Annotated in this window: 102 protein-coding genes, 7 tRNA genes, 1 other RNA gene and 1 pseudogene (1 of these 111 running past the window's edge); 71 read left to right on the plus strand and 40 right to left on the minus strand. The window is 70.5% G+C overall.

The features are described 5' to 3' along the window. From AB0G79_RS00005 to AB0G79_RS00035, 7 genes are all read left to right on the plus strand, one after another. On the plus strand, window positions 1-794 hold a 794-nt coding region (locus tag AB0G79_RS00005), incomplete at its 5' end, for a beta-ketoacyl reductase (RefSeq protein ID WP_360797827.1). Continuing rightward, a complete protein-coding gene (locus AB0G79_RS00010) occupies window positions 791-6868 on the plus strand; it encodes an aminotransferase class III-fold pyridoxal phosphate-dependent enzyme (RefSeq protein WP_360797829.1) in 6078 nt (2025 codons plus the stop codon). The genes AB0G79_RS00005 and AB0G79_RS00010, both read left to right, overlap by 4 nt. 145 nt (window positions 6869-7013) lie before the next feature. Then, on the plus strand, window positions 7014-8036 hold the full coding sequence (locus tag AB0G79_RS00015; protein ID WP_360797831.1) for a 2-oxoglutarate and iron-dependent oxygenase domain-containing protein: 1023 nt from the start codon (window positions 7014-7016) through the stop codon (window positions 8034-8036). Continuing rightward, on the plus strand, window positions 8033-9058 hold the full coding sequence (locus AB0G79_RS00020; protein WP_360797833.1) for a 2-oxoglutarate and iron-dependent oxygenase domain-containing protein: 1026 nt from the start codon (window positions 8033-8035) through the stop codon (window positions 9056-9058). The genes AB0G79_RS00015 and AB0G79_RS00020 overlap by 4 nt, the downstream gene beginning before the upstream one ends. 67 nt (window positions 9059-9125) lie before the next feature. Next, window positions 9126-10262 carry a glycine amidinotransferase gene (locus AB0G79_RS00025; RefSeq protein ID WP_360797835.1) on the plus strand — a complete coding sequence of 379 codons (1137 nt, stop codon included), beginning with the start codon at window positions 9126-9128 and terminating at the stop codon, window positions 10260-10262. Between the two features lie 21 nt (window positions 10263-10283). Then, window positions 10284-12011, plus strand: a complete 1728-nt coding sequence (locus tag AB0G79_RS00030) for a carbamoyltransferase C-terminal domain-containing protein (RefSeq protein ID WP_360797837.1) — start codon at window positions 10284-10286, stop codon at window positions 12009-12011. Between the two features lie 35 nt (window positions 12012-12046). Next, window positions 12047-13237, plus strand: coding sequence for a hypothetical protein (locus AB0G79_RS00035; protein WP_360797839.1), 1191 nt, complete (start codon window positions 12047-12049; stop codon window positions 13235-13237). 82 nt (window positions 13238-13319) lie between these two features. Here the strand turns inward: AB0G79_RS00035 and AB0G79_RS00040 are convergent, their stop codons facing one another. The 3 genes from AB0G79_RS00040 to AB0G79_RS00050 are packed head-to-tail and all read right to left on the minus strand — an operon-like array spanning window position 13320 to window position 15980. After that, window positions 13320-14204 carry an ABC transporter permease gene (locus tag AB0G79_RS00040; protein WP_360797841.1) on the minus strand — a complete coding sequence of 295 codons (885 nt, stop codon included), beginning with the start codon at window positions 14202-14204 and terminating at the stop codon, window positions 13320-13322. A gap of 1 nt (window position 14205) precedes the next feature. Then, window positions 14206-15030: an ABC transporter permease gene (locus AB0G79_RS00045; protein WP_360797843.1), complete on the minus strand. Its 825-nt coding sequence runs from the start codon at window positions 15028-15030 to the stop codon at window positions 14206-14208. After that, entirely contained in the window at window positions 15030-15980 is a 951-nt protein-coding gene (locus tag AB0G79_RS00050) for an ABC transporter ATP-binding protein (RefSeq protein WP_360797845.1), read from the minus strand. Before AB0G79_RS00050 ends, AB0G79_RS00045 begins: the two co-directional genes overlap by 1 nt. Before the next feature lie 271 nt (window positions 15981-16251). On the opposite strand from AB0G79_RS00050, the gene AB0G79_RS00055 reads away from it, so the two are divergent. After that, window positions 16252-17520, plus strand: coding sequence for an ATP-grasp domain-containing protein (locus AB0G79_RS00055; protein WP_360797847.1), 1269 nt, complete (start codon window positions 16252-16254; stop codon window positions 17518-17520). A gap of 265 nt (window positions 17521-17785) precedes the next feature. After that, on the plus strand, window positions 17786-18745 hold the full coding sequence (locus AB0G79_RS00060) for an RsmB/NOP family class I SAM-dependent RNA methyltransferase (protein ID WP_360797849.1): 960 nt from the start codon (window positions 17786-17788) through the stop codon (window positions 18743-18745). A 63-nt stretch (window positions 18746-18808) separates the two neighbouring features. Here AB0G79_RS00060 and AB0G79_RS00065 read toward each other — a convergent pair whose 3' ends face one another. From AB0G79_RS00065 to AB0G79_RS00075, 3 genes are read right to left on the minus strand one after another with little or no spacing between them, the layout of a single operon-like run. Next, a complete protein-coding gene (locus tag AB0G79_RS00065; protein ID WP_360797851.1) occupies window positions 18809-20053 on the minus strand; it encodes an ATP-grasp domain-containing protein in 1245 nt (414 codons plus the stop codon). A 48-nt stretch (window positions 20054-20101) separates the two neighbouring features. Then, a complete protein-coding gene (locus AB0G79_RS00070; RefSeq protein WP_360797853.1) occupies window positions 20102-20887 on the minus strand; it encodes a 4'-phosphopantetheinyl transferase superfamily protein in 786 nt (261 codons plus the stop codon). Next, window positions 20884-21639, minus strand: a complete 756-nt coding sequence (locus AB0G79_RS00075) for an alpha/beta fold hydrolase (protein WP_360797855.1) — start codon at window positions 21637-21639, stop codon at window positions 20884-20886. Before AB0G79_RS00075 ends, AB0G79_RS00070 begins: the two co-directional genes overlap by 4 nt. A gap of 181 nt (window positions 21640-21820) precedes the next feature. On the opposite strand from AB0G79_RS00075, the gene AB0G79_RS00080 reads away from it, so the two are divergent. Beyond that, entirely contained in the window at window positions 21821-23071 is a 1251-nt protein-coding gene (locus tag AB0G79_RS00080) for a biotin carboxylase (protein ID WP_360797857.1), read from the plus strand. A gap of 135 nt (window positions 23072-23206) precedes the next feature. After that, window positions 23207-23280: transfer RNA gene (locus tag AB0G79_RS00085), tRNA-Phe, on the plus strand. 153 nt (window positions 23281-23433) lie between these two features. Here AB0G79_RS00085 and AB0G79_RS00090 read toward each other — a convergent pair. Genes AB0G79_RS00090 through AB0G79_RS00100 form a run of 3 tightly spaced genes read right to left on the minus strand, consistent with a single transcriptional unit; the run spans window position 23434 to window position 25451 of the window. Then, window positions 23434-24252: a cytochrome c biogenesis CcdA family protein gene (locus tag AB0G79_RS00090; RefSeq protein WP_360797859.1), complete on the minus strand. Its 819-nt coding sequence runs from the start codon at window positions 24250-24252 to the stop codon at window positions 23434-23436. After that, window positions 24249-25019 (minus strand): thioredoxin domain-containing protein, encoded by a 771-nt coding sequence (locus AB0G79_RS00095; protein WP_360797861.1) that lies wholly within the window; start codon window positions 25017-25019, stop codon window positions 24249-24251. Before AB0G79_RS00095 ends, AB0G79_RS00090 begins: the two co-directional genes overlap by 4 nt. A gap of 57 nt (window positions 25020-25076) precedes the next feature. Continuing rightward, the gene (locus AB0G79_RS00100; RefSeq protein WP_360797863.1) at window positions 25077-25451 is read right to left on the minus strand and encodes a hypothetical protein; all 375 of its coding nucleotides are present in this window, start codon (window positions 25449-25451) and stop codon (window positions 25077-25079) included. A 103-nt stretch (window positions 25452-25554) separates the two neighbouring features. Here AB0G79_RS00100 and hrpA point away from each other — a divergent pair, with 103 nt between their 5' ends. Both hrpA and AB0G79_RS00110 read left to right on the plus strand, forming a co-directional pair. Continuing rightward, complete coding sequence (hrpA, locus tag AB0G79_RS00105) at window positions 25555-29541, plus strand: ATP-dependent RNA helicase HrpA (protein WP_360797865.1); 3987 nt, start codon at window positions 25555-25557, stop codon at window positions 29539-29541. 74 nt (window positions 29542-29615) lie between these two features. Then, window positions 29616-29689 (plus strand) — tRNA-Asp (locus AB0G79_RS00110). Between the two features lie 440 nt (window positions 29690-30129). Here AB0G79_RS00110 and bldC read toward each other — a convergent pair. Both bldC and AB0G79_RS00120 read right to left on the minus strand, forming a co-directional pair. After that, window positions 30130-30336 (minus strand): developmental transcriptional regulator BldC, encoded by a 207-nt coding sequence (bldC, locus tag AB0G79_RS00115; protein WP_003949541.1) that lies wholly within the window; start codon window positions 30334-30336, stop codon window positions 30130-30132. A gap of 548 nt (window positions 30337-30884) precedes the next feature. Further along, on the minus strand, window positions 30885-31757 hold the full coding sequence (locus tag AB0G79_RS00120) for a hypothetical protein (RefSeq protein WP_360797867.1): 873 nt from the start codon (window positions 31755-31757) through the stop codon (window positions 30885-30887). A gap of 176 nt (window positions 31758-31933) precedes the next feature. On the opposite strand from AB0G79_RS00120, the gene AB0G79_RS00125 reads away from it, so the two are divergent. Together AB0G79_RS00125 and AB0G79_RS00130 are read left to right on the plus strand one after the other, a co-directional pair. Next, window positions 31934-33028, plus strand: coding sequence for a Glu/Leu/Phe/Val dehydrogenase dimerization domain-containing protein (locus tag AB0G79_RS00125; protein WP_360797869.1), 1095 nt, complete (start codon window positions 31934-31936; stop codon window positions 33026-33028). Window positions 33029-33327: 299 nt separating this feature from the next. After that, a complete protein-coding gene (locus AB0G79_RS00130) occupies window positions 33328-33579 on the plus strand; it encodes a DUF3073 domain-containing protein (RefSeq protein ID WP_360797871.1) in 252 nt (83 codons plus the stop codon). 145 nt (window positions 33580-33724) lie between these two features. Here AB0G79_RS00130 and purM read toward each other — a convergent pair whose 3' ends face one another. From purM to AB0G79_RS00150, 4 genes are all read right to left on the minus strand, one after another. Further along, window positions 33725-34792: a phosphoribosylformylglycinamidine cyclo-ligase gene (gene purM, locus AB0G79_RS00135; protein WP_360797873.1), complete on the minus strand. Its 1068-nt coding sequence runs from the start codon at window positions 34790-34792 to the stop codon at window positions 33725-33727. 22 nt (window positions 34793-34814) lie between these two features. Next, on the minus strand, window positions 34815-36341 hold the full coding sequence (purF, locus tag AB0G79_RS00140; protein WP_360797875.1) for an amidophosphoribosyltransferase: 1527 nt from the start codon (window positions 36339-36341) through the stop codon (window positions 34815-34817). 219 nt (window positions 36342-36560) lie between these two features. Further along, window positions 36561-37376 carry an META domain-containing protein gene (locus AB0G79_RS00145; protein ID WP_360797877.1) on the minus strand — a complete coding sequence of 272 codons (816 nt, stop codon included), beginning with the start codon at window positions 37374-37376 and terminating at the stop codon, window positions 36561-36563. Window positions 37377-37415: 39 nt separating this feature from the next. Further along, window positions 37416-38204, minus strand: a complete 789-nt coding sequence (locus tag AB0G79_RS00150; RefSeq protein ID WP_360797879.1) for a sterol carrier family protein — start codon at window positions 38202-38204, stop codon at window positions 37416-37418. Between the two features lie 67 nt (window positions 38205-38271). Here AB0G79_RS00150 and AB0G79_RS00155 point away from each other — a divergent pair, with 67 nt between their 5' ends. Further along, complete coding sequence (locus AB0G79_RS00155; protein ID WP_360797881.1) at window positions 38272-38682, plus strand: nuclear transport factor 2 family protein; 411 nt, start codon at window positions 38272-38274, stop codon at window positions 38680-38682. Between the two features lie 54 nt (window positions 38683-38736). Here AB0G79_RS00155 and purL read toward each other — a convergent pair whose 3' ends face one another. Genes purL through purS form a run of 3 tightly spaced genes read right to left on the minus strand, consistent with a single transcriptional unit; the run spans window position 38737 to window position 41908 of the window. Then, the gene (gene purL / locus AB0G79_RS00160; protein WP_360797883.1) at window positions 38737-40986 is read right to left on the minus strand and encodes a phosphoribosylformylglycinamidine synthase subunit PurL; all 2250 of its coding nucleotides are present in this window, start codon (window positions 40984-40986) and stop codon (window positions 38737-38739) included. Then, the gene (purQ, locus tag AB0G79_RS00165) at window positions 40986-41666 is read right to left on the minus strand and encodes a phosphoribosylformylglycinamidine synthase subunit PurQ (RefSeq protein ID WP_360797885.1); all 681 of its coding nucleotides are present in this window, start codon (window positions 41664-41666) and stop codon (window positions 40986-40988) included. The genes purL and purQ overlap by 1 nt, the downstream gene beginning before the upstream one ends. Further along, window positions 41663-41908: a phosphoribosylformylglycinamidine synthase subunit PurS gene (gene purS, locus AB0G79_RS00170; RefSeq protein WP_015035032.1), complete on the minus strand. Its 246-nt coding sequence runs from the start codon at window positions 41906-41908 to the stop codon at window positions 41663-41665. The genes purQ and purS overlap by 4 nt, the downstream gene beginning before the upstream one ends. Window positions 41909-42285: 377 nt before the next feature. Between purS and AB0G79_RS00175 the strand changes: the two genes are divergently transcribed. From AB0G79_RS00175 to AB0G79_RS00210, 8 genes are all read left to right on the plus strand, one after another. After that, the gene (locus tag AB0G79_RS00175; RefSeq protein WP_360797887.1) at window positions 42286-42639 is read left to right on the plus strand and encodes an Lsr2 family protein; all 354 of its coding nucleotides are present in this window, start codon (window positions 42286-42288) and stop codon (window positions 42637-42639) included. 159 nt (window positions 42640-42798) lie between these two features. Next, a tRNA-Gly gene (locus AB0G79_RS00180) sits at window positions 42799-42870 on the plus strand. Between the two features lie 79 nt (window positions 42871-42949). Continuing rightward, window positions 42950-43022, plus strand: a tRNA-Gly gene (locus tag AB0G79_RS00185). A 152-nt stretch (window positions 43023-43174) separates the two neighbouring features. Continuing rightward, the gene (locus AB0G79_RS00190) at window positions 43175-44128 is read left to right on the plus strand and encodes an ABC transporter ATP-binding protein (RefSeq protein WP_360797889.1); all 954 of its coding nucleotides are present in this window, start codon (window positions 43175-43177) and stop codon (window positions 44126-44128) included. Further along, complete coding sequence (locus AB0G79_RS00195; protein WP_360797891.1) at window positions 44125-44898, plus strand: ABC transporter permease; 774 nt, start codon at window positions 44125-44127, stop codon at window positions 44896-44898. The genes AB0G79_RS00190 and AB0G79_RS00195 overlap by 4 nt, the downstream gene beginning before the upstream one ends. Before the next feature lie 20 nt (window positions 44899-44918). After that, window positions 44919-46217 carry a histidine kinase gene (locus AB0G79_RS00200; protein ID WP_360797893.1) on the plus strand — a complete coding sequence of 433 codons (1299 nt, stop codon included), beginning with the start codon at window positions 44919-44921 and terminating at the stop codon, window positions 46215-46217. Continuing rightward, a complete protein-coding gene (locus AB0G79_RS00205) occupies window positions 46214-46846 on the plus strand; it encodes a response regulator transcription factor (RefSeq protein ID WP_360797895.1) in 633 nt (210 codons plus the stop codon). The genes AB0G79_RS00200 and AB0G79_RS00205 overlap by 4 nt, the downstream gene beginning before the upstream one ends. A 22-nt stretch (window positions 46847-46868) precedes the next feature. Further along, window positions 46869-46941: transfer RNA gene (locus AB0G79_RS00210), tRNA-Gly, on the plus strand. Between the two features lie 82 nt (window positions 46942-47023). Here the strand turns inward: AB0G79_RS00210 and AB0G79_RS00215 are convergent. The 6 genes from AB0G79_RS00215 to ffs all read right to left on the minus strand — a co-directional run bounded on the left by AB0G79_RS00215 (window position 47024) and on the right by ffs (window position 55702). Next, a complete protein-coding gene (locus tag AB0G79_RS00215; RefSeq protein WP_360797897.1) occupies window positions 47024-47932 on the minus strand; it encodes a phosphoribosylaminoimidazolesuccinocarboxamide synthase in 909 nt (302 codons plus the stop codon). Between the two features lie 88 nt (window positions 47933-48020). Further along, a complete protein-coding gene (locus AB0G79_RS00220; RefSeq protein ID WP_360797899.1) occupies window positions 48021-49481 on the minus strand; it encodes a N,N-dimethylformamidase beta subunit family domain-containing protein in 1461 nt (486 codons plus the stop codon). 181 nt (window positions 49482-49662) lie between these two features. Further along, on the minus strand, window positions 49663-51609 hold the full coding sequence (locus AB0G79_RS00225; protein ID WP_360797901.1) for a hypothetical protein: 1947 nt from the start codon (window positions 51607-51609) through the stop codon (window positions 49663-49665). A gap of 279 nt (window positions 51610-51888) precedes the next feature. Continuing rightward, window positions 51889-53142, minus strand: a complete 1254-nt coding sequence (purD, locus tag AB0G79_RS00230) for a phosphoribosylamine--glycine ligase (RefSeq protein ID WP_360797903.1) — start codon at window positions 53140-53142, stop codon at window positions 51889-51891. A 61-nt stretch (window positions 53143-53203) separates the two neighbouring features. Further along, window positions 53204-55405: a DNA polymerase III subunit gamma and tau gene (locus AB0G79_RS00235; RefSeq protein ID WP_360797905.1), complete on the minus strand. Its 2202-nt coding sequence runs from the start codon at window positions 55403-55405 to the stop codon at window positions 53204-53206. A 198-nt stretch (window positions 55406-55603) separates the two neighbouring features. Next, an RNA gene (gene ffs / locus AB0G79_RS00240) (signal recognition particle sRNA small type) lies at window positions 55604-55702 on the minus strand. Window positions 55703-55924: 222 nt separating this feature from the next. Here ffs and AB0G79_RS00245 point away from each other — a divergent pair. Together AB0G79_RS00245 and AB0G79_RS00250 are read left to right on the plus strand one after the other, a co-directional pair. Beyond that, window positions 55925-56012, plus strand: a tRNA-Ser gene (locus AB0G79_RS00245). A gap of 257 nt (window positions 56013-56269) precedes the next feature. Further along, window positions 56270-57286, plus strand: a complete 1017-nt coding sequence (locus AB0G79_RS00250; RefSeq protein ID WP_360797907.1) for a hypothetical protein — start codon at window positions 56270-56272, stop codon at window positions 57284-57286. Between the two features lie 1359 nt (window positions 57287-58645). On the opposite strand, the gene AB0G79_RS00255 is transcribed toward AB0G79_RS00250, so the two are convergent. The 3 genes from AB0G79_RS00255 to AB0G79_RS00265 all read right to left on the minus strand — a co-directional run bounded on the left by AB0G79_RS00255 (window position 58646) and on the right by AB0G79_RS00265 (window position 61389). Beyond that, the gene (locus tag AB0G79_RS00255; protein ID WP_360797909.1) at window positions 58646-60412 is read right to left on the minus strand and encodes a tyrosine-type recombinase/integrase; all 1767 of its coding nucleotides are present in this window, start codon (window positions 60410-60412) and stop codon (window positions 58646-58648) included. Next, complete coding sequence (locus AB0G79_RS00260; protein ID WP_360797911.1) at window positions 60409-60705, minus strand: helix-turn-helix domain-containing protein; 297 nt, start codon at window positions 60703-60705, stop codon at window positions 60409-60411. Before AB0G79_RS00260 ends, AB0G79_RS00255 begins: the two co-directional genes overlap by 4 nt. Before the next feature lie 141 nt (window positions 60706-60846). Beyond that, window positions 60847-61389, minus strand: a complete 543-nt coding sequence (locus AB0G79_RS00265; protein WP_360797913.1) for a helix-turn-helix transcriptional regulator — start codon at window positions 61387-61389, stop codon at window positions 60847-60849. A gap of 273 nt (window positions 61390-61662) precedes the next feature. On the opposite strand from AB0G79_RS00265, the gene AB0G79_RS00270 reads away from it, so the two are divergent. The 5 genes from AB0G79_RS00270 (at window position 61663) to AB0G79_RS00290 (ending at window position 67553) form a co-directional block, all read left to right on the plus strand. Beyond that, window positions 61663-63192 (plus strand): DnaB-like helicase N-terminal domain-containing protein, encoded by a 1530-nt coding sequence (locus AB0G79_RS00270; RefSeq protein WP_360797915.1) that lies wholly within the window; start codon window positions 61663-61665, stop codon window positions 63190-63192. A gap of 316 nt (window positions 63193-63508) precedes the next feature. After that, window positions 63509-64699, plus strand: a complete 1191-nt coding sequence (locus AB0G79_RS00275) for a hypothetical protein (protein ID WP_360797917.1) — start codon at window positions 63509-63511, stop codon at window positions 64697-64699. Window positions 64700-65016: 317 nt separating this feature from the next. After that, on the plus strand, window positions 65017-65358 hold the full coding sequence (locus tag AB0G79_RS00280; RefSeq protein ID WP_360799107.1) for a plasmid mobilization relaxosome protein MobC: 342 nt from the start codon (window positions 65017-65019) through the stop codon (window positions 65356-65358). Beyond that, window positions 65355-67073: a relaxase/mobilization nuclease domain-containing protein gene (locus AB0G79_RS00285; RefSeq protein ID WP_360797919.1), complete on the plus strand. Its 1719-nt coding sequence runs from the start codon at window positions 65355-65357 to the stop codon at window positions 67071-67073. The genes AB0G79_RS00280 and AB0G79_RS00285 overlap by 4 nt, the downstream gene beginning before the upstream one ends. Before the next feature lie 126 nt (window positions 67074-67199). Further along, window positions 67200-67553 carry a hypothetical protein gene (locus tag AB0G79_RS00290; protein ID WP_360797921.1) on the plus strand — a complete coding sequence of 118 codons (354 nt, stop codon included), beginning with the start codon at window positions 67200-67202 and terminating at the stop codon, window positions 67551-67553. A gap of 103 nt (window positions 67554-67656) precedes the next feature. On the opposite strand, the gene AB0G79_RS00295 is transcribed toward AB0G79_RS00290, so the two are convergent. Then, window positions 67657-68082: an NUDIX hydrolase gene (locus tag AB0G79_RS00295; RefSeq protein ID WP_360797923.1), complete on the minus strand. Its 426-nt coding sequence runs from the start codon at window positions 68080-68082 to the stop codon at window positions 67657-67659. Next, window positions 68079-68738, minus strand: coding sequence for an NUDIX hydrolase (locus tag AB0G79_RS00300; protein WP_360797925.1), 660 nt, complete (start codon window positions 68736-68738; stop codon window positions 68079-68081). Before AB0G79_RS00300 ends, AB0G79_RS00295 begins: the two co-directional genes overlap by 4 nt. A gap of 404 nt (window positions 68739-69142) precedes the next feature. Here AB0G79_RS00300 and AB0G79_RS00305 point away from each other — a divergent pair, with 404 nt between their 5' ends. From AB0G79_RS00305 to AB0G79_RS00345, 9 genes and pseudogenes are all read left to right on the plus strand, one after another. Continuing rightward, a complete protein-coding gene (locus AB0G79_RS00305; protein WP_360797927.1) occupies window positions 69143-69652 on the plus strand; it encodes a nucleoside-diphosphate kinase in 510 nt (169 codons plus the stop codon). 80 nt (window positions 69653-69732) lie between these two features. Continuing rightward, entirely contained in the window at window positions 69733-70032 is a 300-nt protein-coding gene (locus AB0G79_RS00310; RefSeq protein ID WP_360680017.1) for a hypothetical protein, read from the plus strand. Between the two features lie 179 nt (window positions 70033-70211). Beyond that, window positions 70212-70796, plus strand: a complete 585-nt coding sequence (locus AB0G79_RS00315) for a CYTH domain-containing protein (protein WP_360797929.1) — start codon at window positions 70212-70214, stop codon at window positions 70794-70796. 39 nt (window positions 70797-70835) lie between these two features. Beyond that, window positions 70836-71600 carry a hypothetical protein gene (locus tag AB0G79_RS00320; RefSeq protein WP_360797931.1) on the plus strand — a complete coding sequence of 255 codons (765 nt, stop codon included), beginning with the start codon at window positions 70836-70838 and terminating at the stop codon, window positions 71598-71600. A 2-nt stretch (window positions 71601-71602) separates the two neighbouring features. Continuing rightward, on the plus strand, window positions 71603-72997 hold the full coding sequence (locus tag AB0G79_RS00325; RefSeq protein ID WP_360797933.1) for a hypothetical protein: 1395 nt from the start codon (window positions 71603-71605) through the stop codon (window positions 72995-72997). A 73-nt stretch (window positions 72998-73070) separates the two neighbouring features. After that, window positions 73071-73808, plus strand: a complete 738-nt coding sequence (locus tag AB0G79_RS00330; RefSeq protein ID WP_360797935.1) for a methyltransferase domain-containing protein — start codon at window positions 73071-73073, stop codon at window positions 73806-73808. 118 nt (window positions 73809-73926) lie between these two features. Further along, the gene (locus AB0G79_RS00335; protein WP_360797937.1) at window positions 73927-74454 is read left to right on the plus strand and encodes an ATP-binding protein; all 528 of its coding nucleotides are present in this window, start codon (window positions 73927-73929) and stop codon (window positions 74452-74454) included. A 270-nt stretch (window positions 74455-74724) separates the two neighbouring features. Next, a pseudogene (locus AB0G79_RS00340) lies at window positions 74725-74850 on the plus strand (creatininase family protein); the annotation flags it as partial. A gap of 80 nt (window positions 74851-74930) precedes the next feature. After that, complete coding sequence (locus tag AB0G79_RS00345) at window positions 74931-75200, plus strand: creatininase family protein (protein ID WP_360797939.1); 270 nt, start codon at window positions 74931-74933, stop codon at window positions 75198-75200. A 13-nt stretch (window positions 75201-75213) separates the two neighbouring features. Here AB0G79_RS00345 and AB0G79_RS00350 read toward each other — a convergent pair whose 3' ends face one another. After that, complete coding sequence (locus AB0G79_RS00350; protein WP_360797941.1) at window positions 75214-75387, minus strand: hypothetical protein; 174 nt, start codon at window positions 75385-75387, stop codon at window positions 75214-75216. A 125-nt stretch (window positions 75388-75512) separates the two neighbouring features. Between AB0G79_RS00350 and AB0G79_RS00355 the strand changes: the two genes are divergently transcribed. The 8 genes from AB0G79_RS00355 (at window position 75513) to AB0G79_RS00390 (ending at window position 85057) form a co-directional block, all read left to right on the plus strand. Further along, complete coding sequence (locus tag AB0G79_RS00355) at window positions 75513-77057, plus strand: helix-turn-helix domain-containing protein (RefSeq protein ID WP_360797943.1); 1545 nt, start codon at window positions 75513-75515, stop codon at window positions 77055-77057. A 464-nt stretch (window positions 77058-77521) separates the two neighbouring features. Beyond that, complete coding sequence (locus AB0G79_RS00360; RefSeq protein ID WP_360797945.1) at window positions 77522-79957, plus strand: helicase-associated domain-containing protein; 2436 nt, start codon at window positions 77522-77524, stop codon at window positions 79955-79957. A gap of 106 nt (window positions 79958-80063) precedes the next feature. Next, entirely contained in the window at window positions 80064-80279 is a 216-nt protein-coding gene (locus AB0G79_RS00365) for a type II toxin-antitoxin system VapB family antitoxin (protein ID WP_046777527.1), read from the plus strand. After that, window positions 80276-80698 (plus strand): PIN domain nuclease, encoded by a 423-nt coding sequence (locus AB0G79_RS00370; RefSeq protein ID WP_360797947.1) that lies wholly within the window; start codon window positions 80276-80278, stop codon window positions 80696-80698. The genes AB0G79_RS00365 and AB0G79_RS00370 overlap by 4 nt, the downstream gene beginning before the upstream one ends. A gap of 270 nt (window positions 80699-80968) precedes the next feature. Beyond that, complete coding sequence (locus tag AB0G79_RS00375; RefSeq protein ID WP_360797949.1) at window positions 80969-81454, plus strand: DUF1269 domain-containing protein; 486 nt, start codon at window positions 80969-80971, stop codon at window positions 81452-81454. A gap of 200 nt (window positions 81455-81654) precedes the next feature. Then, entirely contained in the window at window positions 81655-82059 is a 405-nt protein-coding gene (locus tag AB0G79_RS00380) for a hypothetical protein (RefSeq protein WP_360797951.1), read from the plus strand. A gap of 59 nt (window positions 82060-82118) precedes the next feature. Beyond that, a complete protein-coding gene (locus AB0G79_RS00385) occupies window positions 82119-82793 on the plus strand; it encodes an ABC transporter ATP-binding protein (protein ID WP_360797953.1) in 675 nt (224 codons plus the stop codon). Window positions 82794-82810: 17 nt separating this feature from the next. Continuing rightward, window positions 82811-85057, plus strand: a complete 2247-nt coding sequence (locus AB0G79_RS00390; RefSeq protein ID WP_360797955.1) for an ABC transporter permease — start codon at window positions 82811-82813, stop codon at window positions 85055-85057. Between the two features lie 14 nt (window positions 85058-85071). Here the strand turns inward: AB0G79_RS00390 and AB0G79_RS00395 are convergent, their stop codons facing one another. After that, window positions 85072-86211 (minus strand): MFS transporter, encoded by a 1140-nt coding sequence (locus AB0G79_RS00395; RefSeq protein ID WP_360799110.1) that lies wholly within the window; start codon window positions 86209-86211, stop codon window positions 85072-85074. Here AB0G79_RS00395 and AB0G79_RS00400 point away from each other — a divergent pair. Then, the gene (locus AB0G79_RS00400; protein ID WP_360799185.1) at window positions 86204-86455 is read left to right on the plus strand and encodes a hypothetical protein; all 252 of its coding nucleotides are present in this window, start codon (window positions 86204-86206) and stop codon (window positions 86453-86455) included. The two genes, AB0G79_RS00395 and AB0G79_RS00400, sit on opposite strands and share 8 nt — an antisense overlap. Window positions 86456-86495: 40 nt before the next feature. Then, on the plus strand, window positions 86496-87473 hold the full coding sequence (locus tag AB0G79_RS00405) for a DUF5937 family protein (RefSeq protein ID WP_360797957.1): 978 nt from the start codon (window positions 86496-86498) through the stop codon (window positions 87471-87473). A 44-nt stretch (window positions 87474-87517) separates the two neighbouring features. On the opposite strand, the gene AB0G79_RS00410 is transcribed toward AB0G79_RS00405, so the two are convergent. Beyond that, a complete protein-coding gene (locus AB0G79_RS00410) occupies window positions 87518-88372 on the minus strand; it encodes a helix-turn-helix transcriptional regulator (RefSeq protein ID WP_360797959.1) in 855 nt (284 codons plus the stop codon). 160 nt (window positions 88373-88532) lie between these two features. Between AB0G79_RS00410 and AB0G79_RS00415 the strand changes: the two genes are divergently transcribed. Then, entirely contained in the window at window positions 88533-89342 is an 810-nt protein-coding gene (locus AB0G79_RS00415; RefSeq protein WP_360797961.1) for an alpha/beta hydrolase, read from the plus strand. Window positions 89343-89393: 51 nt separating this feature from the next. Here the strand turns inward: AB0G79_RS00415 and AB0G79_RS00420 are convergent, their stop codons facing one another. Further along, window positions 89394-90023 (minus strand): MarC family protein, encoded by a 630-nt coding sequence (locus AB0G79_RS00420; RefSeq protein ID WP_360797963.1) that lies wholly within the window; start codon window positions 90021-90023, stop codon window positions 89394-89396. Between the two features lie 129 nt (window positions 90024-90152). Between AB0G79_RS00420 and AB0G79_RS00425 the strand changes: the two genes are divergently transcribed. The 6 genes from AB0G79_RS00425 (at window position 90153) to AB0G79_RS00450 (ending at window position 95095) form a co-directional block, all read left to right on the plus strand. Further along, window positions 90153-90572, plus strand: a complete 420-nt coding sequence (locus AB0G79_RS00425) for a YciI family protein (protein WP_360797965.1) — start codon at window positions 90153-90155, stop codon at window positions 90570-90572. A 94-nt stretch (window positions 90573-90666) separates the two neighbouring features. Then, on the plus strand, window positions 90667-90954 hold the full coding sequence (locus AB0G79_RS00430; RefSeq protein ID WP_360797967.1) for a metal-sensitive transcriptional regulator: 288 nt from the start codon (window positions 90667-90669) through the stop codon (window positions 90952-90954). 149 nt (window positions 90955-91103) lie between these two features. Next, on the plus strand, window positions 91104-91709 hold the full coding sequence (locus AB0G79_RS00435) for a TetR/AcrR family transcriptional regulator (protein ID WP_360797969.1): 606 nt from the start codon (window positions 91104-91106) through the stop codon (window positions 91707-91709). 17 nt (window positions 91710-91726) lie between these two features. Next, window positions 91727-92716, plus strand: coding sequence for a prolyl aminopeptidase (gene pip, locus AB0G79_RS00440; protein WP_360797971.1), 990 nt, complete (start codon window positions 91727-91729; stop codon window positions 92714-92716). Window positions 92717-92796: 80 nt separating this feature from the next. Beyond that, window positions 92797-93426 carry an HhH-GPD-type base excision DNA repair protein gene (locus AB0G79_RS00445; RefSeq protein ID WP_360797973.1) on the plus strand — a complete coding sequence of 210 codons (630 nt, stop codon included), beginning with the start codon at window positions 92797-92799 and terminating at the stop codon, window positions 93424-93426. A 115-nt stretch (window positions 93427-93541) separates the two neighbouring features. Continuing rightward, window positions 93542-95095, plus strand: coding sequence for a M28 family metallopeptidase (locus AB0G79_RS00450; protein ID WP_360797975.1), 1554 nt, complete (start codon window positions 93542-93544; stop codon window positions 95093-95095). Between the two features lie 3 nt (window positions 95096-95098). Here AB0G79_RS00450 and AB0G79_RS00455 read toward each other — a convergent pair whose 3' ends face one another. Further along, complete coding sequence (locus tag AB0G79_RS00455; protein ID WP_360797977.1) at window positions 95099-96682, minus strand: helicase HerA-like domain-containing protein; 1584 nt, start codon at window positions 96680-96682, stop codon at window positions 95099-95101. Between the two features lie 97 nt (window positions 96683-96779). Between AB0G79_RS00455 and AB0G79_RS00460 the strand changes: the two genes are divergently transcribed. Then, window positions 96780-97076: a type II toxin-antitoxin system VapB family antitoxin gene (locus tag AB0G79_RS00460; protein ID WP_360797979.1), complete on the plus strand. Its 297-nt coding sequence runs from the start codon at window positions 96780-96782 to the stop codon at window positions 97074-97076. A gap of 86 nt (window positions 97077-97162) precedes the next feature. Then, window positions 97163-97792 carry a LytR C-terminal domain-containing protein gene (locus tag AB0G79_RS00465; protein WP_360797981.1) on the plus strand — a complete coding sequence of 210 codons (630 nt, stop codon included), beginning with the start codon at window positions 97163-97165 and terminating at the stop codon, window positions 97790-97792. A gap of 12 nt (window positions 97793-97804) precedes the next feature. Here the strand turns inward: AB0G79_RS00465 and upp are convergent, their stop codons facing one another. Beyond that, complete coding sequence (upp, locus tag AB0G79_RS00470) at window positions 97805-98440, minus strand: uracil phosphoribosyltransferase (RefSeq protein ID WP_360797983.1); 636 nt, start codon at window positions 98438-98440, stop codon at window positions 97805-97807. 92 nt (window positions 98441-98532) lie between these two features. Between upp and AB0G79_RS00475 the strand changes: the two genes are divergently transcribed. From AB0G79_RS00475 to serS, 5 genes are all read left to right on the plus strand, one after another. Further along, complete coding sequence (locus AB0G79_RS00475) at window positions 98533-98742, plus strand: hypothetical protein (RefSeq protein ID WP_360797985.1); 210 nt, start codon at window positions 98533-98535, stop codon at window positions 98740-98742. Window positions 98743-98946: 204 nt separating this feature from the next. Continuing rightward, on the plus strand, window positions 98947-99486 hold the full coding sequence (locus AB0G79_RS00480) for a hypothetical protein (RefSeq protein ID WP_360797987.1): 540 nt from the start codon (window positions 98947-98949) through the stop codon (window positions 99484-99486). Then, window positions 99486-100100, plus strand: a complete 615-nt coding sequence (tadA, locus tag AB0G79_RS00485; protein ID WP_360797989.1) for a tRNA adenosine(34) deaminase TadA — start codon at window positions 99486-99488, stop codon at window positions 100098-100100. The genes AB0G79_RS00480 and tadA overlap by 1 nt, the downstream gene beginning before the upstream one ends. 79 nt (window positions 100101-100179) lie before the next feature. Then, a tRNA-Ser gene (locus tag AB0G79_RS00490) sits at window positions 100180-100267 on the plus strand. Window positions 100268-100352: 85 nt separating this feature from the next. Beyond that, window positions 100353-101645, plus strand: coding sequence for a serine--tRNA ligase (serS, locus tag AB0G79_RS00495; RefSeq protein ID WP_360797991.1), 1293 nt, complete (start codon window positions 100353-100355; stop codon window positions 101643-101645). 55 nt (window positions 101646-101700) lie between these two features. Here serS and AB0G79_RS00500 read toward each other — a convergent pair whose 3' ends face one another. After that, window positions 101701-104112: a proprotein convertase P-domain-containing protein gene (locus AB0G79_RS00500; RefSeq protein ID WP_360797993.1), complete on the minus strand. Its 2412-nt coding sequence runs from the start codon at window positions 104110-104112 to the stop codon at window positions 101701-101703. A 596-nt stretch (window positions 104113-104708) separates the two neighbouring features. Between AB0G79_RS00500 and AB0G79_RS00505 the strand changes: the two genes are divergently transcribed. From AB0G79_RS00505 to AB0G79_RS00525, 5 genes are all read left to right on the plus strand, one after another. After that, window positions 104709-104873: a hypothetical protein gene (locus AB0G79_RS00505; protein ID WP_360797995.1), complete on the plus strand. Its 165-nt coding sequence runs from the start codon at window positions 104709-104711 to the stop codon at window positions 104871-104873. 9 nt (window positions 104874-104882) lie between these two features. Continuing rightward, window positions 104883-105176, plus strand: a complete 294-nt coding sequence (locus tag AB0G79_RS00510) for a Dabb family protein (RefSeq protein WP_360797997.1) — start codon at window positions 104883-104885, stop codon at window positions 105174-105176. Window positions 105177-105406: 230 nt separating this feature from the next. Continuing rightward, complete coding sequence (locus tag AB0G79_RS00515; protein ID WP_360797999.1) at window positions 105407-106252, plus strand: RNA polymerase sigma factor SigF; 846 nt, start codon at window positions 105407-105409, stop codon at window positions 106250-106252. Between the two features lie 235 nt (window positions 106253-106487). Then, window positions 106488-107399: an RNA polymerase sigma factor SigF gene (locus tag AB0G79_RS00520; RefSeq protein WP_360798001.1), complete on the plus strand. Its 912-nt coding sequence runs from the start codon at window positions 106488-106490 to the stop codon at window positions 107397-107399. Between the two features lie 61 nt (window positions 107400-107460). Continuing rightward, window positions 107461-108384 carry a hypothetical protein gene (locus AB0G79_RS00525; protein ID WP_360798003.1) on the plus strand — a complete coding sequence of 308 codons (924 nt, stop codon included), beginning with the start codon at window positions 107461-107463 and terminating at the stop codon, window positions 108382-108384. 123 nt (window positions 108385-108507) lie between these two features. On the opposite strand, the gene AB0G79_RS00530 is transcribed toward AB0G79_RS00525, so the two are convergent. After that, the gene (locus AB0G79_RS00530; protein ID WP_360799113.1) at window positions 108508-108693 is read right to left on the minus strand and encodes a hypothetical protein; all 186 of its coding nucleotides are present in this window, start codon (window positions 108691-108693) and stop codon (window positions 108508-108510) included. A 382-nt stretch (window positions 108694-109075) separates the two neighbouring features. On the opposite strand from AB0G79_RS00530, the gene AB0G79_RS00535 reads away from it, so the two are divergent. Both AB0G79_RS00535 and AB0G79_RS00540 read left to right on the plus strand, forming a co-directional pair. After that, entirely contained in the window at window positions 109076-109519 is a 444-nt protein-coding gene (locus AB0G79_RS00535) for a MarR family transcriptional regulator (RefSeq protein ID WP_360798005.1), read from the plus strand. Between the two features lie 15 nt (window positions 109520-109534). Then, window positions 109535-111169, plus strand: a complete 1635-nt coding sequence (locus AB0G79_RS00540; RefSeq protein WP_360798007.1) for an MDR family MFS transporter — start codon at window positions 109535-109537, stop codon at window positions 111167-111169. A 79-nt stretch (window positions 111170-111248) separates the two neighbouring features. Here AB0G79_RS00540 and AB0G79_RS00545 read toward each other — a convergent pair whose 3' ends face one another. The 3 genes from AB0G79_RS00545 to AB0G79_RS00555 all read right to left on the minus strand — a co-directional run. Continuing rightward, entirely contained in the window at window positions 111249-112013 is a 765-nt protein-coding gene (locus AB0G79_RS00545) for a TetR/AcrR family transcriptional regulator C-terminal domain-containing protein (RefSeq protein WP_360798009.1), read from the minus strand. A gap of 35 nt (window positions 112014-112048) precedes the next feature. Then, window positions 112049-113539 (minus strand): MFS transporter, encoded by a 1491-nt coding sequence (locus AB0G79_RS00550; protein WP_360798011.1) that lies wholly within the window; start codon window positions 113537-113539, stop codon window positions 112049-112051. A 78-nt stretch (window positions 113540-113617) separates the two neighbouring features. Next, window positions 113618-115343 carry the 3' portion of a glycosyltransferase family 39 protein gene (locus AB0G79_RS00555; RefSeq protein WP_360798013.1) on the minus strand. It continues 443 nt past the right edge of the window, so only the last 1726 of its 2169 coding nucleotides appear in the window; its start codon lies beyond the right edge, outside the window; the stop codon is at window positions 113618-113620.

A 115343-nucleotide genomic window follows, 5' to 3' on the forward strand; every position in this document is an offset into this window, starting at 1 on the left:
CGAAGGTACGCGGCGCCGTCGAACTGGACCGCGTCGTCCGCGAACGCGGCACCGCACTCGACTTCTTCGTCGCCTTCTCCTCCGTCGCCGCCCTCCTGGAGGACGGCGGACAGGGCAACTACGCCGCCGCCAACGCCTTCCTGGACGGCCTCATGGCCTCCCGGCGGGCGGCCGGCCTGCCCGGCCTCTCGATCAACTGGGGCCCGTGGGCCGAGGTCGGCATGGCGGCGGGCATGGCGGAGCGGCTCGCCAAGGGCGGCTCGGGAATGATCCCGCCGGACCAGGGCCTGGACGCGCTGCGCGCCCTGCTCGGCGCGCCGGTCGCGCAGATCGGCGTCATGCCGACCGTCCGCGCTCCCCGCCGGGAACAGCCGAGGACGGCACCTCCCGTCGCGGCCGTCTCCTGGCCCGACCGCCTGGCCGAGGCGCCGGCGGCGGAGCGGAAGGACCTGCTCCGCGGGTACCTGGAGCAGCAGCTCATCGGGCTGCTGGAGCTGCCGGCCGGCTACCGCGTCGACGGGCACGCCGCCTTCTCCGAACTGGGCATGGACTCGCTGATGGTCGTCGGCCTCCGCAACCGTCTGCAGAAGGACCTGGACGTGTCCCTCGGTTCGACCGTCGCCTTCAACTACCCCACGGTCGAACAGCTCCTCGGCCACCTCCTGCAGGAACTCGCCCTGGACACGGCCGCCGAGGCCGGCCTGCCCTCCGACCTCGCCCTGGACGACCTCCGGGCGGATGTCGACCGTGAACTCGATCTACTGATCAACGACGACGAGGACCTCACGCCGTGACCGACCGACACGACAGCGCCGATGCCATCAGGCTCCAGAAGGCCCTGACCGCCATCCGCGGTCTGCGTGCCCGGGTCAAGGAACTGGAACGCGACCAGTCACAGCCGATCGCCGTCATCGGCATGGGCTGCCGACTGCCGTCGGCGCCCGATCCGGACGCCTACTGGAACCTCCTGCGCGCGGGCGGCGAGGCGATCGGGGACATCCCGGCCGACCGCTGGGACGTGGAGTCGTACTACGACGCCGACCCGTCCGCCGAGGGCCGCATGTACTGCCGCAGGGGCGGCTTCCTCGACGACGTCGCCGGGTTCGACGCGCCCTTCTTCGGCATCTCCCCGCGCGAGGCCAAGCGCCTCGACCCGCAGCAGCGACTGCTCCTCGAAGTGACCTGGGAGGCCCTGGAGGACTCCGGGCACGACCCCCGGTCCCTCGCCGGCACGAACACCGGCGTGTTCGTCGGCATCTCGGAGGCCGAGTACCTCCAGCAGATGCAGAGCAAGGGCGCGCACTCCACCGAGATGCACGACGTGACCGGCACCGCCCTGAGCGTGGCCGGCGGACGCCTCTCGTACCACCTCGGGCTGCGCGGGCCCAACCTCGCGCTGGACACCGCCTGCTCGTCGGCGCTGGTGGCCACGCACCTGGCGGTGGCCAGCCTGCGCAGCGGCGAGTCCGACATGGCGCTGGCGGGCGGGGTGAGCCTGATGCTGGCGCCGGACGCCTTCGTCGCGTTCTGCAAGGGCTCGGCGCTCGCGGCCGACGGACGGTGCAAGACCTTCGACGCCCGCGCCGACGGCTACGCGCGGGGCGAGGGCGCGGGCATGGTCGTACTGAAGCGGCTCGACGACGCCCTCGCGGCGGGAGACCCCGTCCACGCGGTGATCCGGGGCACGGCGGTCAACCAGGACGGCCGTACGAACGGGCTGACCGCCCCCAACGGGCTCGCGCAGCAGGAGGTCATCCGCAAGGCGCTCGCCGACGCCGGGATCGCCCCGCACGAGGTCGGCTACGTGGAGGCCCACGGCACCGGCACCCAACTGGGCGACCCCATCGAGGTGGACGCCCTGGGCACCGTCTTCCGTGACCGCCGCTCGTCCGGGTCGCTCCTGATCGGCGCCGCGAAGACCAACATCGGGCACCTGGAGGCGGCGGCCGGTGTCGCCGGTCTCATCAAGGCCGTCCAGGTGCTGAAGCACGGGGAGGTCCCGCCCAACCTCAACTTCCACGAGCCGAGCCCGCACATCCCGTGGGCCGAGCTGCCGGTCGAGGTTCCGGTCGAGGTGCGGGACTGGCCCGCCGGCACCCGGGCCGCGGGCGTCAGCTCGTTCGGGTTCAGCGGCACCAACGCGCACATCGTGCTGGAGGCGGCACCGGCGACGCCCCCCTCGGAGCAGCAGAAGCCCGACCGCCCGCAGCACGTCCTGTCGCTCTCCGCGCGTAGCCCCGAGGCCCTGCGCGAACTCGCCGGGCGGTACGCCGAGTTCCTGCGCAGGGAGCCCTCGCCGTCCTTCCCGGACGTGGCGTTCACCGCCGCGTCGGGACGCACCGGCTTCGCGCACCGGCTGGTGGCACCGGCCGCCGACGGGGCCGCCGCGGCCGACCTGCTGTCCGCGTTCGCCGAGGGACGCCGTGCCCGGGTCTCGACCGGGCACGCCACCGAGAAGCCGCCGGTCGCCTTCCTCTTCACCGGCCAGGGCTCGCAGTACGCGGGCATGGGAAGGCTGCTGTTCGACACGCACCCGGGGTTCCGCCGGACGCTGGAACGCTGTGGGGAGATCCTCGACCAGCTGGGCATCCTCGACGCCCCGCTGATCGACGTGCTGTACCCGGAGCCCGGCAGCGCCGCGGAGGGCCTGATCGAGCGGACCTCGCACGCCCAGCCCGCCATCTTCGCGCTGGAGTACGCGCTGGCGACGCTCTGGCAGTCGTGGGGCGTCGAGCCGCGGGCGGTCATCGGGCACAGCACCGGTGAGTACGCGGCCGCCTGCGTCGCGGGCTTCTTCTCCCTGGAGGACGGGCTCAAGCTCGTCGCGCGCCGGGCCAGGCTCATCGAGGACGCGACCTCGGGAGGCGCCACCGCCGCCGTCTTCGCCGCCCCCGACGAGATCGCGCCCGTCCTCGAAGGTCTCGCCGGCCGGGTCGGCGTCGCGGGGATGAACGGACCGCGCGAAACCCTCGTCGCCGGCTTCGCCGACGCGGTCGAGGACGCTCTGGCCCAGCTCAAGGAGCACGGCCACGACGGTCGCCTGCTCAAGATCCCGCACGCTCCGCACTCGCCCATGATCGAGCCCGCGCTGGCCGAGTTCGGACAGGTCGCCGCCGGAATCACGTTCACCGCTCCGCGCATCACGATGATCTCCAATGTGACGGGGGCCCCCGTCACCTCGGTCGACGCCGACTACTGGCGTCGCCACATGCGGGAGCCGGTGCGCTTCTCGGACGGTATGGCCGCACTGGCCGAGCAGGGTCCCGGAGTGCTCCTGGAGATCGGCCCGCAGCCGGTGCTCCAGCTCCTGGGACGGCAGAGCTGGACCGGCCCGTCGGTCCGCTGGCTGTCCTCGCTGTGGGAGGGCCGCGACGACTGGAAGCAGCTGCTGCACAGCGTCGCCGAACTGCACACGGCCGGAGTCGACATCGACTGGGCCGCCTTCGACTCCCCGTACCACCGGCAGCGGGTACCGGTGCCGACCTATCCCTTCCAGCGCTCGCCCCACTGGTTCACACAGACAGAAGGAACGACGGTGTCTCAGCAACCCCTCAACACGGTGCACGGTTCCGACCCGGCCGCGGGAGCCGGACGGCGGGCCCGCATCCTGGCCGATCTGCGGGAGCGGGTCAGCGCTGGGCTGGAGATGACACCGCAGGAGGTCGAGCCGGGGTCCAGCCTCGTCGACCTCGGCGCCGACTCGCTCCTGATGGTGCGCCTCATCCAGGACATCACCGACCTGTACGGGGTGGAGCTCACCGTCGGCCGGCTCTTCGACGACCTGGACACCCTGGAGGCCATAGCCGGACACCTGGACGCCGAGGTCCCCGCCGGGCACCCGCTGCCCGACGACCCGCAGCAGCCGGCGGCGGCCCCCGCGGCGGCCCCGGCCCCGGCGGCTGCCCCGGCGGCGACCGCGGCCGTGGAACTCGTACGGGACACCGTGCGGAACCCGCCCCTCGCCCTTCCCGGCGACCCGGCGGACCAGGACGCGATCAGCCGGCTGATGGCCGCCCAGCTGCAGGTGATGTCCCAGCAGCTCGACGTGCTCACCCGGCACGGGATCACCGCGGGCCAGGCGGCACCGGCCGCGCCCCGGACGGAGTCCGCGGCCGCGCTCGCGCCCGTGCCCGCGCCGAGGCCCGCGCGGAAGAAGGCCGACGCCCCCGCCACGCCGCCGCGCGTCCTCACCGCACGGCAGCAGCGGCACCTGGACGACCTCCTGGAGACGTACAAGAAGCGCACCGCCGGTTCGCTGGCCCGCGCGGTCGACTACCGCGCGCTGCGCGCCGACACCCGGATGCGCTCGGTGCGGCCCGAGACCCGCTCGGTCTCGTACCCGGTCATCGGAGAGCGGGCCCGCGGCTCCCACTTCTGGGACATCGACGGCAACGAGTACATCGACATCGCCATGGGCGTCGGCGTGCTGCTCTGCGGCCACGACCCCGAGTTCGTCACCGAGGCGGTCTCCGACCAGCTGGGCCTGGCGCTCCAGACGGGACCGATCTCCGCGCTCTCCGACGAGGTCGCCGAGCTCATCTGCGAGATGACCGGCATGGAGCGGCTGTTCTTCGCCGTGACCGGCACCGACGCCGTGCGCGGCGCGCTGCGCATGGCCCAGGCGGCCACCGGCCGCAACCGCTTCGTGATGTTCTCCGGCTCGTACCACGGCCAGGACGACCGGGTGCTCGCCCTGCCCGACGTCCTGGGCGACCCCACGCACTCCGTGCCCATGGCGCCGGGCATCTCCCCCAGCGCCGCCCAGGACCCGCTGATCCTCACCTACGGCTCCGCGTCGGCCCTGAAGGCCATCGAGGAGCACGCGCACGAACTGGCCGGCGTCCTGGTCGAACCCGTGCAGAGCCGCAACCCCACCCTCCAGCCCGCGGAGTTCCTCAAGGAGCTGCGCGAACTGACCACCCGTCTCGGCGTTCCGCTGATCTTCGACGAGGTGATCACCGGCTTCCGCGTGCACCCGGGCGGCGCCCAGGCCCACTTCGGCGTGCGGGCCGACCTCGCCGCGTACGGCAAGGTCGTCGGCGGCGGGCTGCCCGTCAGCGTCGTGGCCGGCAAGGCCGAGTTCCTCGACCGGGTCGACGGCGGCGTCTGGGCCGACGGACCGGGCCCCGACCCGGACAGCGAGAAGACCTACATCGGCTCCACCTTCGAGATGCACCCCCTGGCCATGGCCAGCACCCGGGCGATCCTGCGCCACCTGCGGGAACAGGGACCGGAGCTCCAGCGGACGCTGAGTGCCCGCACGACCGCGCTCGCGGACACGCTCAACGCGTTCTTCGAGGCCCAGGGCGTGCCGATCCGGGTGCTCCACTTCGCCTCGGTGTTCCGGTTCGCCTGGAAGGGCAACGCCAGTTACGCGTACCAGCCGCTCGACATCGAGGTGTTCCACTTCCACCTCCTGACCCGCGGCATCTACATCTGGGAGGGCAGGACCTGCTTCCTGTCCACCGCCCACACCGACGAGGACATCGACGGCATCGTCACCGCCGTCAAGGAGTCCATCGCGGCCATGCGTGCGGGCGACTTCCTGCCGCCCGCCCCCGAGAGCGTCCCGCACACCACGGTGCTCGGCGAGGAGCAGCGGGAACTGCTCGCGCTGGAGCGCGGCACGCCGGGCGAGGGCCCCTCCTGGACGGTCCCCGAGGACATCCGGCTGAGCGGACCGCTCGACCTGGCCGCGCTCCGCCGCGCGGCGAACACGCTCGTCGCCCGGCACGAGTCCCTGCGCACGGTCTTCCCCTCCGGGGAGCTGGCCGAGATCAGGCCCGTGACCGCGGTCCCGGTCGAGGTCGTCGACCTCACGGCCGTCCCCGCCGACGAGCAGGACTCCGCGGTCGCGGAATGGTGGCGGGGCGCCATGGACGCCCCCCTCGACACGGCCGAGGGCCCGCTGCTCCGGATCACCGTCCTGAAGCTCGCCGACGAGCTTCACCACCTGACGCTCCTGACCCACCACATCGTCTCCGACGGCTGGTCGGTGACGGTGATGGTCGAGGAGCTGGCGGCGCTGTACACCGCGGAGCGCAAGGGCACGGACGCCGGCCTGGACCAGCCGCTGCAGCACCGTGACTTCGTGGCCTGGCAGCAGCAGCCGCGCCCGGAGCTGGACGCCAAGCTGAAGTACTGGCTGGAGCGGTTCGACGGAGGCTTCCCCGACACCCTGCTTCCGGCCGACCGAGAGCGTGCCGGCGCGCTCACGCACCGTGGCGGACGGATCACCACCACCCTTGGTCCCGAGCTGAGCGCAGCGGTCAAAAGGGCAGGTCGGAGCCACAAAGCGACCCTGTTCATGACCCTGCTCGCCATGTATGGTGTGTTGACCCACAAGCTGACCGGCCAGGACGACGTCGTCATCGGGACGCCTCAGGCCAACCGGCCGTTCAAGGGCAGCGAGACAGTGGTCGGCTACTGCGCCCACTTCCTTCCGGTACGCAGCGAACTCGCCCCGCACGCCACCCTGGCGGACCACCTGCGCCGGACGCGGGACGTGGTCCTGGCGGCCTTCGAGCACCAGGAAGTGCCGTTCAGCCGGCTGCGTGAGGCCACCGGATCGTCGGCGGAGGCGTTCCCGCTCCCGCTGCGCACGGTCTTCAACCTGGACCGGGCCGTACCGTGCCCGGAGTTCGACGGGCTGACGGCCGAGTTCCGCGCGGTTCCCAACCGGTTCGCCCTGGTCGACTTCCGGCTCGACGGTCTCGAATCCGACGGCGGTGTCCGCCTGGACTTCGACTACCGCACGGACCTGTTCGACGAGAAGACCGCCCGCGCCTGGAGCACGTACTTCCAGACGCTGCTCGAAGCCCTGGTCAGCGATCCCGACCAGCGCGTCGACGAGCTGCCGGCCCCCTGACACCGCCCCGCGGTCCCCGCGGTCCCCACACCGACGACGTCGTCCCGGGGGCTCCTGACAGCCGGAGTCAGGAAGCCCCCCGGGCTTCCCCGTCACCCGCAGACCCGCAGACCCGCACCGAAACACAGACGTAGGTAGGGAACGAATGATCCCGGTCATCACGCTCGCCGATCTGGAGGCGCAGCGACCCGAAGCTTTGGAACTCCTCCACACCTCCCTCCGGGAAAACACCCTGGTCCACGTGGACGCCCGCCGTGAGCTCGGCGACTCGTTCTTCCCGGACCTGTACGGACAGACCCGGGCCTTCTTCGCCCTGCCGGAGGCGGACAAGCAGGCCCTGGACATCAACGCGTCGCCGAACTACCGCGGCTACGTCAGCCAGGGCACCGAGTACACCAACGGCGTTCCGGACCTCAAGGAGTCCTTCGAGTTCGGCAAGGAGACTCCGGCGCCCGAGGGCGAACAGCTGCACTGGTACGGCCTGTACGGGGAGAACCAGTGGCCGGCCGAGGAGTCGCTGCCCGGCTTCCGCGCCGTCGTCGACGCCTACTCGGCGGCCATGGACCGGATCGCCCTGGCCACGCTCAGCTGCCTCCAGCTGACGCTCGACCAGCCGATCGATCCGGAGAAGGGCGTCACCGGCGGTGAGCTCTGCTCCTTCTCCCGGCTGATCCGCTACCGCGACCCCAAGGGATTCGGCGCCGAGGAAACCCGGCTGGAGCGGCACACCGACAGCGGCCTGCTCACCATCGGGCTGCAGAACGCGGCCGGCCTGGAGGCCGAGTCCACGAGCGGTGAGTGGCTGAGCGTCGAGCCGCCGGCCGACGTCTTCACCGTCTTTCCCGGTGAGCTCATGGAGATCTGGACGCACGGCTACTACCGGGCGTGCGCCCACCGGGTCCGCAACGCGGCCCTGACCACCGAGCGCCTCTCGTACGCGTCCTTCTTCCTGCCCGACCTCCAGCGCGAGCTGGTCCCGATGGACCGCGCGCTGAGCCCGCGGCTGAGCGGCCCGCTGTCGGTGCCCAGCGCCAACTCCTGGCTGACGGGCACCAGCGAACTGCCCGAGTCCGCGCCCATAGGCCAGCTGGAGTGGGACCGGATGAACGTGATCTTTCCCGGGCGGGAGACCGCTAACACGGGAGCCGAGAAGGGAGAGGTCCTTTGAGCGAGGGCACCGCGGCACAGGCTTTCCAGGAGGTTCCGGTCATCAGCATCGCGGCGCTGGTGACTCCCGACCCCGAGCCCGAAGAGCTCCGGAAGACCGTGGAGCAGATCGGTCAGGCCTGCCGGGACGTCGGCTTCTTCTACATCAAGGACCACGGCGTCACGGCGGAGGACAGCGCCGCGATGTTCCGTGCCTCCCGGGAGTTCTTCGCCCTCCCGCTGGAGGAGAAGATGAAGATCCGGCTCGGCATCACCGAGCAGTTCCGGGGCTTCGTCCCCCTCGGCGGCGAGGTCACCGGCGGCAAGACCGACTGGCACGAGTGCCTCGATCTGCAGCCGCGCTCCGGCCGGAACGCGGACACCATCGCGGCGGCCGCCGCGGCGCGCAGCCGCGACGACCACCCGCTCGACGACCCGGGCCAGTGGCCCCCGGCCCTGCCGTCGTTCCGGGAGACCGTGATGCGGGCCTGGGACCAGCTGTACGGGCTCAGCGCGCGGATCTCCGCCGGCATGGCCCTCAGCCTCGGCCTGGACGAGCACTTCTTCGCTCCGTACCACGGCGACGAGCTGAGCGACCTCCGGATGGTCCACTACCCGCCGTACAACGAGGCCATCGGCAGCACGGCCCCCGAGGCCCTCTCCATGGACGAGGTGGACCACGGCTTCGGTGCCCACGTCGACTACGGGTTCCTCGCGGTGCTCCAGCAGGACGAGGTCGGCGGCCTGGAGGTGCGCAACGCGGAGGGCGACTGGATCCCCGCGCCGCACATCCCGGGCACCTTCCTGGTGAACATCGGCCAGATGATGCAGCGGTGGACCAACGACCGCTACCGGGCCACCTGGCACCGGGTGCAGCTGCCGGGCGCCGTCGACCGCTACTCGATCCCCTTCTTCTTCGAACCCCGCTACGGCGCCGTGATCGAACCGCTCGACGTGTGCTGCGACGCCGACAACCCTCCCCGGTACGAGCCCGTCCAGTTCGGTCCGTACGTGGTGGACCTGTTCTCGAAGGCGTACGACTGAGTCGTCGGCCGACACCGCCAGATCAGTCGAACGCCACTGACACACTCACAGATTGGTACCCGGACAGATGCAGATTTCGTCAGTCGTGAACTCCTGGAACGAATGGGATCCGCTGCAGGAGATGGTGGTCGGCTCCGCCGACAACGCCAACTTCGAGCCGACCGAGCCGGGCAGCCGCCCCTCGATCCGCAACCACCCCGACACCCCGTTCCCGACCGGTCCGAAGTCCAAGCTGGCCATCGACCTGGCCAACGAGGAGCTGCAGGGTCTCGCCGACCTCCTGGAGTCCCAGGGCGTCACCGTCCGCCGCCCCGAGACGCACGACTTCTCGGCGCCCGTGCGCACCCCCGACTTCGAGGTCGAGAACCAGTACTGCGCGGTCTGCCCCCGTGACGTCATGATCACCATGGGCAACGAGATCATCGAGGCCACCATGTCGCGCCGGGCCCGGTACTTCGAGTACCAGCCCTACCGCAAGCTGGTGTACGAGTACTGGAACGCCGACCCGCGCGTCCAGTGGACCACCGCGCCCAAGCCGTCGATGGCCGACGGCATGTACCGCGAGGAGTTCTGGGACTGGCCGCTGGAGAAGCGCCACGCGGAGATGCACTCCTTCGAGTTCTGCATCAACCAGGACGAGGTCGTCTTCGACGCCGCGGACATGAGCCGCTTCGGCCGTGACATCCTCGTCCAGGAATCGATGACCACCAACCGGGCCGGCATCCACTGGCTCAAGCGCCACCTGGAGCCGCGCGGATTCCGCGTCCACCCGGTGCACTTCCCGCTCGACTTCTTCCCCTCGCACATCGACTGCACCTTCGTGCCGGTGCGCCCGGGTCTGATCCTCACCAACCCGGACCGCCCCCTGCGCGAGGGCGAGGAGAAGATGTTCCTCGACAACGACTGGGAGCTGGTGGACGTACCGCAGCCCGTTCTCAGCAACGAGGACATGCCGCAGTACTGCCAGTCCTCCAAGTGGCTGTCGATGAACGTCCTCAGCATCTCGCCGACGAAGGTCATCGTCGAGGCCGAGGAGAAGCCCCTCCAGGACATGCTCTCCGACCGCGGGTTCGAGGTCTTCCCGATCCCGTTCCGCAACGTCTTCGAGTACGGCGGGTCGCTGCACTGCGCCACATGGGACGTCCGACGCGAGGGAACTCGCGAGGACTACTTCCCGAACCTCAACTACACGCCGCTGGTCTGACACTCCACCAAGGGAGCCCCCATGTTCATTCTCGGGATCAACTCGGTCTACCACGAGTCGTCGGCCTGTCTGCTCAAGGACGGAGTCGTGATCGCCGCAGCGGAGGAAGAGCGGTTCAACCGCGTCAAGCACGGCAAGGAAGCCCGTGCGGACAACCCCCACGAGCTGCCGATGAACGCGATCAACTTCTGCCTCGACAAGGCGGGCATCCGCCCCGCGGACGTCGACCACATCACGTGCGCGGCCGACCCGGACGAGATCCAGGCCGTCCTGGACTCCGGCCTGCCCTCGCCCTGGGACAGCGCGGAGAAGCAGGCCGAGTTCCTCGGAAACCTGCCCAACATCCCGAAGAAGCTGACCGAGCTGGGCTTCACCGGCGACTTCCACTGGGTCGCCCACCACACCGCCCACGGCGCGTCCACGTACTTCGCCTCGTCCTTCGAGGACGCGGCGGTGCTGGTCGTCGACGCCCTCGGCGACGACGCCTACTCGACGCGCTTCTACCACGGCAAGGACAACAAGCTGGACTGCGTCCAGAGCGTCCGCTACCCGGCCTCCATCGGGTACCTGTGGGAGCTGGTCTCGGTCTTCGTCGGCTTCGGCGTGTACGACGCCGCCAAGGTGATGGGCCTGGCCGCGTACGGCAACCCCGAGCGGTTCGCCGAGGCGTTCGACAAGCTCGCCTGGACCACCGAAGACGGTGGCTTCGACATGCGGCACGAGCTGCTCAAGTTCAGCGACATCCTGTACTACCCGCCGTCGGCCGACACGTCCGGCCTGGAGTCCGTCCTCGGTGTGCCCCCGCGCCCCGCCGACGCGCCGCTGGAAGACGTCCACCACGACATCGCGGCAGCGCTCCAGGAGAAGACCAACGAGCTCGTCCTGCACATGGCGCGCCACCTGCACGAGCTGACCGGCTCCCGCAGGCTCTGCCTGGCCGGCGGTGTCGCCCTCAACTGCGTCACCAACCAGGTCGCCTTCGAGCAGGGCCCCTTCGACGAGCTGTACGTCCAGCCCGCCGCGCACGACGGCGGTCTGTCGCTCGGTGCGGCCCTGCACGTGTGGAACGACGTCCTGGGCAAGGAGCGCGCTCCCGAGATGCGCCACGCCTACTGGGGCCCGTCCTTCACGGACGAGCAGATCGAGGCCGAGCTCAACAGCCGCGAGGGCCTGGTGTTCGAGCGTGCCGCCGACTTCGAGAAGGACGTCGCCAAGCTGCTCAGCGAGGGCCACGTCATCGGCCTCTTCCAGGGCGGGATGGAGCTCGGCCCGCGCGCCCTGGGCAACCGCAGCATCATCGGCGACCCCCGCCGGCGCGAGATGCGCGACGTGCTCAACCACAAGGTCAAGCACCGCGAGTACTTCCGCCCGCTGGCGCCGAGCGTGCTCAGCGAAGCCGTGCCCGAGTGGTTCGAGGTCGCCAAGGCGACCACGGCGGCCGACTACATGCTGATGGCGTACCCGGCGAAGGCCGACAAGCGCGACCGCATGGGCGCCGTGCTGCACGTCGACAACACGTGCCGCATCCAGGCGGTGCGGGCCGACGTGAACCCCCGGTTCCACGGCATCATCAGCGAGTTCAAGGCTCTCACTGGTGTCCCGATGGTGCTCAACACCTCGTTCAACGACCAGGAGCCGATCATCTGCTCCCCGGCCGACGCGGTGAACACCTTCATGAAGACCGAGATCGACTACCTCGTGATCGGCCCGTTCCTGGTGCGCAAGGCGTCCCCCGGCGCGGCGGCCTGACGCGCCGGTCCATCTGAAAGGCAGGGAGAAGAGCAGTGAAGCTGCACGTCACACGTCTCCAGGATGCGGTCCGCCGCATGGTCGAGGACATCGGTCCCTACTGGGCACCGGGGTCGGCGGACACGCACGCGGCCACCCAGGCGGCTGCCCTTGAGCAGCTCGTGGGCGGCGGCGGCGCCGAACCGGACGAAGTGAAGAAGCACCTGGTGGAGATCACGGTGGCGATCGTCGCCCTCGCCAACACCTACGGCGTCTCCCTGCAGCAGGCCTTCAACGACGCCTCCCTTCCCGTCGACCTGACGGAGGCGTCGTTGTGGGCCGGGAAGCCCGTGGCGCCGGAGGAGACCGCGGTCCGCGTCGCCGAAGCCTTCGCCCCGGTACGCGACACCATGGCCTTCTACCGCTCCGACGCCCGCAAGGGCAGCGACCCGGGCGTCGTGGCCCTGCGCCACTCGGTTCCCGGACTGCTCACCGCCGCCTTCGCCGGCTTCGACTCGGCCGACGACCTCGCCGAGCACCTGTTCCGGCACTTCGACTCGCGGCGCAGGCCGGACGTCCCGGTCGCCTCCGACGAGTTCGACCCGTCGCGGGCGGAGTCGACCGGCATCATGCGTCCCATCCAGATGGAGACCTTCTGTCCGTTCGCGCAGAAGTCGACGCTGTGGGGACCGCCCTCCTACGACGAGAGCCTCTCCTTCGAGGAGAACATGCGGAACTCGCTGCCGAGCGTGCGGCAGTACATCCGGGTGCTGGGCACGGACGTGGTCGACGGCTACGTGTACGCGTTTCCGACACACATATTCGGCGACTCCTTCGACGACCTGCAGCAGCTCTTCCGGAACTTCGTGGAGTTCCTGCACCGCACCATGACGGCGAACGCGCCGGCCGGAATGGACCCGGCCGTCGTGACCGACCCGAAGTGGTTCCTCATCCTGGAGGGAGAGGAATGCTTCATCAGTGTCTTCGCGCCGTGCTACCCGCATGACCATTCGCGGTACATGAATGGCGTCGAGGGCTATTTCCTCTTCATGCTCCAGCCTGAGGCGGCCGTTCTCCGCCAGCTGACGAAGAGCGACTACCACCCGCGTTCGGAGGCCATCCGGTTCCGCTTCAGGGACGGATTCCAGGAGTACACGCTGGCCGATATCGAGATCGACCGGTTCCTGCTTCCGATGCGGCCCGACGAGCCGCCCGTCAAGTGGTACGAGCTGAACCCGACGATCTGAACCGGCTGAATTCGGCACGGGGGAACGGAAAGGGCGGCCAGGACATCGTGTCCCGGCCGCCCTTTCCGTCACCGCCGCACACTCAGCTCAGCAGCAGCTTCTCGATCCGTCGCGAGGACGCGTACAGCCCCAGGGCCGCGAGGACCACGAGATAGGCCACGTGCCCGATCATCGACGGGTCGAGCACGCCCACCGAGAGCCCGCGGGCCAGCTCGATGCCGTGGTAGAGAGGCGAGATCTCGACCAGGACCTGCATCGCCGGCGGGTACACCGACATCGGGTAGAACGTGGTGGAGAACAGGAACATCGGCATCACGGCGACGTGGATGTAGTCGAACTGCGAGGACGACTTCAGGAGCGTCGCGCACACCATGCCGAGCGCCGCGAAGACCGTCGCGACCAGCAGCGCGACCGGGATCAGCAGCAGTGACCACGGCGACGTGGCCAGGCCCAGGGCCGCCATGACACCGAGGAACGCCATGGCGTACATGCCACTGCGCAGCACCGCCCAGGAGATCTCGCCGAGCGCCACGTCCAGCGTGCCCATGGGCGTCGCCAGCATCGCGTCGTACAGCCGGTCGAAGCGCAGCTTGTAGAAGATGCTCAGCGTCTCGTAGACGGCGCCGTTCATGGCGGAGGCCACGAGGAGGGCCGGTGCGACGAAGGCCACGTAGGTGATCGGCCGGCCGCCGGGTCCGGTCACGTCGTCGACCAGCGAGCCGAAGCCCACCTGGAAGGCCAGGAGGTAGAAGAGCGGCTCGAAGACCCCGGACAGCAGGACCAGCCACGCACGGGAGTAGACCAGCGCGCTGCGCATGACCAGGCGGCGGGCGAGTCCGGAGTAGCGGCTGGCCGGCACGATCCGGAGCAGCAGGCCGCCGCTCTCCCGTCGCTTCGCCAGCGCCTCACGGACGGCGGCGATCTCCGGCGAGGTCTCCGGCACCGGGAGCGTTGAGGTATTGCCCATGTCAGAACACCAGCCTGCGATGGAACTGCCGCCTGCCCACGAGGACGCCGGCGACCAGCAAGACGAACAGGAAGAGCGCGTGCCCGAGGGCGGGCAGCAGGGACATCCCCCCGAGGGCGGCGTCGCGAGCCAGCTCGTTGCCGTGCCAGATCGGCGAGATCCAGGCCAGGGGCTGGATGAACCCGGGCAGCCGGTCGACCGGGAAGAACGTCCCGGCGAACAGGGTCATCGGGAGCACCACGAAGCGGTTGAGCGCGACGAAGGCGTGCCCCTCACCTCGTGTCGTGGCCGCGAAGGCCATGACCGGTGCGGCACAGGCGGCCCCGACGAACACCGCGATCGGAAGGGCGAGCAGGACTCCGGGTCCCGTCCAGGCCCCGAGGAACGCCGCGGCGATCCCGTAGATCACGGCGGAGATCGCCAGCCGGATGCAGATCCACAGCAGCTGCGCGTCGAAGAGCTGGTGCGGGGTGATCGGACTCGCGGTGACGGCCTGGTAGTCCTGCTTCCACTTGAAGCCGGAGAGGATCGGGTGGCCGGATTCGTTCACCGCCGTCGCGATGATTCCGCTGATCAGCAGAGCGGGGGCGATGTACTGGAGGTAGGAGACCCCCTCGGTGACCGTCCCGGGCTTGACCTGCGACCCGAACCCGAGGCCCATGGCTCCCAGGAACAGGACGGGCTGCAGCCCCGACGAGTACAGGTTCGCGCGCCAGTAGCGCCGGTACCAGGCCCACTGGCCCTCGATGCGGAGCCCCATGGCGCGCCAGGAGCCGACGACGGTCCCCGTCGCCTCGGAGCGTGGCGGTCGGACGTCGGTAGCCATCAGTCGACCAGCGTCCTGCCGGTCAGGCGCAGGAAGACGTCCTCGAGGGTGGACCTCCGCACCAGCGTGGACAGCGGCTCCACGCCCCGCTCGGCGACCCGGACGGCGGCCGCTTCACCATGGGCCGTGTACAACAGGAGTCTGTCGGGCAGGACTTCGACGCGATCGGCCAGGTCCTCGACCTTCGCCAGGTACTCGCCCTGGGTCCCGGGACGGAAGCGCAGTTCCAGCACCTCACGCGTGGAGTACCGCTCGATGAGTCCGGCCGGAGACCCCTCGGCGACGATCTTCCCGGCGTCCATCACCACGAGCCGGTCGCACAGCTGCTCGGCCTCGTCCATGTAGTGCGTGGTGAGAATGAGCGTGACGCCGCTCTGCTTGAGCCGGAAGAGCCGGTCCCAGAGCAGGTGCCTGGCCTGCGGGTCGAGTCCGGTCGTCGGCTCGTCGAGCAGGACCACCTCGGGGTCGTTGACCAGACCGCGGGCGATGGTGAGGCGGCGCTTCATTCCTCCGGAGAGGGGCTGCACCTCGTCGTCGGCGCGGTCGGAGAGCTGGGCGAACTCCATCAGCTCGACGGCCTTCTCGCGCGCGTGCGCCCGCGAGAGCCCGAAGTACCGCGCATAGACCTGAAGGTTCTGACGTACCGTCAATTCCGTGTCCAGGTTGTCGACCTGGGGCACGATGCCGATCCTGGCGCGAATCTCCGGACCCTGCAGATCCGGATCCATGCCGAGCACCCGGAGATCTCCGCCCGTGCGCGGCGAGGTGGTCGAGATCATCTTCATGGTCGAGGATTTACCCGCACCGTTGGGGCCGAGGAAGCCGAATGCCTCGCCGCGAGGTACGGACAGATCGATACCGCGGACCGCTTCGAATGAGCCAAACTGCTTCTTCAGTCCGCTGGCTCGAATTGCGGTTCCGTCATCGATGTCCCCGTTACTCCTGGCCACAAATCACCACTTTCTCCTCGCGCGAAACGGAACGACCATCCTACAAGCGGCAGTTGAGCACTCGCAAGCAGTGCCGATGTGAGCAATGCGGCAACAACGCGTGCACACCAACGCCTGGATACGGCGCCTTGCCCGGAAGACCTCGGAACGTTCACCAGGACCGCCCTTGTCGGGCCTGCTCACCAGTGTTAACGTGACGGCTGTGAATGTAACGGATGACATCAACTCCCCCTCCCGGACCGGTTATTTCGTCGAAGTCTCCATTCCCGGGATGGAACTCTGGCCGGAACTGCGCAATCGCGCGAGGAGCCTGCGGGAGCATGGCGTCCCTGTTCTCTTCCTCTGCGCACCCGAGTTCGCGTCGGTCTACGAGGAGTGCGCGGACGAGGTCGTCGTCTGCTCCGACGTCTTCTCGGAGGACGCGGTGGTGGAGGCGCTGAGCCCCTACCGCGGAACCATCGACCGCTTCTCGATCATCAACGACAAGATCTGGCCTGTGCAGTTGGGCGCCTCGCGGCGCCTCGGCATCGACTTCCCCGGCTTCGAGGGTCAGCTGAACTGCCGCATCAAGCCCCGCCTTCGGGAGGTGCTGGCCGAGACGCTGCCGCTGCACACCGAGGTCTTCTCGTCCTCGGACCTCACGCGCGAGAACGTGGCCGCGGCGGTGGAGCGACTGGGCGTCCCCTTCGTGATCAAGCCGATCTGGGGCACGGCCAGCGCCTTCGTGGAGATCGTGGACGATCCGGAGCGCGCCTACGACGAGCTGGCCGAGACCTTCGAGAGCCTGCGCGCCGGCCACCCGCACGGTCCGTTCGACGACGGCACCAGGAGGTGGGACCCGCGCAACGAGGTCCTGCTCGAGTCGTTCATCGGCAGCGGTCGCGAGCTGTCCTTCGAGGCCTTCATGCAGGGCGGCGACCTCGTGCCCCTGCTCATCCAGGAGAAGCTGCTCTGGGCGCAGGAGGAGGGCTTCCGACTGGAGACGGCGAACGTCTGCCCGACCCCCTTCGTCTCGGCGGAGGAGGAGGAGCGCATCTGCGACATCCTCCAGGACGCGCTGCGCAAGCTCGGCGTGGACGACACGTTCGTGCACATCGAGTTCAAGTGGGACGGCGAGAAGGCCTCGATCATCGAGGTCAACCCCCGGATCGGCGGTGGCAGCGTCGCCAAGACCCTGATCGCCTGGCTCGACATCGACGTGCGTGACATGGGCCGCAAGCTCCAGCTCGGAGAGGCCCTTCCGCGAAAGTACGAGCGCACCAAGGAGGGGTTCCTCCTCGGGGTATTCGTGAACGCGGTGGAATCGGGAATCTTCAAGGAATACGAAGGCCTGGACTGGGTTCACGCACAGCCCGAGTTCGATTTCGAGCAGAACTACCTGGAGGCCGGCCAGCGCGTGCCGCGCCGCGGGGAGTCGAAGGCCACCCGCGAGGGGTGGATGTACACCTACGACGCGTTCTACCACTGCACGGACGTCGAGCGGATCGACTACCTGCACGAGGAGACGCGAAAGCGCGTCCTGCTGAAGTTCGAGGAGTAGCGGACTTCCCGCACGCGGCATGCACAGAGGGCGGTACCTCCCGGTCCGGGAGGTACCGCCCTCTTGCGTCGCACCGGTCCCTTGTGTGCCACGGAGCACCCGAGATATCCTGAAAGAGAATGTCCACGACCCGCCCGCACCGGCCTCCTCCGTGCCGGCCGCTCGTTGGACGGCCCCCGGGGCGTGGTGCCAAAATGAGAGGCTCATCCCGCGCGGCCAGCCCAAGGTCCCCATCCGCGGGCCGATACCGACAGGAGCCCCAGCCGTGTCCAACGCGCGGACAGTCCAGCAGTTCGAGAAGCGCATGGCCGAGGTCTTCCGGATTCGTCCAGCCCAGGTGAAGGACCTCTTCAGGGGGGCACGGCCCACGTCCATCAGGGTCAACCGCCTCCTCGACGAGGACACGTACCAGGAAACCGTGCGCATCGTACGCGAAAAGGCTCCGAACGCCTTTCCCGTCGATTGGTGCGAGCACACGTTCCTGTGGCCCGAGAACGACGGCTTCGACGACATCCTCCCGATGGCCCACGAAGGCCGCGTCTATTTGCAGAACGCGTCCAGCCTCATTCCGCCCGTCGCTCTCGGCGCGCGCCCGGGAGACAGAATTCTCGATGTCGCCTCGGCCCCCGGTGGAAAGGCATTCCACGTGGCCGCCCGGGTCGGAAACGACTGCAGCCTGTGGCTGAACGACGCGGCGGCTCCCCGGGCCCGCAAGCTGGGCGAGCTCGCGGAGGTGTACGGCGTGAAGTACACCGACCTGACCACGCACCCGGCGCAGTACCTGGACAAGTCGATTCCCGACGAGTCGTTCGACCGCATTCTTCTGGACGTCCAGTGCTCGGGCGAGGGCCGGGTCGACCTGCGCCGTCCGGTGACGCTGCGCTACTGGTCCGAGGAGCGCATCGAGAAGTACAAGTTCCTCCAGACGAAGATGCTCAGCGCGGCCTACCGTCTGCTGCGGCCCGGCGGCGTGATGGTCTACTCGACCTGCACGCTCAGCCCCGAGGAGAACGAGTTCCCGGTCAGCAAGATCCTCCAGCGTCACTCGGACCTCACCGTGGAGCCGCTCGACTTCTCCGAGCCCTCGTTCCTGCCCGGAGTCACGTCGTGGCGGGGCACCAAGTTCGACGAGCGGCTCACGGGCGCGGTCCGGGTGGCTCCGACCGAGACCTTCGAGGGCTTCTTCGTGGCCAAGATCGTCAAGGCCGGGGCCGAGGACGCGTAGTCCCGCCCGGGTCCCGGACACCCGAGCCCCGGTCGGCCCCGGCCGACCGGGGCTCGGTGCGGTTCAGCGCTCCAGCGGATCGATGTCCGCGACGACCTTCTCCTCCGCGAGATCGAGAACGCGCGTGGTCGCGTCCTCGTCCGCGGCGACGGCGACCAGTGCGGCGAGCCGGGGAATCGGGTTCTTCGGCGGCAGGAGCAGCTCCGTCCCCGGCGGGGCCAGCACGGTGGTGTACGCGACGCCGTCCAGGCCGTCGACGTTGCCGAGGTCCACGTTCCGTACCGTGCAGTCGTACGGCGGGTAGACGAAGCGGACCTCCGCAGCGCGGCCCGGCTCCCGGCCTTCCGCCGCCAGCTCCGGCGAGCGCCCGAGGGCTATCTCGGCGGCGGCGCTCACCAGGTCGATGCCCGTGGCCATGCGGCTGATCAGCGGGATCAGGTCCCCGCCGAGCCGGGCGTTCAGCTCGATCAGCCGGGGGCCGTCGGCCGTGAGCCGCACCTCGGCGTGCGTGACGCCGAAGTCCACCTCAAGGGTGCGGTGCGCGCTCTCGACGAGCGCGACGACCTCCGGGGGCAGGGAATCCGCGCCACCGGACGTGACCAGGTGCCCCACCTCCTCGAAGTACGGGGGGAAGCCCACGCGCTTCTGTGCCACGTGGACGCATCGCACCTCCCCGTCGAAGACCACGCTGTCCACGCTGATCTCGGGTCCGTCGAGGAACTCCTCCACCAGAATGCCCTCACCGGCGGGCAGGGTCGCGTACGCGGCCCCGGCGGCCAGGTCGAACGCGGCGCGCACGGCGCTCTCGTCCTCGACCTTCATCACGCCGATGCTGCCGGCCAGGGAACGCGGCTTCATGACCACGGGGTAGCCGAACTCCGCAGCGGCCGAGGCCGCTTCGTCGGCCGAGAACGTCAGCCGGAACCTCGGCGACGGCAGTCCGGCCTCCCGCATCAGCGACCTGGTCGCGTACTTGTCGCGGCAGCGCGTCACCGCGGCGACCGAGGTGTGGGGCAGACCCAGCTCCTCGGCCGCCCGGGCAGTGGCCTCCAGGACCAGTTCGTCCCAGGTGAAGACGGCCGCTCGGCCGCCGGCCGGCGTCATGTCCGTCACCGCGGCGGCGATCGCCCGGGGGTCCGTGCAGTCGACGACCCTGTAGTCGGCCAGGTACGGCCTCTGCCAGGTGGGCTCCGCGGAGAGAACGGCGTTCACTTCGTAGTCGGCGCTGAGGGATTGGAAGGAGTACTCCCGATATGCCTGTCCCCCACTGCCGACCACCGTCAGGCTCGGCTTCTCTCGCTGGGCCATTGCACGTGCTCCTCTGTCTCGCTGTCTTGCTGTTCCCGAGCGCGGCGTTCAGGCCGTGTGCCGTTCGGAGGGGAAGAGCTCCCGGCCGTCCCGAACTCGCACTCGTACTCGATGAAGGCTCATGCCACCATCCACCAAGAATGCGGCGGACGCCATACTTTCCGGTGCCGCATATCCCGCAGGAACTTTCAGCGGCGTCAATTCCACGCGGCTGTCCGGGAGTTCGGGGCGTCCCGGATAGCTGATCAGCCGCGCCATTCCGGACGCCTCGCTCACCTGAACTCCCGGAAGCGGCGTACGCAGCCCGTCGGCCGTCGCTTTGACCACTGCTTCCTTGTATGTCCACCGGCGCAGCAGCCAGTTCTCCCGCGCGCTCCCGGAAACTCCGTCGAATTCCCTCAACTCGTCGTTGCCCAGGGCGCGTCGGAGGACAGCGGCACGCTGTGGCGACAAGGGCGAGGCGGCCTCCACGTCGACGCCGACCGCCGTGCCCTCGCTCACCGCGACGACGACGACGTCCGCCGCGTACGAGACCGAGACGTCCCGGACTCCCTCGACCCGGGGCCGCCCATGCGGAAGGGGACAGTCCGGACAGTTCCGCGTCACCTCGACGTCCCTTGCCTCCGTATCCAGTTGGTGAGCGACGGCGAGACGCAGCAGGGCCGCGGAGACCGTGAAGCGGAGCCGGTCCTCCTCCCTGGAGTACAGATCCCGCCGTACGAGCTCACTCGCTCCCAACAGGGAGCCGAGTCCGGGCATGTAGGACGAGGTACGGGCCCACCAGACCAGGCAGCTGGCCTGACCGCCGTTCCCGCCGGCCACGGCGTGGGTCATTGCGAAAGGTTCGGGACCGCACCGAGCGCCGAGCGGACGTCCCGGACGATGTGCTCCAGCAGGGGTCCGGGGTCTTCACTGAAGTAGAAGTGATCTCCGTCGAGCATGCGTGGACCGATGAAGTTCTCGGACTGGCCCGCCCACTGAGCGAGTTGGCTCTGCGGCGCGTGGGTGTCGCCATGGCCGCCGAACACCGTCAGCGGCAGGTCCAGCGCCGCCCTGCTCAGGTCGGGCTGCCAGGTCTCCACCAGCCGCAGATCCGCCCGGATGAGCGGCCCGAAGATCCCCCACAGGCCGGGGTCGTCCAGCAGCAGGGCCGGCGTTCCGCGCAGTCCGCGCACGTGCTCGCGGAACTGGTCGTCGTCCAGGAGGTGCTTCTGTATCTCGAGAGGCGCGGCACTGGGCGCCCGGCAGGCGGACAGCCCCAGCCACACGGGCGGCGTGCGGCCTTCGCCGATCAGCCGATGAGCCAGCTCGAAGGCGACGATCCCGCCCATGCTGTGCCCGAAGAAGGCGTACGGCACGTCCAGTTCGGGTTCGATCTGCTCCTGGAAGTACCGCGTCAGCGCGTCGAGCTCCGTGATGAGCTGCCGCCCCATCAACTTGCCGTGGCCCGGTGCGTCCATCCAGCGCACGTCCCAGCTCTCGGGAAGCCGGTCCGCCCACCCGTGGTACAGCGCGCTCGACCCCCCGGCGTGATGAAAGCCGAACAGGCGTATCTCGGGTTCGCCGCCCGCCCTGGTCCCGCTCAACGAAGTCCCCTCCCCGCCTGCCGCACCTGCCCTTTGACCCCCCACTTTGCCAGATCACCCCTACGTACGGAGCGCCGCGGGAAGCCGAATCCGTCACGTCAGTGGATCATTGCCACCGCCTGGCGCGGCGGCTAGCTTGAAGCCTGTCGGCGTCACAGGCACCCCAGGAGGTACACCGACCATGTCCGATGCGTGGAACACGGATGCGGGAGCACGCCCCCATGTCGTCGTGATCCATCGCTGGCGTGATCGGTATGCCCGTTACGGCACGTACATCGACCACGAGGAACATGCCGTCACCTATGTGACGACCGAGGTGGGAAGGGGCGGGATACCCGATTCCGCCGCCGAAGTCGCCCTGGTGGAAGCCACCGACGACCTCTCGGCGGTCCGCGAGGCCGTCCGCGGACTGGCCCGGAACCACGGGATGCCGAAGGCTGTCATCGCCCTCAAAGAGGACGACCTGCTCATAGCTGCCCAACTCCGTTCAGAACTCGGACTTCCGGGGCAGACCCCGGATGAAGTGGCTCTCTTTCGCGACAAATTGCTCATGTGTGGCCGGGTCGAGGCGGCCGGGCTTCCGGTTCCCGCGTTCGCCGCGGTGTCCGGCCCCGAGGACGTGGAGGCGTTCGCCGCACGCCACGGTTGGCACCTCGTCCTGAAGCCCACGCAGGGAAGCTCGAGCGCGGGCGTCCGCGTGCTGGACCACGCCGATCAGCTCTCCGGGATACGTTGGGCCGAAGAGGCCCCTCTGATGGTCCAGGCGCGGGAGACCGACCCCATCTACCACGTGGACGGGCTGCTCAGGGAGGGCCGCCTCGAGATCTGGCGCGCCTCTCGCTACGTGAACACGTGCCTGGGCTTCCGGGACGGTGACTACCTCGGTTCGGTCGAGGAGGACGACCCCGCGATCCTCTCCGCCATAGGAACGGCGTCCGAGGGTTTCCTCTCCGCGCTGACCGGCGGCTCGACCGTGTTCCACCTGGAGGTGTTCGTCGGAGTCGGCGCCGACGGCGGGGTCCGCTGCACCTTCCTCGAAGTCGGCGCCCGGGTGGGCGGGGCGGAGATCCCCTTCATCTGGCGCGACGTGCACGGCTACGACCTGATGGAGGCGGCCTTCGCCCTCCAGTTGGGCGAGCAGCCCGCCAAGGGACCGTCGCGCAGCGAGGGAGTCGGCGGATGGCTCCTCGTCCCGGCACCCGCGGAGCGCCCCTGCCGCATCGTGGAAGCCACGTCGATGACGGGACGCGCATCGGGTCCGTACGCCGAATCCCTCCTCGCACCCGGCGAGATCCTGCCCGCCGCGGATGCCTATTACGAGCATGTCGGCGGCCGCTTCAGGTTCACCGGCGCGACGAGCGCGGCCGTGGAACAGTCCGTCCACGACACGGCGCGGGACTTCCGTGTCGCCGCGGAGCCTTGCGAGGCGTAGGGCCCGTGCGTCGCCTGCGCTGCCTAACGCGGAATGCGCGCCGTGCCGGACGAGCCCGTCGATGACGTGTGCGAGAATGCTGCTCGCATTGCGAGGTTCTGCGGAGCAGTTGGCGGAGAGTTGAGGAATTGCCTTGGCTGGGTAGCTCAGTTGGTACGAGCGATCGCCTGAAAAGCGATAGGTCGCCGGTTCGACCCCGGCCCCAGCCACAGAGTGAAGGCCCCGTTCGAAAGAACGGGGCCTTCTTCGTGGGCGCCGGCGGATTCGCCCACGGGGCCCTGTTTCACGTGAAACTGCGGGTTTCACCTGAAGCAGCGAGTTTCACGTGAAACAGCGGGTTTCACGTGAAACAGGGCCAGACCTCACCGCGTCTTACGGCTCCGCAGCGCGAAGGCTCCCGCCACCACGGCCACGATCGCGGCGAGCAACGCCCAGTCCGGCACCGCGCGGCCCAGCTCGGCCACGCGCTCCTCGACGGCGAAGGACGTGTCCACGGAGAGCAGACCGGGCAGGGCGGTCGTCCCGTCGAAGACGAGGAAGAGCGTGCCGAGGCCGATGAAGAACAGGCCCGAGACCAGCGAGGTCGAGTGGACCTCGAAGCGCCCGACCAGGATCGGGCGGCCCCGCAGCCAGCGCCTGCCGCCCAGGTCGTACCGCTCCCAGAGCAGCGCGAGGAGGAAGAGCGGGACCGCCATGCCGAGGGCGTACACCGCGAGGAGCAGTCCGCCGTAGGCCGGGCTGCCGCTCAGCGCCGCCACGGTGAGGACGCTGCCGAGGATCGGGCCGGCGCAGAAGCCGGCGAGTCCGTAGACGAGCCCCAGGGCGTAGACGGAGAACGCCGAGGTGGGCCGGATGCGGCCGCTCGCCTCGGCCAGCCTGCGGGAGGCGAAGCCGAGGCCGAGGATCTGGAGGACACCGAGCCCGACGATCAGCCAGCCGCCGACGGTGACCAGGAGGTCCCGGTGGCCGTAGAAGAACCGGCCGGCGAAGGAGCCGGCCGCGCCGAGCGGGACGAGGGTGGTCGCCAGGCCCGCGTAGAGGATCCCCGTCCTGGCCACGAGCTTCGCGCGGGTGTCGATCGAGTACGCGAAGAAGGCCGGGAGGAGCAGGGCGCTGCACGGGCTGAGGAGGGCGAGCAGGCCGCCGAGGAAGGCGGCGAAGTAGCCGATCCCGGAGGTCACCGCTTCGCCTCGGTCGTGTCCTTCGCGGCCGCCGTCTTCGCCGCCGCCTCGATGGCCTCGGTGAAGGTCTCCAGGGGCTGCGCACCGGCGATCGGCCGGCCGTTGACCAGGAAGGACGGCGTGGAGGTGGCGCCGAGGGAGTACCCCTGCTCCTGGTCCTTCTTCACGGCCTCGCGGGCCGCCGTGCCCTCGCTGTCCTTGGCGAACCGGGCGAGGTCGGCGACCCCGGCCTCCCGGGCGAGGGCGGTCAGGCGCTCCGTGCCGAAGCCCTTCTCCTTGGCCCCCTCGGCGTACGCGGCCTTGTGGAACTGCCAGAACCGGCCCTGCTGCCCGGCCGCCCAGGAGGCGCGGGCGACGGCCTCGGACTCCGCGCCGAAGATCGGGAAGTTCCGCCACTCGATGCGCAGGGTGCCCTCGTCCACGTACTTCTTCACGAGGACGGGTTCGGTGTCCCGGGCGAACTTCCCGCAGTAGCCGCACTTGAAGTCGGCGTACTCGATCAGGACGACGGGGGCGTCGGCGCGGCCCAGGGCGAGCTTGTCGGAGGCGTCGCGGCGGGCGTACGCCTCCAGCTCGGGGTAGACGCCGGCGGACGGGTCTGCGGAGACCTCGGCGGCGGACGAGGCGCCGGAGGAGCCGGAGGGGTCGGGCTTGGTCGCGGTGTACGAGACGAGGCCGAGCAGCACGGCGGCGGCCACGACACCCGAGACGATCGCGACGGGCTTGGACTTGCTCTTGGTCTTGCTCGTGCCGTTGGTGCTGGACATGCGGAAACGCTCCTGAGGGAGGGGAAGAAGGACGGACGACCGGGGAGGCTCGTCCGTCTAGACCCTCAGGACCGACAGCTCCATGGGAGTGGGCGCGGCGAGAGCGGGCGGCTCGCGGCCCGGCGCGGACTCACGGCCCGGCTCCCGCGCGGGTCCGGTCGCGCAGGTCGCCCGGTCGGCGGCGAGGGCCGGGAGCACCTCGGCGAAGCCGGGCGCGCGCGGCGGTACGGCGGGGGCGGAGGCGCCCGCGCCGACGGCGTGCCCGGGGTCGCAGGCCGGAAGGGCCGCGCGCGCGACGCCGTGCGCGGCGGTGGAGGCGGCCGTGACCGGGGCGGCCGTACGGGCGGGGGTCGCCGTCCCGGCGGCGAGCAGCCCCAGCACCAGGCCCACGAGCGCGGCGAACGACGCCAGGGCGCGGGTGGTACGGAACATGCGAAACCCCTCGGATCCGGTCGGTGCGGGGTCCACAGTACGCACCCGGCGCCCGTAAATCGGTTCGCCGCTTCTCGGCCGCAGGTGCGATCCTGGGATCCGTATGTCTACTTCCTTCGCCGCCCTCCAGTCGGTCCTGGCCGAGGTCTCGCTGCGGGACTCCCACCGGCTCGGCCGCCGTCTCGAAGGCGCCCGCCGCATCCGTAAGCCCGAGGCCCGTGAGGCCGTCCTGGACGAGATCGCCGCCGAGGCGGCCAAGGCCAAGGAGCGCGTCGACGGGCGCGCCTCCCGCGTGCCCGCGGTCACGTACCCCGAGCAGCTGCCCGTCTCGCAGAAGAAGGACGAGATCCTGGAGGCGATACGTGACCACCAGGTCGTGATCGTCGCCGGTGAGACGGGCTCCGGAAAGACCACCCAGATCCCGAAGATCTGCCTGGAGCTCGGCCGGGGCGTCCGGGGCATGATCGGCCACACCCAGCCCCGCCGGATCGCGGCCCGCACGGTTGCGGAGCGCGTGGCCGAGGAGCTGCGGACCCCGCTGGGCGAGGCCGTCGGCTGGAAGGTCCGCTTCACCGACCAGGTGAACCCGGACGCGACCTTCGTGAAGCTGATGACGGACGGCATCCTGCTCGCCGAGATCCAGACGGACCGCGAGCTGCGCGCGTACGACACGATCATCATCGACGAGGCCCACGAGCGGTCCCTCAACATCGACTTCCTGCTCGGCTACCTGGCCCAGCTGCTGCCGAGGCGCCCCGACCTCAAGGTCGTCATCACCTCCGCGACGATCGACCCCGAGCGCTTCTCCCGCCACTTCGGGGACGCTCCGATCGTCGAGGTCAGCGGCCGTACGTACCCGGTCGAGGTCCGCTACCGCCCGCTCCTCGAAGAGGACAGCGAGGAGTCGGACCGGGACCAGATCACGGCGATCTGCGACGCGGTCGACGAGCTCCAGAAGGAGGGTCCGGGCGACGTCCTGGTCTTCCTCTCCGGCGAGCGCGAGATCCGCGACACGGCGGACGCCCTCACCAAGAAGAAGCTCTTCAACACGGAGATCCTCCCGCTCTACGCGCGCCTCTCCCACGCCGAGCAGCACCGGGTCTTCCAGGCCCACTCCGGCCGCCGGGTCGTCCTGGCGACCAACGTCGCCGAGACCTCGCTGACCGTCCCCGGCATCAAGTACGTGATCGACCCGGGCACCGCCCGCATCTCGCGCTACTCGCACCGCACGAAGGTCCAGCGCCTGCCGATCGAACCGGTCAGCCAGGCCAGCGCCAACCAGCGCAAGGGCCGCTGCGGCCGTACCTCGGACGGCATCTGCATCCGGCTGTACTCCGAGGACGACTTCCTCACCCGTCCGGAGTTCACGGACGCGGAGATCCTCCGGACGAACCTGGCCTCCGTCATCCTCCAGATGACCGCCGCCGGCCTCGGCGACATCGAGAAGTTCCCCTTCATCGACCCGCCGGACCACCGCAACATCCGGGACGGCGTGCAGCTCCTCCAGGAGCTCGGCGCGATCGACCCGAACGAGAAGGACCCGAAGAAGCGGCTGACGCAGCAGGGCCGGAAGCTCTCCCAGCTGCCGGTGGACCCCCGGCTCGCCCGGATGGTCCTGGAGGCCGACAAGAACGGCTGTGTCCGCGAGGTCATGGTCATCGCGGCGGCGCTCTCCATCCAGGACCCGCGCGAGCGGCCCTCCGAGAAGCAGGCCCAGGCCGACCAGCAGCACGCCCGCTTCAAGGACGAGACGAGCGACTTCCTCGCCTTCCTGAACCTGTGGCGGTACGTCCGCGAGCAGCAGAAGGAGCGGGGCTCCAGCTCCTTCCGCCGGATGTGCAAGCAGGAGTACCTGAACTTCCTGCGCATCCGCGAGTGGCAGGACATCTACGCCCAGCTGCGGACGGTCGCGAAGCAGATGGGCATCCACGTGAACGAGGAGGACGCGCCGGAGCAGTCCGTGCACGTCTCCCTCCTCTCCGGCCTGCTCTCCCACATCGGCCTGAAGGACGTGAAGGAGTCCAAGGACGGAAGCGGGAGCGCCGCGAAGGACGGCTCGCGCCGCGAGGGCGGCCGGGGCGAGTACGTCGGCGCCCGGAACGCCAAGTTCGCGATCTTCCCGGGCTCGGCGCTCTTCAAGAAGCCCCCGCGCTTCGTCATGTCCGCCGAGCTGGTCGAGACCTCGCGGCTGTGGGCCCGGGTCAACGCCCGGATCGAACCGGAGTGGATCGAGCCGCTCGCCCAGCACCTGGTGAAGAAGACCTACAGCGAGCCGCACTGGGAGAAGGACCAGGCGGCCGTCATGGCCTTCGAGAAGGTGACGCTGTACGGCGTCCCGATCGTCGCCGACCGCAAGGTGAACTACGGCCGGATCGACCCGGAGGTCTCCCGCGACCTGTTCATCAGGAACGCGCTGGTCGAGGGCGACTGGCGGACGCACCACAAGTTCTTCTCGGACAACCGCAAGCTCCTCACCGAGGTCGAGGAGCTGGAGCACCGCGCCCGGCGCCGGGACATCCTCGTCGACGACGAGACGCTCTTCGACTTCTACGACAAGCGCGTCCCCGAGCACGTGGTGTCCGGCGCCCACTTCGACTCCTGGTGGAAGCACAAGCGCCACGAGGAGCCGGAGTTCCTCGACTTCGAGCGCGAGATGCTCATCAACGAGAAGGCCGGCGCGGTCACCAAGGACGACTATCCGGACTCCTGGCGGCAGGGCCCGCTGAAGTTCCGGGTGACGTACCAGTTCGAGCCCGGAGCGGACGCGGACGGCGTGACCGTCCACGTCCCGCTCCAGGTCCTGAACCAGGTGACCGACGAGGGCTTCGAGTGGCAGATCCCGGGGCTGCGCGGTGAGGTCGTCACGGAGCTGATCCGCTCCCTGCCGAAGCCGATCCGCCGCCACTACGTGCCCGCGCCGAACTTCGCGACCCGCTTCCTCGACTCCGTGGTGCCCGTGCAGGAGCCGCTGACGGGCGCGCTCGCCCGCGAGCTCCAGCGCATGGTCGGCGTCCCGGTCACCCCTGAGGACTTCGACTGGGCGAAGGTCCCCGAGCACCTCAAGGTGACCTTCCGGATCGTCGACGAGCGGCGTCGCAAGCTCGCCGAGGACAAGGACCTGGAGACCCTGCGGCTGAAACTGCGCCCCAAGGCCCGTCAGGCGCTCTCCAAGGCCGCCGCGGCGGCCACGGGCGGTCCCGACGGTTCCGGGCCCTCCCTGGAGCGCACAGGGCTCACGGAGTGGACGATCGGGACCCTCACGAAGGTCTTCGAGACCAAGCGGGGCGGCCAGCCGGTCAAGGCGTACCCGGCGCTCGTGGACGAGGGCGCGACCGTCGCCGTGCGGCTCTTCGACTCGGAGGCCGAGCAGGCGCAGGCGATGTGGCGGGGCACCCGGAAGCTGATCATGCTGAACATCCCGGTGAACCCGGCGAAGTTCGCCTCGGAGAAGCTGACCAACCAGGAGAAGCTTGCCCTGTCGTCGAACCCGCACGGTTCGATCCAGGCCCTCTTCGACGACTGCGCGACCGCGGCGGCCGACAAGCTGATCGCGGACCACGGCGGCCCGGCCTGGGACGAGGACTCGTTCCGGAAGCTGTACGACAAGGTCCGCGCGGACCTGGTGGACACGACCGTGCGGACGGTGGGCCAGGTGCGGCAGATCCTGGCGGCCTGGCAGGCGTGCGAGCGGCGGCTCAAGTCGACGAACAGCCTGGCGCTGATCAACAACCTGACCGACGTGCGCGAGCAGCTGGCCTGGCTGGTCCCGGCCGGCTTCGTCACCCGTACGGGCCTCAAGCGGCTGCCGGACCTCATGCGGTACCTGGTGGCGGTGGACCGGCGGCTCCAGCAGATGCCGACCGGTGTCCAGCGGGACACCACCCGGATGGAGAAGGTCCACGAGATGCTCGACGAGTACGCGTGGCTGCTCGAACAGCTCCCGAAGGGCCGCCCCGTGCCGACGGAGGTCACCGACATCCGCTGGATGATCGAGGAGCTGCGGGTGAGCTACTTCGCGCACGCGCTGGGCACGGCGTACGCGATCTCGGACAAGCGGATCGTGAAGGCGATCGACGCGGCGGCCCCGTGACGCGCGAGTTCGACCGCACCCCCTGACCTGCTGTACAGTCTGTCTCGCAGCCGCTCACGAGTGGCCGCGAGCAAGGCTCTGTGGAGCAGTTGGTTAGCTCGCCACCCTGTCAAGGTGGAGGTCGCGGGTTCAAGTCCCGTCAGAGTCGCCCGAAACGAAGGCCCGCATCGAAAGATGCGGGCCTTCGTCGTGTTGGCGTGGGGCGGGCACGTGACGGGCGCACGTGACGGAGGACGAAAGTCCCGGTGACGGGTGACCAACGGCGAGCCGACGGCCGTCCCGGCGGTGGGAGGCTGGGAGGCGGCAGGGGCTCCAGGGGTGTGACGCGAGTCACTGAAAGAGTTTCAGAAACCGCTGCACTTACGCCTCTCCTACACCAGCCCGATTTAATATGTGCAATTGCACCACCCGTCGACCGTCGGGGACGGGGACAAAAAAACGATCGCACCGGACCCGGCGGAGTCCAGTGCGATCGACGACGGAGGCCTGTTGGGGCAGGAAACCGTCAGCAGTGCTTGGGGTGGGCGACCGGATTGGGGGATCCGGACGGGCCCGGTGTTACGGGTGCTGCGGGGTGTTGGGCGAGCCTCAGGCCTCGCTGCGCTGCTGCGGAATGCCCGCAAGCAGTGCGCGGACCTCGGCCTCGCGGTAGCGGCGGTGCCCACCCAGGGTGCGGATGGACGTGAGCTTGCCCGCCTTCGCCCAACGGGTCACCGTCTTCGGGTCGACACGGAACATCGTGGCGACCTCGGCAGGGGTCAGCAGCGGCTCGGCATCAGGGGTGCGAGCGGTCATGAGCGGCCTCCTCGGGAGAACCGAACCAATCTCGGTTCTTTCCTCTAAATTCTGCACCTTGACCCGCCTTGCCCGAAATGGCAGAAGCGGGCCGAGTCGGTTATAGGACGAACGGCTTGTCCTCGGCACTACAACTACACCATCCGTCCAGCCACGTCGGCCAAACCGATGGAATTGCCCTCGCAGGTGTTCATCAGCGGCGGAAGTCGATGGACCATGCCATAACGGACAGTCACGCGTCTGTGACGATCAGTCACAGAGCGATCAGGAGTCCTCAGACCCCCCATAGAGTGCAATGTCGAGCTTTCCGCCCATAGTTGGACGGAAGGAACCCTCCCCGGACTCCTTGTCCTATTTTGGCACGAGGATGGGTGATCGACGCAAGGGTGCGTTAAGTGCCGTCCGTCACGCTTGGGCCAAAGGCCCGGATCGGGACCAACGTCCCCGCCCGGAGCCGCGAAGGGCCCGGACACCAAAACCTTTGAAGATCATCTACACCGGCCGGACATGTCTTGTCGATGGCGACCTGACGAAGATGCCCGGCTATGTCAGTTCGCGCCCCGGAGGTCCCTGACGGCCCGCCAGCGCTCCGCGAGGCGCCCGTAGACCTCGTCGGCCCGCTCGCCGTCCCCGGCCCGCAGCGCGGCGATCCCCTCGGCCATCCCCGCCGCCGACCGCTCCTCCGCGAGCCACTCCCCCGGGACCGCGTGCACCAGGCCCCCGAAGTCCAGCTCCACCATCGCCCGCGGATGGAACTCCTCCAGCCAGCGCCCCACGTCCACCAGGCCCTCCGTCATCGGCCCCCCGTCGACCGCCTGCCGCAGCGCCCGCAGCGCCCGCGCGAGGCGCCGCCGCGCCTGCGCCATCGTCGTCCGGTAGACGAGCACCGGCGCCCGTCCCCCGCCGCTGTCCCCGCCGGCCGGCTCCCCCGGCTCGTACACCCGCTCCTCGTCCCCGAAAAGCGTGAACCAGCGCAACGGCACCTGCCAGACCGCCGTACGGATCCACGGACGCGCGTCCGGGTTCCGCGCCGCCCACCGCTCGTGGTCCGCCGCCACCTGCGCCCTGACCACCGGTGGCAGCATCGCGTCGAGCACCGACGCCGGATACGGGGACGGGCCGGCCAGCAGCTCCTCCAGCGCCAGCCAGCCCCGCAGCCGCGTCCGCCACGGACAGACCACCACCACCCCGTCCAGGTGTGCGACGAAGGCGTCCCCGCTCTCGTGGACCGGCACCGGCACCGCGGGCGTCGGCAGCAGGTCCGCGAGGGAGCGCCGCAGCTCCTCCTGCGCGCCCGGCGCGCGCGTCCCCCGGGCGTACCGCGCCCAGTGGCTCCGTTCCGGCTCGGGGAACGCGGCCAGCGGCTCGTACACCCGCAGATAGGACGCGTAGGGGACGGGGACCGAGGAGGCGACCGACATGGCGCCGATCCTTCCAGAGAGGTACTCCCGGAGGGGGTGTTCCCGCGCGAGAGGGGGTGATCCTCGGCACTGCGGCCGATCTACGCCCAGGTAGGACTTACTCTCTTGCCGAACTGGTCCTCCCCCCACCCCTGGGGAGGGCCGCAACCGCCGCTTCGTACTTGGGAGTCACCACCGTGACCGATGTGACCGGCGTTCCTGCTGCTGACGTACTGCACACCCTGTTCCGCTCGGAGCAGGGTGGCCACGAGCAAGTCGTGCTCTGCCAGGACCGCGCCACCGGCCTCAAGGCCGTCATCGCCATCCACTCCACCGCCCTGGGCCCGGCCCTCGGCGGCACCCGCTTCTACCCGTACGCGAGCGAGGCCGAGGCGATCGCCGACGCGCTCAACCTCTCGCGCGGGATGTCGTACAAGAACGCCATGGCCGGCCTCGACCTGGGCGGCGGCAAGGCCGTCATCATCGGCGACCCGGAGACGATCAAGAGCGAGGAGCTCCTCCTCGCCTACGGGCGCATGGTGGCCTCCCTCGGCGGCCGCTACGTGACGGCCTGCGACGTCGGCACCTACGTCGCCGACATGGACGTCGTCGCCCGCGAGTGCCGCTGGACGACCGGCCGCTCCCCCGAGAACGGCGGCGCCGGCGACTCCTCCGTCCTCACCGCCTTCGGCGTCTTCCAGGGCATGCGCGCCGCCGCGCAGACGCTCTGGGGCGACCCGACCCTCCGCGGCCGCAAGGTCGGCGTCGCGGGCGTCGGCAAGGTCGGCCACTACCTCGTCGAGCACCTCCTGGAGGACGGCGCCGAGGTCGTCATCACGGACGTGCGCGAGGAGTCGGTCCGCCGGATCACCGACAAGCACCCGCAGGTGACCGTCGTCGCCGACACGGCCGCCCTGGTCCGCGTCGAGGGCCTGGACGTCTACGCGCCCTGCGCCCTCGGCGGCGCCCTCGACGACGAGACCGTCTCCGTCCTCACCGCGAAGATCGTCTGCGGCGCGGCCAACAACCAGCTCGCGCACCCCGGCGTCGAGAAGGACCTCGAGGCGCGCGGCATCCTCTACGCGCCCGACTACGTCGTCAACGCCGGTGGCGTGATCCAGGTCGCCGACGAGCTGCACGGCTTCGACTTCGACCGGTGCAAGGCGAAGGCCACGAAGATCTTCGACACCACGCTGGCCATATTCGCTCGTGCGAAGGCGGACGGCATCCCGCCGGCCGCCGCCGCCGACCGGATCGCCGAGCAGCGGATGGCGGAGGCCCGACGGGCCTGATCCGGCCGCGCACGACCCGCCGGAGGGACGGAGAACGAGCGAAGTCGGCGAGACTTCACTCACGCCCTTCGGCGGGTCGCCGCGCGAGAAGAGGTTAAAATCGCGACTGACCAGCGAGGAAAGGGCACCTCGAAGGTTCTGTACCGAGGTATGTGATGCGCACGGCGTACCGTAGACCGACGGAAACAGGTACCGTTGAAGCCCTACGGACCGGTCTCTCTCTTGAGAGTCCGTTCCGAATCATGAACGCGTGTCAAGACTCTGGGGCCATCGAGCCCCGTCACCGAGGGGGTCGAGCCATGGGGCGCGGCCGGGCAAAGGCCAAGCAGACCAAGGTCGCCCGCCAGCTGAAGTACAGCAGCGGCGGGACTGACCTGTCGCGTCTGGCCAATGAGCTGGGCGCTTCGACTTCGAACCAGCCGCCGAATGGCGAGCCGTTCGAGGACGACGACGAGGAAGACGACCCGTACGCGCAGTACGCGGATCTCTACAACGACGACGACGAGGACGAGGACGACGAGTCCGGTCCGGCGTCGTCACGTCGCGCTTGACCTTCTGAATCACCGAAACCCGGTCCGGGCCACCCGGCCGGGTTTCTGTGCTGTCCCGGCCCGTACGGCCCCCTGAGGCCACCTGTACGTACGCGAACGGCCCCGCACCCCCGGCGAGGGGGTACGGGGCCGTTCGGCGTACCTCTTACTTCGCGTAGTCGCCGACGAGCTCCGCGCCGGTGGCGTGGTCGCCGCGCTCGGTGATCTCGCCCGCGACCCAGGCCTCGACCCCGCGGTCCGCGAGGGTCGTCAGCGCCGCGTCCACGGACTCCGCCGGGACGACGGCCATCATGCCGACGCCCATGTTCAGCGTCTTCTCCAGCTCCAGGCGCTCCACCTGACCGGCCTTGCCGACCAGGTCGAAGATCGCGCCCGGGGTCCAGGTGGAACGGTCGACCGTGGCGTGCAGGCCGTCCGGGATCACCCGGGCCAGGTTGGCCGCGAGGCCGCCGCCCGTGATGTGGCTGTACGCGTGGACGTCCGTGGTCCGGGTGAGGGCCAGGCAGTCGAGCGAGTAGATCTTGGTGGGCTCCAGGAGCTCCTCGCCGAGCGTCCGGCCGAGCTCCTCGACCTGCTGGTCGAGGGTCATGCCGGCGCGGTCGAAGACCACGTGCCGGACGAGCGAGTACCCGTTGGAGTGAAGACCCGAGGAGGCCATGGCGATGACCGCGTCCCCCGTACGGATGCGATCCGCGCCGAGCAGCCGGTCGTACTCCACGACACCCGTGCCGGCACCGGCGACGTCGAAGTCGTCCGGGCCGAGGAGGCCCGGGTGCTCCGCCGTCTCGCCGCCGACGAGGGCGCAGCCGGCGAGGACGCAGCCCTCGGCGATGCCCTTGACGATGGCGGCCACCCGCTCGGGGTGGACCTTGCCGACGCAGATGTAGTCGGTCATGAAGAGCGGCTCGGCGCCGCAGACGACGATGTCGTCCATGACCATCGCGACCAGGTCGTGGCCGATCGTGTCGTACACGCCCATCTGGCGGGCGATGTCGACCTTCGTGCCGACGCCGTCGGTCGCGGAGGCGAGGAGCGGACGCTCGTAGCGCTTGAGGGCGGAGGCGTCGAAGAGGCCGGCGAAACCGCCGAGGCCGCCGAGGACCTCGGGGCGCTGCGTCTTCTTCACCCACTCCTTCATGAGCTCGACGGCGCGGTCGCCCGCTTCGATGTCGACGCCCGCGCTCGCGTAGCTGGCACCGGTGGTCTCAGACATGGGGGTGAGAACTTTCGTGTCGTTACGGGCGACGGAGCGCGTCGGCGGCCGCCGTGGCGGCGGGGCCGGCGGCCAGCTCGGTCTCCAGGAGCTGCTTGCCGAGGAGCTCGGGGTCCGGGAGCTCCATCGGGTACTCGCCGTCGAAGCAGGCACGGCAGAGGTTCGGCTTCTGGATGGTGGTCGCCTCGATCATCCCCTCCAGGGAGATGTACGAGAGCGAGTCCGCACCGAGCGACGTGCCGATCTCCTCGATCGACATGCCGTTGGCGATCAGCTCCGCGCGGGTCGCGAAGTCGATGCCGAAGAAGCAGGGCCACTTGACCGGCGGCGAGGAGATCCGGATGTGGATCTCGGCCGCGCCGGCCTCGCGGAGCATCCGGACCAGCGCGCGCTGGGTGTTGCCGCGGACGATCGAGTCGTCGACGACCACCAGGCGCTTGCCCTTGATGACTTCCTTGAGGGGGTTCAGCTTCAGCCGGATGCCCAGCTGGCGAATGGTCTGGGAGGGCTGGATGAAGGTGCGGCCCACGTAGGCGTTCTTCACCAGGCCCGCGCCGAAGGGGATGCCCGAGGCCTCGGCGTAGCCGATGGCGGCCGGGGTGCCGGACTCCGGCGTCGCTATCACCAGGTCGGCCTCGACGGGCGCCTCCTTGGCCAGGCGACGGCCCATCTCCACGCGGGAGAGGTACACGTTCCGGCCGGCGATGTCCGTGTCGGGACGCGCCAGGTAGACGTACTCGAAGACACAGCCCTTGGGCTTCGCTTCCGCGAATCGCGAGGTACGGATGCCGTTCTCGTCGATCGCGATCATCTCGCCCGGCTCGACCTCGCGGACGTAGCTGGCGCCGCAGATGTCGAGGGCGGCGGACTCGGATGCGACGACCCAGCCGCGCTCGAGCCGACCGAGGACCAGCGGGCGGATGCCCTGCGGGTCACGGGCCGCGTAGAGCGTGTGCTCGTCCATGAAGACGAGGGAGAAGGCGCCCCGGACGTCGGGGAGGACCTTCGCGGCGGCCTGCTCGATGGTGAGCGGCTCGCCGTCCTCGTCGACCTGGGCCGCGAGGAGCGCGGTGAGCAGGTCGGTGTCGTTGGTCGCGGCCACCCGGGTGGAGCGGCCTTCCTTCTTGGGAAGGTCGGCGACCATCTCGGCGAGCTGCGCCGTGTTCACCAGGTTGCCGTTGTGGCCGAGCGCGATCGAGCCGTGGGCGGTCGCCCTGAACGTCGGCTGCGCGTTCTCCCACACGGAAGCCCCGGTGGTCGAGTAGCGGGCGTGACCGACCGCGATATGACCTTGGAGGGAACCGAGAGAAGTCTCGTCGAAGACCTGGGAGACAAGTCCCATGTCCTTGAAGACGAGGATCTGGGAGCCGTTGCTCACCGCGATTCCCGCGGATTCCTGACCCCGATGCTGGAGGGCGTAGAGCCCGAAGTACGTGAGCTTTGCGACCTCTTCACCCGGAGCCCAGACACCGAAGACGCCACAAGCGTCCTGGGGGCCTTTCTCTCCGGGGAGCAAGTCGTGATTGAGTCGACCGTCTCCGCGTGGCACGTTTCCGAGTGTAGACGGGCTCGACCACTGGTCCGAATTGAGGAAAAGCGGAGGTGGCCGGGCTCGTGGGATCACACGAAATGATCAACTCGGCCTTGGAGGGGCCCACGAGGCAGGCGCCGGAAGGGTTCCCGGCCCCCGACCCCCTGTGAGCGGACGCTCGTACCAGCTGTCGGCGCCCCCCGCGATGTGACGGAGTGCACCTTCTTTCGACTCCCGCTACCCCTCCGCCCCGGCCCCGAGGCCCGCGCCGGAGCCGTCGGTGAGGGTCAGCGTTCGGTGGTTCAGCCGATAGGTCAGCGGGCCGTCGAGGAGCTCGTACAGCCGCGTCTCCAGCTCCATCTGCGGCGGCGTGCAGATCATGCGGGTGGTCGCCGCCGGGCCGTCGATCGTCAGGGTGGTGCCGTCGACGCGGGCGGCGGCGGAGAAGTTGTTGCAGCCGAGGTTGCCGGAGACCCGGCCGTCCTCGCCGATCGTGAACTTCGCCTTCGCACCGCTGCCCTCCGGCAGCGAGGAGGCCGTGTCCCCCGAGACGAGGGAGTCGATCTTCCAGGTGGTGCCGCGCAGGGGCGCGTCGGGCTCGGCGGTCAGATCGAGGCCCTTGGTGCCGTCGGCGGAGACGAGCGTGAGCCGCTCCCCCTTGACCGTGCCCTTCAGGGGGCCCGAGAAGGCGGCCACGAAGGCCTCCTCGAAGCGCTGCCGGTCGCCGGAGCAGCCGATCGCCGTGATCTCCTCCCGGGTCACGGTGAGGGTGTCGCCGTCGACGGCGACCGTGGCGCCGAAGCGGTTGCAGCCCGTGTTCCCCCGCGCCTTCCCGTCCTCCCCGAACGCGACGCCCGCGCCCCCGCCCGCCGGGGCGGTGGACCTGCGGCCGTCGACCGTCACGGCGTCGACCGTCCAGTGCGTCCCCGCCACGGACAGCCCGGGATCGAGGGTCCCCGCGGGAGCCGCGCCGGAGCCCGACTCGGTCCCGCAGGCGGCGAGGAGGAGGGCGAGCGGGACCAGGGCGGCGAGTGCGGCGCGTGGCTTCGGCATGGAGGTGGGACGGAGCAGGCCGCCGTACGGTTCCGCGGGCTACCCCATGACGGGCAGGAAGTCCGTCAGATCGGCCCGCTCGCCGCTCGCGCTCACCCGGGCCGCCGCGCGCTCCGCCGCCCACGCCGTCCGGCCCGTCGCCAGCCTGATCCAGGTCAGCGGGTCCGTCTCGACGACGTTGGGCGGGGTGCCCCGGGTGTGCCGGGGACCCTCCACGCACTGCACGACCGCGTACGGCGGGATCCGCACCTCCACCGCGCCGCCGGGGGCCTTCGACGCCAGGGCGTCCGCGAGGAGCCGGGTGCAGGCCGCGAGCGCCTGCCGGTCGAACGGGACGTCCGCGCCGGTCGCCGCGTTCAGGTCGTCGGTGTGGACGACCAGCTCGACCGTCCGGGTCACGAGGAAGTCGCCCAGGGACATCGCCCCGAAGCGCGTCGTCACGAGCCGCTCGTCGGAGGCCGACGCGAGCCGCTCCTCGAAGACCGCGAGCGTCCGGTCGAACAGGGCCGGCAGGTCGTCCGTGGCGATCGCCCGGGTGTCCTCGTCGATGCCGGCCGCACCCTTCGCGGTCGCGAGCGGCCAGTCGGCGAGGGCGAGTTCACGCCGTACGGGCTCCGCCTCCGCGAGGCGCTGCGAGAGGGAGCCCAGCACCATCGTCAGGTGCGCGAGCAGCTCCCGTACGGTCCAGTCGCCGAGCCGCGTCGGCCCGTCGAGCGCCTCGGACGGCAGCGCGGCGGCCGCGTCCCGTACATGCCGGAACTGGGCCAGCACGGCGGCCCTGGTCTTGGCGGGGTCGTACCTGCGGGGGCGCTTCTTGGCGGGTGGCATGGCCCGAGGCTAGCGCCGAGACTGGAAAGAGGAGGTCCCCTTTTCCGCGAGAGGCTGTGACGGGACCATGACCCACCACGAGCACCCCGACGCCGCCTTGGTGCGGCGGGGCTACGAAGCGTTCGAACAGGGCGACATGCAGGCGCTGAGCGACCTCATGACCAGCGACTGCACCCACCACTCGCCCGGCAGCACCCGGTTCGGCGGCCACTTCAAGGGCCGCGACAACATCCTCGCCCACTACGGAGAGATCTTCGCGTACACCGGCGGCACCATGCGCATCGAGGTCGAGGGCATCTACGTCGACGGACGCGGGCACGTCCTCACCACCCACAAGTGGCACGCCGACCACGGCGACCGGGGCATCTCGATGAGAGGCGGCCTCTTCTTCACCCTCATGGGCGGCAAGGCCACCGACATCGACGAGTGCGTCGAGGACATCGAGGAGGCGGACGCCTTCCTCTCCCTGGACGACTGAGCACGCGGAAGAGCCCCCGCCCGATCGAGGGCGGGGGCTCTTCCGTACGAGCGATCAGGCCAGCAGGGCCGGGATCGTGGCCTCGTGGGCCTCGCGGAGCTCCGCGAGCGAGAGCGCGAACTCGCCCTGCACGTCCACGGCGTCGCCGTCGACGACACCGATCCGGGTCGCCGGCAGACCCCGCGCACCGCACATGTCGGTGAAGCGGAGCTCCTCGCTGCGCGGGACGGCGACGACCGCACGGCCCGCCGACTCGCTGAAGAGGAAGGTGAAGGCGTCCAGGCCCTCGGGGACGACCAGGCGCGCGCCGTTCCCGCCGCGCAGGCAGGACTCGACGACCGCCTGCACGAGACCGCCGTCGGACAGGTCGTGCGCCGCGTCGATCATGCCGTCGCGGGAGGCCGAGATGAGGATCTCGCCGAGCAGCTTCTCGCGGTCGAGGTCCACGGCCGGCGGCATGCCGCCGAGGTGCTGGTGGATCACCTCGGACCACGCCGAGCCGCCGAACTCCTCGCGCGTGTCGCCGAGCAGGTAGAGGAGCTGGCCCTCTTCCGCGAAGGCGATCGGCGTACGGCGGTTCACGTCGTCGATCACACCGAGCACGGCCACGACCGGCGTCGGGTGGATCGCGGTCTCGCCCGTCTGGTTGTAGAGCGAGACGTTGCCGCCGGTGACCGGCGTGCCCAGCTGGAAGCAGCCGTCCGCGAGACCGCGGGTGGCCTCGGCGAACTGCCACATCACGGCCGGGTCCTCGGGCGAACCGAAGTTCAGGCAGTCGGAGATCGCGAGCGGCTTGGCACCGGAGGCGGCGACGTTGCGGTACGCCTCCGCGAGCGCGAGCTGCGCACCCGTGTACGGGTCGAGCTTCGCGTACCGGCCGTTGCCGTCGGTCGCCATGGCCACGCCGAGGTTGGTCTCCTCGTCGATGCGGACCATGCCGGCGTCCTCGGGCTGCGCCAGGACCGTGTTGCCCTGCACGAACCGGTCGTACTGGTCCGTGATCCAGGACTTGGAGGCCTGGTTCGGCGAGGAGACGAGCCTGAGGACCTGGTCCTTGAGCTCGGCGCCGTCCTGCGGACGGGGCAGCTTGCCGGCGTCGTCGGCCTGGAGCGCGTCCTGCCACTCCGGACGGGCGTACGGCCGGTGGTACGTCGGGCCCTCGTGAGCGACGGAGCGCGGCGGCACGTCGACGATCTGCTCGCCGTGCCAGAAGATCTCCAGCCGCTCGCCCTCGGTGACCTCACCGATGACGACCGCGATGACGTCCCACTTCTCGCAGATCTCCAGGAAGCGGTCCACGTGCTGCGGCTCGACGATCGCGCACATGCGCTCCTGCGACTCGCTCATGAGGATTTCCTCGGGCGAGAGCGTGGCGTCGCGCAGGTGGACCTTCTCCAGGTCGACCCGCATGCCGCCGGAGCCCGCGGAGGCCAGCTCGGACGTGGCGCAGGAGAGCCCGGCGCCGCCGAGGTCCTGGATGCCCGCGACGAGCTTCTCCTTGAAGATCTCCAGGGTGCACTCGATGAGGAGCTTCTCCTGGAAGGGGTCGCCGACCTGGACGGCGGGGCGCTTGGCCGGCTTGGTGTCGTCGAAGGTCTCGGACGCGAGGACCGAGACGCCGCCGATGCCGTCGCCGCCCGTGCGGGCGCCGTACAGGATGACCTTGTTGCCGGGGCCGGAGGCCTTGGCGAGGTGGATGTCCTCGTGCTTCATGACGCCGATGCAGCCGGCGTTGACCAGGGGGTTGCCCTGGTAGCAGGAGTCGAAGACGACCTCGCCGCCGATGTTCGGCAGGCCGAGGCAGTTGCCGTAGCCGCCGATGCCGGCGACGACACCGGGCAGCACGCGCTTGGTGTCGGGGTGGTCGGCCGCGCCGAAGCGCAGCGGGTCGACGACCGCGACCGGGCGGGCACCCATGGCGAGGATGTCGCGGACGATGCCGCCGACGCCCGTGGCCGCGCCCTGGTAGGGCTCGATGTACGAGGGGTGGTTGTGCGACTCGACCTTGAAGGTGACCGCGTACCCCTGGCCGACGTCGACGACGCCCGCGTTCTCACCGATGCCGACGAGCATGGCGTCGTTGGCGGGGGTCTTCTCGCCGAACTGCTTCAGGTGGACCTTGCTGCTCTTGTAGGAGCAGTGCTCGGACCACATGACGGAGTACATGGCGAGCTCGGCGCCGGTGGGACGGCGGCCGAGGATCTCGCGGATGCGCGCGTACTCGTCCTCCTTGAGGCCGAGCTCCTTCCAGGGCTGCTCGCTGTCCGGCGTCTCGCTCGCGTGCTTGACGGTGTCGAGGCTCATCAGGCGTTGACCAGCTTCTTGAGGATCGAGGTGAAGAAACCGAGGCCGTCCGTCTTGCCGGTGCCGATCAGCGGCTCGACGGCGTGCTCCGGGTGCGGCATGAGGCCGACCACGTTGCCCGCGGCGTTGGTGATTCCGGCGATGTCGCGGAGCGAGCCGTTGGGGTTGACGTCGAGGTAGCGGAAGGCCACCCGCCCCTCGGCCTCCAGCTCGTCGAGCGTGCGCTCGTCGGCGACGTACCGGCCGTCCATGTTCTTGAGCGGGACCTCGATCTCCTGGCCCTGGACGTAGTCCGAGGTCCAGGCGGTCTCCGCGTTCTCCACCCGCAGCTTCTGGTCGCGGCAGATGAAGTGGAGGTGGTTGTTGCGCAGCATCGCGCCCGGCAGCAGGTGGGCCTCGGTGAGGATCTGGAAGCCGTTGCAGATGCCGAGGACGGGCATGCCCGCCTTCGCCTGCTCGATGATCGTCTCCATCACCGGCGAGAAGCGGGAGATGGCTCCGGCCCGCAGGTAGTCGCCGTAGGAGAAGCCGCCGGCCAGGACCACGGCGTCGACCTGCTTGAGGTCCTTGTCGCGGTGCCAGAGCGAGACGGGCTCGGCGCCCGCCAGGCGGGCGGCACGCAGCGCGTCCTGGTCGTCGAGCGTTCCGGGGAACGTGACGACGCCGATGCGTGCGGTCACGACTCCACCTTCACGACGAAGTCTTCGATCACGGTGTTGGCAAGGAAGGTTTCGGCCATCTCATGGATGCGGGCGAGGGCGGCGTCGTCGACCGGTCCCTCCACCTCCAGCTCGAAGCGCTTCCCCTGACGGACGTCGGCGATTCCGGCGAATCCCAGGCGGGGCAGTGCACGCTGCACCGCCTGCCCCTGAGGGTCCAGAATCTCCGGCTTGAGCATGACGTCGACTACGACGCGTGCCACTGGCACTCCCGGTGGTGTGTTGCGTGGGCGGTCTGCTCAGCGTACCTCCCTCTAAATTCTACGCGGGTAGAGATCTGAAGGATCCTCCAAAGAGATCACCAAAGCTCCATGAACCGTCCGCGAACGGACCACGAACGCACCCCGCATCGCACGAGCACGTTCGCGCGCAAAATTCCAGCGAAATATTGCGGCCCTCAATCCGGCGGGACACGCTGAAACAATTGCCGGGGCTTCACAATGCGACGCTTGCCGCTGTACAAAGGAATCCAGAGCACAACAGTATTGCTTCGGCACAGCCGACCGTCCGGCATCGCCGCACGTCAGAGGTGCCACAAGCACCTCGCGACCCCGGCGGCCGCAGGAAAGGACCGATATCCGTGGCTCAGCGCGTGGTAGTCACTCTCTCCGACGACATCGACGGTGGAGAAGCAGCTGAAACGGTCGCCTTCGGCCTCGACGGCAAGACATACGAGATCGACCTGAATGCTGCCAATGCCGAGAAACTCCGCAAGAGTCTCGCGCCCTACCTCGCCGCCGGCCGCAAGCAGTCGTCCGGGTCCGGAAACGTGACAGGCGCCACGAAGCGCCCCTCCGTCGCGACCTTCACGCACACCTCCCTCGCCCCCGACCCGGCGGCGGTCCGCGCCTGGGCGCAGTCCAACAAGATGGACGTGCCGGCCCGCGGCCGCATCCCGAAGCGGGTGTACGAGGCCTTCCGAGCCGCGAGCTGAGCGGCTCCGGGGAGAGGCCGGGGGGCGGGGTCCGGGACCGGGCCCGACAGCGGGTCCGACAGCGGGTCCGGGAGCGGATTTGCGTTCCACCCCCGATGATCCGCTAGAGTTTGGATCACGCCGAGGGGCAAGGCCGCAAAGCCGAACCTCACGCAGCGTGCGGGTGTAGTTCAGTAGCAGAACATCCCCCTTCCAGGGGGAAGGCGCAGTGTGCAATTCCTGTCACCCGCTCTGCATCGCATTACCAAGCACTCCGGTGCATCAGGTAGAGTGGTGCTCGCACCGCCCGGTGAAAGCCGGTCGGAGGCATGCGGACGTGGCTCAGTTGGTAGAGCATCACCTTGCCAAGGTGAGGGTCGCGAGTTCGAATCTCGTCGTCCGCTCAGGAAGTCGAAGGCCCTGGTTCTCTGAACCGGGGCCTTCGTCGTGTCCGGCCTTCGTCGTGTCCGGCCTTCGCCTGCGGCATGACATTTGTCAGTCGCGGTGATGACAGCGCGCACTGCCTGACGGCCCCCGCCGACGGGAGCCTGGTCACATGACCAACGCGATCGAGGCGGAGGACCTGCGCCGCTCCTACTCCGGAGGGTTCGAGGCCGTCCGCGGCCTCTCCTTCACCGTCCGCCGCGGGGAGATCTTCGCCCTCCTCGGCACCAACGGCGCGGGCAAGACCTCCACCGTCGAACTCCTCGAAGGCCTCGCCGCCCCCAGCGCCGGCACCGCCCGGGTCCTCGGCCACGACCCGTACCGCGAGCGGGCCGCCGTCCGCCCCCGCATCGGCGTGATGCTCCAGGAAGGCGGCTTCCCCAGCGATCTCACGGTGGCCGAAACCGTACGGATGTGGGCCGGCTGCACCAGCAACGCCCGGCCGGCCGCCGAGGCCCTCGCCGAGACCGGGCTCACCGGGCGGGAGCGCGTACGCATCAAGCAGCTCTCCGGCGGCGAACGACGGCGCCTCGACCTCGCGCTCGCCCTCCTCGGCCGGCCCGAGGTCCTCTTCCTCGACGAACCGACCACCGGCCTCGACGCGGAGGGCCGCCGCGACACCTGGGAACTCGTGCGGCGGCTCCGCGACGGCGGCACCACGGTCCTCCTCACCACGCACTACCTGGAGGAGGCCGAGTCCCTCGCCGACCGGCTCGCGATCATGCACGCGGGGCGGATCGTCCTCTCCGGCACCCCCGCCGAGGTCACCGCCGCCCGGCCCGCCCGCATCCGCTTCACCCTCCCCGCCGACGTCCCCGCCGCGCGCCTCCCGCTGAGCCTGCGGGCCGCCGCCGAGGACGGCGGACGCGTGGAGATCCGTACCCACGCCCTCCAGGACGACCTCGGGGAACTCCTCGGCTGGGCAAGGGAACACGGCGTACGGCTCGAAGGGCTCGACGCCCGTTCCGCCTCCCTGGAAGAAGCCTTCCTGGAGATCGCGTCCGACACCGGGACCGCGTCCGGCGCCGCGTCCCGCACCGACCAGCAGGAGGCCGAGGTCCGATGAGCTCCCCCGCCCTGGCACGCACCCGGATCCTCGCCCTCGGGCGAGCCGAACTCACCCTCCTCGGACGGAACAAGAACAACCTGTTCATCGTCCTGCTCCTGCCGCTCCTGATGATCCTCACCCTGCGGTCCACGCTCGGACAGATGGGCACCGAGGAACTGCCCGGCGGCATGGCCGCCGCCACCCTCGTCGGCGGCACCGGCCTGGTCCTCGTCCTCGTCGTCTACATGGGCCTCGTCTCCGCCCTCGTCGCCCGCCGCGAGGAACTCGTCCTCAAGCGGCTGCGCACCGGCGAGGCCACCGACCTGGAGATCCTCGGCGGCGCCGCGCTCCCCTCCGCCGCCATCGCCCTCTTCCAGTGCGCCGCCCTGACCGTCGGCGGCGTCCTCGCCCTCGACGCCCCCGCGCCGGACCGCCCCGACCTGCTCCTCCTCGGGCTGCTCGCCGCCGTCCCGCTGCTCGCCGGCCTCGCCGCCGTGACCACCGCCATCACCCGGAACGTCGAGAGCGCGGGCCTCACCACCCTGCCGTTCTTCCTGGTCTCCGCCATGGGCTCCGGGCTGATGGTCCCCCGCGACCTCCTCCCCGACACCCTCGCGAGCCTCGCCCAACTGCTGCCGCTCAGCGGCGTCATGGAGCTCGTCCGGGCCGGATGGCTCGGCGTCGGTGACACGAAGGACCTGGTGACCGCCGTGCTCACCACGCTGGCCTGGGCTGTCCTCACCGTGTTTGCTGTCCGCAAGTGGTTCCGCTGGGAACCGCGCAGGTAGTCGAGAGGGGGGCCGGGCGCGTGTCCAGGCTGACGGGGTGGTGGAGCCGGCGCGGGAACGCGGCCAAGGTGGAGCTCTACACACGGTGGAGCTTCCACTTCTTCGCGGTGCTCGAAATCGCCTCCATCGGGCTCGTGCCCTTCTCCAGCGCCCGGGACGAGGCGGTGGCCACGCCCGTCGCCGCCGCCGTCACCCTGCTGGTCTGCGCGCACGCCGTGCTGACCGCCGCGCTGTCCTCGCGGGCCCTGGACTGGGTCCTCGACCGGCGCGACCGGCCGGTCCGGCTCATCACCGCCGAGGTCGCCGTCACGGCGGGCGGCGCGCTGGCCCTGCTCACCCTGCGGGCCACCGGGGTGCTCGCGGACGCCGCGACCGCCGTCGCCGTCGTGACCGGCATGGTCGTCTTCTCCCTCGGCGGACTCGTGCTCTGCGTCCGCCGCCCCCGACGCGTCCTGTACCTCGTCCCGGCCGCCGCACTCGCGACCGGCGGCGCCGGCGCCGCGCTGGGACTCCACCCGGCCGAGGCCCTCGGCTCCGCCGTCGGCACCGTCCTCGGCGGCTACGGCCTCGCCTTCGCCTGTGGCTTCTCCGCCTGGCTGATGAAGATCGTCTGGGAGCTGGAGCGCTCCCGCGACCTCAAGGCCCGCCTCGCGGTCGCCGAGGAACGGCTGCGGTTCGGCCGGGACCTGCACGACATCCTCGGGCGGAACCTGTCGGTGATCGCGCTCAAGAGCGAGCTCGCCGTCCAGCTCGCCCGGCGCGAACGCCCCGAGGCCGTCGACCAGATGACCGAGGTGCAGCGGATCGCCCGCGAGTCCCAGCGCGAACTCCGGGACGTCGTACGGGGCTACCGCGAGGCCGACCTGCGGGTGGAGCTGGAGGGCGCCAGGGGCGTGCTCGACGCGGCCGGGATCGCGTGCGAGGTCGCCGCCGACGGGCCCGGACTGCCCGACGACGTCCAGGCCGCGCTCGGCTGGGTCGTCCGGGAGGCGACGACGAACGTGCTGCGGCACGGGGACGCGCGGCGGTGCGCCATCGCCGTACGGGAGGAGGAGGGCGCCGTGGTGCTGACCGTGGAGAACGACGGGGCGGAACGGACGGGCGCGGGGGCCGCACGGCCCGGGTCCGGGCTCGCCGGGCTGCGGGAGCGGATCGCGGCCGTCGGCGGAGAGCTGGAGGCCGGACCCGGCGGCGGCGGTACGTTCCGGGTGTCCGCCCGGATCCCGCTGGCCCACCAGGAGGGCCGCCGGGTGCCGGAGGCCCGTACCGAGACCCGTACCGAAGCCAGTACCGGCACCCGTACCGAGGGAGAGCGATGACCGAGCCCGTATCCGAACCCGTACGCGTGCGGGTCCTGCTCGCCGACGACGAGCACCTGATCCGGGGCGCCGTCGCCGCCCTGCTCGGCCTGGAGGACGACCTCGTCGTCGTCGCCGAGGCCGCGACCGGGCCCGAGGCGCTCGCCATGGCCCTCGCCCACCGGCCCGACGTCGCCGTCCTCGATCTCCAGATGCCGGGCGCCGACGGTGTGACGGTCGCCACATCGATCCGCGACGAACTGCCCTCCTGCCGGACCATGATCGTGACCGGTCACGGCCGCCCCGGGCACCTCAAGCGGGCCCTCTCCGCCGGCGTCCGCGGCTTCGTACCGAAGACCGTCAGCGCCCAGCGCCTCGCCGAGATCATCCGTACCGTCCACGCCGGAAACCGTTACGTGGACCCGGAGTTGGCCTCCGACGCCATCGCCGCCGGGGACTCGCCGCTGACCGCCCGGGAGGCCGAGGTCCTGGAGTTCTCGGCCGACGGCGCGCCCGTCACGGAGATCGCCAGGCGCGCTTCGCTCTCCCCCGGAACGGTCCGGAACTACCTCTCCTCGGCCGCCGCGAAGCTCGGCGCCGAGAACCGTCACACGGCCGTGCGTCTCGCGCAGGCGAAAGGATGGGTATAGTTAGCCCCGCGCTACGGCGCATGCGGACGTGGCTCAGCTGGTAGAGCATCACCTTGCCAAGGTGAGGGTCGCGAGTTCGAATCTCGTCGTCCGCTCAGTGAAGAAGCCCCCCGGTCATCGACCGGGGGGCTTCTTCGTGTCTCCGGGGCTCCGGGGAACCGGGTCCGGGCTCCGGGGCTAGAAGCTGTCCGACCAGGCCTTGCCGGTCAGGAGCTCGTACGCCTCCAGGTACTTCGCGCGGGTCGCGTCGACGACCTCCTGCGGGAGCGGCGGCGGCGGGGTCTCGCTCTTGCGGTCCCAGCCGGAGGCCGGGGACGTCAGCCAGTCACGGACGAACTGCTTGTCGTACGAGGGCTGGGCGTGGCCCGGCTCCCACAGGTCGGCCGGCCAGAAGCGCGAGGAGTCCGGGGTGAGGACCTCGTCGGCGATGACGAGGGTCTCCCCGTCGAAGCCGAACTCGAACTTCGTGTCCGCCAGGATGATCCCGCGCTCGCGGGCGATGTCCCGGGCCCGGCCGTAGACGGCGAGGGTCGTCTGACGCAGCTGCGCGGCGGTCTCGGCGCCGACCTGGCGGGCGACCTCCTCGTACGACACGTTCTCGTCGTGGTCGCCGACGGCGGCCTTCGTCGCCGGGGTGAAGATCGGCGCGGGCAGCTCGGAGCCGTCGGTGAGGCCCTCGGGGAGCGCGACGCCGCAGACGGTGCGGGACTCGTCGTACTCCAGGAGACCGGAGCCGGCGAGGTAGCCGCGGGCGACGCACTCGACCTGCACCATGTCCAGGGACTTGCAGATCGTGGTGCGGCCGGCCCAGTCGGCGGGGGCGCCCTCGGGGAGCTCGGTCGAGATGACGTGGTGCGGGACCAGGTCGGCGAGCTGGTCGAACCACCACAGCGAGAGCTGGGTGAGGACCCGGCCCTTGTCGGGGATCTCGGTCGGCAGGACCCAGTCGTACGCGGACATGCGGTCGCTCGCGACCATGACGAGGTCCCCGGCCTCGTTCCGGTACAGGTCGCGGACCTTGCCCGTGTGGAGATGGGTAAGGCCCGGGACCTGGACGGGCTCGGGCTTTTCTACGAATCCGGACACGGTTCCTCCGCGTAGGTTGATCCAGGAGCGAGTCCGATTCTCTCGCACGCGCGGGCGGACCCGATCGCCGGGCCCGCCCGGACCTCCCTCATTCCCTCTTGCAGATGCGGTCGAGGAGGTTCGCCGTGGCGCGCTGGACCCGGGAGTCGACATGGCCCGGGCGGTCGAGCGCCGGGGACCAGGCGAAGGTGCCGGAGGCGAAGACCCAGGCGCCGGAGGGCGCCTTGTAGAGCGAGGTCTCCTGGTGGCGGACGGCTCCGTCGCCGTCCCGGTAGGGCGAGTGGGCGAGCAGGATGCGGCCCTCGTGCTCGGGGAGCGCCGTGCGCGGGAAGTAGCGGTCGGCCTCGCCCGCGACCAGGCCGGGGAGTTCGTCGCCCTCGCCCGCGCCAGTGGCCTCCCACAGCCAGTGCTCGGCGTTCCGCACGACCAGCGGGTGCGGTTCGGGCACCCGTCCCGCGTACTGGATGCCGAGCAGGCGCTGCTCGGGCCGGTCGACCTCCCGCCACAGCGCGGGGCGGCCGGGGCCGCGGCGCTTGCGGCAGGTGAGGAGGCGGTCCGGGACGCCGGACGGGGAGGGACCGAGCTCCACCTGCCAGTACATGGTGTTGGCGGAGAGGAAGACGAGCGACGTGCCCTGCTCGCGGGCGAGCTCGGCGGTACGGCGCATGGGCGCCGACCAGTACTCGTCGTGGCCCGGGAAGACCAGTCCCCGGTAGCGGGTCGGGTCGACGCGGCCCGCGTGCAGGTCGCGGGTCTCGGCGTACGCGAGGTCGTAGCCGTAGCGCTCGGCCCAGCGGATGAAGTCGTAGGCGTGGCCGACGTGCAGCGGGAGGCCCGCGCCCGCGTACGGCCGGTCGAAGGAGACGGTGACGGCCGCGTCCTCCTCGCCGAGCAGCCGGCCCTCCTCGTCCCAGGCGTGGTAGAGGCTGGCGCCCGTCCGGCCGTCCTCCGGGTAGAGGTTGTACGCCTGCCAGGTCACGTCCGGGAGGACGAGGAGGAGGTCCGCCGGGTGGCCGTCGCGGACCGTGAAGGGGATGTGGGAGCGGTAGCCGTCGGCGGTGGTGAGCACGGCGACGTACGCCCCGAGCGTCCAGTACGAGGGGACCTGGAGCCGCCAGGACTGCCACCAGTGGTGGCAGGAGACCGTGCGGTCGGCGGTGAGGGGCGCGGGCTGGACGATCCCGGAGAGCCGCGGGCTCGTGGTGATCTTCGCGGCGCCGTCGCCGCCGTAGTGACCGATCCGGTACACGTCGACCAGGAACTCCTGGGGCGGGTCGACCGTGACGTGGAAGTCGATCGACTCGCCGGGCGCCACCGCGCTGGTCGAGGCGAAGCCCTTGATCTGGCGCTTCACGTCGTCGGCGGTGCGCGGGCCGCCGCTGCGGCCCCGGGCGAGCGTCTCGTCCGCGTACCAGGGGACCATCTGGCCCGTGTCGTCGAAGTAGTTCTCCGAGCCGCGCAGCCAGGGCAGGGGGCCCTGGCCGAAGGGATCGCTCACCGCGTGCGCGAGCGCGCCGGACTCCCAGCGCCTGATCTGGTCCGCCCCCATGCTGCGCCCCTCCCTCGACTCCCCCGGTCGGTTGGTTGGTTCGTTGGCCGTGATTGGTCAGTGCCTCTGGTTCTTGCCTTTGTCAGTGCCGGTCTCCAGCACATCACATAACGCACGCACTCCGTCACCCTTCGTCGTGAATTGACGAGAGTGGAAGACAGCCCTCCGGGGCACCCGTGTTTCAGACGAGGCGGACGGGCTTCTCCGGGCGTACGCCGGTGCTCGCGAGCCAGGCCCGCAGGGGCTCCGGGTCGCCCTCCTCGACGAGCGCGAGCACCCGGGGGCCGAGGTCGGCCGCGCGCTCGCCGCCGACGAGGAGGGCGGGGCCGTCGAGCCAGTCGAGGCCGGGGGCGGCCTCGGCGGTGTCCACGGCGGCGCAGCAGACCATCGCCGTCACGTGGTCGGCGAGCAGGTCCCGTCCGGTGCGGGGCGGCTGGAGCGGGAAGAGCGGCAGGGGGCCGTCGGGGCCGCTGACCGGGATGTGGATGACCGGCGGGACGGCGGCGGGGGCGGGGGCGGCGGGAGAGTCCGGGCCGGGGGCCGAGCCGGGGTGGCCGGGGTGGCCGTGCCCTTCCGAGGCGGTTCCGGCCTGGGCGTGGTCCATGGCCTGGTCGTGCGTCCGGGGCGCCGCCTCCGCCGCGGCCACCCGGGCCTCGCGGGCCGCCTCCTCGCGGGCGAGGAAGGCGGTGAGCGCTCCGGCGAGCGCCTCGGCGGCGGGATTGACCTGCTCGGGCTCGTCCTCCGGCTCGTCCTCCGCGTCCGGTTCCCGCTCCTCCCCGTCGAGGAGGGCGGGCCGCTCCGGCTTCGGGGGCGCGGGCGCGGCGGAGAGGTGGGCGATCACCCGGGTCAGGGTCGGGCCGTCGGAAGCCGCCCCGTCGCCTCCGGTCCCGTCGGTCCCGTCGGCCCCTCCGGTGGCCGAGTCGGCCACGCCGAGGCGGTCGAGGACCTCGTGGAGCCGGGCCGCGTCCGTACGCCACTTCCGGTCGACGACCTCTTCCGGGTACTGGCTCCACTCCACCGGCGCCCAGTCGGGGCCGGGGGCGGCCGGGCCGCCGTGGAAGAGACGGGCGGCCAGCAGCGAGGTCGCCTCGTCGACCGCGCCCGGCTCCTCCAGGAGGTCGCAGGCGGGCCGGTCCCCGAGCCGGGAGGAGAAGCCCTCCGCGAGCCGGTCGCGGCGGGAGAGCTCGGTCAGGGCGGAGACCACCCCGGCGTCGAGCCGGGCGGGCCAGCGGCCCATGCGCCAGGCGGGCAGCGCGACCCGGGTCAGGAGCCGGTCCCAGCCCGCGTACGCCAGGCCGACCTGCTCCTGGGCGACGATCCGCACGCCGTAGTCCACGGCCTGGGCGCGCTCGGAGCCGGCCGCGGCGACACCGCGCTCCATCTCGGCGGCGTGCCCGCGGCAGGCGCGGAGCAGGACGCGGGCGACCCGCCCGACGCCCCGGGCGCCGAGCCTGCGGACGGGGTCGAGCCCGGGGGTGTCCGGGACGGCGACGGCCGCGTCGAGCCCGCGGACGAAGCGGCGGGCCGCGGCTATGTCGGGGTGCGCCGCCGGGCCCGTACCCGCGACGACGGGGGCGAGGACGGCGCGGAGCTCGGCGACGCGCATCCACCACAGGAACGGGGAGCCTATGACGAGGACGGGCGCCTGGTCACGGTCGGAGGCGCCGGTGCCGCCGTCGGGGCGGTGCTTGCGGTGGGCGCGGTGGCTGCGGTCCTCCAGCCAGCTGTCGCAGTCCGGCGTCAGGGCTATCGCGGAGGGCGCGGGAACGTCGAGCCGGTCGGCCAGGTCCCGCACGAGCCGGTACAGATCGGGGGCCGCGCTCTCGGCGAGCTCCACCGTCGGGGTGGCCGCCGGGCGGGCGCGGGCGACGACGAGGGCGACGGCCGTGGCGGCGAGGAGGACGAGGACCGCGAGGACGGTCACGATCCAGCGGGCGGTGGTCCAGCCGGCGCCCGTGAAGTGGCCGGTGACCTCACCCGCGTACAGCACGACGGCCACGGCGGCGGGGAGCACCGCGAGGCCGAGCGCCCTGCCGCGGACACGGAGGACGGCGAGGGCACGGGAGCGCGCGGCGCGCGCACCCCACTCGTCGCCGACAACGGAACCGGTACCGGACACGCCGTTCACCACCCCCTCCTGCGCACGTCGGGACTGTCCAGGTCGGACTGCCTGTGGCGGTTGCTCACTCCCCCACTGTGGCACCCGCCACTGACATCGCAATGCCGGTGGGCCAAGTGCCGGAATGCCTCCGCCGCACCCTAGTTGGGGCCTGGGCGACCGTCATCCGTATGGCCCATTCGTCACTCGATGGAATGGCTTTGGGTAAAGGTGATGGCGCACTTGTGGCCGTGCTGTTCGCGGGTTCTCCACAGCACGGCCACAAGAGGAATCAAGCGATGTCAGGTGCTATCGGCCCTCGGCGGCCTTCCGCGCGATGTCCGTGCGGTGCTGCGAACCGTCAAGACGGATACGGCCGACCGCCGCGTACGCGCGCTCGCGCGCCTCGGCCAGGTCCGTTCCGGTGGCGGTGACCGAGAGGACCCGGCCGCCCGCGCTGACGATCGCGTCGCCGTCCCGCTTCGTCCCCGCGTGGAGCACGAACGCGTGCGGGGCGTCCAGCTCCGCGATCTCGTCCAGGCCCTCGATCGGGTCGCCCGTGCGCGGGGCGGCCGGGTAGTTGTGCGAGGCGACGACCACCGTCACGGCGGCCTCGTCGCTCCAGCTCAGCGGCGCCTGGTCGTCCAGGGTGCCGTTGGCCGCGTTCAGCAGGACGCCGGCGAGCGGGGTCTTCAGGCGGGCCAGCACGACCTGCGTCTCCGGGTCGCCGAAGCGCGCGTTGAACTCGATGACCCGGACGCCGCGGCTGGTGATCGCCAGACCCGCGTACAGCAGACCGGAGAACGGGGTGCCGCGGCGGCGCAGCTCGTCGACGGTCGGCTGGAGGACGGTCTCCATGACCTCGTCGACCAGCTTGGGGTCGGCCCACGGCAGCGGCGAGTAGGCGCCCATGCCGCCGGTGTTCGGGCCCTCGTCGCCGTCGAGCGCGCGCTTGAAGTCCTGCGCGGGCCGGAGCGGGAGGACGGTGACGCCGTCGGTGATGGCGAAGAGGGAGACCTCGGGACCGTCGAGGTACTCCTCGATGACGACCCGCTCGCAGGCGAGCGCGTGCGCCCGGGCCTGCTCGATGTCCTCGGTGACGACGACGCCCTTGCCGGCGGCGAGGCCGTCGTCCTTCACGACGTACGGAGCGCCGAAGGCGTCGAGGGCCTCGTCGATCTCCTCGGGGGTGGTGCAGACGTAGCTGCGGGCGGTGGGCACACCGGCGCCGGCCATGACGTCCTTGGCGAACGCCTTGGAGCCCTCCAGCTGCGCGGCCGCCTTCGACGGGCCGAAGACGGGGATCCCGGCCGCGCGGACGGCGTCGGCGACACCCGCGACGAGCGGGGCCTCCGGGCCGACGACGACCAGCTCGGCACCGAGCTCGGTGGCGAGGCGCGCGACGGCTTCGCCGTCCAGCTGGTCGACGGGACGCAGCTCGGCGACCTCCGCGATTCCGGCGTTGCCGGGCGCGCAGTACAGAGCGGTGACGTCGGGATCGAGGGAGAGAGAGCGGCACAGGGCGTGTTCGCGGGCGCCGCCGCCGATGACGAGGACCTTCACGCCAGCCAGGGTAGCCCGCGCCGCCCGGAGACCCTTGTGCGGGCCACCGAGCGAGACGCCGCTACTCGTTCGTGTATTCCTCCACAACCGTGGCGCCGAGCTCGCGCACGATCAGGTCGTGGCCGGAGAGGGCGGAGTCGACGAGGTCCGGATCGTCCTCCTCCGGTACGTCGTCCTCGGGGGCCACGGTCTGCGGCGGAGGCGCGTACGCCGGAGCGGGCGCGGACGCCTGCGACGGCGCGGCGGCGGGCTGCGCCTGTACGGGAGCGGGCGACGGGGCCTGCGCGAAGGCGGGCGCCGCCGGAGCCTGCGCCGAGGGCGCCGGGGCCTGGGGGGCGGGCGCGGCCGGGGCGGGCGGACGACCGCCGTTGCCGAAGCCGCCGTTCCCGAAGCCGCCGCCGTTCCCCAAGCCACCGCCACCGGAACCACCGGTGCCGCCGAAGCCGCCCGTGCCGCCGGAACCGCCGAAGCCGGTCGCGGCGGGCGGTGGGTTGGCACCGCCCGAGGGGTCGATGATCGCCTCGATCTTCCACTGCACCTGGAACTGCTCGGCGAGGGCCTGCTTCAGGACGTCCTCGCTGCCGCTGCTCGCGAAGTTGTCACGGGCGCCCGCGTTGAGGAAGCCGAGCTGGAGGGTGGTGCCGTCGAAGCCCGCCACCTGCGCGTTCTGACTGAGCAGGATCCAGGTGAAGCGGCGCCGGTTCTTCACGGCGTCGAGGATCTGCGGCCACAGGTTCCGCACCTGGGCCGTGTCGCCGCCACCACCGGAGGAGGCCGGCGCAGCAGCGGGAGCGGCGGCCTGCGGCGCGGGAGCGGCCGGAGCCGCGGGCACGGACTGGGCCGCCGGGGCGGCCGCACCGGGCCAGGCGCCGGGCGCGCCACTGCCGGGAGCGGCGGCGCCGGGCCAGGCACCGGGCTGGGCGGCGCCGGCGGGGGCCGCGGGAGCGGAAGGCGCAGCCGGGGGCGGCGGCGGCGGGGCCATGGGCGTGTGGGCGTCGGGCCCGGGGACGTACGCCATGGCGGGCGCGGCGGGCGGAGGCGTGTAGACGGCGGCGGCCGGGGCGCCGGCTGTCGCCATGCCGCCCCCGGAACCGACACCGGAACCGACGCCCCTCTCCAACCGGTCGAGACGCGCCTGCACGGAGCGCTCGTCGTCGAAGGCGGCGGGCAGCAGCACGCGCGCGCAGATCAGCTCCAGCTGGAGGCGGGGCGAGGTGGCGCCGCGCATCTCGGTCAGACCGGTGTTGACCAGGTCGGCGGCACGGCTGAGCTCGGCGGCGCCGAAGACGGACGCCTGGGCCTGCATGCGCTCGATGACGTCGACGGGGGCGTCGATGAGCCCCTTCTCGGCGGCGTCGGGCACGGCGGCGAGGATCACGAGGTCCCGCAGCCGCTCCAGAAGGTCGGCGACGAAGCGGCGGGGGTCGTTGCCGCCCTCGATGACCCGGTCGACGACCTCGAAAGCGGCGGCGCCGTCACCGGCCGCGAAGGAGTCCACGACGGAGTCGAGCAGCGACCCGTCCGTATAACCGAGCAGCGACGTCGCCATGGCGTACGTCACGCCGTCCTCGGCGGCACCCGCGAGCAGCTGGTCCATGACGGACATCGAGTCACGGACGGACCCGGCACCGGCGCGGACGACGAGCGGCAGGACGCCGTCCTCGACGGGAATGCCCTCGCGTCCGCAGACCTCGCCGAGGTAGTCCCGGAGCGTCCCGGGGGGCACGAGCCGGAAGGGGTAGTGATGCGTACGCGAGCGAATCGTCCCGATGACCTTCTCTGGCTCGGTCGTGGCGAAGATGAACTTGAGGTGCTCCGGCGGCTCCTCGACCACCTTCAGGAGGGCGTTGAAGCCCGCCGAGGTGACCATGTGGGCCTCGTCGATGATGTAGATCTTGTACCGGCTGGAGGCGGGCCCGAAGAAGGCCTTCTCCCGCAGGTCACGGGCGTCGTCGACACCGCCGTGGGAGGCGGCGTCGATCTCGATCACGTCGATCGAACCCGGCCCGTTCCGCGCGAGGTCGCGGCAGGACTGACACTCGCCGCACGGCGTCGGCGTCGGCCCCTGCTCGCAGTTCAGACACCGGGCGAGGATGCGCGCACTGGTCGTCTTTCCGCACCCACGCGGCCCGCTGAACAGGTACGCGTGATTGACCCGGTTGTTCCGCAGGGCCTGCTGCAACGGGTCGGTGACATGCTCCTGCCCGATGACCTCGGCGAAGGACTCGGGACGATAGCGGCGGTACAGCGCGAGAGACGACACGTATACGAGGTTATAGGCGCCCACCGACAACCCGGGAAAAACCACCGGGCGAGGACTGTCGCGACGGGCGGGGGGAGTCCGCCACCGAAGCCCGCACCCCAAGCCCGGCCGACTCCGCAGACGCGGACCGACTCCGCCAGGCGTGGACTCACTCCGCCAGAAGCGGACCGACTCCACCCGACTCGGACCGACTCCGCCAACGCAAGCGCCCCCCACGCACCCGCCAGAGCCAACCTACCCTTGCTGCCTTCCGGCCCTGGGGGAGTTCAGTCAGATAGCGCCGCGTGAGGGGCTCCGCCCAGCCTACCCGATCCCCGCACCGCTTCGGCCCCCACCTCCCACGCGATCCCCCACACCCGCGCCGACCCGCTCCCCCACCCCTCCCGAACCACCCCCGACCGCGCCCTGACCTCGCCCTCGTCTCCCCCCACCCCCGTTTCACCCCTCCCCGCCCCCCACAGGAGGCCCCGATCGGATCGAGTTCGCGAGCACCCTCCTCGGTCATGTAATGTTCCGACCGGAGGATTCGCCTAGAGGCCTAGGGCGCACGCTTGGAAAGCGTGTTGGGGGCAACCCCTCACGAGTTCGAATCTCGTATCCTCCGCCAGTGCCTCACCGGGCACGATGTCGAAGGGCCCCACTGCTTGCAGTGGGGCCCTTCGACGTGTGTGGTCTCAGTTTTGGTCTCAGTTGATGTCGCGGTTGGTCGTCCCCGCCCCCACCAAGATCTTTCGGTGAAGTCGAGCGGCAAGCCTCGCTTCCCGGCAACATCAGTCCATCCAGACCAAGGGGGACATCGTGAGCTTGGCCCGCGCGACCGCCCGGCAGATAGTTCCGCACATGTCGCAAACAAGGTTACGGATCGTGGACTGGCGCCGTCGCGTCAATCAGAGGGTGGTCGGCGGTCGGCTCCGTGAACTCGGTGCAGCCCTTCAAACGCTTGAGGTGGCCGAGCGAGCCCTGCCTCACACCCGGCACGCGCTACGGGACACACGAGCCACTCTGGAAACGGTTCCTTACGGTTCGATCGTTGCGGCCGCCTTCGCGACCATGCTGAGCTTCAAGCTGATCAAAGCGCCGGCCGTCCTACTCCGCGATCTCGCGGCGGCTGCCGGGGCTCATTCGGTCGAGCGAGCAGCGCGGCATTACTTGTGGATCTTCCGGCCTGGTGCAGAGTCCCAACCCCTGCACGGCTGGGACGCCCTGATCTACCTCATCACGTGCGTCGCGATCCTCATCACACCTATCTGGTGGATAGGAGAACGCCGACTGGCCCGAGGCGCCATCTTCCGCCACCAGACCACGATCCGGACCTTGGAGGCTCTCAGGCTTTGCGCCGCTGCTTACACCAAGCCCCCCGGAGAGCGAGCCGCGCGGCTGCGAGAGCTCGACCAGGGGCTCCAGGTAGCGGAAGACGCCATCCTCCGCGCCTACCGCTACGCGGGGTCTATCCCTCACCGATCGGCCCGGCGCTCAGCCGCCCGCATGCACGCCGCCAAGGTTGCTGGCGCACTTCGCGCAGCGTCGCTGCGGGTCGATGTCGACCCGGAGGCATCATTGCGTCAGCTCGGCGCCATGCTGGCCGAGATCGGCGAGCGTTGCGCGGAAGGCCGCATCGGATCCTTGCTGCCAGAGGAAGCGCTGGAAGAGGTAATTCCGGTCTCCGCAACGCGCACCGCGATTAGAGAGTCCGTACACATGGCCGTAGTCATCGTCGCAGCGATGTTGGCAGCCGTCGGCGCTTCCTTCTTGCTTCCCGTAGCGGGAGTGAACGACTCTCTCCGCCCCTGGCTCATCGTCGGCTGCTCTGTACTAGCAGCGATTCTGGTCGGCGGCTGGCACCGTGTCGGCCGAATCCTGGAGCTCGTGCCAGGTAAGTGACCGACTCGACCCAGCGGATTCCCGACACGACATCTCGTATCAGAAGGGCGTTTCTGAATACTCTCGGCACCAGAATCTGGACGGCTTCGAGTGCGAGTCGAAAGCGAGCTCAACGGGCACCCATCCGCCCCAAAAATCCCCGAATCTACCGACTTCTATGCCGTGCACTATGGCGGATACTGGATGTTCACGACGCCCATGCATATAAGTGGGGATGTCCGACTGCCTGGGCCAATGCGGTTCCAAGAGTGGTGAGGAGCAGAAGGACTCAAGGTCGGCGACCACCTTCTCCGCCTCCAACTCGACACCCGCGTAGCTACTTTCGGGCTGTGCCAGGTGCGCCATGAAGCGCAGGTCCTGTGTACGGCCTTGGTGCTCGAAGTCCATCGCGGCCAAGAACGTCGCCGCCGTGAGCGATGGGCGCTCTCGGGTCGGGGAAACGGCGACCGTGCTCCCCGCGCTGCCGTCGTGCCGGTACAGGAGAGCTCCTTGGTAACCGGTGTCCTGCAAAGCACTGGTCACGTGTTGGCGCAGGAAGCGTCGAGCACCAATCTCCACACCAGCCGGCGTTGCCCACTCCACTCTCATCGCGAGAACGGCAAGTTCGCCCTCAGTGCGCCGGGGCTCTAGACCTCGTTGATCTCGGATCTCTCCCCGAGATGCACCCGCCGCGCTCAGCCAGAGCGTATGCAGGTGCTTCTCTTCCTTGCTGGCCTCACCGTCCGGAACGGTATGCGTCAGAGCGCGGACCAACACTTGCAGGAGGCCCCAGGCCGGAAGCCGGCTACCAGTAAACGCGTCGTGAATGCGACTCCTGCTGGCGACTCCTGCCCCCAGGCTTCGGGCGAGCTCACGCACTGATGGCATTCCCGCCCTCTGGTGCAAGTCGTGCAGGGCATCGTTGAGCTCCCGGAGAGGACCAAGCGCTAGGTCCGGCCTCTTCAAGCGCGCCACTCTGCACTCCCCCTGTGTCCCCGCGCGTCAGAATCCGTCCAATACTGTCCGACATCGCCAGGCCCCGTCCATCAGCGTCACGACGGAATCTGGACAACACAAGCTGGACCTCGTACGCATCGAACGACCAGAGGGAGCAGCGGCGGTGGCATTTTCCTGGACAGCCGTGAGCGAAGGAGCGCTAGCCGAAGCCCTGGGTTCGCTAGCCGCCTTGGCTGCGGTGGCCATCGGTGGCTTGGTGCGAAGGCGGTGGCGTCACAGGACGAACCGCCAATCAGCAAGCGTCCTCGATGACGAGGAGAGGCAAGGTCCGCAGAGGGCCACGTAACCGTCCGAGAAGCTCGCGCGGAAGCTGGCGGGGGTACGGCCGTCAAGCCGTACCGCCCGCCACAGGGCTGCAGCTCATCACCACTCGTCGGTGTCGCCGTACTTCCCCGGGTTTCGCGCACGGTCCACAGCCTGTGCACACGCCTCGGCGAAGTCCGCCTCTACGGCCGCCTTGTCCGTGCCTCGCACCTGCGCCTCGACCTCCTGGCCCGTGCCGGGTCGTCGGACCGTGCGCCAGGCCGAAGCGCGGTCGGTGTAGTGGTCGGTCTCGAAGTCCCAGGCCGGCACCGACCACTGCTCCGGGACCTCGGTCGCCGCGCGTTCCCCGCCGGGGAGGAACAGAGCTCGGGCATGGAAGACCACAGCCCGCTCCGGCACGCGGTCCCGGATGGCGCTCGCGCCGTCGGGGCCCTGGTGTTCCCAGCGCCAGCGGTCCCATGCCTCGACCTCGACGGTGTGGTCGGGCCAGTCCTCGCTCCAGCGGGCGACGACCTCGTCGGCGTGCTCTCGGTGGAGGAAGGGGACGCGCCGCTCACCGAGACGGGCTACGTGGACCACCAGGTCGGCGGGGACGGGGCTCTTGCCAGAGTCCGGCGCGGCGCTTTCCGCTGCCTGGTCCGTGCCCCAGAGGAGGCCGCCGACCTTGGCCGCGGTGTCCTTGAGGACGCGGCTCGTCAGGTGCTGGTAGCGGCGGCGCATCCTCGCGGACTTGCCGGGCTCCCAGCCCATGATGGCGTCGACGACCGCGTCGGAGACGCCGAGGATGAGCAGGACCGTCGCCGCGGTGTGCCGGGCGTCGTGGAGGCGGGCATCTCGGACGCCGGCGGCCTTCAGCAGCTCCTTCCACTTGTGGTAGTCCGTGTTCGGGTTCAGGGGCTCGCCGGTGGGCGAGGTGAATACGTACCCCTTCTCCGTCCACAGGTCACGAGCCTGTGCGCGCTCGCGCGCCTGCACCTGGCGGTGCTGGCGCAGGAGCTGGAGGAGTTCGTCGGGGGCGCCGATGGGGCGCTGGCCCGCGCGGGACTTGGCGTTCTTCGTCTCGCGGCGGGTGTTGATCTTTTGGGGGCAGAAGCCGGGCTTGCGGCCGCAGCGGTCGCCGCAGCCGTGCTTGTAGCGGGGCCTCAGCCGGCCACGGCGTACGCGGATGACACCGAGCTCGAAGTCGACGTCGTCCCACTGCATGCCGAGGACCTCGCCCTGGCGCAGGCCGAGGGCGAGCGCGATGACCCAGCGGGCGGCGTTGCGGTGCTTGCCCGCTTCGGCGAGAAGGCGCTGGACTTCCTCAACCGTGTACGGCTCGACCTCCTCCTCTTCGACCTTGGGGGCCTTGGCGATGGAGGCCGGGTTCGAGGTGAGGTGCTGACGGCGGACGGCCTCGTTGAGAGCGGCGCGGACCGTGCGGTGGGCCTGGTGGGCGGTGCCGGCGGAGCTGCCGTTGTCCTGCATCTTCTTGTAGAAGCGCTCCAGGTGCTCGGGGTCGAGCTTCTCCAGGCGGTGGGCGCCGAGGCCGGGGATGAGGTGGTGGTAGACCGCCACCCGGTAGCCGTCGATCGTGTTCTCCGAGACGTGCGCGGCGGCGATGTTCTCGACCCAGTGGGTGAGCCACGTCTTCACGGTCCACGACTGGCCGACCTTCCGAACGGCACCCTTGTCGCGCTGGCGTTCCAGCTCGCGGACGACCTTGGTGACCTCGGCGCGGGTCTTGCGACTGACGTGACGCCGGTCCGGGGTGCCGTTGTCCTTCACGCCCACGGTGACGCGGCCGTGCCAGCGGCCGTCCTTGCCGAGGTAGATGGTGGAGGCGCCGTTGGGCTGGCGGGACTTGGCGGTACGGGCGTCGATCACGCGGCAGTCCCGAAGTCCGACGCGCCGAGCTGGCGGGTCAGGAAGTCGTTCACCGCCTCTGCTGGGATGCGCCGGAGACTGCCGATCTTGACCGAGGCGATCTCTCCGGTGGAGACGTACTCGTACAGCTTGGTGCGGCCGACACCCAGGCGGCGGGCGGCCTCCTCGACCGTGAGCGCGACGAGCGTGGCATCGCCGGCGGGTCGGCGATGGGCCACGAGGGTGCGCAGGGCGTCCTCGGGGACGTCCAGGAGGCGGGCTATCTGGGCAAGCGGAAGACCGTATTCAGGCAAGGGGAAGTCCTTCTCTGGCCCGGCGTGGGACGGCGAATCCCGTGCTGGACGCGATCGTTCAGGGATGGGCGGTTGTGCGGTGGGACGTATGCGGCGAGGGCCGGCCCCTGCTGTTCGTAGCAGCGAGGGACGGTAAACCGGTCAGTCCTGCGGGGTGATGTCGTTGACGTGGTCGCCGAGGTAGCTGATCAGCTTCGACGGCGGGAAGTGGCGGTGGAACTCGCCGTTGGAGGCGACCGCGACCTCGTGCGCCAGGAATCCCTTGACCAGGTCTTCCTGGTTCGGGTTGGCGTCGGTGTACTCCTGCAGCTCGCCCTGGATCCGGCGCATTTCCTTGCGCGCGACGAGCTGCTGCTTGTAGTTGCCCACGTACTCCGCGATGAGCCTGCGGACCTGCGCGTTCGCGATCTGGCCGGGAGGGCTGGTCAGCTCGTCCATGTCCAGGTCGAAGACCTTGCAGAAGCCGATGGCCTCGTCGAGGTTGACGCGGCGTCTCGGCTTGCCGCTCTCGATGCGCCAGATGGCGGCCTGGTTGACGGGGTGGCCGGCGTCGGACATCCGCTCGGCCAGGGTGACCGTGCTCCATCCGCGGGCTTCGCGTTCGAGCTTGATCCGCTGGGCGACGTAGTCCTCGGGCAAGGGCCGGTCCGGGCCGGCGCGGGCCGCCCCTTCCTCGCTGCTCATCTCTCCACCTCCTCGGCCTGGCCCAGGGGACACCCGGGGCGATGATCCAAGGAAACACCATTGCGGATCCGAATGCAACCATTGCACTGCCGAAAACGTCAGGTACTGTGGCCGTCCGCCTCCGCACGGGGGTGAACGCAAAAAGCCCCCGGTGCTACGAACACCGGGGGCCAAGCTCGAACTCTCGTAACCGCCCATCCCTGAACGATCGACCTGCGTGGCCTGGGATTCGCCGTCCCATGCGGCCCGCAAGTGAGGAGCTCAGTGCCCAGTATGGACGAATTCCGCCCTGCCGCGCCACACCGCAACGACCACAGCCGTCCCGGCCCCTTCGACGACTACACCGCCGTGCCGCCGTACGACGCGGACGCCGAGGCCGCCGTACTGGGCGCGTGCATGCACGACTCCGCAGTGGTCGACGCCGTACGGCAGGTGCTCGATGGACCGGACTTCTACCGGCCGGCACACGAGACGGTCTGGCAGGCCGTCCTCGCTCTGCGTCGCGAGGGCAAGCCCACCGACCCGATCGTGCTCTGCGACCGGCTGCGTGAGCAGGGCGACCTGGAGCGGGTCGGCGGTGCGCCCTACGTACACCGGCTCGCCTCGGCAGCGCCCTCGGTCAGCGGCGCCACCCACTACGCGGGGATCGTGCGGCGGACATCCGATCTGCGGCGCCTGCGCGCCTCTGGTCTGCGCACGATGCAGCTGGCCATGGAGCCCGGAGCCGACCCTGACGCCATCCGCAGCGAGGTGGAAACCGAGGTCCGGGCCGAGCGCGAGCGCGCCCTGGCCTCCGGGCAGGGACGACTCTCGCGGTTCATCACCGACGGATGGTCATTCGTCAAAGAGAGCGGCGCAGACGCCGAGCCCCTGTGGGGCACCCGCGAGAAGACCGTCTGGGCCCCGGGCGAGAGTCTGATGATCGTCGGCGCGCCGGGCGTCGGCAAGACCACCCTGGCCCACCAGGTGATCTTCGCCCGCATCGGCCTGCAGGAGACCGTCCTGGAGATGCCCGTCGCCCCCAGCAGGCGCGTGCTCTACCTCGCGATGGACCGCCCCAAGCAGATCGCCAAGGCCATGGCCCGCCGCGTCTTCCCCACCGACGAGAAGATCCTGCGCGAGCGGCTCGTGGTCTGGGAGGGGCCGCTGCCCGCCTCACTCGACAAGGAGCCCGACCTCCTCGCCGACCTCGCCGCTGCCCACCAAGCCGACACCATCGTGATCGACAGCCTCAAGGACGCGGTCAGCACGATGGTCGACGACAGCCTCGCAGTCGCCTTCCACAACGCCCGTATGCGCGCCATTCGTAACGGCGTGGAGATCATGGAGCTGCACCACCAGCGCAAGGCCACGGCTGACGCGCCGCGCGGCCAGCGCCCCAGCCTGGACCAGGTCTACGGCTCCACGTGGTTCACCTCCGGCGCGGGCAGCGTCCTGTTCGTGAGCGGCCGGGCAGGCGACCCCGCGGTCACCCTGCACCACCTCAAGACGCCCACCGGCGAAGTCGGCCCCCTGGACGTCACGCACGACCACGTGCGCGGCACCACCACCGTCGACCCCACCAAGGACCCCGCCATCCTGCTGCGCAACGCCCCCAACGGGCTGAGCGCCCGCGAGCTGGCGATCATCCTCATCGGAGGCGGCGACCCCGAACGAGCCGATATCGAGAAGGCGCGGCGCCACCTCAGCCGCCTCGTCGACAGCGGCCTGGCCACCAAGGCCGACGGCATCGCCGGAGGGGCAGGAGGCGGCCAGCAGGCCCGCTACTACGCCTCCGCCCGCCACCTCACCGCCGTCGGCTGAACCCCGCACCGACACCCGAAAGCGTTCACGCGACCGTACACGCGGCCCTCGCGCCCGCAGACCGCCGTGAACCGCTCACAGCGCACACGCTCACCCCAAAACCGCAGGTAGAGCGATCACGCGACCGTCCACGCCGTACACGCACCCCAGCGTTCACGCGCGGGGCCCCCTTTAGAAGGGGGCCCGCGTGTACGCCCGCATCCGTGAACGTCGTGATCGCCTCCTCACTCGCCCCGGAGAAGGCCCGTACATGCCCCCTGCCATAACCATCCGCGACCGAAAGCGGCGCCCCTCGGCCGCAGTCATCACAGCGACCGTGGCGGCACTCGTGTGCACCGCCTACAGCGCGGACACCAGCTGGCGGTTCGCCGCCCACTACCTCGACATGCGCAACACCACCGAGCGCGCCGCGATGTTCGCCGCCGCCGAGCTCGCCCTGTTCTCGATGGCCCTGATGGCCCGCCAGAACCTGCACGGGCCACGGCAGGCGGCCGGCCTGCCCGGAGTCCTGGTCTGGGTGATCACCGCCATGCAGACCATCCCCGCCTACGCCGAGGCCGGCGTCGTCGGCGGCACCGTGCGCGCCTTCAGCGGACCCGTGATGGCCGCCGTGCTGTGGCACCTGGCCATGGGCATCGAACTGCGACAGCGGACCCCCGACGCCGCCTCCCGCGGTCTCGCCGCCGTCCTCACCCGGCAGGCCCGTGAGCGGCTGCTCGCCCGCCTGGGAATTGCCCAGCAGGACCAGGGCGCCGCCGAGATCATCCACGACCGGGCCACACAGCGGGCCGTCGCTCTGGCCGCCCGTCTCGCCGAGATGTCGCCCGCGCAGCGCACCGGGCGGGCGGGCCGGCGCACCGTGCGGCGCCTGTCCAAGGCCCTTGCCCGCTCCGGCATCGACGCCGACCCGCTCCGCAACGAGCAGCTGCTACGCCAGCTTGCCACCCGCCGCCAAGCCGCCGCCCTGGCCATCATCGATCTGCCCGAGCGCTGGGCCCTGCCCGCCGGGCAGCCCGTCGGCCCGCCCGCAGAACAGCCCGACCACTCCCGGGCGGACGCCGACGAGCGGGCGGACGGCGAGGGGCGGGCAGAGGGCCGTGCCCGACAGCACCCGTCAGATCCGGGCGACGAGGAACCCCGCCCGGGCGCCCGCCCGAATCCCACCTCTCATTGCGCCCCGGAACGGAGCGCCCGTTCCGCCCCGGAACAGACCGCCCGCCCGAACCGGACGGCCCGGCCGCAAGTACCGACTCCGCCGCCCACGGGCAGCGACGCGCACACCACATCGGCGAAGCGCCGCACGCCGAAACGGGCCGGCGGCAAGCTGCGCGCCACCAACGACATCCTTCGCGACTACGCCCACCGGCTCCTCGACGAGCACGGCCGCCTGTCCCGCGACCTCCTGGAGGAGGTCGTACGCGGCGCCGGATACACCGTCGCCAGCGATGACGCCGGCGTCATCGTCCGCGAGATCAAAGCCGAACTGAGCGCCTCCCGCCACAGCTGATGGCCACCCCGCCCAGCTCCACAACCCGACACGGAGACCCAGTGCACGATCCGTACGACGAACCCGCCACGTCCCAACAGCAGCCGTCCACCACCCCAGCATCAGGCGGAGCAAGTTGTACCGGGAGCAATGCTCCCGGAGTTCCCGCCCCAGGGGTAGCGGGAATGCTCCTGCGCCAGGAGGCGCTGGACCGGCAGGCCGCGACCGAGGGCGGACCGCAGCCAGGAGGGGGACGGCAGGCCGAGCGCCTTTCGCGGCGGCGTCAGCGCGCCCGTCAGCCGAAGCCCCGCAAGCGCCTGCACCAGCCCAGCTGCCGCATGAACGACGCCGAGTACAAGCGCTTCACCGAAGCAGCCGCCCAGTGCCAGATGACCAACGCCGCCTTCCTCGCCTACGCCGTCGACAAGGCCGCCCGCGACCTGACCCGCACCGCCGCCGAGATCGCCACAGAACGGGAAGTCCTCGACGAGGTGTTCGCCGCCCGTCGACACCTGGGCCGCGTCCACGGCCTGTTCAATCAGGTCGCCAAGGCCCTCAACTCCGGCGCAGACACACCCCACCTCGATGCCACCGCGCAGGCCGTCCTGCGCGCGGCCCGTCGCATGGAGAACGCCGCCGACGACCTACTCACCCACCGGGACGGCGGTCCCGCCTCGTGATCCCCCGCATCCACAAGCGCGGCAGCGAGACGATCGGGCTGATCCGCTACCTGTACGGGCCCGGCCGCCACGAAGAGCACACCGACGCCCACCTGGTGGCCGCCTTCGACCCGCTCACCCCCGACCCCGGCCGCGACCCGCAGGCCACCTACGGGCAGCTTCAGCGGCTGCTCGACCAGCCCGTCGACGCCCTCCCCGTCGGCCGGCGCCCCGAGAAGCACGTGTGGCACCTGTCCGTACGCGCCAGCCCTGAAGACCCGGTCCTGTCCGACGACGACTGGGCATCCATCGCCCGCCGCATGGTCGCCGCCACCGGCATCGCCCCCGACGGCGACGACGCCGCCTGCCGGTGGGCGGCCGTCCGACACGCTGACGACCACATCCACATCATCGCCACCCTGGTCCGCGACGACGGCCGAAGGCCCCGCCTGCACAACGAGGCCCGCCGCGCCCAAGCCGAGGCCCGCGCCATCGAGGCCGAGTATGGCCTGCGCCCGGTCACCCCGGGCGATGGCACCGCCGCCAAGCGCCCCACCAGCGCCGAACGCCACAAGGCCGAACGCCGTGGCAAGCAGCCCACCCCGCGCGAGGAGCTGCGTGAGGCGGTCCGCCGCGCCGCGGCCGGCGCGGCAAACGAGCAGGAGTTCTTCGACCGCCTCGCCTCGGCAGGTCTGCTCATCCGGCGCCGTATCGCGCCGTCGGGCGACACCCTCGGCTACACCGTCGCCTTGCCCGGCGACCGCAACGGCAAGGGTGAACCGGTCTTCTACTCCGGCTCGAAGCTCGCCCCGGACCTCTCGCTGCCACGCATCCGCGAACGCTGGACCCCAACCTCGGACGGCACCATCCAGCAACAGGCCCCGCCGTCGGTGACCGGGCCCGCCTCGGCACGCCGACGCGTCACCACCGCCGCCTGGCAGGCACTGCTCGTCCTCGACCACGGCGAGGACAGCGTCATCGCCGCACAGATCGCCGCCACCGGCGAAGTCCTCGACGCCCTCGCCCAGACCTCCGCCGCCCGCACCCGCCACGAACTCCAGGCCGCCGCCACCGCCTTCGAACGCGCCTCCCGCTCCCACGTCCGCGCCACACGCGGTCACAACCACGCCCTGCGCCAAGCCGCCCGCGACCTCGTCCTCAGCGGCCCGGCCCTCGGCCGAGGCGAGGACGGCGCCGCCGCCGCGATGGTCATCGACATGCTGTTCTTCCTGATCACCGCCGCCGCGCACTGGCATGCCAAGAAGCAGCACTCCCAGCAGGCTGAGGCCGCCCACCGGGCCGCCGAGCACCTCCGCGCCGCCTACCAGGCCGCCGCCGAACACCCCATGGCCCTGCTCCACCAGCGGGGCGCTCGCCTGGCCCCCCCCTGGCAACGCCACCACGCCACCGCCGTACGCCAAGCCCTGCCCGAACTAGCCGACCGCCTCATCGCCGAACCCGGCTGGTCCGCCCTCATGGCCACCCTCGACGAGGCGCAGAACGCCGGCCACAACCCCGTCACCCTGCTCACCCAGGCTGCCGCTCGAAGGGAGCTGGACACGGCGGAAGGCATGAGCGACGTGCTCGTGTGGCGACTCCGGCGGATGGCCGAACTCCCCGCCGATCCCCAGAACTCTCGGAGCCAGCGCAGCAACGGCGCCCTCGTCGTTTCCTCGCCGGGGCGGTCCACGCAAACCGGGATCGGGCCCGCGAGCACTTCCCCGCGACGGCGCTGAACCTCAGAAACCGAGCCGGAAAAGGTAGCCGACGATCGCCGGTTAGCCTAACCGGCGATTCTCCGGACCATGGGCACATCAGCACCCGTCCCAGCCCCGCTAAGGAGAACCCATTTGCCCGCGCCCATGCCCCGCCCCCACGTCATGGCCCTGCTGTTCGACACGAACTTCAACCGCCCTCCGGGCACCCGCACCTTCCGCCATCTCGACGGGCGTCCCTTCACCGACGAGGAACAGGCCCTCGCCGATGACGCCACCCTCGAAGAGCTCCAGGCTGCTGGCGTCCACGTGATCGACCCCGAGGCCGAAGCCAAGGCCCAAGAAGCCGCGCACGAAATGGCCGAGCTCCTGTTCAAGTACGTCATTCCGCACCGTGAGGTCCTCATCCCCTTCATGACCCACGAGGACGTGCTGACGTACGGCCGGCTGGAGACCATCGCTGCTGCGGGCGCCCACCACCCCCGCTCCCACAAGGACTGAGCACACAGGCACCCGGCCCCGTACAGAAACCGGCGGCCGGTGATCGAGGAACCCTCCTCGGCCACCGGCCGCGCTCCTCCGTCCGGCCGGGCGGCCCCGCCAGTTAGACCGCGAGACCGCCTGGCAGGGCTGCGTCGAGGTAGTCCTGCACCGGCTCGAACAGTCCGTACGGCACGTACTCAGGGATCTCCCCGTGGGCGACCCAGGCCAGCTCTGCCAGCTCCTCGGTGTCGGCCACGTGTGCCGTACCGCCCAGCACCTCGCACGCGGTGTACGACATCAGCCGGCCCGTCTTCGGGTGGACGCGCTCGCCGAGCAGCTTCACGGCCGCCACGGTCAGCCCGGTCTCCTCCTGGGTCTCCCGGACGGCGGCGTCCTCGCGGGCCTCGCCGGGCTCGACCTCTCCGGCGGGGAACTGCCAGGAGAGCTGTCCTTCACTGACCCGGCGGCGCACCATCAGCACGCGGCCTTCGTGCACGACGATGGCGGCGGCGATGCCCGGGCGCTCGTCCGTGTTCTGCTGCGTCACGTCTGCTCCTCCAGGACGGCCAGGATGGGTGGGAAGATCGTATCGACGGGGATGAAGCGGGGCACCGAGTTTCTGGGGACCCACATGACGTCGATGTTCTCGGCCGCGTCGCTGTTCGTGGCCTCGCCGGCCAGGTACTCGCAGAGGAAGTACTCGCACAGCACGCCTGTTACGGGGTGAAGCCGATTCCCGAGGTGCTGCCGGACCGCGCAGTGGACGCCCGTCTCGTCCAACGTCTCCCGCACGGTCGTGTTCTCCGCCTTGCCACCCGGCTTGATGACGCCGGCCGGGAACTGCCAGGTGATTCCAGCGGCATCGTCGTCCCGCCGGCACACCAGAAGCACATCGCTGTCGCGGACGACCACCGCGATAGCCACCCGCAGAGCCTGCGCACCCGACGGTGCCGAGTGCGCCGGGGCCTGTTCCTTCGCCAGCAGGAGCGCGAAGCGCTGTCGCGCGGCCGGGGGAGCCTGCTCATGGGCCGTGTCGAGGAGCTGCTGCATCTCCCTGCGGGGGACAACGGACGCGTCAGCGTGCCAGGCGGCTACCGTCCTCACGGCGATGCCGAGGTGCGCGGCGAACTGTTCGTTCCCGAGCCGCAAGGCGGACTGCAGCAGGCAGGCGTACCGGCCGCTCCAGCGCTCGATCACGTCCACAAGACTGCCCCCTCGCCGCCCCTGTGCAGGAATCCGCGCGCCGAAAGTGCACTCCCACTGCACTGGCACTTCATGGTCACGCGGGAAGAGCCCCGGAAGAATCGGAGTCACCAGGGGCCAAGGAATCACCCTCGAAGGCTTAGTCCCTGAGAGGCGTATGAGAGGCGCGATGAGCGCCAGACGACCACAGGGAGATTCTAGGTGCGTACCCCCAGCGGATAGTGGAGAAAGAGAAGTTGGCCGAATAGGGACTCTCGGTCGGCTGATCGGCTGCGCCTTGGGCGGCATTCGCCCGTCCGGAGCATTGCCCGTACGCCCGAACCGCCTCGCCGGCGCCGGTAACCTCAGCGGACGACGACTGATCGTCCGTCAAGTTTGGTTGCTAGCAAGGTGAAAGGGAGTCCATGGCCGAGGTTCAGGCACACACCGTCGAGCGCACGCTCGTCCTGCTCAAGCCCGATGCGCTGGCGCGTGGCCTGGCAGGAAGGGTCATCACTCGATTCGAGGATGCCGCGCTGAAGATCGTCGGCACGAAGATGAAGTGGATGGACGAGGAGTTCACCCGCAAGCACTATTTCGATCTTGAAGAGCGGCTGGGTTCGGAGGTCTACAACCTCACGGCGACGTTCATGCAGCAGGGGCCTGTTATCGCCCTGGTGCTAGAGGGCTTCGACGCCATCGCCACGGTTCGCAAGATCGTCGGCAGCACCTACCCGAACCAGGCTCCGGCCGGAACGGTACGGGGCGACTTCTCGCACTACAGCGCGGCGGCCAGCATCGCCTCCGGCAAGGCGGTCGCGAACCTCGTGCACGCCTCCGGCAACGCGGAGGAGGCCAAGCAGGAGGTGGAGCTGTGGTTCGACAAGGACGAGCTGCAGGACTACAAGACGCTGGCCGAGATCTACACGTACTAGCAGCGGGGCACGGCGTCACCGCAGGGACGCCGGGGCGTTGATCACCAATGGGGCACGACCGCTTGAACCGAGAGGGCACCATGACCAACCAGACCCGCCTGGCCTCCACCGACGAGCTGGAGTCGATCTTCCAGCGTGAGCTGCTGACCGACCGGTGGGCCGCCACCGAGACCGCGTACGCCCTGGCCGTACGCCACCGTGACCTCGGTGACTGGCCCGCGTCGCAGGAATGGGCCCAGCAGTGCCTGCGTCTGCTGGAGGGCTTCTCCAGCGAGACGGAGGCACAGGTCGCCACCGGCCGTACGTCGGTGGGAGGCGTCCAGCTGCCGACGTACCTGCACTCGGGTGTGGTCGAGGAGCGCTTCGGCACCCTCGGCTGAGACCCACCGATCCACCGACCCACCGATCCACCGATCCATTGGGGTGATGTGGCCGGCACCCGCATCGGCCGCATCACCCCGCGCTCGACCACCAACCCCATAGCGATCGCCCGACCGGACAGCCCCCTCACGGCAGGGTCCGGCTGGCTTCGCCATGCCTGAAACGAGGACAGCAGCCCGTGGCCGTCGAGATCGAGATGCGTGCCCGCTTCACCAAGGAGATCCACAACCAGCTCGTCACCCGCCTGAAGGCGGACGGGGAGGACCTGGGCCCCGACGACAAGCACATCTACTTCTACGTGCTGCCCGACCAGTTCCTGAAGGTCACCGACAACACCGCCGCCGGCACCGCCAAGATCACCCTCAAGGGGAGCAAGATCGGGCAGGGGGCGGCCTTCGCGGAGACCGAGTTCGCCATCGCCCCCGCCGACGTTCCCGCCGCGGTGAAGGTGTTCAACGCCCTCGGGTTCGAGACGGCGATGCACGAGGCGTTCAACTTCCGTCACAACTTCCGCCTCGACGACGTCGAGATCGCGGTCAAGTGGAGCGAGACATGGGGTTACCACGCCGAGTTCGAGGTCCTGCTGGAGGACGACGCCTCGGACGCCGCCCGGGCCGAGGCCGAAACCAAGATCACGGACGTCGCCACGGCGCTCGGCGTGACCCTGATGACGGAGCAGGAGCTGGCCGACTTCACCGCCGCCTTCGAGGCCGCCGACAAGGAGCGCAAGGAGCGCGAGCAGCAGGCCGCGCCGATCCGATAGGGAACATCACCGCGGAGACCACCAAGGGGGTGGGCACGAGTGAGCACGACCCCGTTGACCGCAAGTCTGATCGACCTGGCTGCCCGAGGGCGGCTGCCGCTCCACCAGCACATGGACCACGCCACCATCGCGTGGATCAGCGACCACAGGCCCGACTTCCCGCCGGCAACACGGCCGGCCTTGCGCCCGCAGTCGAAAGAGCTGCTCGCGCAGGGCGGTCTGCCCGCCCGGTGGTGGGCAGACCCCCGCCTGTACACCTCGCTCCACGGCGTTCGGCACGCCATGCGGACGGCGGCGCTCGCCGCCGTCCTCGCCGAGGCGAACGACCTCGACGACGCCGACACCGCCACGGCGATCCTCGCCGCCGCCGTACACGACTGCCAGCGGCACCACGACCAGGACGACCGCGGACATGGCGCCCGCGCAGCCATCTGGCTGGCCGCGAACGCCGACACCGTCTGGGGCCACTTCGGCCTCGCCGCCACACCCCGGCGGATCGTGCAGGCGGCCACCGCCGTCCGCCTGCACGACGTCCCGTACGAGGCGTTCACCGCCGACGACGACTCCGACCACGCCCGGGCCGAGCGCATCACCGACGTGGTCAAGGCCGCCGATGCCCTGGACCGCTACCGCCTGCCGAAGCTGAAATGGTGGCCGGACGTTCGGTACGTCCGCGAGCCCGCCTTCGACCAGCTGCGCGGCCTCGCCTTCGACCTGGTCCTGGTCTCGGAGCAGGCCTACCTCGCCGGCGCCAGCGGCACTGCGGCCGTCCACTACGCCCTCGCCGAGAAGGGCCTGGTCTGACCATGGACTTCCTCGACGCCTACCACCTGTGGGCCGACGCCCACGCCTTCTACGACTCCACTCTCATCCCCAGTCCCACCGACCACACCGACCCGCTCGCCGCCCAGACCGCCGGATGGGACCGGCGTCTCGCCGAGGAGACCCCGAACGGCCACCTGCTTCGGCAGAACGCCCTCTTCGAGGCCCTGAGTGGAAACGGCAAGCTGCACCTGCTGCACGTCACCCACGCCCTGGAGGAGATCAACCGGCAGGGCGTGCTCTACCCGTCGGGCGGATGCCTCGTCGGAAGCATCTACTGCGCGCCGCTCACCGCGACCGACCAGGGCTTTCACATGCACAACCTCGGCGCCTACGTCCTGACCAAGGAAGCGCCGACCTTCCTGGCCAAGCTCGGCGTCACCGATCGCGTACCCACCCCGCTGATCTTCGAGATCGACACCCCGCCGCAGGCGTACCGCGGTCTCGCCGGCGTGGACTACCTGCGGCTGGGCCTCATCCACCTGCAGATCTACAGCCACCTCGAATACCTGCTGAGCAAGAACGAACGACACCAGCTGCGCGAGACCGTCGTCAGCCGGGTCAAGAACTCGGCCGCGTTCCTCGCCACCGCTGCCGCCGTCGCCTACCAGGGCAACCAGGTCGACGCCGAGCCGTTCCTCAAACTGCTCGACGAGACGATCCCCCGCCTTCCGATCCTGGGCTACCTGTACTTCGAAGCGGTCGCCGAATACCTGATGCTCCACTCGACCTCCCACCACACCCGGCGCCTGGCCGAGCTCGGCGAGCTGAACAACTGGCTTTACAAGGAGATGCTGTTCGCCTCCTTCCCCGCGATGGCCGGCAAGTTCGACCTCGCGAGGTTCCAGCCCCGTCCGAAGCAGCTGGCCGCGCTCATCCACCGAATCGACCCGACCATCGATTCCAGCCACGCGAGCGCGTACCTCGTCGAGCGGATCAGCTACCTCGTCGCCGCCCGTCTCTTCGCGCCCGGCGACGCCCCGGAAGCCTGGCACCACACACGCTGGGAGTTCGACTCGCTCGCCACCCAGCTCGGACCGCTCCTCGGCCACCTCATCCACCGGGAACTGCGCACCTTCGGCCGCTACCCCGACTTCTACTTCTACTTCGACCAGCACAAGGCGCTGCAAGCCTGGAACTACTGGAACCACATGGACATCGTTGCGCCGTTCAACGGCACGATGCCCAAGGGCGAGATCGGCATCAACCCGGCCTACCCCAACCTGGACTACCGCGTCTGGCGCGCCGAGCAGGACGATGCCGGCCACCTCCACCCGGCCGAAGAGCTCGCGCTGACCATCGCCCCGCGGCTGGTGGACATCAAGTACACCCTCATGCGCAACAACCAGTGGACCGCCCCCGCGCCCAGCGCCGCCTGATCACCGCCGCTGCCCTTCGCGGCCCGCCCCACCGCATCCCACCCCAAGCAACCTCACACGCAGGAGATACGTGATGAGTCCCTCCGCCATGCCCTCCGTCGACCTCCTCGGCGAGCAGATCGCCTCCGTTCTCGCCGCCCCCGCCACCACCCACGGCCTCGCCCGCGCCCTCCGGGCCGCCGCCAAGGAGGTCGAGCTCCACCGCTACCACCACGCCAGCCGGCGCGCCTGGCCCAACGGCCGCATCGACGACAAACCCGCCAAGGTCCAGATCGGCGGCGGAGCCCACCGCATCGACGGCTTCTTCAACATCGACCTCGTCCCGCCGGCCGACCTCCTCTGGGACATCCGCGAGGGCATCCCCCTCCAGGACGACAGCACCGACGAGATCTTCTCCGAGCACTTCCTGGAGCACGTCGACTACCCGCGCTCGGCCAAGCACTACGTCCGCGAGGCCCACCGCGTCCTCGCACCGGGCGGCAGGATCATCACCGGCGTCCCCGACGCCGCCTTCGCCCTGAGCCAGTACCCCCGCCCGCTGGACGCCTCCGACGAGACGATCGAGCGCTGGTACGCCAAGCGCGACTGCCACGACGACATCAACACCCGGCTCGACCTCGTGAACCTCGTCTTCCGCGACCAGGACGACGACCCCACGTACACCCCGCACCTGTGGGCGTACGACCACGAGAAGCTCGTCCAGCTCTTCACCGAGGCTGGCTTCGCCACCGTCGAGCCCTGGACGTTCGACTCCACCATGGCCAACCCGAAGCGCCGCTGGGGCAGCGTCTACGTCGTCGCCACGAAGTAGCCCCTCAAGCAGCCCGCGAGGCCGAGACGCCCCGTCCTTAGCCGCCCCGGCCTCGCGGGCCTCCACCCACGCCAAGGCGCCGCACCCGCCCGGCCACGCCGCCGAGGGAGCCACCCGCATGAACCAGGTCCCCCCGTCCATCAGCGAACTGACCCTCGCCGCCACCCCCAACGCCGTCGCTTGGGCCCGCCGCCACACCGTCGACATCCTCCAGCGCTGGCGCTTCCCTGACGAGGGGATCGAAGTCGCCCGACTCCTCGTCTCAGAGCTGGCCACCAACGCCATCCGGCACGCGCGCCCCACGAAGACGTCTGAAGCGGCCGCTGATTCCGCCGGCATCGGCACGATCGTGCTCATGCTCTGGCCCTCCGACGGCGGCATCGTCCTCGCGGTCAGTGACCCCGATCCGCGACCGCCGGCACCTCGCGCCCGTGACGCCAGCGCCACCGGGGGCCGCGGACTCGTCCTCATCCAGACCATGGCCAACCGCTGGGGCTACTCCCTCACGCAGCCACTACCCGGGAAGATCGTCTGGGCAGAGGTTCCCGCTCGTCCCAGCAGCACCTTGGGTGAGCCGGGCTTCGATGGCCGCCAGGCCCCGCCGATGCTCATCGGACGAGTCCTGACCGGCCTGCGCGAGCTGTAGTTGAGCCGATCAGCCGTGGCAGCGCGCAGCGATGGCTAGGCTCGAGACTCATGAACCTGTTGCCGACCGCCACAAGCACCGACGTCCAAGAGCAACAGCCCCGGGTCGCCGTACTCTCGGTCGTCTCCTTCGAGTAGCACGGCAAGCGCCTACCCTTGATCACTGACACTGCGATCGCGTGCGTCATCGCCCAGGAGATCGCCGACGCCTACCCCGCCAATCACCGTCTCACACAGCCACGAACACGCGGCCTTCCACGGCACCGTCGCCATCATCGCCAGGACCCTGTACGCCGTGATCGACGACGTCCGCACCTCACTCGCCCGCTCAGGCATCCACAAGCTGGTGATCGTCAACGGCTATGGCGGAAGCTACGTCCTATCGAACGTGGTCCAGGAAGCCAACATCGAGGGTGCCCGGCGGTCTCTCCCTTCTCCCTCCCCTCCGAGTGGGATCGAGACCGCGAGTACGGCTGCTTGGAATCCGGCAGGCACGCGGGCACGCATGCCGGCGAGATCGAGACGTCGATCCTGTTCCGCGCCGCTCCCGAACTCATCCGCGAGGGATACGACGAAGCCGACCACGACGGCAGCCAGCGGCCCTTCCTCCTGGTCCACGGCATGGCCGCGTACACCGATTCGAGGGTGGTCGGCTTTCCTTCACTCGCCACCAACGAGAAAGAGAAGGCCATCCTGGAAACCCTGCGATCGAGTTTCTCGGCACACTTCGAGGTGCTCTGCGACTGAGCTAACCCGGGAGTCACCGGCCGGTGATGCCGACCGCGCAAGTCACCGCCAAGGTCATGCCCGTCAAGGCGACGGTGATCGGGACGGCCAGGCTCGGGCGGCTGTGGACTAGATAGAACAGTGCGCCACCGAACAGCGCGGTGAGCAGAATCAGAATCAGGACGAGAAGCGCGGTCGTCGTAGTCATGGGGTTCCCCCTGAGTCGGGCCGGTACGGCTGCACCCGATCATGGGAGGCGCGTGTGTGTTGCGGCACGCGCACACCGGTGCGACCTCGCGCAACAAGGGCAGGGCATCCAACGGAGGGGAACGAATGACACAAGGGGAGCTGGTTCCGCGCGCACCACGCACGATGGTCTTCCAAAAGGACATCGACGGGACGCAGATCGGGCCTGACCGCTACGCGCTCGCCCTCGCGCTACGCGAGCTGGCTCAGCGTTTGGGCGTGTCCCTCGGCCGTTACTCCGTCCGTGTCCCCTGGGACCGCTCGACGCTTTCTCGGTACTTCAGCGGCGCCCTGGTCCCACCCGCGGAGTTCGTGGAGCGGCTCATTGACGACGGCAACCGAGAGACGGGCACCGAGCTGACCTCGGCCGCCCGGGGCGCAGTACGCAAGCTGCACCGGACCGCCCTGCGCGTCACAAGTCCCCACTCCGCCGACCTGCAGGATCTACGGGACAAGCTCGCCGAGGCCGATCGGGAAAGCCGGCATCTGCACCAAGAGGCGCGACTCCTGCGCGAGATGGTCCGCAGCGCGCACGAGCATCTCGATGACCAACAGGCCCGGCTGCGTCAGCTGGAGCAGGCCGGCGCGGCTGCCCGGCTCGTACACCGCGCCGAACTAGACCAGCGGACCACGGACTTCGATTCCCTGCAAGCCGAGCGGGACGAGCTCCAGGAGACACTAATCCGGTTGACAGCAGAGCTGGCGGAAGCCGAACGTCGCGCACTCGATGCTGAAGAACGATGCATCAGGCTCGAGCAGCAGCTGGACACAGCCGAGGCTCAAGCCGAGGAACTCGATGCCGGGGCCGAGAGGAAAGTGGCCACCGCCACGGATACGGCGACCGCGCGGGCCGCGAATAACCCGGGCATCAGCATCCAGCTCGGCATCACCCGGGAGGCTGGGGCCCGGCTCACGCGGACCCTCGACGAGCAAGTGCCACTGCCTCTAACCGAGGAGCAACTACGGAAGCTGTTGCGCCGACCGGGGATCTACCAGCTCCTTCGCGGGGGACCAACCCAGCCAAAGGAGCGCATGTACGTGGGAAAGGCTGAGCGCTCTCTGCCTCAGCGACTGGACTTTGCCCGACGGAGGATCCTGGGCCGCAAGTACATCTCGTTGGATGACATGTACTTCACGTACCTCTACGTCGAGGATGACTTGTCGGCAGTCGCCCCCGAAAACCTCGTCCTCAAGCACCTTCAGGAGGAGCGCGGCGTGAGCCTCCTGTGGAACCACAACGGATTCAGCATTAGTGACCCGGGGCGTCGGCGGGACCTGGCACAGCTCAAACCTCAGCACTTTAACGTTGCCCACCCCATCGACCTGGACTGGTCGCTCCGTCACGACGGCCGCCGGCAGTGGTTCTCTCCGGGGGACTTTGTCACCTATCTCAAGGCAGAGCTGCCCTACGCCTTCAGGCAGGCGCTGGAACCCGACCAGCCCGAGGAGGTCTCGCTGGAGGTCCCCCAAGGTCCTCTGAGCGCCGACACGGCCTTCCGGCTCCTTGCACGGAACCTGGGGGAATCCTGGCAGATCAGCGCGCTCAAGGGGCACGTGATCCTCTACGAAGAGAACACCGAATACCCCAACGCTCTCCGCTACTACCGCGGCGAGACTGTGTCGGACGCGTAATGACGTGACCTGCAGGAACGGGATGCCCACTGGTCTCAGTACTGGTCTCATTCATCCCCGTCCGGCACCGTACAAACCAAGCCGCACCGAACGCTCCGCCGCAGGTCAGGACGCCCACAACCCCCGCCGGACCCCCGTACGAACATTTGGAAAGCGTGTTGGGGGCAACCCCTCACGAGTTCGAATCTCGTATCCTCCGCCAGCTTGAAAGGCCGGACCGCGATCGCGGTCCGGCCTTTCGGCATACCCTGGTCTCATTTTCAGTCTCGTTAATCTCAGGCATTCGCGACATCTCGTGCGACGTGCCAGGATCGCTCGCACTCCGTCCCCGTCGCCAACCGCCCTCTGCGGGTGAACTCCCCACCGAGTGGCGACGGCGGACCCGTCGAATGCGCGATTCTTGGCTCCGTTCGGGGCCGATCCGGCCCCCCAGCCGTGTTTCCCGGCCTCGCGAGGTGTTCCCCATGACGTCCCGATCCACGCTGACGGCCTGGCTGGCCGGCCTCGACGCCACACGGCTGTCGCGCGTACTCGGGATACGGAAGGATGCCGTGGCGCCGCCGGAGCCACGTTCCGTGGAGGAATCGGCGGAACGCCTTCTGCGGCCAGGCTCGGTGGCGCTCGTCCTGCCACAGCTGCCGCTGCCCTGCCTCCAGGTGGCCGAGACCCTGGCCGCCTTGGGAACTCCCCTGTCGCGCGGCGCCCTGGCGAGGGAACTGGGAGCGACGGCACCCACTGCCGCTCGGGAACTGGACGCCGTCCTGGAGGCTCTGGCCGATCACGCACTGGTGTGGCCGGACGGCGACGGGAATCTCCACATGGCCGCTCCCTTGCGGCAGGCGTGGGACGCGCCTCTCGGGCTGGACGCACCACTGGAGGAGCTGCTGGAAGGCGTGACCTCCGAGGAGTTGCGCGGCATGCTCGTAGCGCTGGGCACCCAGCCGCCCGGCACCAGGCAGCAGCGCACGGCCGCTGTCCTGGAACACCATGGCGATCCGCAGCGCGTCGCCGCGGTGATCGCGAAGGCCCCTTCGGCCGCCCGGCAGCTGCTGGAGCAACGAGCGAAGTCCGCACCACAGCACACGGAATTCGTCGTGTTCGGAGCTCCCATGGCCGATGCGCAGCCGGGCGAGCGATGGGCCCTGGACAGGGGATTCCTGATCCGCCACGGATACGGGCCGGCCCGCATGCCCGCCGAAGTGACACTCGCACTGCGCGGGCCGGACTGGCGTGCGCCGTTCGACCCCGTACCGCCCGTGGCGGAGCTGGTGCCCGTCCCCGCGGTGGAGGTGGAACGGGAGGCAGCGGCGGCGGCCACGGCGTTCGCCGCCCACGCCGCCTCGATCCTGTCGGCCTGCTCGGCGGCTCCACCGACCCGGCTGAAGTCCGGCGGGATCGGCGCGCGTGAACTGGCTCGGATCGGCAAGGCGGCACAGGCCGACGACGCGGTGGTACGCATCACCCTGGAGGTCTCCTACTCGGTCGGGTTGGTGGGCGCCGACGGCGACCGCATCGCGCCCACCGCGGTATACGACACCTGGGCGGTGAAGGAACCGGCAGCGCAGTTCGCCGACCTGCTTCATGCGTGGTGGACCCTGCAGTCCACTCCCTCGCAGTCCCGCGACGAGGACAACAAGTCGCTTCCTGCCGTGGCCGGGGCTCCTCGCTGCAGCTCCTGTCTGCAGGCTCGGCACGGGCTGCTGGCAGCGGCGGCAGCACTTCCGGAGGGTCAGGGGGCGCGGGTCGGCACCGATCTGGGTCCGCTCGTCGCCTGGCACCGTCCGCTCGCTCATCTGTCGTTCCACGACGAGACGCCCTGCGCCGCAGCGGTCCGCGAGGCCGAGCTGACGGGCGTCATCGCCCGAGGCGCACTCTCCCGGCTCGGGGCGGCACTGATGACCGGCGACCAGGAGGAACTGGCCGTCGCATGTCGGCGGCTGCTGCCGGAGGCCACGAGAACGGCCCGGTTCGGTGGCGACCTCACCGCCGTCGTCACCGGCACGCCCTCCGCGCACCTGGCCGAGGTCCTGGATTCGACCGCCGACCGGGAGACCAGCGGCACGGCCTCGGTATGGCGGTTCAGCGGCGACAGCGTCCGCCGCGCCCTGGACGCCGGTCGCGCTCCGGACGAGATCTCGGCCGAGCTGACCGCCGTCGCCGACGGGCCCCTGCCGCAGCCCTTGTCCTATCTCGTCGCCGACGCCGCCCGCCGTCACGGCCGTATGCGCATCGCCCCCGCCGCCTGCGTCATCCACAGCGACGAACCCGCGCTCCTGGCCGAGCTCGCCGCCCACCGGGCACTCGCCGCACTCGGGCTGCGACAGCTTGCCCCGACGGTGCTCGTCAGCGGCAGCTCGCCCGAGAAGACCCTCGCCGCGCTCCGGGGCCAGGGATATGCGCCCGTCGCCGAGGCCGCGGACGGGACCGTACGCATCGAGAAGGTGCCGCCTCGACGGGCCGCCGCCGTTCCGGCGGCTCGGAAGGCCCCCACGAAGGCCGGTACCGGACGCTCAGCACGCCGAACGGCGGAGGCCCCCGCCGCAGCCGATCCGTCCGCGCTGGCGGTCCGGTTGCTGGCCACCCCGCGGACCGTTCCGGAGCCCGATCCATTCGGCACCGGGGTTCCCTTCGGCACGGACACCGAGGAGATCGTCGCCGGACACGCAAAGCAGCTGACGTACACCGACGTCCGCCAGCTGGCCCACGCCATCGACACGGGCACAGACATCACCGTCGAGTACGTGGCCGCCTCGGGCAGCCGCACCGTGCGCACCCTCGGCCGCCTCGAACTCGACCCGCCCTACCTGGAAGCGTGGTGCCACCTTCGGGACGCCGAGCGCGTCTTCACCCTCTTCCGCATCCACGGCGTCATGCCGGCGTGGGCAGACGACCTGGCGTAACGCCCACGCCCAGGAGCGGCGGCCATCACTCCCCGAAGAAAGCCGGGACACTGGTCACCCATCGAGATATATTTGATGGCACAGATGATATCTGGAGGGATGTCCGATGAGTCGAACCGTGATCGACCTCGACGACGAACTACTGGCCGATGTCGCCCGGGCGCTCGGCACCAGCACCAAGAAGGAGACGGTCAACACCGCGCTGCGCGAGGTACTGGAGAACCGGCGGAGAGCGCTCGCACTCGCCCGACTGCGCGCGGCCTCCGCCGACGGCGCCTTCGACCTGGAGCTCTTCCAGGAGAAGGGCGATTACCGTCGGTGAACGCCGCTCAGTTCCTGATCGACACCAGCGCCCTGGCACGCTTCATGCGCACCGACGCCGAGCAGTTCGGCTGGGACCAGGCAGCCGCCGCCGGACTCATCGCGACGTGCCCGATCACGGAACTGGAATTCTTCTACAGCGCCCGCTCCGCGGCAGACCGCGCTCAAGGCATCGAGGACATGCGGCTGCTGTTCGGATGGGTGCCGGTCGATGACCGCGCCTACGACCGCGCCTGGCAGGTACAGGAAGCGCTCACCAAGCGGGGACGGCACCGCAGCGCCGGAGCCGTGGATCTGGTCGTGGCCGCTACGGCGGAACTGCAGGGGCTGACGCTCCTGCACTGCGACCGCGACTTCGAATGCATCGCGGCGGTCACCGGCCAGGCCCTTCAGTGGTACGGAGCGGACGCCGGCAAGTAAGGCGGATGACGCCGAGCTCCCTCTGTTCACAGTCTCACTTCTGGTCTCATTCACACCTGTCCGCCCCCGTCCGGACAGGGCCCTCCGCCAGTGCCTCACCGGGCACGTTGCCGAAGGGCCCCACCGCTTGCGGTGGGGCCCTTCGACGTTGGCCGACCGCACATCTCGGCCGGTGCGGTGAATTGCCCGAGATGCGGGTTTTGTGATCAAGGTTTTTACTGGGGCCTACCTGTTGTCCAACGCCGCGAGGCGAGCACCTGGAGGCTGAACGTGGCCACGTTGACCGTGTGGAAGTTCGATGCGCCGGACGGCGCGGCGGCCGTCGAAGACACCCTGCTCCAGCTGCAGAAGCAGGAACTGATCAAGGTCATCGACGCGGCGACGGTCAGTTGGCCCGCGGAAGCGAGCAAGCCGAAGACGAAGCAGCTGAACAACCTCACCGGCGCCGGCGCGCTCTCCGGCACCTTCTGGGGCATGCTCTTCGGCCTCCTCTTCTTCATGCCGCTCTTCGGTGCGGCAGTCGGTGCGGCGGCGGGTGCGCTCGGCGGGAAGATGGCGGACGTCGGCATCGACGACGACTTCATCGACTCGGTGAAGTCGAAGGTCACGCCGGGCACTTCGGCGCTGTTCCTGCTCTCCTCCGACGCGGTGCTCGACCGCGTCCGCCAGGCGTTCCCCGGCGGGCACGCGGAGCTCGTGCAGTCCAACCTGGACGGCGAGAAGGAAGCGAAGCTCCGCGAGGTCTTCGCGCACTGAGCCCTTCGCTCACCCCCTGCGGGGCGCCCCTCCCGACGGCGGTCGACCGGCTTGATCCGGTACGACCGCCGTCGACTTTTTGGGGCCGTTCACTGGTTCGGAGGCACTTTCGGGGAGGTACGTTCCTGCTGTTCGCGGTGTGTAGTGATGCCGATACTTTCTGTGATGACCAAATCGGTACGACTGAGTGAGGGTCATCCATGAGGAAGTTGGCGACGGCGCTGGTGGCTGCGGGGCTGTTCTTTGGGGGGATGGGGGTGGCGGTTGCGGACTCCTGGCGCGATTTGAAGATGACAACGACTGGCGCCTCGTTCGACGGCTCCTACATGTGGGAGCCGAAGCTCAAAGAGCACGGCGGATTTCGCGTGAAGGGGTACCTGGCTGATGTCGAAGGCGACGATGGCCACAACGTCTACATCCGCGCACGGGTAGAGGGGTACAGCTGGGTTGAGGTAAGGGGAACCCAGAGGCGGGCCGTCCCGATCAACGAGGTCTTCTACGATGGCGCGGCTCTCGTGACCAAGTACGCGGAAATTCAGGTTTGTCGCGACCGCGGTGCGCTCCGCCCGGACAACTGCTCGCGACTGCGAAAGTTCCGACGCTAACAGCTGACGGCCCGGGAGCCGCCACTCGGCGGCTCCCGCTTCAGGGAGTACGTACAACTATGGACGTCATTCTCCGCGCCGAGGGCGTGGATCTTTCGTACGGCACCTACCAGGCCGTCAGCGGTGCTGATTTCACACTGAAGCGCGGCGAAGTCGCCGCCATCACTGGCAGCAGCGGGTCGGGGAAGTCATCGCTGCTGTACTGCCTTGCCGGAGTTCTGCCTCCGACCAGTGGAACGGTGACCTTCGACGGGACGCAACTCTCGGCTCTTCCCGACGGGGAGCTCAGTGCATTGCGGAGGACCCGACTGGGATTCGTTTTCCAGTACGGTGAACTTCTGCCGGAGCTCACCGTCGAGGAGAACACCGCCCTTCCGCTCCGGCTCGCCGGAATCAGCAAGGACCACGCCCATGTCATGGCCGCCCACATCCTGAAGCGGCTCGGGATGGGCGATCTGCTGCGGCGCAGGACCTCGAAACTGTCCGGTGGACAGAGCCAGCGTGTGGCAGTTGCACGGGCACTTGTACACAGGCCGGACGTCGTCTTCGCTGACGAGCCAACAGGAGCTCTGGACAGTGCCAACGCGGAAGCGGTGCTGAAAGAGTTTCTATGGCTGGCGCGCAGCCAAAAGACAGCCGTAGTCATCGTCACGCACGATGCCGATGTCGCGGCGAAGGCTGATAGTCAGTACGCAATGTCAGACGGCGCTCTGATCCAGCGAGTGTCGGCGTGAGACCATTCTTCCTCGGAATGCGCCTGCTGTGGGGCAGCGGGCGGCGGGGGCAAGTCCGATTCCTCCTCATGACTTTTGGCTCAGCACTCGGAGTGACGTGTCTTGCTGTAGTCCTCAGCATTCCCACAATCCTCGCCACCCACAACGCGCGAGTCACGGCTCGTGTGCCGATTCCTGCCGACCACAGCAATGTGGTCTACCAGGAGTTCCTGGACTCGTACGGGTCACGACCATTGCGCCGGTTGTTCGTAGCTCGCACAGGCCCGGGCCGCATGAGCGTGCCACCCGGGATTGCAAAGCTCCCCAACGCTGGCGAAGCGCTCGTTTCGCCGCAGCTGGCTCAGCTCTTGGCCACTAACCCGGAAGCCGAAGGACTGGTACCGGGGCATGTGACTGGTCTCATCGGGCCGGCAGGCTTGGGGGCGCCAGATGATTTGTACGCATACATCGGCACCACCCCGACCGAGCTTCCCTCGTCGAGGGGGCTGAGTCACTTCGGTGCGAAGCACTTACTCCATGAGGTCATCGACGACGAGACACTCAACATCCTTCGCTACACCCTCACCTGCATCGTCCTCCTCCCCCTCCTCATCTACCTCTCCGTCTGCGCACGCCTCTCCGGCGAATCGCGCGCCCGCCGGCTTGCCGCGCTTCGGTTGGTGGGGCTGAGTGTGAAGGACACTTTGCGGGTCAACGCAGCCGAGAGTGTGGTGGCCGCGTTTGTCGGGGCCGTTGTGGGGCTCGTGGGGTATCTCGGGGTCAATGAGGTCGTGGCTCGGGTGGGGTTGCCGGGCTTGCGGTGGTATCCGGCGGACGGGCGGCCTGGTCTGGGCACCGTTCTTGTGTGTCTCGTCGGTTGTCCGGCGCTCGCTTGGGTCGTGGGGCAGTTCAGCGCGCGGCGGGCCGCCCTGTCGCCGATCAGTGTGCGGCGGGTCGGGGAGCGGCGGGCGCCTCGGAAGGTCGGGGCCCTGTTGTTGGTGCCGGGGCTCGGGGTCATCGGTGGGTACTGCGTGCTCAGCGTGATGGGGCGGGATCCGTCCGGGGGGTCAGCCAGTTCCGTGCTCGTGCCCGTTGCCGTGCTGCTGACCGGTGCCGGGCTCGTCTTCGGTCTGGCGCCGATCACCGCCTGGCTCGCCCGGCGGCTCGCCGGGGTCGCGAAGTCGTTGCCCCTGGCCCTGGCCATGCGGCGTACGGAGGTCGATCCCGGGTCTTCGCTGCGCGTGGTGACGGGGCTCGTGCTGCTGGTCTTCGGGGCCTCGCTCACTCAGGGCGTCCTGGTCGAGTTGGACCAGGTCAGCCGACGGACCGCGCCTGTTCAGGAGTACAGGATCGAGCTCGGCGACCTGAGCCAGGACCAGCGGGAGCGGCTCACGCACGTGCCCGGTGTGCGGACGCACGTGACCTCGTACGCCTCGTGGGATCCGCTTGACGGGAACCTGCGGCCGAGGGTCGACCTCGTCGTCGCCACCTGTGCTGACGTCCTCGCCACCACCGAATGGGCCAGGGGGTGTGCGGACGACCGTGTCATGCAGCTGCACGACCCCCGCTCGTCCTCTGGCGGGGACGCCAAGCCCGGTGACCGCTTCCCGTTCGAGGTGGCCGGCGGGCGGAAGGCCAGTGTCGTCCTGCCGTCCGAACGGATCACGTTCCGGGGCTATCAGCCGTCCGTCTTCCATTCCGACGCCCTCCTCGTGCCGCCTTCTCTCCTTTCCTCGCTCGCTCCCGCCGGGCTCGTCGATTCGGCCGGAAGCCTCACGCTCGTCAGCTCCGCCGACCCCGCCACCGTCCGGGCCGTTCTCGACGGGATCGGGAGCATCGCTCCCACCGCCACCGTCGAGCCCGTCGGGATCGTCATCGACTCGCTCGCGCAGCTCGCCGTCATCCGGAGTCTGCTCGGGGTGGGGATGGTGCTCGGGCTCGTCATCGGGATCGCCGCGTTCCTCGTGTCCGTGGCCGACCGGGCGCTTGAGCGGCGGGGGCAGGTTGCCGCGCTCGCCTTGTTGGGGGCTCGGGCCGGGACCTTGCGGGTCGTGCAGGTCGTGCAGGTCGTCCTGCCGTTGGTGGTGGGGTTGGGGGCCGCCGTCGTCACCGGGTGGCTTGCCGAGTCCAGTTATCTGATCACCGGCGGCGGGGCCGTTCACTGGGACTGGAGCGGGCTTCCCGTGGTGGTCGTCTGCGCCCTGGGGGTCGTGGGCGCCGCCGCCCTCGCTTCGCTTCCCATGGTTCCTCGGTATGTCGATCCCGAGCACATCCGGAGGGATTAGCGGCCGGGCGGCCGTCAGGCTGCCGGCGCGTGGGCCGTGCGGGTGTCGACCCTGGTCTTCAGGGCCAGGGTCGCCGCCGCCGTCGCCGTCCCGGCCGCCAGCGCCGTCCACCAGACCGTCGCCGGGCCCAGCGTCGTGTACGCCGCCACTCCCACCGTCAGCGCGGCGAAGCGCGCCAGGCCCCACGTCCAGCTGAACGCGCCCTGGTAGCGGCCCCGGGCGTGGGACGGGGCCAGGTTCGCCACCACCGTCGCCGCGATGCCCGCGACCATGACCTCGCCCAGCGACCAGACCACCACCGACATCGTGTAGCCCGTGACGCCGTCCGCCAGTCCCGTCAGGGCCACTCCCGCCGCGATCAGCGCGCTGCCCACGGCCTGGACCCGCAGCTGCGGGAACCTCGCCAGTCTCGCCGTCGCGAAGGGCTGGAGCACCACGACCATCACCGCGTTCACCGCCGCCATCGAGCCGAACACCGCCGGCGACAGGCCGCTGTCGTGGATCGCCATCGGCAGGGCCACCTCCGTCAGGGAGTACACGAACAGCTGGATCCCGAAGAGGGGCAGCAGGAGCAGTGCGAGGCGGTCCTTGAGCACCACTCCGTAGCCGCCGCTGTTCGCCCGGGACCTGGGGGCGGTCGTCGGCTTCACCTTCGCCGCCACGACCGCCGCGAACGCCAGCATCGTCCCCGCGTCCACCGCGAACAGCAGCCAGTAGCCGCGCGCCGCCAGGTAGCCGCCCAGTACGCCGCCGACCGCGCCGCCGATGTTCACTCCCCAGCCGAGCAGGGCGTACGCCCGCTGGCGGCGTGCGCCGTCCACCGCGTCCGCCAGGAGCGCGAACGACGCCGGGGGCACCATGCTGCCCGCCGTGCTGATCAACAGCGACGCCGCCGCCATCGTCCACACCCCCGGTGCCAGGAACAGCGCGCCCTGCGCCGCCGATGCTCCGACCAGACCGATCAGCATCGTCGGGCGGCGGCCGACGCGGTCCGCCAGGGCGCCGCCCACCGCCGGGCCGATCAGGTTGCCCGCGCCGAGCGCGCCGAGCACGTACGACGTCTCCGTGCCCGTCACCCCTCGCGAGGCCAGGAAGAAGACCAGGAACGGGGTCACCAGGTAGCCGAGGCGGTTCACGATCGTCCCGGTGAAGATCGTCCATACGAGGGGTGGGAGGTGGGAGAAGGGGCGTGCGGAGGGTGTGGGCGTTCTCGTGTTCGCGTTCGACGTGTTCGTCTCCGACGTGTTCGTCTCCGGCGTGTTCGTCTTCGTCGTGTTCGTGTTCGGCGTGTTCGTGTTCGGCGTGCTCGTGTTCGTCGTGCTCGTGTTCGTCGTGCTCGTGTTCGTCGTGCTCGTCATGGCGGGAGCTTGTCGGGGGCGCCCTCCGGCCCTCCAATGATTAAGCTCAGGACGAATCCAAACAGGGGGTACATCTGCTCATGGACTCCGGCCTCAGCTTCTCCGCCGCCGATCTCGCCCAGACCCGCTTCGCCGTCTCCCCCATGTGGGAGGCCGTCACCAGCTTCCGGCTCCTCCGCCAGGCCTTCGACGCCTCCCCCCACCGGCGGTGGGCCGCCCAGGTGCAGCCGCGGATCGTCCGTGCCGGGCTCGATCGCGGGTGGCTCGCCGCCCTCGTGCCCGCGCGCGGGTTCCTCGCCGACTTCCTCACCCCCACCCCCACCGGGCCCTTCCCCACCTTCGAGGCCGAGCTCGACGCCATCCGCCGCACGCCCGTCGAGCAGGTGCGCGAGGACCTCAGGAAGCTCGCCGTCGAGGGGCGCGAGGGGCCCCGGCACCGGCTTCTGCTCGCCGCCCCCGAAGCCGTACTCCCCAAGATCGCCGACGAGATCGAGACGTACTGGGAGCTCGCCCTCGGGCCCTACTGGGCCCGCATGCAGAAGCTGCTCGAAGCCGACGTCTTCCACCGTGCCCGGCAGGTCGCCGAGCAGGGCTCGGCGCGGGTCCTGAGCGAACTCCACGAGACCGTACGGTGGGACGACGGCACCCTCCGGCTCGTACGGCGGCACTGCTCCCTCACCCGCGACCAGGCCGGATCAGGGCTCCTGCTCATTCCGTCCGTCTTCGCCTGGCCCAAGGTGCTCACCCGGACCGTCCATCCCGACCCGCCGCAACTCGCCTACCCGGCACGGGGGTTGGGGACCCTGTGGGAGCCTCGCGAGACGGGGGCCGCCGAGGCCGTCGCCGCCGTGCTCGGGCGCTCGCGCACCCTGCTGCTCTCCGAGCTCGACGTCCCCGCCTCCACCACCCAGCTCGCCTCCCACTGCGGCCTCTCCGCCGCCGGCGTCTCCCAGCACCTCATCGCCCTCCGCAACGCCGGGCTCGTCACCGCCCACCGCAGCGGGCGGTCCGTGCTCTACGCCCGTACCGCCGTCGCCGATCAGCTGCTCAACCCCTAGGGGATGCCTCGCCGGTCACGCCGGGCTGACCGCCAGGACGCCCCTCAGGCCGGGGCCGCGAACTGGTCCGTGCCGACCACGCGCAGGAGGGCCAGGCGGTCGCCCGCGTCCGTCCCCGGCGGCGGCGTGTGCAGGACCAGGCGCTGGTCCCCCTCCGGGGCGAGCAGCACCTGGCAGTCCAGGTCCACCGGGCCGATCACCGGGTGCACCACCCGCATGCGGCTGTGCCGGCGCACCGCCACCTCGTGGCGCGCCCACAGCTCCGCGAACTCCTCGCTCGCCCCGCGCAGCCGCTCCACCAGGCGCATCGAGGGCACGTCGCCCGACCTGCGGCCCACCGCCGCCCGCAGGTCGGCCACGTGCACGCGGCTGTAGTGGGCGTGCTCGTCCGGGGGGTACGCCGCACGGGAGCGGTCGTCGGCGAACCAGCGCCACACCACGTTCCTGCCGTGCTCCGACACCGTGCACACCCCGCCGAGCAGCGCCCGCGCCATCGCGTTCTGCGCCAGGACGTCGCCGAGGTCGTTCAGGACCTGCGCGGGCGTCGTGTCCAGCTGGTCGAGGAGGTGCAGCAGGCCCGGCGAGACGTGGTCGCCGACCGCGGGGACCGCCGGCGGGCGGTGGCCCGCCAGGAGGTGGAGGTGGTCGCGCCCGTCCGTGTCCAGGCGCAGCGCCCGCGCGAGCGCCGCCAGCATCTGCGGCGAGGGCTGCGGGCCCCTCGCCTGCTCCAGGCGTATGTAGTAGTCGGCGGACATGCCCGCCAGCTGGGCGACCTCCTCACGGCGCAGGCCCGGCGTCCGGCGGCGCGGGCCGGCCGGCAGGCCCGCGTCCTGCGGCCGTACGCGCTCGCGCGAACGGCGCAGGAAGTCGGCCAGTTCTCGGCGGTCGATCGTCGTCATGGCTCCGCATCCTGCCGGAGACGATCCCCGCACTCCAGGGCTTGTCCAGGGACTGGCGATCCCAGGGTCAGGAGGGCTCTCCCGCCTTCTCCGCCGGGGCAGCAGGGTTCTCGGTGTCGGGGCGCGACCAGCGCCTTTCCCCTCACCCCGGGAGTTCCTCATGGCCATCGTCACCGTCGGTTCCGCCCGCGTCTCCTACGACGTCCGGTCGTCCGGTTCCGGTGCCGCCTCCGGGCCCGCCCTCCTCCTCGTCCACGGCACCGGATCCAGCGGCTCCGGCCTCACCTGGGGGCAGGTCGCCCCCCGGTTCGCCACCGACCGGACCGTCATCACCGTCGACCTCTCCGGCTCCGACGCCACCGAGGACGACGGCGGCGAGCTCACCGTCGAGGTCCTCGTCGCACAGGTCGCCGCCGTCATCGAGGCCGCCGGCACCGGGCCCGTCGACCTGCTCGGCTTCTCGATGGGCGCCCCGGTCGCGGCCGCCGTCGCCGCCCTCCGGCCCGAGCTCGTCGCCAGGCTGGTGCTCGTCGCCGGCTGGGCCCACACCGACGGCGACGAGTACCTCCGGAACCTGTTCACCCTGTGGCAGCGGCTCGGTGCGTACGCCCCCGCCGACTTCGGGCGGAGCGTGACCATGACCGGGTTCAGCCGGGGCTTCCTCAACGGCATCGGCCGCGAGGCCGTCGAGGCCCTCGTCCCGAACATGCCGCCCACCCCCGGCACCCTGCGCCACGTGGCCTTCGACCTCGCCGTCGACGTCCGGGAGCTGCTGCCCCGCGTCACCGCCGGGACGCTCGTCATCGGCTGCGCGCAGGACGCGACCGTGCCCGTGGAGAACAGCCGGGCGCTGCACGCGGCGATCGGCGGCAGCTCGTACACCGAGATCGACGCCGGGCACGTCGTGTTCTTCGAGCGGGAGGACGAGTTCGTGAAGGTCGTCTCGGAGTTCCTGGACGGCGGTCGGTAGCGGTGGTCGGTCACGGCGTTCGGTCGGTGACGGGCGGCCGGCGGCCGCCGGTCAGTAGCGGTCCCCCAGGCCCGGTACCCCCAGGTCCGCCAGCCCGTCGAGGACCAGGTCCACGCCCACCGCCGCGAGCAGCAGGCCGAGCAGGCGGCTCAGGAGCTCGATCGTCGCGTGGTGCGTGCGGCGCAGGACGCGGGTGAGCAGCAGGACGCAGACCAGGTCGAGGGCGATGACCGCCACGTACGCCCCCACCACCGTCGACCGCCAGCTGAACGAGGTGCGGGCCGCCGCCTCGATCAGGACGGCCGTCATCGCCAGGGGGCTGACGATGTACGGCATGAGCAGCTCGCGCACGCCGCTGATCAGGTCCGGGGCGTCCTGGTGCGGGCCGTCGGAGCCGAGGTGCATGCCGAGGACGAGCCCGACCGCGTACAGGAAGAAGATCAGGCCGCCGGCCACCTGGAGCGCGGGCGTGCTGATGTGGAAGAGGTCCAGGAGCCACGGGGCCGTGATGCCGGTGACGAGGCCGACGACGACGGCCGCGCCCGAGGAGACCAGCGCGATCGTACGGAGCTGGCGGGGCGGGTGGACCTGGGCCAGGCCGGCGAAGGCGAGGAGGACCTTCGGCGGGCCGATGACGGAGAAGAACGTGATGAACGCCGCGGGGAAGGTGAGTGAGTTCACCCTGGAATCATGGAGCGGCCGGGTGATTTCTCCGGGTTTTCCGGTTTTCCTCCGCGCGGTGTCGAGATCCCGTCCTCCGCTCCGACTCTTCTGCGAGAGACACCGATACGGAAGCAGGAGGCGGTCGTCATGGCCAAGTACCTCGTGATGGTGCGCGGCTCCCAGGCCGATTACGAAGCGATGGCCGGGCGCGGCTCCGCCGGCAGCCCCGTCTGGGGCAAGGAGCAGCTCGCGGCGATGTTCGCGCACATGAACGCGGTCACCGAGGACGTCTCCGCGCGGGGCGAGCTGGTGGACGCGCAGGGGCTCGCGGCTCCGTCCACCACCCGGTTCGTGACGGTGGACGGTGACGGGGAGCCCGTGGTCACCGACGGTCCGTACGCGGAGACCAAGGAGGTGCTCGCCGGGTACTGGCTCCTCGACTGCGCGTCTCTCGACCGTGTGACGGAAATCGCCGCACAGGTCGCCCGGTGCCCCGTTCCCGCCGGGTCACCGGAGTATCCGGTGGTCATCAGGCCCGTGGACGAGGTGGGACCGACGCAGGACTGAGGGTCGACGGCGGCGGGAGTGAGAGGCTGGTCTTCGACGTTGCCCCGCGTTGGGGAGTAAATTTACCCCCAGGGGTATCCATGGAGGAGTGGTTGTGGAACTCGATCTCGCGGGCGCCGAACTGAAGGCCGTGCTGAACCGGCTGCGCCGGGCCCAGGGCCAGATCGCCGGTGTGATCCGGATGATCGAGGAGGGGCGCGACTGCGAGGACGTCGTCACCCAGCTCGCCGCCGCCTCCCGGGCCCTCGACCGGGCCGGGTTCGCGATCATCGCGACCGGGCTCCAGCAGTGCCTGACCGACATCGAGGACGGGCGCAAGCGCGACGAGGACCCGAACGTCATGCGGGCGCGACTGGAGAAGCTCTTCCTGTCGCTGGCCTAGGGCCTGCGCCGAGCCCTGATCCGCCGGGCAGGTCCTAGGCGATCGCCTGCGCCGAGCCCTGCCGCCGGCCCCTCCCGTCCGCCGAGTCCGCCGGAAACCGGCTAACCGGAATATTATCCGGTTAGCCGGTTTCCGGTTATGCTCGGCAGATGAGCGACAGCAAACCGCTCCTCCCCACCATCGGCGGCGGACCCACCCCCGAGCGCGCCGACGCCGCCCGCAACCGGCGCAAGATCCTCGACGCCGCCGCGAAGGTCGTCGCCGAGGACGGCCCCGACGCCGTCACCATGAACCAGATCGCCCACGCCAGCGGCATCGGCGTCGGCACGGTCTACCGCCGCTTCGGCGACGTCTCCCAGCTCCTCTGGGCCCTCCTCGACGACCGCGAGCGCCGCTTCCAGGAGGCGTACATCAGCGGCCCGCCGCCGCTCGGGCCCGGCGCCCCGGCCGCCGAGCGGCTCGACGCCTTCCTCGACGCGCTCGTCGACCGGACCCGCGAGCAGCGCGCGATCCTCCTCGCCGCACACTCCGCCGCACCGCGCGGCCGGTACCACACCGGGGCCTACCAGGTCATGCACACCCATGTCGCCCTGCTCGTCGGGCAGGTGAAGCCCGGCTCCGACGCGACCCTCCTCGCCCACCTCGTCCTCGCGCCCTTCTCCCCCGACCTCATGCACCACCTCACGGTCGAACAGGCGCTGTCCAGCGAGCGGTTGAAAGCCGGGGTGAGGGAACTCCTCGCCCTGCGCGGGTAGTCGGTACCCTCGTGCGGATGCACCCCGTCTCCGCACCGTACGACCAGGGCCTGCTCGACGTGGGCGACGGCAACCGCGTCCACTGGGAGGTCTCCGGCAACCCGGACGGCAAGCCCGCGCTCGTCGTCCACGGCGGGCCCGGCTCCGGCTCCTCGCCGCGCAGCCGTCGCTTCTTCGACCCCGACGCGTACCGGCTCGTCCTCTTCGACCAGCGCGGCTGCGGGCGCTCCACCCCGCACGCGAGCGACCCGGCCGCCGACATGTCGGTGAACACCACCGCCCACCTCGTCGCCGACATGGAGCGGCTGCGCGAGCACCTCGGGATCGAGCAGTGGCTGCTGTACGGCGGCTCCTGGGGGTCCACGCTGATCCTCGCGTACGCGGAGGCGCACCCCGAGCGCGTCACGGAGATCGTGATCGCCGCCGTCACCACCACCCGCCGCTCCGAGACCGCCTGGCTGTACGAGGGGGTCGGGCGGTTCTTCCCCGAGGCGCACGAGCGGTTCCGGGCGGGGGCCGGCGAGCGGTTCCGGGCGGGGGCCGGCGAGCGGTTCCGGGACGGGGCCGGAGGCGCCGGGGACCTCGTCGGGGCCTACGCCGCCCTCATGAACCACCCCGACCGGGCCGTACGGGCCAAGGCCGCCGCCGACTGGTGCGCCTGGGAGGACGCCGTCCTCTCCCCGGAGGGCATGGGGACCCCGTACACCGACCGCGTCGACGACACCCGGCTCGGCTTCGTCCGGATCTGCTCGCACTACTTCGCGCACGGCGCCTTCCTGGAGGAGGGCGTCCTCATCCGGGACGCCCACCGGCTGGCCGGCATCCCCGGCGTCCTCGTCCACGGCCGGGTCGACATGGGCGGGCCGCTCGTCACCGCCTGGGAGCTGGCACGCGCCTGGCCGGACGCCGAGCTGCACGTCGTGGAGCGGGCCGGGCACCTCGGCGGCGAGGAGACCGGGCGGCTGATCCTCGCCGCCATGGACCGGTTCGCCGGGGCAGGACGCTGAGCACGACGGGCCCGCCGGGACCGTTCGCGAAGGGGTGAACCCGCCGCGCGGGCGCCTCGCGCCCGCGTGATGATCGGCTCATGAGCCCCGCGAACCCGCAGGTCCCCGACATCCACCTCGCCCAGCAGCCCGAGGCCGACGCGCTGCTCGCCCGCTCGCCGCTCGCCGCGCTCGTCGGCATGCTGCTCGACCAGCAGGTGCCGATGGAGTGGGCGTTCTCCGGGCCGTACACCATCGCCTCACGGCTCGGCGCGGACGATCTCGACGCGCACGAGATCGCCGCCCGCGACCCGGAGGAGTTCGCGGCGCTGCTCTCCGAGAAGCCCGCCGTGCACCGCTACCCGGGCTCGATGGCCCAGCGCGTGCAGCAGCTCTGCCGGTTCCTCGTGGAGGAGTACGGGGGTGACGCGGCGGCCGTGTGGGAGGGCGCCGCGACCGGGAAGGAACTGCTCGCACGGCTCCAGGCGCTGCCGGGCTTCGGGAAGCAGAAGGCGCAGATCTTCCTCGCCCTGCTCGGCAAGCAGTACGGCGTCCGGCCCGCCGGCTGGCGGGAGGCGGCCGGGCCGTACGGGGAGCAGGGCGCGTACCGCTCGGCCGCCGACATCACCGGGCCCGAGTCGCTCGCGAAGGTGCGCGCCCACAAGCAGGAGATGAAGGCCGCGGCGAAGGCCAGCAAAGCCGCCAAAGGGCCCAAAGCGTCAGGGAATTGAGAATTCCAGATGTCAATCCTCCTCAAGGAGACAGGAATTACGCGAAACCTGTTCACAGGACCCTCCCGAAATCGCTAACTTCCCCTCAACCTCGTCCCCCTCGGGAAGGACTTCTGTGAACGCAACCCAGCGACGCGCCGCGGCCATCCTCGCCGCCGCCGCCCTCGCCACCCCGCTGGTCCTCGCCTCTCCCGCCACCGCGGGGCAGGACCCGACGGCCGCACCCGCCCGTGATGCCGCCAAGCTGGCGAAGAAGCTGGTCCGCGAGACCACGGGTCAGGACGCCTTCAAGCACCTGCAGAAGTTCCAGGCGATAGCCGACTCGGCCGGCGGCAACCGCGCGGCCGGCAGCCTCGGCCACGACGCCTCGGCCGCGTACGTCTACACCCAGCTCAAGAAGGCCGGGTACGACGTCCGGTACCAGAAGTTCGACTTCCTCTACACGGAGACGCTCGCCGAGAAGGCCTCCGTCGTCGGCGCGACCCCGCGCCCCTTCGACATCAAGGCGATGTCCTACACGAAGTCCACCCCGGTCGGCGGCATCACCGCCCCCCTCGCCGCCGCACCCCTCGACGCCGACGGCAGCCACGGCTGCGAGCCCGGCGACTTCGCCAAGGACGCCTTCACCGGCAAGATCGCGCTGATCAAGCGCGGCTTCTGCTCCTTCGCCGTCAAGCAGCAGAACGCGGCCGCGGCCGGTGCCGTCGGCGCCGTGATCTACAACCACAGCGCGGGCGTCCTCTCCGGCACGCTCGGCAGCGCGGCCGACGCCAAGATCCCGACCGGCGGCATCACCCTCGACGAGGGCGAGAAGCTCGCCGCCGAGCTGGCCTCGGGCCCGGTGAGCCTCTCCCTGGAGATCCGCCAGCTCCAGGAGAACCGCACCACCAACAACGTCATCGCGGAGACCCGGGGCGGCAACGCCGCCAACACCGTGATGCTCGGCTCGCACCTCGACTCCGTCACCGCGGGCCCCGGCATCAACGACAACGGCTCCGGCTCGGCCGGTCTCCTCCAGACCGCCCTCGAACTCGCCAAGTCCAAGGACAAGGTCCGTAACAAGGTCCGCTTCGCCTGGTGGTCCGCCGAGGAGCTCGGGCTCCTCGGCTCCGAGCACTACGTCAGCACCCTCACCCCGCTCGACAAGGGCGAGATCAAGCTCTACCTCAACTTCGACATGATCGCCTCGCCGAACTACGGCCTGTTCGTGTACGACGGCGACGACTCCGACGGCGTCGGTGCGGGCGCCGGACCCGAGGGCTCCGCCCAGCTGGAGCGGAACATCACCGACTTCATGGACTCGCGCGGACTCCCGCACGAGGGCACCGACTTCACCGGCCGCTCCGACTACGGCCCGTTCATCGAGGTCGGCATCCCCTCCGGCGGCACCTTCACCGGCGCCGAGGGCATCAAGACCGCCGCCCAGGCCGCCAAGTTCGGCGGCGAGGCCGGTGTCGCGTACGACGTGAACTACCACGCCAAGGGCGACGACATCAGCAACGTCAACATGACGGCCTTCGACGCCAACATCAAGGTCATCGCCAACGCCGTGGGCACCTACGCCCACGACATCTCCTCCCTGAGCAAGCCGGTCGTCTCCGTGCCGACCACCGGCGACGCGGGCAGCGGCGGCGGCCTGCACGACGACCACGACGAGGTCACCGAGTAACACTCATCTCCTCCTGCGGGCCGTCCCGAAGATCGAGCGGCTGATCTCCCGGCCCAGCTGGGTCCCGATCGACCGCGCCAGGGACTTGAAGATCCCGCTGTTCACGACCTGTTCGGCGAGTGAGGGCTCCTCTTCCTCCGACTTCTCCTGTCGGGGTCGAGGGGCCTTCGGCGCTTCGGGCGCCGGTGCCGGGGCCGGGGCCGGGGCCTCGCTCAGCCGCTCGTACGCCGACTCGCGGTCCACCGCCTCCGCGTAGCGGCCGTACAGCGGCGAGGCCTTCACCGCCGCGTCCAGCGCGGCCGCGTCGATCGGGGCCATCAGCGACTCCGGCGCCCGCAGCCGGGTCGCCGCCACCGGCGTCGGCGCGCCCTTCTCGCTCAGTACGGTGATCACCGCCTCGCCCGTACCGAGGCCCGTGAGCACCTCCTCCAGGTCGTACGCCGATTTCGGGAAGGTCCTGGCGGTCGCCTTGAGCGCCTTCTCGTCGTCCGGCGTGAACGCGCGCAGCGCGTGCTGGACCCGGTTGCCGAGCTGGGCCAGGACGTCGGCCGGTACGTCCTTCGGGGTCTGCGTCACGAAGAAGACGCCCACGCCCTTCGAACGGATCAGCCGGACCGTCTGCGTGACCGACTCCAGGAACGCCTTCGACGCCCCCTTGAAGAGCAGGTGCGCCTCGTCGAAGAAGAAGACCAGCTTCGGCCTGTCCAGGTCACCGGCTTCCGGCAGGTCGGTGAAGAGGTCCGCGAGCAGCCACATGAGGAAGGTCGAGAAGAGCTGCGGCTTGTCCTGCACCGCCGGCAGCTCCAGGACCGAGACGATCCCGCGCCCGTCCGGCGCCGTCCGCAGGAACTCCGCCGTGTCGAACTCCGGCTCCCCGAAGAAGCTGCCCGCGCCCTGCTGCTCGAAGGCCGTGATCGACCGCAGGATCACCCCGGCCGTCGCCGTCGACAGGCCGCCGATCCCCTTGAGCTCCGGCTTCCCCGTGTCGGAGACGAGGAAGGCGACGACCGCCCGCAGGTCCTTGAGGTCGACGAGTTCGAGGCCCTTGGAGTCGGCGTAGTGGAAGATCAGGCCGAGCGACTGCTCCTGCGTCCGGTTGAGCTGGAGCACCTTCGAGAGCAGCACGGGCCCGAACGAGGTGACCGTGGCGCGGACCGGGACGCCCGGGCCGATGCCGCCGAGCCCGTAGAACTCGCTCGGGAAGCCCGTCGCCCGCCACTCCTGGCCGACCTCGCCGGCCCGCTCGCGCACCTTCCCGCCGTCCGCGCCGGGGGCCGAGATGCCGGAGACGTCGCCCTTGACGTCGGCGAGGAAGACCGGCACGCCCTGCGCCGAGAGCTGCTCGGCGATCAGCTGGAGCGTCTTCGTCTTGCCCGTGCCGGTGGCTCCGGCGACGAGTCCGTGGCGGTTGAGCATGGCCAGGGGGACGCGGATCGGCGCGTCCGGGTGACACGCGCCGTCCCAGAGCAGGGCCCCCAGATCGAGTGCGGCTCCGTCGAAGGCGTATCCGGCGGCGATGTCGGCGTACGGCGGCGTACCGGTCCCGCTCCCGCCGCTCCCGCTCCCGCCGCTCTCACTCGCACTCATGACGGCACCCCATTTTCCTTTTTGTCACGGTTCACGACAGCATCCCATCGGCCGTACGTGGCTGCGCCGGGAGCCGCTTGCCCGGTAGGCTTTCCGTGTGATCTTCAAGCGCATCGGAAGTGGAAAGCCGTATCCCGACCACGGCCGGGAAAGCACCCGGCAGTGGGCGGACGTCGCGCCGCGCCCGGTCCGCCTCGACCAGCTGGTCACCACCAAGGGCCAGCTGGACCTGGAGACCCTGCTCGCGGAGGACTCCACCTTCTACGGGGACCTCTTCGCGCACGTCGTGAAGTGGCAGGGCGACCTCTACCTGGAGGACGGGCTGCACCGCGCCGTCCGCGCCGCGCTCCAGCAGCGTCAGGTGCTGCACGCGCGCGTGCTGGAACTCGACTGACCCTTTCGGGGGAGTTCCACCCCATCCGGACGCGATCACATGATCATCCAGTAGGCATCGCCCACGGGCGGCATTACGCTGCGTTCATGAGCATGCTCACTCCCCCCGGAATGGGCGGAAAGTACCGCATCACGGGCGATGTCTACCCGCGCATGCGCCGCCCCCACCGTCGGCGCAGGATCATCCTCGGGGCCGGGGCCGCCGTGGTGGTGCTCGGCGCGGCCGGCTGGGGCACGCTCCAGCTCGTCGACGTCTTCTCCGGCGACGAGGGCAAGAAGACCACGGCGGGGAAGCAGGCCGACTGCAAGCCGGTCGCCAAGGCCACCGCCCCGCCCGCCGCCGCCCTCCCGAAGCCCGGCCAGATCACGGTCAACGTCTACAACGCGACCCCGCGCAGCGGACTCGCGAAGACGACCGCCGACGAACTCAAGAAGCGCGGCTTCAAGATCGGCAAGGTGGGGAACGCCCCCGCCGCCCTCGACAAGAAGGTCCCCGGCGCGGGGTTGCTGCTCGGCGCGCCCACGGCCGTCAAGGGCGCCTTCCCGGTCCTCGGCACCCAGCTGAAGGGCACCACGACCAAGACCGACACCCGGGCCACGGCGGACGTGGACCTGGTCATCGGGACCGCCTTCAAGACGCTGTCGCCGAAGGCGGCGGCGGACGCGGCGCTCGTCGCGCTGAACAAGCCCGCGCCCGTACCGACCGGTAAGTGCTGAGACCCCCGGGTCCTACTCCGCCGAGCCGTACATGCGGTCGCCCGCGTCGCCCAGGCCCGGGACGATGTAGCCGTTCTCGTTGAGCCGCTCGTCGACCGAGGCCGTCACGACGGTCACCGGCGTGCCCGCGAGCTCGCGCTCCATGACCTCGACGCCCTCCGGGGCGGCGAGGAGCACGACCGCGGTCACGTCGTCGGCGCCGCGCTTGATGAGCTCCTGGATCGCCGCGACGAGCGTGCCGCCCGTGGCGAGCATCGGGTCGAGCACGTACACCTGGCGGCCCGAGAGGTCCTCCGGCATCCGCGTGGCGTAGGTGGACGCCTCCAGCGTCTCCTCGTTGCGGATCATGCCCAGGAAGCCGACCTCGGCCGTCGGGAGCAGGCGGACCATGCCGTCGAGCATGCCCAGACCGGCGCGCAGGATCGGGACGACCAGCGGACGCGGGTACGACAGCTTCACGCCGGTCGTCTGCGTGACCGGGGTCTCGATGTCGACCTGCTCGGTCCGCACGTCCCTCGTGGCCTCGTAGGCGAGGAGCGTGACCAGCTCGTCGGCGAGACGGCGGAAGGTCGCGGAGTCCGTGCGCTTGTCGCGGAGGGTGGTGAGCTTGTGGGCGACCAGGGGGTGGTCGACGACGTGGAGACGCATGACTCAACAGTAGCCCGCCGCGCACTGGCGTCGACCCATGCCGCTGGGGGAAGGTGGGGACACAGGGACCCAGCGATGGGGTGGTGTGGCCTATGCCCGACCTGGAAGAACCGGCCGACGGAGCCGCCGAAGGGGCGGCCGGCGAGCCGGCACCGGAGACCGACGCGGAGCGCCGAAGGCGCCGCGCCCAGTTCCTCCGCGACCTGAACGAGGCCAAGGCGCTGCGCGAACGGGTGCAGCCCCGGCGCGCCCGGGCCGCGCGGATGCGACAGGCGATGCGCATGAGGACGTTCCGCTGGTGAGGAGCCGGTCGGCCGCGCCCTGTGCGCCCCCCGAGTGCGCCGGGGTCGCACGCCCGCCCGATGGCGGTGTCGTTCAGACTGATGCACGACGCAAGAGCCGAAGACCTCTCCTGAGCGCCCTGTTTCTGTCACGATGCCGATTGGGCGGGGCACCAGGAGCGCGCCGCCGGAACGTCACACCTCTGATCAGTGGGAGAGAGTCAGGTGTACATCGCCGCACTGCTCGCGCGCACCGAAGACGGGTGGGAAGCGAGCGACACGGAGCTCGACGACGTGGAGACCCTGTCGGATCTGGCCGATCTGGCCCGCGAGGCCTCGGACGACGACACGGTGATCGTCTACATCGAGCAGGAGGACACGTGGTTCGGGATCGTCCGGATCGACGGTGAGGACGACCCCCGGATCTACGTCTCCGACGCCGCTGCCGCCGCCCGTTCCTCGTACGGGGAGATCCTCACGCGGGAGATCCTCGGCGACGACCTCGACGCCGAGCTCGACGAGCTCGACGCCCTCGACCTGGACGGTACGGAGGACGGGGAACCGCTCCACGACGGCACCGACGAGGACGACGACGACTCCGCGGACGCGGCCGCCGGAGCCGTGCCGGCCGCTCCGGCGGGCGACGGGCAGGTCCTCGCGGACCTCGGCCTCTCGGAGCGCGAGCTCCGGGCGCTCGACAGCGACGCGCTCTCCGTGATCGCGGAGGCCGTGGGCGCGGCGGACGTCCTGGAGGCCGTCCGCTAGTGGCACCCGCACCCGTGGCACCCGTCCCCGACTCCGAGACCGGTTCCGGGACCGGTCCCGAGACCCCTCGCGTACGGGAGACCGATCCCGTACGCGGGAGCGATCCCGTACGCGGGAGCGATCCCGTACGCGGGAGCGATCCCGTACGCGGGAGCGATCCCGTACGCGATCCCTGGCGGGACGCCATGCGGCTCGCGCTCGCCGAGGCCGACGCCGCCGCGCCCGCCGGGGACGTCCCGGTCGGCGCGGTCGTGCTCGGCCCGGACGGGCGGGTCGTCGCCCGCGCGCACAACGAGCGCGAGGCCGTCGGCGACCCGACCGCGCACGCCGAGGTCCTCGCCCTGCGGCGGGCGGCCGAGGCGACCGGGGAGTGGCGCCTGACGGGGTGCACGCTCGTCGTGACCCTGGAGCCGTGCGTGATGTGCGCCGGCGCCCTCGTCCAGTCGCGGGTCGAACGGGTGGTGTTCGGCGCGGTCGACGAGAAGGCGGGCGCGGCGGGCTCGCTCTGGGACCTGGTACGGGACCGGCGGCTCAACCACCGGCCCGAGGTGATCCAGGGCGTGCTCGGCGAGGAGTGCGCGGCGCAGCTGACGGCGTTCTTCCGGGAGCGCTGAGCGGGGCTCCGGCCGCCCCTCTGACCTGGGATCCGATACGGATTTCATGCCTGCGCGACTTTGGGCTAAGCTCTCTCTCGGTAGCGTGTCCGAGCGGCCGAAGGAGCTCGCCTCGAAAGCGAGTGTGGCGCAAGTCACCGAGGGTTCAAATCCCTCCGCTACCGCCAGCAACACCCCTCTGATCAGGGAAACCACGGTCAGAGGGGTGTTTTGCATATCCGTCACCCCCGCAGGCTCAGAAGGATCTTCGCCATGCATGATGCCCGTGCCCTCATCGACATGGGTGCCGAGGCGGTTCGCCGGCTCGCCCGTCGCGGTTACACCCTGGACCTCGCCGAGCTGGAGTCCCTCCACTCCCGGCGCAACCAGAACATCCGCTCGGCCGACGAACTGCGGGCGGAGTCCAAGCGCGTGGCGAGCGAGGTGCAGCAGACGGCCAGGCAGGGCGGCGACATCGGCGAGCTCAAGGAGCGCGCCCGCGAACTGAAGGACCGCATCCGCGAGATCGAGGGCGGACAGGAGGAGATCGAGACCCAGCTGCGGGACCTGCTCCTCAGCATCCCGAACCTGCCGGACGACTCCGCCCCCGACGGCGACTCCGAGGAGCACGCGGTCGAGATCCGGCGCGTCGGCACCCCGGCCGCCTTCCCGTTCGCGCCGAAGGACCACGTCGACCTCGGCGAGGCCACCGGCATCCTCGACTTCGGCCGCGCCACCAAGCTGTCCGGGCCGCGCTTCGCGGTCTCCCGCGGCGCGGGCGCCGCCCTGGAGCGGGCCCTCGCCACGCTCTTCCTCGACCTGCACACCCGCCGCCACGGGTACACCGAGTACGCGGTCCCCTACCTGGTCACGCGCAGGACCATGACCGGCACCGGGCAGCTCCCGAAGTTCGAGGAGGACCTGTTCAAGACCGGCGTCGCCGACCGCGAGCTCTTCCTCATCCCGACGGCCGAGGTCCCGCTGACCAACCTCTACGCCGACGAGATCATCCCGCCGGCCGAGCTGCCGGTCGCCATGACCGCCCACACCCCGTGCTTCCGCTCCGAGGCCGGGTCGTACGGCCGGGACACCCGCGGCCTGATCCGCCAGCACCAGTTCGCCAAGGTCGAGATGGTCAGGATCGTCGACCCGGAGACGGCCGACGCCGAGCTGGAGGAGATGGTCGGCCACGCCGAGGCGTGCCTCCAGGAGCTCGGCCTCGCCTACCGGGTCATCAAGCTGCCCGCCGGCGACACGGGCTTCTCGGCGCAGCTGACGTACGACATCGAGGTCTGGATCCCCAGCCAGGACACGTACCGCGAGATCTCCTCGGTCTCGAACTTCGGCACCTTCCAGGCCCGTCGGGCGAACATCCGCACCCGCGGCGAGGACGGCAAGCCCAAGCTCGCCGCCACGCTCAACGGCTCCGGGCTGCCCGTCGGCCGCACCCTGGCCGCCCTGCTCGAACAGGGTCAGCAGGAGGACGGCTCGATCGTCCTGCCCGAGGCGCTCTTCCCGTACCTCGGCTTCCGCCGCATCGCGGCCGACGGCAAGCCGGAGGCGTGAGGGGTACGCATCCGGCCCGCCCGCCGTCAGGACGTCAGAAGTCAGGAGCCAGGCGTCAGAACCGCAGGACGAAGGTGCGGATGGTGCCCGTGTTGCCGGACATCACGTCGTCCACGCGGAGCTTCCACTGACCGCTCGCCGCGTACGCGCTCGTGTCGACGGTGTACGTCTTCTTGAGCACGCCGGGCCCCTCGGGTGATCCGGACCCCTTGAGCGGCAGCAGCGCGCCGGTCGGGGTGACCAGGTCGATCTTGAGATTGGCCAGGTTGGCGTGCTCGACGTGGACGTACACCTGCGTGCGGGTCGAGCCGTTGCCGACCAGGCCCGTGGGCCTGGTCCAGATCTCCTCGTAGTTGAGGTCGGGGATCTGCTTCACGGTCTGGTTCTCGTACGAGGGGAACGTGATCGACCAGCCGTTGAGCTGTCCGGTGGAGCCGCCCGCCGCGTCACGGACGTCCAGGGTCCAGGTGCCCGAGGCCAGCGCGGCCGAGGCGTCGACCCCGTAGGTGGTCTTCAGGGTGCCGCCGGCCTCGGAGCCGTACGGCTTGAGGAGGTAGGGCCGGCCGTCGGCGCTCATCAGCGTCAGCTGCAGGTCGCCGATCTTGCCGTGGGTGATGTCGACGGCCACCTGGAGGGGGCCCGAGGCGGTGCCGGTGATGCCCGAGACGTTGAGGGTCGAGCCGACCCCGCCCGTGTCCGGGATCGTCTTCGCCGTGGTGCTCCTGAACGGGGTCGGGAAGGCGATGTACCAGGTGTTGAGGCTGCCGGTGGAGCCGTCGTCGATGTCGGTGGCGCGCATCCGCCACACGCCGTCCGAGGGCTGCCCGGTGGCGTCGACGGTGAAGGTGCTGGCGTAGGCGGTGCCGCTGGTGTTCAGGTTCGCTTCCTTGAGCAGGAAGACCTTGCCGGTCGGCGAGACCAGTTCGAGGCGGACGTCGCCGATCCAGGCGTGGGTGTAGGCGACCCGGACGGTGAGGTCGCGCGGCGCGCCCTCGGGGTGGCCCGTGACCACGATCGGCGAGTCGACGGGGGTGCCCGGGACGCTCTTGCCCGTGCTGTCCGGGATGGCGAACGGCGTGTCGTTGTCGAAGCGGAAGGCGAGCGGACGGCTGGTGGGGTCGACCGGCGGGGGCGTGCCGCCGGTGCCGCCCACGGCCGCGTTGAGGTCGATCCGCGGGGTGGTGGCGCCGGTGTACGTGATCGGGGTGCCGGTGCTCTTGAGGAGGGCCTCCAGCTCGGCGACCGTCTTCGTCGGGAAGGTCTGGCGGAGGACCGCGAAGGCGCCGGCGACGTGCGGGGCCGCCATCGACGTGCCGTTCTTCGAGGCGTACGTCCCGCCGGGGACGGAGGAGACGATGCTCGTGCCGGGTGCGAGGACGTCGAGGAGCGGGCCCCGGTTGGAGAAGGAGGAGACCTGGTCGTCGTCGGTGGTCGAACCGACGGTGATCGCGGAGGACACGCAGCCCGGGGAGGCGACCGCGCCGCCGTAGCCGCTGTTTCCGGCCGCGACGACGGTCGCGACGCCCTCGGCGAGGAGGGTGTCGATGATCGGCCTGCGGGTGTCGTTGACGCAGGCGGTGCTGTTGGATCCGCCGCCGAGGCTCATGTTGGCGGCGACGATGTTCGTGCCCGCCTGCTTGAGGGCGCGGACCTTCTCCAGGGCCTTGATCTGGGAGCTCGTGAAGCTGAGGACGCAGGGGCTGGCACCGGCGCCGCAGTAGTCGTCGCTGTCGATCCGCGAGAAGACCTGGAGGGCGACGAGGCTCGCGCCGGGGGCGACGCCCCGGGTGGGCGCCCCGCTGATGCCCGTACCGTTTCCGGCCGCGATGCCGGCGACGTGCGTGCCGTGCGAGCAGGCGGTCCCCAGGGTCGCGCAGGGGCCGGCCTCGGCGTCGGCGCTGCCGGTGCCCTCCTGGGCGTCGGCGCCGTTCGGGCAGAGGCTCGTGGCGCCGTACCGCTCGTCGGTGACCGAGTAGCACGCCTCGGCGGTCACGCGGCCGGAGAGGAACGGGTGGTGGGTCGCGATGCCGGTGTCGAGGATCGCGATGGTCGTCCCCGCCCCGGTCTTCCCCGCCGCGGCGGTCCTGTCGCTGCCGATCCTGACCGTGGACTCGTTGAGCGTGGGCGGCGCGGGCACGTCCTCGGTGACCCGGACGACCCCCTGCTTGGCGTTGAGCTCCTGGAGCCCCGCCGTGTCGACCCTGAGCGTGACCAGCGGGAGCGTGTCGTACGCGACCAGGGTCGTGCCGGCGTCGTCGGCGGCGGCCAGGTCGGCGCGCGCCTGCGTCACCACGTTCACCCGGACGGTGCCGTCGGCGGCGGCCCGGTCGAAGAGGGCCGCGGGGACGGGACCGTCGGCGGTCGGGTCGAGGCCGCCGTCGGGGAGGCCGGAGCCGTACGCGGGTATCGCGCCGAACAGCAGGGCCGCGGACACCGCCGCGGCCAGAGCCCATGCGGGGCGTCTCATCACTGGTGCTCCATCGAGTCGGTGGCCCTTGTCGTTCACGGGGAGGGGCGGGATACGGACTGCCGCAGCGTAGGAGCGGGCAGTCCGACGACGGGCCTTGCTCGTTCGGAGTCAGGGGGACGGGAGGGAGAGGTCAGGGGTACGGGGTAAGGGCCACGGGTCCCGGGGGGCGGTCCCCGGGGGGGAGGGCGGCCCCGGGGGCGGTCCCGGCGCGGCGGTCCCGGGGGGGGGCGGGGGCCGCTCGTGGCAACGCGAAAGCCCCGGGTCGCGCATGTGACTCGCGACCCGGGGCTGTCGGTGGGGCTAGGACGGGGGGAGCGGCATCGGGGGGACAAGCCGCTCCCCCCGATGAGAACCGGTCCAGCAAGTCCTGCGCCGCAGTCAGGGGGGAAGCTCGCGGCGCGGACCCCGCAGTGCGGGCCGGTTCCAGGAGCCCTTCGGATTCCTGCCAGATCCTCTGGGCTCTGACATCAATACTGCGCGCCCGTCACCCTTCCGGGGGGCGGCGAAAGGCCCCGATCGCCGGGTCCTTGGTCCATAAAGCCTCGGTTAGAGTGGCGCGGTCGTACGGGCGGGGGACTGGGGAGGCTGGGCAGATGGTGCAAGCGAAGAAGGTCGCGCTCTACGCGGTCGGGTGCTTCGTGCTCTACACGATCATCACCTCCCCCGAACGGGCCGCGGACCTGGTCCAGGTAGGCTTCGAGGGCATCGCCAGCGCCGCCCAGGGAGTCGGTCAGTTCATGACCGAACTCATCAACTAGGAGCCTTCCGTGATCCGCCATCTGGTCCTCTTCAAGCTCAACGACGGCGTCTCCCGCGACGAGCCGCGCGTCGTCGCCGGCGTCGAGGCGTTCCGGGCGCTCGGGGAGCAGATTCCGGAGCTGCGGTTCTGGGAGTGCGACTGGAACATCACGGACCGGCCGATCGCGTACGACTTCGCGATCAACTCGGCCGTCGAGGACACGGACGCGCTGCAGCGCTACCTGGAGCACCCGGCGCACCAGGCGGGCGTCGCGCAGTGGCGCGAGTTCGCTACCTGGGTGATCGCGGACTACGCGTTCTAGGAACCGACCGGCGGGATCCGTCCCGTCTCGCTGCCCTCCACCGAAGCGGTGGGGGGCTTCGCCGGTTTCTGGGCCGCCCTTTTCCTCCCTCACACCCTCAACACGTAGTTATGCGGTGCTTGCACACAGTGGACATGTCTTGTGATGCTATGACCGCTTTTGACGGATGAGTTGACCGTTGTTGACCTGTTGACCTGGTGACCTGTTGACCAAAAAGGGGTGGCGTGAACGTGCCGGCCAGTACAGCGCCTCAAGTCCCGCCCCAGCACGAGGCAGGCGGCGCGGAGACCCCGCGCGCCCGGCCCCAGAGCACGCGCGGCGCCGACACCCGGGCCCTCACACAGGTGCTCTTCGGGCAGCTCAAGCACCTCACGCCGGGCACCGCCGAGCACGACCGCGTGCGCGGCGCCCTCATCGAGGCCAACCTCCCCCTCGTGCGGTACGCGGCGGCCCGCTTCCGCTCCCGCAACGAGCCCATGGAGGACATCGTCCAGGTCGGCACCATCGGCCTGATCAACGCCATCGACCGCTTCGACCCCGAGCGGGGCGTGCAGTTCCCCACCTTCGCCATGCCCACCGTCGTCGGCGAGATCAAGCGGTACTTCCGCGACAACGTCCGGACCGTGCACGTCCCGCGCCGGCTCCACGAGCTCTGGGTGCAGGTGAACGGCGCCACCGAGGACCTCACCACCGCCCACGGCCGCTCCCCCACGACCGCCGAGATCGCCGAGCGGCTGCGGATCGGCGAGGACGAGGTGCTCGCCTGCATCGAGGCCGGCCGCTCGTACCACGCCACCTCCCTGGAGGCGGCGCAGGAGGGCGACGGACTGCCCGGCCTGCTCGACCGGCTCGGCTACGAGGACCCGGCGCTCGCCGGCGTCGAGCACCGCGACCTCGTACGGCACCTGCTCGTCCAGCTGCCCGAGCGAGAGCAGCGGATCCTGATGCTGCGTTACTACAGCAACCTGACCCAGTCTCAGATCAGCCAGGAACTCGGCGTCTCCCAGATGCACGTGTCAAGGCTCCTCGCCCGGAGCTTCGCCCGTCTGAGATCCGCAAACAGGATCGAGGTGTAGCTGGAACGGGTAGACCGGTTCGGAGCAGTTCTGCGGCACCCCAAATGCCGCACACCCCTTGTTTCCTGCGGATATGCGTCTTCGCCTTGTCGACAAGTCACTACAGCGTGTTGCCGACATGTGACATTCTGCTCGAACCGAGTTTGCCGCAGCCTCGCCGCCGGTATTCAGGTGGAAGCTGCGTTCCTCAGATGGTCGCGGCCACCGCGACCGTCCGCGACCTCAAGGGGGTGGCATGTCCACAGAACTGGGCAGCTCGAAGGTGCTCACGCTCACGCCCGTTCCCGTGCCCACGCAGACGACGGCTCCGACCGCGGCCGACAGCGGCGCGGAGGCCCCGGCCCCGCAGCCCGTCGCCGTGCCGTCCGGCGCCCTCGACACCCGCACCCTCTCGCGCTCCCTGTTCCTGCGCCTGCGCGCCCTCGACGACGAAGGCGCCGCCGCGGACAGCCCCGAGCGGACCTACGTCCGCGACACCCTCATCGAGCTCAACCTCCCCCTCGTGCGGTACGCGGCGGCCCGCTTCCGCTCCCGCAACGAGCCCATGGAGGACATCGTCCAGGTCGGCACCATCGGCCTCATCAAGGCCATCGACCGCTTCGACTGCGAACGCGGCGTGGAGTTCCCGACGTTCGCGATGCCCACCGTCGTCGGCGAGATCAAGCGCTTCTTCCGCGACACCTCGTGGTCGGTGCGCGTCCCGCGCCGGCTCCAGGAGCTGCGGCTCGCCCTCACCAAGGCCAGCGACGAGCTCGCGCAGCGGCTCGACCGCTCCCCCACCGTCCCCGAACTGGCCGCCGTCCTGGGGGTGTCGGAGGAGGACGTCGTCGACGGCCTCGCCGTCGGCAACGCGTACACCGCGTCCTCGCTCGACTCGCCCTCGCCCGAGGACGACGGCGGCGAGGGCTCCCTCGCGGACCGCCTCGGGTACGAGGACAGCGCCCTCGAAGGCGTCGAGTACCGCGAGTCGCTCAAGCCGCTGCTCGCCAAACTCCCGCCCCGGGAGCGGCAGATCATCATGCTGCGCTTCTTCGCCAACATGACCCAGTCGCAGATCGGCGAGGAGGTCGGCATCTCCCAGATGCACGTCTCGCGCCTCCTCACCCGCACGCTCGCACAGCTGCGCGAGGGACTCACTTCCGACTGAACCGCCCACCAACTTCCGTGAAGCATGGCCTTGTTGACTGACTGTCAGTCAGACTGTGGTCATGAGGCGACGGAAGCCCGGATTCGTGGCGACGGTGGCGCTCTGCCTCGGCGGGGCGCTCACCGCTTGCGGCAGCGGTGACGGCGAGGGGTACGCGGCGGTGGGCGCCGGGACCCTGCCCAAGGGGGCGGTCGCCCCTTCGGGGGCGATCATGCTGGTGCCGCTGGACGGGCCCACGGTTGGCGGGACGGCTTCGCCGGGCCCGTCGGGGAATCCCGGTGCGTCGGCTCCGGGGGCCCCGCCGGACTCGCCTTCGACCTCCTCCGCGGCGCCGGGCGCCGCGACGCCGCCAGGGGCGCCTTCGGGAGCCGGGGCGCCTTCGTCCTCCGACGGCGGTGTCTCCCGTACGGGATCCTCCGGTACGGGGTCGGGATCGGGGTCCGGGTCGGGTACGCGTACGGAATCGGGTACCGGTACGGGTACGGGCGCCGGTGCCGTCGGTACGGCTCCGGCCCCCGGGGGCGGCACCCCCTCCCGTAACCCCTCGACCACCGCACCCGGGTCCACGGGCGGCGGGTCCACGGGCGGCGGGTCGACGACCGCACCTCCGCCGCCCTCCACGACCGGACCCGGGCCCTCCTCCCCCGCCCCGGCACCCGAGCCCGAGCCGGAGCCCGAGCCCGCGTTGCTCAGCGTCTCCGGGACCGCGCTCGCCGACGCCGACGTGCGCTGGTGCGAGAAGGTGACGGTCACCGTCGTCAACAGCGGCGGCACGACGGCCCATCCGGGTTCCGTGTCCTTCGCGACCCATGTCATCGGCGCCCTCGGAGTCGACTGGGCCACGGTCACCAGCAGCCAGCCCCTGCCGGAGCCCATCGCCGCCGGGGCGGCGCGGACGGAGACGTACCGCGTGTGCGTGGAGTCCTGGCGGGTGCCGCTCGGCATGCGGATCGACACCCAGCGGGTCACCGTCAGCTGGGTGTAGCGGGGCGCGGCCGGACGGAGCGGGGCGCGCAAAGCGGAGGTGGGCCGGTCCGCGGGTGCGGAGCCGGCCCACCGGAGTGTGCGGGGGTATGAGCGGCGAGCGGGTGAGCGGTGGGGCGAGCGGTCAGCCCAGCGCCAGCCACGCGACGGCCGCCAGGACGACGACCACGGCGACGATGCCGGCGATCAGGCCCACGCGCGGTCCGGCGGACGCCGGGGCGGCGGTCTGCGGCTGGTGCGTCTGCGGGGCCTCGTCCACGAAGGCGCGGAACATCTGCGTGCTGCCGGCCGGGTCGTAGTTGCCGCCCATCGGCGGCGCGGTCTGCGGGGCCTGCTGGCCGTACTGCTGCTGGCCGTAGCCCTGGGGGGCCGACTGGCCCTGCGGGGCCGCCTGCCCCTGGGAGCCGGGACCCTGCGGGGGCTGCTGGCCGTAGCCCTGCGGAGCCTGACCCTGATAGCCGTAACCCTGCTGGGGCTGGCCCTGGGAGCCGTAACCCTGGGGGCCCTGGCCCTGGCCGTACGGTGCTTGGGGGTTGTGTGCCATGGGCCGGACCCTAGCGAAGGACGGGCAACGGGCCCAAGCCCGATCGCGCTTTGCCGATTCTTTAGCGCTGTTTGACCGATTTAGTTTGCCTGGAGCAACCATCCATCTCTATGGTTGCCCTAAGCAACAAGATGGACGGGGATGTCTCATGGCGACACGGAACCGGTACGAGGAGCTCGCCCGCGCGGTGAGCGCGTTCGGCGCCGTGAAGCGCGGCCTCGCCCGCACCCTGCCCGTCGACTGCCAGGGCGGCCCGGCAGCCGTACTCGCCCTGGTCAAGCACCACGGCGGGATGCGGATGAGCCGGCTCGCCGAGCTCATGGCCGTCGACATGTCCGTGTGCAGCCGCCATGTGGCGCACACCGTGGAACACGGCTGGATCGAGCGACTGCCCGACCCGGACGACAGGCGTTCCCGCATCCTGCGCCTCACGGAGGCGGGCGACGGAATGCTCGGCGAGCTCGACCGCCGGGTGACCGAGTCCTTCTCCCGCCACCTCGCCGAGTGGTCCGACGACGACGTCGAGCTGCTCACCGACCTGCTCGCCCGACTCCGCGACTCCTTCGGGGACTGCCGGGCCCACCACGCTTGAGAACGAAGGAAGTTGATGGCAACCACCACACCTGCGACCGGTGTGAGCGGCGACACCGGGGGGAACTCCCAGGGGACCACCCGGGGGAACCCCTCGGGGGACGTGACCGGCACCGGCGCCCCCATGACGCACCGCCAGATCATGGAAGCGCTGTCCGGACTGCTGCTCGGCATGTTCGTCGCCATCCTGTCCTCGACGATCGTCTCCAACGCCCTCCCCCAGATCATCACCGACCTGGGCGGCGGCCAGTCCGCCTACACCTGGGTCGTCACCGCCACGCTGCTGTCGATGACCGCGACCACCCCGCTCTGGGGCAAGCTCGCGGACCTCACCTCCAAGAAGCTGCTCGTCCAGATAGCCCTGATCATCTACGTCGCGGGCTCGGTCGTCGCGGGTCTCTCGCAGAGCACCGGCATGCTCATCGCCTGCCGCGTCGTCCAGGGCGTCGGCGTCGGTGGTCTCACCGCCCTCTCCCAGATCATCCTGGCCGCGATGATCGCCCCGCGTGAGCGCGGCCGGTACAGCGGCTACCTCGGCGCGACCTTCGCCGTCGCCACCGTCGGCGGCCCGCTCCTCGGCGGCGTCATCACCGACACCGACTGGCTCGGCTGGCGCTGGTGCTTCTACGTCGGCGTGCCCTTCGCGCTCATCGCGCTCGTCGTCCTCCAGAAGACCCTGAACCTCCCGGTCGTGAAGCGCCAGGTCAAGGTCGACTGGGCCGGCGCCTTCTTCATCAGCGCCGCCGTCTCCCTGCTCCTCATCTGGGTCACCTTCGCGGGGGACAAGTACGACTGGATGTCCTGGCAGACGGCCGTCATGGTGCTCGGCGCGGTCGCCCTCGGCGGGATCTTCGTCCTCGTCGAGACGAAGGCGAGCGAGCCGATCATCCCGCTCCGCCTCTTCCGCAACCGCACGATCACCCTGGCCTCGCTCGCCTCGCTCTTCGTCGGCGTCGCGATGTTCTCCGGCACGGTCTTCTTCAGCCAGTACTTCCAGCTGGCGCGGAACGAGTCGCCGACGATGTCCGGCGTCCTCACCATCCCGATGATCGCGGGCCTGTTCGTCTCCTCCACCGTCTCCGGTCTCGTCATCACCAAGACCGGCCGCTGGAAGGCGTGGCTGGTCAGCGGTGGCGCGCTCGCGGCGGGCGGCCTCGGCCTGCTCGGCACGCTCCGGTACGACACCCCGTACTGGCACACCGCCCTGTTCATGGCGGTCGTCGGCCTCGGCCTCGGCATGATGATGCAGAACCTCGTGCTCTGCACCCAGAACCAGGTGGCCCCCGCCGACCTCGGCGCCGCCTCCTCCGTCGTCACCTTCTTCCGGTCCCTCGGCGGCGCGATCGGCGTCTCGGCGCTCGGCGCGGTCATGGCCCACCGGGTCACCGACTACGTCAAGGAGGGCCTGGCCGAGCTCGGTCCGAAGGCCGCGGGCGCCATGGGCCGGGGCGCCGCGGGCGGTGGCATCCCGGACATGGACGCGCTTCCCGCCCCCATCCGGACCGTCATGGAGAGCGCGTACGGGCACGGCGTCGGCGACGTCTTCCTCTACGCGGCGCCGTTCGCGCTGCTCGCCTTCCTGATCACCCTGTTCATCAAGGAGGTCGCGCTGAAGAGCAGCACGGCGACCGCCTCGGAGGCGAACGACTGAGAGCTCCCGGACGCGCTTCGAGCGGAGGCGTGACCGGGTCGGGTACGGAGCGGCGGGCAGGGGACGGCCCGCCGCTCCGTCATTTCTCCCTGTCCACCAGGACCTCGATGCCCGCGATCAGGACATCCAGGGCGTAGTCGAAGTCGCGGTCCCAGACCACGCTGAGGTTGTCGTGCGAGGTCCGCTCGTCGAGGATGTCCCGCAGGCCCTCGATCCGCTCCGCGAGCGCCGGGTCGTCCCGGAAGGCGTTCACCGCGTCCACGTAGTACTCGTCCTGCGACATGCCGGTCTCCGCCGCGCGCCGGGCGAACTGCGCCTCCAGCGTCCCGTAGCCGTACACGAACTGGAAGACCGCCGACGTCGCCCCGGGCCAGCGGTCCGTGGGGAGGCCGGTCTCCGCGATCGTGTCGTGGATCTTCTGGACGACGGCGACCGAGTTCGGCCCGATGTTGAGGTACTGGCCGGCGCTCGGCGACATCCACCCGTGGCGGACCAGCATCCGCCGGTAGTCGAGGGCGAGCAGCCGGATCCGGTCCCGCCAGTCCCCCGCCGCGTCGACCGCCGCGAGGTCGATCTCGCCGTAGACGCTGTCCATGGCGTACTCGAGGATGTCGTCCTTGGTGTCGACGTACCAGTACAGGGACATCGCCGTGACGCCGAGATCGGTCGCCAGCTTGCGCATCGAGAACTTGGCCAGGCCCTCCTCGTCGAGCATCCGGATGGCGGCGACGACGATCCGGTCCCGGTCGAGCCCCGCGGGGCCGCCGCCGCTGCGGGCGGCCCGCTCCTCCAGCCAGACGCTGGAACGCGCCGGGTTCTTGGCCCGATCGGCTGCCTTGACCATCGCGTTCCTCCGTCTGTCAGCGGTCCGCCCCCATGCTAGGCAGCGACGGGCTCGTCGGCGGCCCGGGGCTCGGCGTCGCGCTCCGCCCTCTTCAGGAGGGCCGCCGCGACGAGGCCGCCGGCGAAGACGGCGATCGCGCCGACCAGCTGGCTGGTCTGGAGGCCCGAGGCGAAGGCGTCGGAGATCTCCTGCCGCTCGGCCTCGCTGCCCGCCGCCGCCAGGGCCGCCGGGAGCGAGGTCGCGGTGACGGCGACGAGCGCGGCGAAGCGGGCGTTGAGCACGGCTCCCAGGACGGCGACGCCCAGGCCGTTGCCGAACTCGGCGAGGGTGCCGTTGATCCCGGCGCCGATGCCCGCCTTCTCCGGCGGGATGGAGCTCATGATGGCGTTGGCCATGGCCGGGGAGGAGACGGCGATGCCACAGCCCATCAGGACCAGGCCGAGCAGCATGCCGCCGTAGCCGCCGTCCGTGCCGCCGCCGAGCAGCGCGATCGAGGTGAGTCCGCCGGCCACCAGGGTCATGCCGAGGACGACCGCGGCCGGAGTGCCGATCCTCATGACGAGCCGCGGACCGACGCCGGTGAGGTTGAGGGCCACGATCGTCAGGGCGAGCGGCGCCATCCGGAGGCCCGCCTCCAGGGGCTCGTACCCGAGGACGAACTGGAGGTGCTGGGTGAGGAGGAAGAGCGAGCCGCCCATGCCGAAGACGACCAGGATCGAGCCGCCGACGGCGCCGACGAACGTCCGGTTGCGGAAGAAGTGCATGTCGAGCATCGGGTACGGGGTGCGGAGCTCCCACAGCGCGAAGGCACCGAGCCCGAGGACACCGATGCCGGCCGGGACCAGGACCTCGGCGGACGCCCAGCCGTGCTCCGGGCCGGTGATGATCGCGTAGACCACGGAGGTCATGCCGATGGTGGAGAGCAGCGCGCCGAGGAGGTCGGGGCGGTCGCCCTGGGGGTTCTTGGACTCGGGGACCAGCTTGAGCACGGCGACGAGGGCGATGACGGCGACCGGGATGTTGATCAGGAAGATCATTCCCCACCAGAAGTGGTTCAGGATCACGCCGCCGATCAGCGGGCCGCCGGCGAAGCCGAGCATCGCGACCGTGGACCAGATCGCGATGGCCTTGACGCGCTCGTCGTCGCCGAAGATCTGCATGACGACGGCGAGGGTCGTGGTCATCAGGAGCGCGCCGCCGACGCCCATGCCCGCGCGGGCGGCGATGAGCTGCGTCGTCGAGTCGGCGAGGCCGGCGGCGAGCGAGCCGAGGCCGAAGAGCGCGAGGCCGGCGGCGAGGAGCTTCTTGCGGCCGTAGCGGTCGGCGGCGTTGCCCGCGCTGAGCAGCAGGCCGGACTGGACGAGCGAGTACGCGTTGATCATCCACTGGATGTCGGTGGTGGACGCGTGGAGTTCCGAGGTCAGCGAGGGGATGGCGACGCTGAGGACGGTGTTGTCGAGGAGGACGGTGAGCTGGGCGAGGCAGATGACGCCGAGGATCAGCCAGCGTTGGGGGTGGGGTGTCACGGACAGCTCCTTGTACGGTGTACGAGGCCAAGGCTCGTACACCGTACAAGGGTTTCTTCTACGCTGTATAGCGATTACTCACCTGGGGGCCGTGAGGTCGTAGAAGGTGGCCGTGCCGACCGTGACCTGGGCGAAGTTCTCGGCCACCCAGGAGGAGATCTCAGAGTTTCCGCCCGGGCCTCCCCGGCCGGCGTCTCCGTCACCGGGACCGGCACCGCTGGTTCCGCTGCCGATGAAGTAGTGGATCTTGCCGTCGGCGACGTACTGCTGGAACTGCGCGAGCGTCGGGGACGGGTCGCTGCCGTTGAAGCCGCCGATCGCCATGACCGGCTTCTCCGTGGCGAGCTGGTAGCTGGCCGCGTTCTGGGCGCCGACGGTGGCGGCGACCCAGGTGTAGGAGTCGGCGTCCTTGAGGAGGGCCGCCTTGGCCTCCGTACCGACGCTGGCGCCGTTGAGGAGACCGCCCATGCCGCCGCCTCCCATGCCCATGCGACCGCGTTCGCCGGTCTGGCCGGTCTGGCCGGTCTGGCCGGTCTGGCCGTTGCCGGGGGGCTGCATTTGGCCGCCGGGCATCTGGCCCCCGCCGGGCATCTGGCCTCCGCCGGTCATCTGGCCGCCCTGGCCGGTCGGGGGCTGCATCCGCCCCTGGCCCTGGCCCCCGTTCGGCGGCATTCCGCCGCCGTCGAACATCCGGCCGCCACCGGGGCCGCCGCCGCCCGGGCCGCCGCGGCCGCCCATGGCACCGCCCGACGGGCCCGCCGTCACGATGGAGCCCTGGTGGCCGGAGTTCAGCGTCGCCCAGGTGTACGCGAACGGGCCCGCGAGGCTCGCCGCCAGACCGAGGCCCGCGGCCGCGAGACCGAGGCGCCGGTCGACGCGGCCCGCGAGGAGCAGGCCGAGCGCGGCGACCGCGCCCGTCACGAGGACGGCCCAGCGCAGCCACGGCAGCCAGTCCGGCGTACGGCCCAGGAGTGTCCAGGACCACCAGACCGTCACCGCGACCGTGACGGCGAGCGTCGCCGAGGCGAGCAGGCGGGTGCGCTCCTCCCAGAGCACGGCCGCACCCATGCCGACGAGGGCCGCGAGGTACGGGGCCAGGGCCACCGTGTAGTACTCGTGGAAGATGCCGGCCATGAAGCTGAAGACGACGAGCGTGACGAGGAGCGAACCGCCCCAGGCGAGGAACGCGGAGCGCGCGGTGTCCGTACGGGACGCGCGCCAGGTGACGACGAGGCCCGCGACCAGCAGGATCAGCGCGGCCGGGAGCAGCCAGGAGATCTGACCGCCGATCGAGTCGTTGACCATGCGGCCGATGCCCGTCTCGCCCCAGCCGCCGCCCTGGCCTCCGCCGCGGCCACCGCCGCCTCCGCCGACGCTGCCGACCTCGTTGCCGTTGATCCGGCCGAGGCCGTTGTAGCCGAAGGTCAGCTCCAGGAAGCTGTTGTTCTGCGAGCCTCCGACGTACGGGCGGGAGGACGCCGGCCACAGTTCGACCAGGGCCACCCACCAGCCCGCCGAGACGAGCATCGCGAGCCCGCCGAGGGCGAGCCGGCCGAGCCGTCGGCCGGTGCCGCCGGGCGCGCAGACCACGTACACGAGCGCGAGCGCCGGAAGGATCAGGAAGGCCTGGAGGGTCTTCGTGAGGAACGCGAAGCCGAGGGCGACGCCCGCCCAGACCATCCACCTCGCCGCGCCCTCGTCGAGCTCCAGGGCGCGGAGGACGCAGAAGACGGCGACCGTCATGAGGAGCGCGAGCAGCGCGTCCGGGTTGTTGAAGCGGAACATGAGGGCGGCGACCGGGGTC

The sequence above is a fragment of the Streptomyces sp. NPDC020807 genome (genome assembly GCF_040641575.1).
Lineage (GTDB): Bacteria > Actinomycetota > Actinomycetes > Streptomycetales > Streptomycetaceae > Streptomyces.

Excerpts from the sequence above, each read along its gene's own strand:
- AB0G79_RS00015 (WP_360797831.1), top strand. The coding sequence starts at position 7,014 with ATGATCCCGGTCATCACGCTCGCCGATCTGGAGGCGCAGCGACCCGAA.
- AB0G79_RS00025 (WP_360797835.1), top strand. The coding sequence starts at position 9,126 with ATGCAGATTTCGTCAGTCGTGAACTCCTGGAACGAATGGGATCCGCTG.
- AB0G79_RS00030 (WP_360797837.1), top strand. The coding sequence starts at position 10,284 with ATGTTCATTCTCGGGATCAACTCGGTCTACCACGAGTCGTCGGCCTGT.
- AB0G79_RS00040 (WP_360797841.1), bottom strand. The coding sequence starts at position 14,204 with ATGGGCAATACCTCAACGCTCCCGGTGCCGGAGACCTCGCCGGAGATC.
- AB0G79_RS00045 (WP_360797843.1), bottom strand. The coding sequence starts at position 15,030 with ATGGCTACCGACGTCCGACCGCCACGCTCCGAGGCGACGGGGACCGTC.
- AB0G79_RS00055 (WP_360797847.1), top strand. The coding sequence starts at position 16,252 with ATGGAACTCTGGCCGGAACTGCGCAATCGCGCGAGGAGCCTGCGGGAG.
- AB0G79_RS00065 (WP_360797851.1), bottom strand. The coding sequence starts at position 20,053 with ATGGCCCAGCGAGAGAAGCCGAGCCTGACGGTGGTCGGCAGTGGGGGA.
- AB0G79_RS00070 (WP_360797853.1), bottom strand. The coding sequence starts at position 20,887 with ATGACCCACGCCGTGGCCGGCGGGAACGGCGGTCAGGCCAGCTGCCTG.
- AB0G79_RS00080 (WP_360797857.1), top strand. The coding sequence starts at position 21,821 with ATGTCCGATGCGTGGAACACGGATGCGGGAGCACGCCCCCATGTCGTC.
- AB0G79_RS00095 (WP_360797861.1), bottom strand. The coding sequence starts at position 25,019 with ATGTCCAGCACCAACGGCACGAGCAAGACCAAGAGCAAGTCCAAGCCC.
- AB0G79_RS00100 (WP_360797863.1), bottom strand. The coding sequence starts at position 25,451 with ATGTTCCGTACCACCCGCGCCCTGGCGTCGTTCGCCGCGCTCGTGGGC.
- hrpA (WP_360797865.1), top strand. The coding sequence starts at position 25,555 with ATGTCTACTTCCTTCGCCGCCCTCCAGTCGGTCCTGGCCGAGGTCTCG.
- bldC (WP_003949541.1), bottom strand. The coding sequence starts at position 30,336 with ATGACCGCTCGCACCCCTGATGCCGAGCCGCTGCTGACCCCTGCCGAG.
- AB0G79_RS00120 (WP_360797867.1), bottom strand. The coding sequence starts at position 31,757 with ATGTCGGTCGCCTCCTCGGTCCCCGTCCCCTACGCGTCCTATCTGCGG.
- AB0G79_RS00130 (WP_360797871.1), top strand. The coding sequence starts at position 33,328 with ATGGGGCGCGGCCGGGCAAAGGCCAAGCAGACCAAGGTCGCCCGCCAG.
- purM (WP_360797873.1), bottom strand. The coding sequence starts at position 34,792 with ATGTCTGAGACCACCGGTGCCAGCTACGCGAGCGCGGGCGTCGACATC.
- AB0G79_RS00145 (WP_360797877.1), bottom strand. The coding sequence starts at position 37,376 with ATGCCGAAGCCACGCGCCGCACTCGCCGCCCTGGTCCCGCTCGCCCTC.
- AB0G79_RS00150 (WP_360797879.1), bottom strand. The coding sequence starts at position 38,204 with ATGCCACCCGCCAAGAAGCGCCCCCGCAGGTACGACCCCGCCAAGACC.
- AB0G79_RS00155 (WP_360797881.1), top strand. The coding sequence starts at position 38,272 with ATGACCCACCACGAGCACCCCGACGCCGCCTTGGTGCGGCGGGGCTAC.
- purL (WP_360797883.1), bottom strand. The coding sequence starts at position 40,986 with ATGAGCCTCGACACCGTCAAGCACGCGAGCGAGACGCCGGACAGCGAG.
- AB0G79_RS00190 (WP_360797889.1), top strand. The coding sequence starts at position 43,175 with ATGACCAACGCGATCGAGGCGGAGGACCTGCGCCGCTCCTACTCCGGA.
- AB0G79_RS00195 (WP_360797891.1), top strand. The coding sequence starts at position 44,125 with ATGAGCTCCCCCGCCCTGGCACGCACCCGGATCCTCGCCCTCGGGCGA.
- AB0G79_RS00205 (WP_360797895.1), top strand. The coding sequence starts at position 46,214 with ATGACCGAGCCCGTATCCGAACCCGTACGCGTGCGGGTCCTGCTCGCC.
- AB0G79_RS00220 (WP_360797899.1), bottom strand. The coding sequence starts at position 49,481 with ATGGGGGCGGACCAGATCAGGCGCTGGGAGTCCGGCGCGCTCGCGCAC.
- AB0G79_RS00265 (WP_360797913.1), bottom strand. The coding sequence starts at position 61,389 with ATGAGCAGCGAGGAAGGGGCGGCCCGCGCCGGCCCGGACCGGCCCTTG.
- AB0G79_RS00270 (WP_360797915.1), top strand. The coding sequence starts at position 61,663 with ATGGACGAATTCCGCCCTGCCGCGCCACACCGCAACGACCACAGCCGT.
- AB0G79_RS00280 (WP_360799107.1), top strand. The coding sequence starts at position 65,017 with ATGAACGACGCCGAGTACAAGCGCTTCACCGAAGCAGCCGCCCAGTGC.
- AB0G79_RS00290 (WP_360797921.1), top strand. The coding sequence starts at position 67,200 with ATGCCCCGCCCCCACGTCATGGCCCTGCTGTTCGACACGAACTTCAAC.
- AB0G79_RS00305 (WP_360797927.1), top strand. The coding sequence starts at position 69,143 with ATGGCCGAGGTTCAGGCACACACCGTCGAGCGCACGCTCGTCCTGCTC.
- AB0G79_RS00310 (WP_360680017.1), top strand. The coding sequence starts at position 69,733 with ATGACCAACCAGACCCGCCTGGCCTCCACCGACGAGCTGGAGTCGATC.
- AB0G79_RS00325 (WP_360797933.1), top strand. The coding sequence starts at position 71,603 with ATGGACTTCCTCGACGCCTACCACCTGTGGGCCGACGCCCACGCCTTC.
- AB0G79_RS00330 (WP_360797935.1), top strand. The coding sequence starts at position 73,071 with ATGAGTCCCTCCGCCATGCCCTCCGTCGACCTCCTCGGCGAGCAGATC.
- AB0G79_RS00335 (WP_360797937.1), top strand. The coding sequence starts at position 73,927 with ATGAACCAGGTCCCCCCGTCCATCAGCGAACTGACCCTCGCCGCCACC.
- AB0G79_RS00350 (WP_360797941.1), bottom strand. The coding sequence starts at position 75,387 with ATGACTACGACGACCGCGCTTCTCGTCCTGATTCTGATTCTGCTCACC.
- AB0G79_RS00355 (WP_360797943.1), top strand. The coding sequence starts at position 75,513 with ATGACACAAGGGGAGCTGGTTCCGCGCGCACCACGCACGATGGTCTTC.
- AB0G79_RS00360 (WP_360797945.1), top strand. The coding sequence starts at position 77,522 with ATGACGTCCCGATCCACGCTGACGGCCTGGCTGGCCGGCCTCGACGCC.
- AB0G79_RS00365 (WP_046777527.1), top strand. The coding sequence starts at position 80,064 with ATGAGTCGAACCGTGATCGACCTCGACGACGAACTACTGGCCGATGTC.
- AB0G79_RS00380 (WP_360797951.1), top strand. The coding sequence starts at position 81,655 with ATGAGGAAGTTGGCGACGGCGCTGGTGGCTGCGGGGCTGTTCTTTGGG.
- AB0G79_RS00385 (WP_360797953.1), top strand. The coding sequence starts at position 82,119 with ATGGACGTCATTCTCCGCGCCGAGGGCGTGGATCTTTCGTACGGCACC.
- AB0G79_RS00390 (WP_360797955.1), top strand. The coding sequence starts at position 82,811 with ATGCGCCTGCTGTGGGGCAGCGGGCGGCGGGGGCAAGTCCGATTCCTC.
- AB0G79_RS00405 (WP_360797957.1), top strand. The coding sequence starts at position 86,496 with ATGGACTCCGGCCTCAGCTTCTCCGCCGCCGATCTCGCCCAGACCCGC.
- AB0G79_RS00410 (WP_360797959.1), bottom strand. The coding sequence starts at position 88,372 with ATGACGACGATCGACCGCCGAGAACTGGCCGACTTCCTGCGCCGTTCG.
- AB0G79_RS00415 (WP_360797961.1), top strand. The coding sequence starts at position 88,533 with ATGGCCATCGTCACCGTCGGTTCCGCCCGCGTCTCCTACGACGTCCGG.
- AB0G79_RS00425 (WP_360797965.1), top strand. The coding sequence starts at position 90,153 with ATGGCCAAGTACCTCGTGATGGTGCGCGGCTCCCAGGCCGATTACGAA.
- AB0G79_RS00435 (WP_360797969.1), top strand. The coding sequence starts at position 91,104 with ATGAGCGACAGCAAACCGCTCCTCCCCACCATCGGCGGCGGACCCACC.
- pip (WP_360797971.1), top strand. The coding sequence starts at position 91,727 with ATGCACCCCGTCTCCGCACCGTACGACCAGGGCCTGCTCGACGTGGGC.
- AB0G79_RS00445 (WP_360797973.1), top strand. The coding sequence starts at position 92,797 with ATGAGCCCCGCGAACCCGCAGGTCCCCGACATCCACCTCGCCCAGCAG.
- AB0G79_RS00455 (WP_360797977.1), bottom strand. The coding sequence starts at position 96,682 with ATGAGTGCGAGTGAGAGCGGCGGGAGCGGGAGCGGCGGGAGCGGGACC.
- AB0G79_RS00465 (WP_360797981.1), top strand. The coding sequence starts at position 97,163 with ATGAGCATGCTCACTCCCCCCGGAATGGGCGGAAAGTACCGCATCACG.
- upp (WP_360797983.1), bottom strand. The coding sequence starts at position 98,440 with ATGCGTCTCCACGTCGTCGACCACCCCCTGGTCGCCCACAAGCTCACC.
- AB0G79_RS00475 (WP_360797985.1), top strand. The coding sequence starts at position 98,533 with ATGCCCGACCTGGAAGAACCGGCCGACGGAGCCGCCGAAGGGGCGGCC.
- serS (WP_360797991.1), top strand. The coding sequence starts at position 100,353 with ATGCATGATGCCCGTGCCCTCATCGACATGGGTGCCGAGGCGGTTCGC.
- AB0G79_RS00500 (WP_360797993.1), bottom strand. The coding sequence starts at position 104,112 with ATGAGACGCCCCGCATGGGCTCTGGCCGCGGCGGTGTCCGCGGCCCTG.
- AB0G79_RS00505 (WP_360797995.1), top strand. The coding sequence starts at position 104,709 with ATGGTGCAAGCGAAGAAGGTCGCGCTCTACGCGGTCGGGTGCTTCGTG.
- AB0G79_RS00520 (WP_360798001.1), top strand. The coding sequence starts at position 106,488 with ATGTCCACAGAACTGGGCAGCTCGAAGGTGCTCACGCTCACGCCCGTT.
- AB0G79_RS00525 (WP_360798003.1), top strand. The coding sequence starts at position 107,461 with ATGAGGCGACGGAAGCCCGGATTCGTGGCGACGGTGGCGCTCTGCCTC.
- AB0G79_RS00530 (WP_360799113.1), bottom strand. The coding sequence starts at position 108,693 with ATGGGCGGCAACTACGACCCGGCCGGCAGCACGCAGATGTTCCGCGCC.
- AB0G79_RS00535 (WP_360798005.1), top strand. The coding sequence starts at position 109,076 with ATGGCGACACGGAACCGGTACGAGGAGCTCGCCCGCGCGGTGAGCGCG.
- AB0G79_RS00540 (WP_360798007.1), top strand. The coding sequence starts at position 109,535 with ATGGCAACCACCACACCTGCGACCGGTGTGAGCGGCGACACCGGGGGG.
- AB0G79_RS00545 (WP_360798009.1), bottom strand. The coding sequence starts at position 112,013 with ATGGTCAAGGCAGCCGATCGGGCCAAGAACCCGGCGCGTTCCAGCGTC.